This is a genomic window from Enterobacter sp. MGH 37 (assembly GCF_000534515.1).
Classification (GTDB): Bacteria; Pseudomonadota; Gammaproteobacteria; order Enterobacterales; family Enterobacteriaceae; genus Enterobacter; species Enterobacter kobei.
In genome coordinates, this window is record NZ_KI973205.1 from 113,613 (window position 1) to 228,955 (window position 115,343).

General features: G+C 53.9%; 102 protein-coding genes, 1 tRNA gene, 3 pseudogenes and 1 other annotated feature (1 of these 107 only partly in view). Of the genes and pseudogenes, 53 read left to right on the forward strand and 53 right to left on the reverse strand.

From position 1 onward, the window contains the following. Window positions 1-49: 49 nt before the first annotated feature. A complete protein-coding gene (locus L383_RS23040) occupies window positions 50-1,471 on the reverse strand; it encodes a MocR-like transcription factor YczR (protein ID WP_023332242.1) in 1,422 nt (473 codons plus the stop codon). An 87-nt stretch (window positions 1,472-1,558) separates the two neighbouring features. Here L383_RS23040 and L383_RS23035 point away from each other — a divergent pair, with 87 nt between their 5' ends. From L383_RS23035 to L383_RS23025, 3 genes are all read left to right on the forward strand, one after another. Then, the gene (locus tag L383_RS23035) at window positions 1,559-2,170 is read left to right on the forward strand and encodes a membrane protein YczE (protein WP_014882793.1); all 612 of its coding nucleotides are present in this window, start codon (window positions 1,559-1,561) and stop codon (window positions 2,168-2,170) included. Window positions 2,171-2,246: 76 nt separating this feature from the next. After that, a complete protein-coding gene (locus L383_RS23030) occupies window positions 2,247-3,317 on the forward strand; it encodes a LacI family DNA-binding transcriptional regulator (RefSeq protein ID WP_023332243.1) in 1,071 nt (356 codons plus the stop codon). A gap of 102 nt (window positions 3,318-3,419) precedes the next feature. Further along, complete coding sequence (locus tag L383_RS23025; protein WP_023332244.1) at window positions 3,420-6,512, forward strand: beta-galactosidase; 3,093 nt, start codon at window positions 3,420-3,422, stop codon at window positions 6,510-6,512. A 37-nt stretch (window positions 6,513-6,549) separates the two neighbouring features. On the opposite strand, the pseudogene L383_RS0123585 reads toward L383_RS23025, so the two are convergent. Beyond that, a pseudogene (locus L383_RS0123585) lies at window positions 6,550-8,115 on the reverse strand (EAL domain-containing protein). A gap of 221 nt (window positions 8,116-8,336) precedes the next feature. Here L383_RS0123585 and L383_RS23020 point away from each other — a divergent pair. After that, complete coding sequence (locus tag L383_RS23020) at window positions 8,337-8,597, forward strand: type B 50S ribosomal protein L31 (protein ID WP_010428154.1); 261 nt, start codon at window positions 8,337-8,339, stop codon at window positions 8,595-8,597. Between the two features lie 2 nt (window positions 8,598-8,599). Then, window positions 8,600-8,740, forward strand: coding sequence for a type B 50S ribosomal protein L36 (ykgO, locus tag L383_RS23015; RefSeq protein WP_003859006.1), 141 nt, complete (start codon window positions 8,600-8,602; stop codon window positions 8,738-8,740). Here ykgO and L383_RS23010 read toward each other — a convergent pair. Beyond that, the gene (locus L383_RS23010; RefSeq protein ID WP_014882798.1) at window positions 8,737-9,447 is read right to left on the reverse strand and encodes a GNAT family N-acetyltransferase; all 711 of its coding nucleotides are present in this window, start codon (window positions 9,445-9,447) and stop codon (window positions 8,737-8,739) included. The genes ykgO and L383_RS23010 overlap by 4 nt on opposite strands. Before the next feature lie 101 nt (window positions 9,448-9,548). On the opposite strand from L383_RS23010, the pseudogene L383_RS23005 reads away from it, so the two are divergent. After that, a pseudogene (locus tag L383_RS23005) lies at window positions 9,549-11,009 on the forward strand (PLP-dependent aminotransferase family protein). Here the strand turns inward: L383_RS23005 and L383_RS23000 are convergent. The 6 genes from L383_RS23000 to acrA form a co-directional block, all read right to left on the reverse strand. Further along, window positions 10,981-11,448: a YlaC family protein gene (locus L383_RS23000; RefSeq protein ID WP_014882800.1), complete on the reverse strand. Its 468-nt coding sequence runs from the start codon at window positions 11,446-11,448 to the stop codon at window positions 10,981-10,983. The pseudogene L383_RS23005 and the gene L383_RS23000 overlap by 29 nt on opposite strands. 118 nt (window positions 11,449-11,566) lie before the next feature. Beyond that, on the reverse strand, window positions 11,567-12,118 hold the full coding sequence (gene maa / locus L383_RS22995; RefSeq protein ID WP_014882801.1) for a maltose O-acetyltransferase: 552 nt from the start codon (window positions 12,116-12,118) through the stop codon (window positions 11,567-11,569). Between the two features lie 209 nt (window positions 12,119-12,327). Further along, window positions 12,328-12,546 carry an HHA domain-containing protein gene (locus L383_RS22990; protein ID WP_014882802.1) on the reverse strand — a complete coding sequence of 73 codons (219 nt, stop codon included), beginning with the start codon at window positions 12,544-12,546 and terminating at the stop codon, window positions 12,328-12,330. A gap of 27 nt (window positions 12,547-12,573) precedes the next feature. Continuing rightward, the gene (gene tomB, locus L383_RS22985) at window positions 12,574-12,948 is read right to left on the reverse strand and encodes an Hha toxicity modulator TomB (protein WP_008499288.1); all 375 of its coding nucleotides are present in this window, start codon (window positions 12,946-12,948) and stop codon (window positions 12,574-12,576) included. A gap of 511 nt (window positions 12,949-13,459) precedes the next feature. Continuing rightward, a complete protein-coding gene (acrB, locus tag L383_RS22980; protein ID WP_014882803.1) occupies window positions 13,460-16,606 on the reverse strand; it encodes a multidrug efflux RND transporter permease subunit AcrB in 3,147 nt (1,048 codons plus the stop codon). A gap of 22 nt (window positions 16,607-16,628) precedes the next feature. Next, window positions 16,629-17,822, reverse strand: a complete 1,194-nt coding sequence (gene acrA / locus L383_RS22975; protein ID WP_014882804.1) for a multidrug efflux RND transporter periplasmic adaptor subunit AcrA — start codon at window positions 17,820-17,822, stop codon at window positions 16,629-16,631. A 141-nt stretch (window positions 17,823-17,963) separates the two neighbouring features. Between acrA and acrR the strand changes: the two genes are divergently transcribed. Further along, on the forward strand, window positions 17,964-18,617 hold the full coding sequence (acrR, locus tag L383_RS22970) for a multidrug efflux transporter transcriptional repressor AcrR (protein ID WP_014882805.1): 654 nt from the start codon (window positions 17,964-17,966) through the stop codon (window positions 18,615-18,617). Window positions 18,618-18,729: 112 nt separating this feature from the next. Further along, the gene (gene mscK, locus L383_RS22965; protein ID WP_032628730.1) at window positions 18,730-22,077 is read left to right on the forward strand and encodes a mechanosensitive channel MscK; all 3,348 of its coding nucleotides are present in this window, start codon (window positions 18,730-18,732) and stop codon (window positions 22,075-22,077) included. A 1-nt stretch (window position 22,078) separates the two neighbouring features. Here the strand turns inward: mscK and rsmS are convergent, their stop codons facing one another. After that, on the reverse strand, window positions 22,079-22,264 hold the full coding sequence (rsmS, locus tag L383_RS22960; protein WP_014882807.1) for a pleiotropic regulatory protein RsmS: 186 nt from the start codon (window positions 22,262-22,264) through the stop codon (window positions 22,079-22,081). Window positions 22,265-22,278: 14 nt separating this feature from the next. Beyond that, window positions 22,279-22,806, reverse strand: coding sequence for a primosomal replication protein N'' (priC, locus tag L383_RS22955; protein WP_023332250.1), 528 nt, complete (start codon window positions 22,804-22,806; stop codon window positions 22,279-22,281). Between the two features lie 50 nt (window positions 22,807-22,856). Here priC and L383_RS22950 point away from each other — a divergent pair, with 50 nt between their 5' ends. The 9 genes from L383_RS22950 (at window position 22,857) to L383_RS22910 (ending at window position 32,223) form a co-directional block, all read left to right on the forward strand. Then, window positions 22,857-23,234: a DUF454 family protein gene (locus tag L383_RS22950; RefSeq protein WP_023332251.1), complete on the forward strand. Its 378-nt coding sequence runs from the start codon at window positions 22,857-22,859 to the stop codon at window positions 23,232-23,234. Between the two features lie 152 nt (window positions 23,235-23,386). After that, complete coding sequence (gene apt / locus L383_RS22945) at window positions 23,387-23,938, forward strand: adenine phosphoribosyltransferase (RefSeq protein WP_000127359.1); 552 nt, start codon at window positions 23,387-23,389, stop codon at window positions 23,936-23,938. An 88-nt stretch (window positions 23,939-24,026) separates the two neighbouring features. Further along, complete coding sequence (gene dnaX / locus L383_RS22940; RefSeq protein ID WP_023332252.1) at window positions 24,027-25,952, forward strand: DNA polymerase III subunit gamma/tau; 1,926 nt, start codon at window positions 24,027-24,029, stop codon at window positions 25,950-25,952. Next, window positions 25,282-25,346: a sequence feature (DnaX frameshifting element), on the forward strand. Its footprint overlaps the gene before it by 65 nt. A 54-nt stretch (window positions 25,953-26,006) precedes the next feature. Then, window positions 26,007-26,339, forward strand: a complete 333-nt coding sequence (locus L383_RS22935; protein WP_014882811.1) for a YbaB/EbfC family nucleoid-associated protein — start codon at window positions 26,007-26,009, stop codon at window positions 26,337-26,339. Then, complete coding sequence (gene recR / locus L383_RS22930) at window positions 26,339-26,944, forward strand: recombination mediator RecR (RefSeq protein WP_023332253.1); 606 nt, start codon at window positions 26,339-26,341, stop codon at window positions 26,942-26,944. Before L383_RS22935 ends, recR begins: the two co-directional genes overlap by 1 nt. A 110-nt stretch (window positions 26,945-27,054) precedes the next feature. Beyond that, window positions 27,055-28,929, forward strand: a complete 1,875-nt coding sequence (gene htpG / locus L383_RS22925; protein WP_023332254.1) for a molecular chaperone HtpG — start codon at window positions 27,055-27,057, stop codon at window positions 28,927-28,929. Window positions 28,930-29,124: 195 nt separating this feature from the next. Beyond that, window positions 29,125-29,769, forward strand: a complete 645-nt coding sequence (adk, locus tag L383_RS22920) for an adenylate kinase (protein WP_006809841.1) — start codon at window positions 29,125-29,127, stop codon at window positions 29,767-29,769. Window positions 29,770-29,893: 124 nt separating this feature from the next. Beyond that, window positions 29,894-30,856, forward strand: coding sequence for a ferrochelatase (gene hemH, locus L383_RS22915; protein WP_014882814.1), 963 nt, complete (start codon window positions 29,894-29,896; stop codon window positions 30,854-30,856). A gap of 62 nt (window positions 30,857-30,918) precedes the next feature. After that, window positions 30,919-32,223 carry an inosine/guanosine kinase gene (locus L383_RS22910; protein ID WP_023332255.1) on the forward strand — a complete coding sequence of 435 codons (1,305 nt, stop codon included), beginning with the start codon at window positions 30,919-30,921 and terminating at the stop codon, window positions 32,221-32,223. A gap of 185 nt (window positions 32,224-32,408) precedes the next feature. Here L383_RS22910 and ybaL read toward each other — a convergent pair whose 3' ends face one another. Both ybaL and L383_RS22900 read right to left on the reverse strand, forming a co-directional pair. Then, window positions 32,409-34,085: a YbaL family putative K(+) efflux transporter gene (ybaL, locus tag L383_RS22905; protein WP_014882816.1), complete on the reverse strand. Its 1,677-nt coding sequence runs from the start codon at window positions 34,083-34,085 to the stop codon at window positions 32,409-32,411. A 232-nt stretch (window positions 34,086-34,317) separates the two neighbouring features. After that, window positions 34,318-35,520: an MFS transporter gene (locus tag L383_RS22900; protein ID WP_023332256.1), complete on the reverse strand. Its 1,203-nt coding sequence runs from the start codon at window positions 35,518-35,520 to the stop codon at window positions 34,318-34,320. A 164-nt stretch (window positions 35,521-35,684) separates the two neighbouring features. Between L383_RS22900 and ushA the strand changes: the two genes are divergently transcribed. Continuing rightward, the gene (ushA, locus tag L383_RS22895; RefSeq protein ID WP_014882818.1) at window positions 35,685-37,337 is read left to right on the forward strand and encodes a bifunctional UDP-sugar hydrolase/5'-nucleotidase UshA; all 1,653 of its coding nucleotides are present in this window, start codon (window positions 35,685-35,687) and stop codon (window positions 37,335-37,337) included. A 122-nt stretch (window positions 37,338-37,459) separates the two neighbouring features. Here ushA and ybaK read toward each other — a convergent pair whose 3' ends face one another. From ybaK to copA, 3 genes are all read right to left on the reverse strand, one after another. Then, window positions 37,460-37,939, reverse strand: coding sequence for a Cys-tRNA(Pro)/Cys-tRNA(Cys) deacylase YbaK (gene ybaK, locus L383_RS22890; protein WP_023332257.1), 480 nt, complete (start codon window positions 37,937-37,939; stop codon window positions 37,460-37,462). Window positions 37,940-38,138: 199 nt separating this feature from the next. Then, entirely contained in the window at window positions 38,139-38,933 is a 795-nt protein-coding gene (locus L383_RS22885; protein WP_014882820.1) for a TraB/GumN family protein, read from the reverse strand. 50 nt (window positions 38,934-38,983) lie between these two features. Further along, complete coding sequence (copA, locus tag L383_RS22880) at window positions 38,984-41,482, reverse strand: copper-exporting P-type ATPase CopA (protein ID WP_023332258.1); 2,499 nt, start codon at window positions 41,480-41,482, stop codon at window positions 38,984-38,986. A 108-nt stretch (window positions 41,483-41,590) separates the two neighbouring features. Here copA and cueR point away from each other — a divergent pair, with 108 nt between their 5' ends. Continuing rightward, entirely contained in the window at window positions 41,591-42,001 is a 411-nt protein-coding gene (gene cueR, locus L383_RS22875; RefSeq protein WP_014882822.1) for a Cu(I)-responsive transcriptional regulator, read from the forward strand. On the opposite strand, the gene L383_RS22870 is transcribed toward cueR, so the two are convergent. Both L383_RS22870 and L383_RS22865 read right to left on the reverse strand, forming a co-directional pair. Continuing rightward, window positions 41,998-42,450 carry an NfeD family protein gene (locus L383_RS22870; protein ID WP_023332259.1) on the reverse strand — a complete coding sequence of 151 codons (453 nt, stop codon included), beginning with the start codon at window positions 42,448-42,450 and terminating at the stop codon, window positions 41,998-42,000. The genes cueR and L383_RS22870 overlap by 4 nt on opposite strands. Then, window positions 42,447-43,361 (reverse strand): SPFH domain-containing protein, encoded by a 915-nt coding sequence (locus L383_RS22865; RefSeq protein ID WP_008499312.1) that lies wholly within the window; start codon window positions 43,359-43,361, stop codon window positions 42,447-42,449. The genes L383_RS22870 and L383_RS22865 overlap by 4 nt, the downstream gene beginning before the upstream one ends. 136 nt (window positions 43,362-43,497) lie before the next feature. Between L383_RS22865 and fetA the strand changes: the two genes are divergently transcribed. Beyond that, on the forward strand, window positions 43,498-44,169 hold the full coding sequence (fetA, locus tag L383_RS22860; RefSeq protein WP_014882824.1) for an iron efflux ABC transporter ATP-binding subunit FetA: 672 nt from the start codon (window positions 43,498-43,500) through the stop codon (window positions 44,167-44,169). Continuing rightward, window positions 44,162-44,944: an iron efflux ABC transporter permease subunit FetB gene (gene fetB, locus L383_RS22855; RefSeq protein WP_023332260.1), complete on the forward strand. Its 783-nt coding sequence runs from the start codon at window positions 44,162-44,164 to the stop codon at window positions 44,942-44,944. Before fetA ends, fetB begins: the two co-directional genes overlap by 8 nt. An 86-nt stretch (window positions 44,945-45,030) precedes the next feature. Here the strand turns inward: fetB and L383_RS22850 are convergent, their stop codons facing one another. From L383_RS22850 to tesA, 3 genes are read right to left on the reverse strand one after another with little or no spacing between them, the layout of a single operon-like run. Continuing rightward, on the reverse strand, window positions 45,031-45,885 hold the full coding sequence (locus tag L383_RS22850) for a co-chaperone YbbN (RefSeq protein ID WP_014882826.1): 855 nt from the start codon (window positions 45,883-45,885) through the stop codon (window positions 45,031-45,033). A gap of 58 nt (window positions 45,886-45,943) precedes the next feature. After that, window positions 45,944-46,714, reverse strand: coding sequence for an SDR family oxidoreductase (locus L383_RS22845; RefSeq protein ID WP_023332261.1), 771 nt, complete (start codon window positions 46,712-46,714; stop codon window positions 45,944-45,946). 28 nt (window positions 46,715-46,742) lie between these two features. Then, a complete protein-coding gene (gene tesA / locus L383_RS22840; RefSeq protein ID WP_032628733.1) occupies window positions 46,743-47,366 on the reverse strand; it encodes a multifunctional acyl-CoA thioesterase I/protease I/lysophospholipase L1 in 624 nt (207 codons plus the stop codon). Between tesA and ybbA the strand changes: the two genes are divergently transcribed. From ybbA to L383_RS22825, 3 genes are all read left to right on the forward strand, one after another. Further along, window positions 47,337-48,023 carry a putative ABC transporter ATP-binding protein YbbA gene (ybbA, locus tag L383_RS22835; protein WP_014882829.1) on the forward strand — a complete coding sequence of 229 codons (687 nt, stop codon included), beginning with the start codon at window positions 47,337-47,339 and terminating at the stop codon, window positions 48,021-48,023. The two genes, tesA and ybbA, sit on opposite strands and share 30 nt — an antisense overlap. Continuing rightward, window positions 48,020-50,434, forward strand: a complete 2,415-nt coding sequence (gene ybbP / locus L383_RS22830; protein ID WP_023332263.1) for a putative ABC transporter permease subunit YbbP — start codon at window positions 48,020-48,022, stop codon at window positions 50,432-50,434. The genes ybbA and ybbP overlap by 4 nt, the downstream gene beginning before the upstream one ends. A 182-nt stretch (window positions 50,435-50,616) precedes the next feature. Then, window positions 50,617-51,762, forward strand: a complete 1,146-nt coding sequence (locus L383_RS22825) for a porin (protein WP_014882831.1) — start codon at window positions 50,617-50,619, stop codon at window positions 51,760-51,762. Window positions 51,763-51,840: 78 nt separating this feature from the next. Here the strand turns inward: L383_RS22825 and L383_RS22820 are convergent, their stop codons facing one another. After that, window positions 51,841-52,998, reverse strand: coding sequence for a DDE-type integrase/transposase/recombinase (locus L383_RS22820; protein ID WP_023330980.1), 1,158 nt, complete (start codon window positions 52,996-52,998; stop codon window positions 51,841-51,843). A 480-nt stretch (window positions 52,999-53,478) separates the two neighbouring features. Here L383_RS22820 and L383_RS25770 point away from each other — a divergent pair, with 480 nt between their 5' ends. After that, window positions 53,479-53,916 (forward strand): hypothetical protein, encoded by a 438-nt coding sequence (locus L383_RS25770; RefSeq protein WP_127348278.1) that lies wholly within the window; start codon window positions 53,479-53,481, stop codon window positions 53,914-53,916. A 57-nt stretch (window positions 53,917-53,973) separates the two neighbouring features. Here the strand turns inward: L383_RS25770 and L383_RS22815 are convergent, their stop codons facing one another. The 7 genes from L383_RS22815 to ppiB form a co-directional block, all read right to left on the reverse strand. Continuing rightward, the gene (locus tag L383_RS22815; RefSeq protein WP_023332264.1) at window positions 53,974-54,627 is read right to left on the reverse strand and encodes an HNH endonuclease; all 654 of its coding nucleotides are present in this window, start codon (window positions 54,625-54,627) and stop codon (window positions 53,974-53,976) included. A 9-nt stretch (window positions 54,628-54,636) separates the two neighbouring features. Then, window positions 54,637-55,863, reverse strand: coding sequence for an AAA family ATPase (locus tag L383_RS22810; protein ID WP_023332265.1), 1,227 nt, complete (start codon window positions 55,861-55,863; stop codon window positions 54,637-54,639). Between the two features lie 72 nt (window positions 55,864-55,935). Next, entirely contained in the window at window positions 55,936-57,003 is a 1,068-nt protein-coding gene (mnmH, locus tag L383_RS22805) for a tRNA 2-selenouridine(34) synthase MnmH (protein WP_023332266.1), read from the reverse strand. Between the two features lie 94 nt (window positions 57,004-57,097). Next, window positions 57,098-58,165 carry a 5-(carboxyamino)imidazole ribonucleotide synthase gene (gene purK, locus L383_RS22800; protein ID WP_014882833.1) on the reverse strand — a complete coding sequence of 356 codons (1,068 nt, stop codon included), beginning with the start codon at window positions 58,163-58,165 and terminating at the stop codon, window positions 57,098-57,100. Beyond that, window positions 58,162-58,671, reverse strand: coding sequence for a 5-(carboxyamino)imidazole ribonucleotide mutase (gene purE, locus L383_RS22795; RefSeq protein WP_014882834.1), 510 nt, complete (start codon window positions 58,669-58,671; stop codon window positions 58,162-58,164). Before purE ends, purK begins: the two co-directional genes overlap by 4 nt. 111 nt (window positions 58,672-58,782) lie before the next feature. Then, complete coding sequence (gene lpxH / locus L383_RS22790) at window positions 58,783-59,505, reverse strand: UDP-2,3-diacylglucosamine diphosphatase (RefSeq protein ID WP_023332267.1); 723 nt, start codon at window positions 59,503-59,505, stop codon at window positions 58,783-58,785. 3 nt (window positions 59,506-59,508) lie between these two features. Then, entirely contained in the window at window positions 59,509-60,003 is a 495-nt protein-coding gene (gene ppiB / locus L383_RS22785) for a peptidylprolyl isomerase B (RefSeq protein ID WP_014882836.1), read from the reverse strand. A gap of 175 nt (window positions 60,004-60,178) precedes the next feature. Here ppiB and cysS point away from each other — a divergent pair, with 175 nt between their 5' ends. Beyond that, window positions 60,179-61,564 carry a cysteine--tRNA ligase gene (gene cysS, locus L383_RS22780; protein ID WP_023332268.1) on the forward strand — a complete coding sequence of 462 codons (1,386 nt, stop codon included), beginning with the start codon at window positions 60,179-60,181 and terminating at the stop codon, window positions 61,562-61,564. 52 nt (window positions 61,565-61,616) lie between these two features. Here the strand turns inward: cysS and L383_RS22775 are convergent, their stop codons facing one another. From L383_RS22775 to folD, 5 genes are all read right to left on the reverse strand, one after another. Next, window positions 61,617-62,144 (reverse strand): metal-dependent hydrolase, encoded by a 528-nt coding sequence (locus L383_RS22775; RefSeq protein WP_023332269.1) that lies wholly within the window; start codon window positions 62,142-62,144, stop codon window positions 61,617-61,619. A 73-nt stretch (window positions 62,145-62,217) separates the two neighbouring features. Then, window positions 62,218-63,234 carry a Mal regulon transcriptional regulator MalI gene (gene malI, locus L383_RS22770; protein WP_014882839.1) on the reverse strand — a complete coding sequence of 339 codons (1,017 nt, stop codon included), beginning with the start codon at window positions 63,232-63,234 and terminating at the stop codon, window positions 62,218-62,220. An 86-nt stretch (window positions 63,235-63,320) separates the two neighbouring features. Continuing rightward, window positions 63,321-64,820, reverse strand: coding sequence for a PTS transporter subunit EIIC (locus L383_RS22765; RefSeq protein WP_023332270.1), 1,500 nt, complete (start codon window positions 64,818-64,820; stop codon window positions 63,321-63,323). Between the two features lie 283 nt (window positions 64,821-65,103). Beyond that, entirely contained in the window at window positions 65,104-65,316 is a 213-nt protein-coding gene (ybcJ, locus tag L383_RS22760) for a ribosome-associated protein YbcJ (RefSeq protein ID WP_004143016.1), read from the reverse strand. A gap of 1 nt (window position 65,317) precedes the next feature. Further along, window positions 65,318-66,184 (reverse strand): bifunctional methylenetetrahydrofolate dehydrogenase/methenyltetrahydrofolate cyclohydrolase FolD, encoded by an 867-nt coding sequence (gene folD, locus L383_RS22755; protein ID WP_014882841.1) that lies wholly within the window; start codon window positions 66,182-66,184, stop codon window positions 65,318-65,320. A gap of 309 nt (window positions 66,185-66,493) precedes the next feature. Here folD and fimA point away from each other — a divergent pair, with 309 nt between their 5' ends. The 6 genes from fimA (at window position 66,494) to sfmF (ending at window position 72,504) form a co-directional block, all read left to right on the forward strand. Next, window positions 66,494-67,057, forward strand: coding sequence for a type 1 fimbrial major subunit FimA (gene fimA, locus L383_RS22750; protein WP_023332271.1), 564 nt, complete (start codon window positions 66,494-66,496; stop codon window positions 67,055-67,057). 67 nt (window positions 67,058-67,124) lie between these two features. Next, a complete protein-coding gene (gene fimI / locus L383_RS22745) occupies window positions 67,125-67,670 on the forward strand; it encodes a type 1 fimbrial protein subunit FimI (RefSeq protein ID WP_014882843.1) in 546 nt (181 codons plus the stop codon). Window positions 67,671-67,704: 34 nt separating this feature from the next. Next, window positions 67,705-68,397 (forward strand): type 1 fimbria chaperone FimC, encoded by a 693-nt coding sequence (fimC, locus tag L383_RS22740; RefSeq protein WP_023332272.1) that lies wholly within the window; start codon window positions 67,705-67,707, stop codon window positions 68,395-68,397. A gap of 14 nt (window positions 68,398-68,411) precedes the next feature. Continuing rightward, the gene (locus L383_RS22735; RefSeq protein ID WP_023332273.1) at window positions 68,412-70,973 is read left to right on the forward strand and encodes a fimbrial biogenesis usher protein; all 2,562 of its coding nucleotides are present in this window, start codon (window positions 68,412-68,414) and stop codon (window positions 70,971-70,973) included. Continuing rightward, window positions 70,966-71,973 (forward strand): type 1 fimbria D-mannose specific adhesin FimH, encoded by a 1,008-nt coding sequence (gene fimH, locus L383_RS22730; RefSeq protein WP_023332274.1) that lies wholly within the window; start codon window positions 70,966-70,968, stop codon window positions 71,971-71,973. The genes L383_RS22735 and fimH overlap by 8 nt, the downstream gene beginning before the upstream one ends. Window positions 71,974-71,982: 9 nt before the next feature. Further along, window positions 71,983-72,504, forward strand: coding sequence for a fimbria assembly protein (sfmF, locus tag L383_RS22725; protein WP_023332275.1), 522 nt, complete (start codon window positions 71,983-71,985; stop codon window positions 72,502-72,504). Between the two features lie 51 nt (window positions 72,505-72,555). Here sfmF and fimZ read toward each other — a convergent pair whose 3' ends face one another. From fimZ to L383_RS22710, 3 genes are all read right to left on the reverse strand, one after another. Beyond that, complete coding sequence (fimZ, locus tag L383_RS22720) at window positions 72,556-73,188, reverse strand: fimbria biosynthesis transcriptional regulator FimZ (RefSeq protein ID WP_023332276.1); 633 nt, start codon at window positions 73,186-73,188, stop codon at window positions 72,556-72,558. 812 nt (window positions 73,189-74,000) lie between these two features. Then, window positions 74,001-74,717, reverse strand: coding sequence for a helix-turn-helix transcriptional regulator (locus L383_RS22715; RefSeq protein WP_014882850.1), 717 nt, complete (start codon window positions 74,715-74,717; stop codon window positions 74,001-74,003). 24 nt (window positions 74,718-74,741) lie between these two features. Continuing rightward, window positions 74,742-75,440, reverse strand: a complete 699-nt coding sequence (locus L383_RS22710) for an EAL domain-containing protein (protein ID WP_023332277.1) — start codon at window positions 75,438-75,440, stop codon at window positions 74,742-74,744. 278 nt (window positions 75,441-75,718) lie between these two features. Here L383_RS22710 and L383_RS22705 point away from each other — a divergent pair. After that, window positions 75,719-75,795: transfer RNA gene (locus tag L383_RS22705), tRNA-Arg, on the forward strand. Window positions 75,796-75,810: 15 nt separating this feature from the next. Here the strand turns inward: L383_RS22705 and L383_RS22700 are convergent. Both L383_RS22700 and L383_RS26500 read right to left on the reverse strand, forming a co-directional pair. Beyond that, the gene (locus tag L383_RS22700) at window positions 75,811-76,974 is read right to left on the reverse strand and encodes a site-specific integrase (RefSeq protein ID WP_023332278.1); all 1,164 of its coding nucleotides are present in this window, start codon (window positions 76,972-76,974) and stop codon (window positions 75,811-75,813) included. 161 nt (window positions 76,975-77,135) lie between these two features. Beyond that, window positions 77,136-77,243, reverse strand: a pseudogene (locus tag L383_RS26500) (hypothetical protein); the annotation flags it as partial. 26 nt (window positions 77,244-77,269) lie between these two features. Between L383_RS26500 and L383_RS0123590 the strand changes: the two are divergent. From L383_RS0123590 to L383_RS24500, 3 genes are all read left to right on the forward strand, one after another. Continuing rightward, a protein-coding gene (locus tag L383_RS0123590; RefSeq protein ID WP_085949497.1) for an IS3 family transposase occupies window positions 77,270-78,417 on the forward strand; the annotation gives its coding sequence in 2 pieces (ribosomal slippage) (window positions 77,270-77,507 and window positions 77,507-78,417; 1,149 coding nt in all). Then, window positions 78,380-79,759: a hypothetical protein gene (locus L383_RS22690; protein ID WP_023332279.1), complete on the forward strand. Its 1,380-nt coding sequence runs from the start codon at window positions 78,380-78,382 to the stop codon at window positions 79,757-79,759. Before L383_RS0123590 ends, L383_RS22690 begins: the two co-directional genes overlap by 38 nt. Before the next feature lie 229 nt (window positions 79,760-79,988). Beyond that, the gene (locus L383_RS24500; RefSeq protein WP_023332281.1) at window positions 79,989-82,256 is read left to right on the forward strand and encodes a NosD domain-containing protein; all 2,268 of its coding nucleotides are present in this window, start codon (window positions 79,989-79,991) and stop codon (window positions 82,254-82,256) included. A gap of 29 nt (window positions 82,257-82,285) precedes the next feature. Here L383_RS24500 and L383_RS22685 read toward each other — a convergent pair whose 3' ends face one another. Genes L383_RS22685 through L383_RS22675 form a run of 3 tightly spaced genes read right to left on the reverse strand, consistent with a single transcriptional unit; the run spans window position 82,286 to window position 85,064 of the window. Beyond that, a complete protein-coding gene (locus L383_RS22685; protein WP_023332282.1) occupies window positions 82,286-83,767 on the reverse strand; it encodes a hypothetical protein in 1,482 nt (493 codons plus the stop codon). Next, on the reverse strand, window positions 83,764-84,705 hold the full coding sequence (locus L383_RS22680; protein ID WP_023332283.1) for a glycosyltransferase family 2 protein: 942 nt from the start codon (window positions 84,703-84,705) through the stop codon (window positions 83,764-83,766). The genes L383_RS22685 and L383_RS22680 overlap by 4 nt, the downstream gene beginning before the upstream one ends. After that, window positions 84,702-85,064 (reverse strand): GtrA family protein, encoded by a 363-nt coding sequence (locus tag L383_RS22675; protein WP_023332284.1) that lies wholly within the window; start codon window positions 85,062-85,064, stop codon window positions 84,702-84,704. The genes L383_RS22680 and L383_RS22675 overlap by 4 nt, the downstream gene beginning before the upstream one ends. 113 nt (window positions 85,065-85,177) lie before the next feature. Here L383_RS22675 and L383_RS26180 point away from each other — a divergent pair, with 113 nt between their 5' ends. Beyond that, window positions 85,178-85,564, forward strand: a complete 387-nt coding sequence (locus L383_RS26180; protein WP_023332285.1) for a HumD family translesion DNA polymerase — start codon at window positions 85,178-85,180, stop codon at window positions 85,562-85,564. Window positions 85,565-85,997: 433 nt separating this feature from the next. Here L383_RS26180 and L383_RS24640 read toward each other — a convergent pair whose 3' ends face one another. The 3 genes from L383_RS24640 to L383_RS22660 form a co-directional block, all read right to left on the reverse strand. Further along, window positions 85,998-87,623 carry an acyltransferase family protein gene (locus L383_RS24640; RefSeq protein WP_111970420.1) on the reverse strand — a complete coding sequence of 542 codons (1,626 nt, stop codon included), beginning with the start codon at window positions 87,621-87,623 and terminating at the stop codon, window positions 85,998-86,000. Then, on the reverse strand, window positions 87,581-87,820 hold the full coding sequence (locus L383_RS25780) for an acyltransferase family protein (protein ID WP_109927557.1): 240 nt from the start codon (window positions 87,818-87,820) through the stop codon (window positions 87,581-87,583). Before L383_RS25780 ends, L383_RS24640 begins: the two co-directional genes overlap by 43 nt. 361 nt (window positions 87,821-88,181) lie before the next feature. After that, the gene (locus L383_RS22660) at window positions 88,182-89,282 is read right to left on the reverse strand and encodes an acyltransferase family protein (RefSeq protein WP_023332287.1); all 1,101 of its coding nucleotides are present in this window, start codon (window positions 89,280-89,282) and stop codon (window positions 88,182-88,184) included. A gap of 756 nt (window positions 89,283-90,038) precedes the next feature. Here L383_RS22660 and L383_RS22655 point away from each other — a divergent pair. The 7 genes from L383_RS22655 (at window position 90,039) to pheP (ending at window position 101,184) form a co-directional block, all read left to right on the forward strand. Next, on the forward strand, window positions 90,039-91,259 hold the full coding sequence (locus L383_RS22655; protein WP_023332288.1) for a cytochrome P450: 1,221 nt from the start codon (window positions 90,039-90,041) through the stop codon (window positions 91,257-91,259). A gap of 332 nt (window positions 91,260-91,591) precedes the next feature. Next, window positions 91,592-92,608, forward strand: a complete 1,017-nt coding sequence (locus L383_RS22650) for an iron ABC transporter substrate-binding protein (protein WP_014882857.1) — start codon at window positions 91,592-91,594, stop codon at window positions 92,606-92,608. Between the two features lie 24 nt (window positions 92,609-92,632). Further along, complete coding sequence (locus L383_RS22645; protein WP_023332289.1) at window positions 92,633-94,207, forward strand: ABC transporter permease; 1,575 nt, start codon at window positions 92,633-92,635, stop codon at window positions 94,205-94,207. Window position 94,208: 1 nt separating this feature from the next. Next, window positions 94,209-95,231, forward strand: a complete 1,023-nt coding sequence (locus L383_RS22640; protein ID WP_023332290.1) for an ABC transporter ATP-binding protein — start codon at window positions 94,209-94,211, stop codon at window positions 95,229-95,231. Window positions 95,232-95,408: 177 nt separating this feature from the next. Beyond that, complete coding sequence (locus L383_RS22635; protein WP_023332291.1) at window positions 95,409-97,592, forward strand: TonB-dependent receptor; 2,184 nt, start codon at window positions 95,409-95,411, stop codon at window positions 97,590-97,592. A 127-nt stretch (window positions 97,593-97,719) separates the two neighbouring features. After that, complete coding sequence (locus tag L383_RS22630) at window positions 97,720-99,693, forward strand: PhoX family protein (protein WP_023332292.1); 1,974 nt, start codon at window positions 97,720-97,722, stop codon at window positions 99,691-99,693. Window positions 99,694-99,795: 102 nt separating this feature from the next. Continuing rightward, window positions 99,796-101,184 carry a phenylalanine transporter gene (pheP, locus tag L383_RS22625; RefSeq protein ID WP_023332293.1) on the forward strand — a complete coding sequence of 463 codons (1,389 nt, stop codon included), beginning with the start codon at window positions 99,796-99,798 and terminating at the stop codon, window positions 101,182-101,184. Between the two features lie 110 nt (window positions 101,185-101,294). Here the strand turns inward: pheP and L383_RS22620 are convergent, their stop codons facing one another. Together L383_RS22620 and L383_RS22615 are read right to left on the reverse strand one after the other, a co-directional pair. Beyond that, window positions 101,295-101,594, reverse strand: coding sequence for a helix-turn-helix domain-containing protein (locus tag L383_RS22620; protein WP_014882863.1), 300 nt, complete (start codon window positions 101,592-101,594; stop codon window positions 101,295-101,297). After that, window positions 101,582-101,944, reverse strand: coding sequence for a type II toxin-antitoxin system RelE/ParE family toxin (locus tag L383_RS22615; protein WP_023332294.1), 363 nt, complete (start codon window positions 101,942-101,944; stop codon window positions 101,582-101,584). Before L383_RS22615 ends, L383_RS22620 begins: the two co-directional genes overlap by 13 nt. Before the next feature lie 205 nt (window positions 101,945-102,149). Between L383_RS22615 and L383_RS22610 the strand changes: the two genes are divergently transcribed. The 4 genes from L383_RS22610 (at window position 102,150) to L383_RS22595 (ending at window position 106,608) form a co-directional block, all read left to right on the forward strand. Next, entirely contained in the window at window positions 102,150-103,385 is a 1,236-nt protein-coding gene (locus tag L383_RS22610) for an MFS transporter (protein ID WP_023332295.1), read from the forward strand. Between the two features lie 15 nt (window positions 103,386-103,400). Then, complete coding sequence (locus L383_RS22605) at window positions 103,401-104,426, forward strand: sugar phosphate isomerase/epimerase family protein (RefSeq protein WP_023332296.1); 1,026 nt, start codon at window positions 103,401-103,403, stop codon at window positions 104,424-104,426. Beyond that, window positions 104,419-105,561 carry a Gfo/Idh/MocA family protein gene (locus L383_RS22600; RefSeq protein WP_023332297.1) on the forward strand — a complete coding sequence of 381 codons (1,143 nt, stop codon included), beginning with the start codon at window positions 104,419-104,421 and terminating at the stop codon, window positions 105,559-105,561. The genes L383_RS22605 and L383_RS22600 overlap by 8 nt, the downstream gene beginning before the upstream one ends. Window positions 105,562-105,636: 75 nt before the next feature. Further along, window positions 105,637-106,608, forward strand: a complete 972-nt coding sequence (locus L383_RS22595; protein WP_014882868.1) for a LacI family DNA-binding transcriptional regulator — start codon at window positions 105,637-105,639, stop codon at window positions 106,606-106,608. Here the strand turns inward: L383_RS22595 and L383_RS22590 are convergent, their stop codons facing one another. Together L383_RS22590 and L383_RS22585 are read right to left on the reverse strand one after the other, a co-directional pair. Beyond that, window positions 106,609-107,853, reverse strand: a complete 1,245-nt coding sequence (locus L383_RS22590) for a mechanosensitive ion channel family protein (protein WP_014882869.1) — start codon at window positions 107,851-107,853, stop codon at window positions 106,609-106,611. Between the two features lie 66 nt (window positions 107,854-107,919). Then, window positions 107,920-109,356 (reverse strand): MFS transporter, encoded by a 1,437-nt coding sequence (locus L383_RS22585; protein WP_023332298.1) that lies wholly within the window; start codon window positions 109,354-109,356, stop codon window positions 107,920-107,922. Window positions 109,357-109,463: 107 nt separating this feature from the next. Here L383_RS22585 and L383_RS22580 point away from each other — a divergent pair, with 107 nt between their 5' ends. After that, a complete protein-coding gene (locus L383_RS22580) occupies window positions 109,464-110,333 on the forward strand; it encodes a helix-turn-helix transcriptional regulator (RefSeq protein WP_023332299.1) in 870 nt (289 codons plus the stop codon). 153 nt (window positions 110,334-110,486) lie between these two features. Continuing rightward, window positions 110,487-111,089: a hypothetical protein gene (locus L383_RS22575; RefSeq protein ID WP_023332300.1), complete on the forward strand. Its 603-nt coding sequence runs from the start codon at window positions 110,487-110,489 to the stop codon at window positions 111,087-111,089. 27 nt (window positions 111,090-111,116) lie between these two features. Here L383_RS22575 and nfsB read toward each other — a convergent pair whose 3' ends face one another. From nfsB to L383_RS22560, 3 genes are all read right to left on the reverse strand, one after another. Further along, window positions 111,117-111,770: an oxygen-insensitive NAD(P)H nitroreductase gene (gene nfsB / locus L383_RS22570; protein WP_014882873.1), complete on the reverse strand. Its 654-nt coding sequence runs from the start codon at window positions 111,768-111,770 to the stop codon at window positions 111,117-111,119. Between the two features lie 120 nt (window positions 111,771-111,890). Continuing rightward, a complete protein-coding gene (locus L383_RS22565; protein ID WP_014882874.1) occupies window positions 111,891-112,259 on the reverse strand; it encodes an MmcQ/YjbR family DNA-binding protein in 369 nt (122 codons plus the stop codon). After that, window positions 112,249-112,839, reverse strand: coding sequence for a TetR/AcrR family transcriptional regulator (locus L383_RS22560; protein ID WP_032628741.1), 591 nt, complete (start codon window positions 112,837-112,839; stop codon window positions 112,249-112,251). Before L383_RS22560 ends, L383_RS22565 begins: the two co-directional genes overlap by 11 nt. Before the next feature lie 190 nt (window positions 112,840-113,029). On the opposite strand from L383_RS22560, the gene L383_RS22555 reads away from it, so the two are divergent. Together L383_RS22555 and L383_RS22550 are read left to right on the forward strand one after the other, a co-directional pair. Further along, the gene (locus L383_RS22555; protein ID WP_023332301.1) at window positions 113,030-114,133 is read left to right on the forward strand and encodes a RomA family MBL fold metallo-hydrolase; all 1,104 of its coding nucleotides are present in this window, start codon (window positions 113,030-113,032) and stop codon (window positions 114,131-114,133) included. A 32-nt stretch (window positions 114,134-114,165) separates the two neighbouring features. Further along, entirely contained in the window at window positions 114,166-114,507 is a 342-nt protein-coding gene (locus L383_RS22550; RefSeq protein WP_014882877.1) for a RamA family antibiotic efflux transcriptional regulator, read from the forward strand. Window positions 114,508-114,563: 56 nt separating this feature from the next. On the opposite strand, the gene L383_RS22545 is transcribed toward L383_RS22550, so the two are convergent. Next, window positions 114,564-114,812 (reverse strand): DUF1158 domain-containing protein, encoded by a 249-nt coding sequence (locus L383_RS22545; protein WP_023332302.1) that lies wholly within the window; start codon window positions 114,810-114,812, stop codon window positions 114,564-114,566. Between the two features lie 488 nt (window positions 114,813-115,300). On the opposite strand from L383_RS22545, the gene L383_RS22540 reads away from it, so the two are divergent. Further along, a protein-coding gene (locus L383_RS22540) for a cation-transporting P-type ATPase (protein ID WP_023332303.1) crosses the window boundary here: on the forward strand, window positions 115,301-115,343 show its 5' end (the start). The gene runs 2,666 nt beyond the window's last position; the window shows 43 of its 2,709 coding nt (coding positions 1-43); its start codon is at window positions 115,301-115,303; its stop codon lies beyond the right edge, outside the window.

The following is a 115,343-nucleotide window of genomic DNA, read 5'->3' on the forward strand; positions in this document are numbered from 1 at the left end:
ATTACAGTCAGCAGTTTTTATTTTATGATCCCCTTCAAACTTTTTATTCTTAAACCAGACTGCGTTTGATGGCTGGCTCATTTGAATGTAATGCACGCCATAAGGGTTTAATCCGCAGTAACGCCGCTTCCATTTCCGCTGGCTCCAGCGAGAAGGGCATGCGCAAAAAGCGGTCAAACGCCCCCGATAAGCCAAACCGTGTGCCCGTTCCCAGGTTAATCCCGATGATTTCTGCCCGCGCGGCAAGCTGTGTCGCCAGCATGTCGGGAAGTTCGATCCAGTAAGAAAGTCCGCCTTCCGCCTCATGGAATCGCCACTCGGGAAAATGTTCACGCAGCAGTTCACTGCATCGATCGCGCCGTTCCGCAAGCATCTTGCGGCGAGCGGGCAGAAAACGTTCGCTATTGTTGATAAGCCACAGCGTCGCCAGTTGCTCCAGCAGCGGCGAGCCCAGATCAAGCGTATCTCGCGTCTGGGCGAGGGTGGCGATGGTACGTGAAGAGGCGCGGATCCAGCCGAGACGCAGCCCGCCCCAGAAGCTTTTTCCGGCGGAGCCTAATGTCATGACGGTTGCCTCCCGGTTAAATGATGCCAGCGGTTGCGGTGGGGGCGAGTCAAACCAGAGATCGACCATCGTTTCATCTACAACCAGCGTCGTGCGGGTTTGTGCGGCAATATCGGCGATCGCCTGACGGGTAGCGATATCCATACAACGCCCGGTTGGGTTGTGAAAATCAGGCATCAGGTAAGCCAGGCGCGGTGCAGTCTGGGCAAGCGTGGCGGCAAAACCATCCGTGTCCCAGCCTGTATCCGGCAGCGACACCCCAACGGGCCGGCACTGCGCCCCCTGAATGGCGGCAATCGCCAGCGGATAGGTAGGGTGATCGACCACGACGCGATCTCCCGGCCCGGTTAACATCCGCAATATCAGCGCAAAACCGCTGACGGCACCGTTGACCACCATGACTTCGTCTGCGCGGGTGGGAAGACCCCGTTCGGTATAGCGTGCCGCTATAGCTTCCCGAAGCGCAGGCAGCCCAAGCTGGTCGTAGCCCGTCAGCGAGAGGTGCTGGGTAATAGCCGTCAGCGCGTGGGTATAAGCCTGGTGGATCTCTGGCCCGGCATTGAGGGCGGCAGTGGAGAGATCCAGTGCGGCACTCGCCGCTGAAAGGGTAGGAACGGCGCGCGTATCCGGGAGGATCACGCGCGACCCGCTGCCGTGGCGGCTTTCAAGATATCCCTCCTCGCGCAGATGGGCGAGGGCGCTGCTGACGGTGGTCCGGCTCACGTCCAGCGCCGTAGCCAGCTCACGCTCACCCGGCAGTCGCGTATTTAATGCCAGTCGGCCATCAAGGATTAACAGACGCAACGCGTCAGCCAGCTGGCGCCAGAGCGGGGTGCGGGATGAAGCTTGCTGCCAGTGGCCTAAAAGGCGTACCAGAGACTGACTTCCAAAGCGGCGTGATGACATATGCAGTCCACTATTTGAAAACTGGACATTAATCATAGTGCCATTTTAGGTCAGGATGAAAGCCTGGTTATCGGGAGAAGATAAAAAATGGTACGTCGTCTGCTACAACTTTATGTCGGTTTGGGTCTGTATGGCCTCTCTACCACGATGTTTATTCGCTCGGATCTGGGGGTTGATCCGTGGGATGTATTTCACCTTGGCGTCGGGCTACAGCTGGGGATGAGTATCGGGACGGTGATCATTTTGACCGGCGCTGCGGTGCTGCTGCTGTGGATCCCCCTGCGCCAGATGCCCGGACTCGGCACGATCAGTAACGTGATTTGTATCGGTCTGGCGGCAGACGCCAGCATGGCGCTCATCCCCGAGCTAAGTTCGTTACCTGTGCGAATCGCTTTCCTGGTATCGGGCATTGTGATGAACGCGATTGCCACCAGTATGTACATTGGTGCCGGTTTCGGGCCCGGCCCGCGCGATGGTCTGATGACAGGCATTCACGCCCGGCTGGGCTGGTCCATTCGCAGCGTGCGAACCACAATCGAAGTGTCCGTCCTGCTGATTGGGTGCGTGCTTGGCGGTACGTTTGGCGTAGGAACCGTACTGTATGCCCTGACCATTGGTCCGCTTATTCAGCTCTGTATGCCCTGGTTCCGCCAGAAGTCGCGCAATGAGAACGTTCCTCAGCCGGAACGGGTTGTTTAATTTGCGAAGCGCTCACATGTTTTAACGGCATCGCTGTGGCAGAATAGTCGCTTCGACTATCGCGATGCCAGAATGCATGAAAGCAATCACTCTCTATGATGTCGCCTCCCTTGCGGGGGTTTCTTATCAGACCGTTTCCCGCGTGATTAACGACGCGGAGCATGTCTCTGCCCGCACGCGGGAAAAGGTGCAGCAGGCAATGGCGGAACTGCACTATGTGCCTAACTTGCGGGCACAACAGCTGGCGGGTAAACGCACCCGTACGCTGGGTCTTATTACGACCGATCTGGCGCTGCACGCGCCTTCACAAATCGTCTCGGCGGTAAAATCCCGGGCAGCGGAACAGGGGGCGAGTGTCCTCATTTCCATGGTAGAGCAACCGCACCAGTGTCAGGCCGCGCTTCAGGCGTTGCTGGCGCAGCGGGTGGAAGCACTGCTGGTCAATGTGCCGCTTGACGATCCTCACGCCGAACAGCTCAGGGCGCTGGCATCGCCCGTTCCGGTGCTGTTTCTGGATGTATCGCCCTCAGCGCAGGTAAACAGCCTCGTGTTTAACGCAGAGGAGGGGGCGCGTCTGGGCGTTGAGCATCTGCTTTCGCTGGGGCATCAGCATATTGCTTTGTTGAGCGGACCGGAAAGCTCGGTCTCTGCGCGTGCGCGTCTGGCCGGATGGCAAGCGACGCTGGCACAGGCCGGCCTTGACGCGGTTGCCGTGGAATACGGTGACTGGAGCGCGGCCAGCGGTTATGAAAAAGGGCATATGCTGCTGTCGGGTACGGTATTACCGGAGGCGATTCTGGTGGCGAACGATCAAATGGCGCTTGGGGTGATGCGCGCCTGCGCGGAAAAAGGGGTAGCGATCCCTGGCCAGCTATCGGTAGTCGGGTTTGACGATACGGCCGACAGTGCCTGGTTTTCGCCGCCGCTGACGACCGTTCGCCAGGCGTTTCGCCAGGCGGGCGAACGCAGCGTGACGTGGCTGCTGGACCCCCTCCAGGGCGATGACTGCTGGCAGGTTCAGCTGCCGGTTACGCTGGTGATCCGTCACTCCACCGCGCGCCGCCATCCGCAGCAGGCCGAGCAAGAGGATCTGGCGCAGCAGCTCAGACGCCTGGCTCTCCTGGCAGAGCAGCTTGCGCGTAAATAAAACTTTGTGATCTGACTCGCTGCTCCGCGATGGAATGCTTTACCCTAGCTCAGTGACAGGGCATGTTAACCAAAATTGTGAGCGCTTCGCAAAGAGGTTAGTATGCCCAACACTTTATCACCGACGCTCGGTGCCATTCTGGCCCGACGGGACTGGGAAAACCACGGCGTTACCCAGTGGAACCGGCTGTCGGCTCATGCGCCGTTACACAGCTGGCGCCATGAATCCTCGGCCCTGAACGACGAGGAGTCAGTCAGCAGACGTTCTCTTAACGGGGCGTGGCGGTTTAATTATTTTCCTGCACCCGAGCAAGTCCCGGAGGCATGGGTAACGGAAGATTGCGCGGACGCCGTTGCGATGCCCGTGCCGTCTAACTGGCAGATGCAGGGATTTGACACGCCCATCTACACCAACGTCACCTATCCCATTCCCGTCACGCCGCCTTTTGTTCCACAAGAGAACCCAACCGGATGTTACTCGCTCACATTTGAGGTGGATGACGCCTGGCTCCACGGCGGGCAAACCCGCATTATCTTTGACGGCGTGAACTCGGCGTTTCATCTTTGGTGCAACGGACAGTGGATAGGCTATTCCCAGGACAGCCGCTTGCCCGCCGAATTCGATCTCTCGGCGGCGCTGCGCGCCGGGGAGAACCGCCTGGCGGTCATGGTACTGCGCTGGTGCGACGGCAGTTATCTTGAAGACCAGGACATGTGGCGGATGAGCGGCATTTTCCGCGACGTCACTTTGCTGCATAAACCCGAAACGCAGATCGCCGATTACCATGTGTTGACGGACCTGAACGCTGAGCTGGACCGCGCGGTGCTGAAAGTGGCGGTCGCGCTGACAGGCGCTCGCTACGCGGAGTGCGATGTCACGATAACGCTGTGGCGCAACGGTGAACGCTGTGCCAGCGCGACCCAGCGGCCAGGCTCTGCCATTGTGGACGAGCGTGGCGGCTGGGCTGAGCGGTTAACGGTGGCGATCCCCGTCGAGCACCCTGCGCTGTGGAGTGCTGAAACGCCGGAACTGTATCGCCTGACGATTGCGCTTCTCAACCCGCAGGGTGAGGTGGTCGAGGTCGAGGCATGCGACGTTGGCTTCCGCCGCGTTGACGTCAGCAATGGCCTGCTCAAGCTCAACGGTAAACCGCTGCTGATCCGCGGCGTTAACCGACATGAGCACCACCCTGAAAACGGCCAGGTGATGGATGAAGCAACTATGCGTCGCGATATCGAAATCATGAAGCAGCACAACTTCAACGCCGTGCGCTGCTCGCACTATCCTAATCATCCGCTGTGGTACCGGCTTTGCGATCGTTATGGGCTGTACGTCGTTGACGAAGCGAATATCGAAACGCACGGTATGGTGCCGATGAGCCGCCTCGCTGACGATCCGCGCTGGCTACCTGCCATGAGCGAGCGCGTGACCCGCATGGTGCAGCGCGACCGAAATCATCCTTCGATTATTATCTGGTCGCTGGGCAATGAATCCGGCCACGGTGCGAACCACGATGCGCTGTACCGCTGGCTGAAAACCACCGACCCGACTCGCCCGGTGCAGTATGAAGGCGGCGGGGCGAATACGGCAGCGACCGATATTGTCTGCCCGATGTACGCCCGGGTCGATCAGGATCAGCCTTTCCCGGCAGTCCCTAAATGGTCAATCAAGAAATGGATCGGCATGCCGGATGAAACGCGTCCGCTGATCCTCTGCGAATACGCCCACGCGATGGGCAACAGCTTTGGTGGGTTTGCGAAATACTGGCAGGCGTTTCGCAATCATCCTCGCCTGCAGGGCGGGTTTGTCTGGGACTGGGTCGATCAGGCCCTGACGAAGCAAGACGAAAAGGGTAACGCGTTCTGGGCGTATGGCGGAGACTTTGGCGATAAGCCGAACGATCGGCAGTTTTGCCTCAATGGTCTGGTATTCCCCGACCGAACCCCGCATCCGGCGCTGTACGAAGCGCAGCGCGCCCAGCAGTTCTTTACCTTTACGCTGGCGAGCACTGCTCCGCTGGTGATTGAGGTGCAAAGCGGCTACCTGTTCCGCCACACCGATAACGAGGTGCTGAGCTGGACGATTGCACGTGATGGAGAGGTGCTGGCCGCGGGCGAGGTCACGCTCGCGATGGCTCCCGAGGGCACCCAGCGTCTGGAGCTCGATCTGCCTGCGCTGAAGGCCGGGCCGGGAGAGGTTTGGCTGAATGTTGAGGTTCGCCAGCCGCGGGCAACGCCGTGGTCACCGGCTGGCCATCGCTGCGCGTGGGAGCAGTGGCCGCTCCCGGTTCCTCTCTTTATTGCGCCGACAGTGTCTGCGGGCGAACCTCCCGTGTTGACGCAACATGACCTCATGCTGGAGATAACGCATCAGCAGCAGCGCTGGCAGTTCGATTGCACTTCCGGAAACCTGACCCAATGGTGGCGAGATGGCGTGGCACTGTTGATTTCACCCGTGACGGATAGCTTCAGCCGCGCGCCGTTGGATAATGACATTGGCGTGAGCGAAGCGACGAAAATCGATCCGAACGCGTGGGTTGAACGCTGGAAAGCAGCGGGTATGTACGATCTCACCTCCCGCGTACTGTCCTGTGATGCAGAGCAGCATGCTCGCGAGGTGGTGGTCAATACCCTGCATGTCTGGGAGTACCAGGGCAAAGCGCTGTTCCTGAGCCGTAAAACCTGGCGGGTGGACGAGCAGGGCGTTCTGCATGGTGATATTCAGGTCGATATGGCGTCTGATATCCCGGAACCCGCGCGGATTGGCCTGAGCGTTCATCTCGCCGAAGCGCCGGAAAACGTTCACTGGCTGGGGCTGGGGCCGCACGAAAATTACCCGGACAGAAAGCTGGCGGCACAGCAGGGGCGCTGGACATTGCCCCTGGAGGCGATGCACACGCCGTATATCTTCCCGACGGAAAATGGTTTGCGCTGCGATACCCGCGAACTTGTGGCAGGAACGCATCTGCTGAATGGCCGGTTCCACTTCTCAATAAGCCGCTACAGCCAGCAGCAGTTGCGCGAGACAACCCATCACCACCTGTTACGTGAAGAGCCGGGGTGTTGGCTCAACCTCGACGCGTTCCACATGGGCGTGGGCGGCGATGACTCCTGGAGCCCCAGCGTCTCGCCGGAATTTCTCCTGCAGACGCGCCAGCTTCGTTATCGCTTCAGCTGGCGTCAGAAGGCGGTCTGACGGGCAGTCCCGCGGCCATATTTTGTGTCCGCGGGGCTTAGTCAGAATACTTCCCAAGGTTATTTTCAGCCCACAGAATAAATTCCGTCTTTGGCAGCGCCTTACTGTAGAACCACCCCTGCCCATACTGCACCCCATGACGGTGCAGCCACGCGAGCTGCCCTTCGGTCTCGACACCCTCCGCTACCATCGCCAGCTTCAGCGATTTCGCCATTTCAATAATGTGCGGCGTGACGTTTTTGTACTCCAGCGCATCCACGAACGATTTATCAATTTTGAGCGTATCCACGTCGAGATCCTGCAGATAGCTCAGGCTGGAGTAGCCCGTGCCAAAGTCATCAATATAGACAGGGTGACCGGAATGACGTAGCGCGGCGATAGCCGGGGCGCTGATTTTAGGGTCGGCAAAACCGCGTTCGGTGAGCTCAAGAGCGATTTGTCGGGGGTGAATTTGCCATTTATTCATTAACTGACTCAGCAACGGTGGCAGTTTGCCGGAGGTCAAATCGGCAGGGGCGAGATTAATGGAGATATGCTGATCGGGGTGGTGTTGCAACCAGTGGCCCATATCTTCAAACACTTTTTCAATGACTAACTGCGTGAGCTGCGAGATGAGCCCGGTTTGTTCAGCAAGGGGAACAAAAATATCCGGCGAGAGGCTGCTGCCATCTGGCTGAGGCCAGCGCGCCAGCGCCTCTGCCCCCACCACTTTCCCGCTACAGAGCGCCACGATGGGCTGATAGTGAACCACAAAATCCCGGCTGTTAATGGCGTCAAGCAGGCGATTGCGGGGCGACTGGATGCGACGCAGTATCCGCAAGACAAACAGTGCGGCGAGCAAGCTTATCAACATGCCAAACGGTAACCAGAAAAGGAGTTGCCTGTGCCAGTTATCAGCCAAAGGTTTGAGCGGAGCCCAGGTCACGACGGTAAAGCCCAACTCAGGGACAGGCTTCATCACGTACATGGAACCGTTGTACTGGACGCGGTCTCCCTCTCGTTCCTGAATCATCTCGCGGATATGCGGCGCGAGTGGATTAGTGCTGGCAAAAATGCGGTGTGTTGCGGTTCCGACCAGGGCGGCGTCGATGGCTATTTCCCCGAAAGGGATCACATCCACCAGCGAGTCAGGATCGATCATGACAAGGTAGCGGCCTTTGCCCAGCACAACCATGTAGCGGTGAAATCACAGATCGTTTTGCGCCGTCAGCCATGCGCTGTAACCATCCCGGGTAATGCGCGTTGGTGGGGGGAAGGGGGAGGCATGGCTGGATTGCTCCAGCGAGGAGCAGCGTGGTTTCAGGTTGTCGGTATAGATCGCTTCCTGGACATATCGCCAGGAAAACGCGGCCCGGCGCATCTCTTTCAAATGCGAAGGGCTGCACGGCACGCCGTCATACGTTTGCAGATGATTAAGCGCATCTTTTGCCTGAGCCAGGACCCTGTCGGTTCGTATCAGCACACGAGAAGCATAGTTATCCAGCGCATCGACAAATTTCTCTTCCGCCTGGCGATGCGCCAGCCAGATGCTCAGGCAAATGGGAACCAGCACAGAAAAGATAAGTATGCCAGTCACCAGACTGACCAGATGTCGGGTATTCATGCTGTCGTTTCCTTTCTCATATGTCGAAATCCGGACGCTGAGTTCCCTGCCTGAAGAGAAAGATTTTACCGCGAAATGATACAGTTATAGCACGTGGGCGGCCTGGTTTTTATTTTATCTCAGGTAAACCTGTAAAATATCAGTGGCAAAATGGGGGTTGTTTTTTCAACAAGGGCTGGATATTATTTTGTTATGTTATAACAAAACATGAGAGATTGATGATGAAACCCGATATCCATCCAGCGTATCGCACTGTGGTATTCCACGACACCAGTGCCAATGAATACTTTAAAGTCGGCTCAACCATTAAAACTGACCGCGAAATTGAACTCGACGGTGAAACGTATCCATACATCACCATCGAGGTTTCTTCGAAATCGCACCCGTTTTATACCGGTAAGCAAAAAACGTTCTCCACAGATGGCAGCGCGGCGCGCTTCCGTAAGCGTTTTGGCGGTTTTCTTAATGCGAAGCGGGGGTAATGATGCAGGTGCTTAACTCATTGCGCAGTGCGAAACAGCGTCACCCGGATTGCCAGATAGTCAAACGCAAGGGACGCTTATATGTGATTTGCAAATCCAATCCGCGCTTTAAGGCGGTTCAGGGGCGTAAGAAAAGACGCTAGGCGCGTATTTCTCGCCAGCTTTCCAGGGATCTTTTCTGTTTGCCATCGGCGGTAAAATTGTCGGTGGCAAGCCAGCCTTCAAAGGCGCTCGCCAGCGCCGGCCACTCTTTGTCGAGAATCGAAAACCAGTCGGTATCCCGGTTACGGCCTTTTATGACCAGCGCCTGGCGAAACCGCCCTTCAAACTGAAAACCCAGGCGCAGTGCGGCTTTGCGTGAAGGCGCGTTAAGGCTGTTGCACTTCCATTCGTATCGCCGATAGCCCAGGGTATCAAACACGTACCGCATCAGCAGGTATTGCGCTTCTGTCGACATTGGCGTGCGGCTCAACAGTGGCGAGAAATGAACGTGACCCACCTCCACGACGCCGTTTTTCGGATCGATCCGCATCAGGGCCAGCGTTCCCACCGGAGACTGGGTCTGATTATCAATGACGGCAAAGTGCATCGGGTCAGATAAGTCACTCACGCTCGCCACCCATTTGGCATATTCAGCGGCCGTGGCATCAGGTTCGCGCAGCAGCCACGTCCAGCTGCGGGTGTCTTCGGCCAGGGAATAGGCGGAGAAGAGCGCCTCGGCATGCGCCACGCGCAGCGGTTCAAGCCGACAAAAACGCCCCTGCAGCACCACCCGGGACGGATGGGGTCGAGGCTGCCAGTCGATAAGGGCGTCGCCTACGGGTTGTCCAAACTCATTGAATGTCTTCATCTTCATTTCCGTGACGTTGAAAAGAGCTTCAGACTAGTGAATTGCTGGTTCCTTAAAAAGCACCACTCGACTATGTTTTGTTGGTACCACAAGGAGATGAGATGAATATACCGGGTGATGAATTTTATACCTTGCTCCATGCTGCACTGAAAAAGCGTGGGGATGAGACACTCCAGCGGGCGCTCTATCTGGCTTTGCGAGAGGCCATCCTCAGCGGGAAACTTCAGTCTGGTAGCCAGCTATCCGGCTCGCGCACGCTGGCGCAGCAGCTTGCGGTTTCCCGGAACACCGTTAACGCGGCGCTGGACCAGCTTACGCTTGAAGGCTATTTGCTGCGTAACCGGCAGGGTACAAAGGTGGCACAATTTGCGCACCGTGCACGCGTCCGGACATTGCCGGTGCCTGAGGTCGCGCTGGCAAAACGGCTCACTCAGCTGCCTGCGCCGGTGCAGCGTGATACTCCGGTCATGGCATTTACGCCGGGAACGCCAGCCATCAACTATTTCCCTTTGCCGCTGTGGCGGCGATTGTACGATCGCGTCCTGCGCGAGGAGGGGAGTGCTCTGCTAGGGTATGGCGATCCGGCCGGAGAGCCGTCGCTTCGTGCGGCGATTGCTCGCCACCTCGCGCTCTCCCGGGGCATTGACTGCGACGCCAGCCAGATAGTGATAACCGAAGGGGCGCTTGAAGGGGTTAATCTGTGCACGATGCTATTGAGCGAACCTGGCGATGTTGCCTGGGTGGAAAACCCCGGCTATGCCGGGGCCAAAAGTGCCTTTGTCAAAACCGGCCTGACAATGACGGGAATGCCGGTGGATGATGAGGGAATGTGCTGGGAAGGGCTGCGTGCGCCTTCCCCCACGCTGATTTTCACTTCGCCCTCGCATCAGTTCCCTTGCGGAAGCGTGCTCAGCGCTCGGCGGCGGCTGGCGTTGCTGGAGCTGGCCCGACAGCACAACGCATGGATCATTGAAGATGATTACGACAGCGAGTTCCGTTATGCCGGTGAGCCCGTACCGGCCATGCTGGGAATGGTGAATAACGCCCCTGTTGTGTATCTCGGAACCTTCAGCAAAACGTTGTTTCCGTCACTCAGAATGGGGTTTATGGTGCTGCCGCCCGCACTGGCGAAGGCGTCGCGCGCTGCCATTGGCTCGCTGCTGCGCGGCGGGCATCGTGCGGAGCAGCGCACCCTCGCGCTGTTCATTGAAGAAGGTCACTATGCCCGTCATCTTGCTGCCATGCGGCGGCTTTATCGTAAACGTTACCGCCAGCTGCGCGAGGCGCTGAGCACAGCGCTTCACACCCCTCACCGTATTCTTGCCGGAGAGGGCGGGATGCACCTGACGGTGACGATTAACGGTATTGATGACCAGAGGCTGGTGGAGAAGGCGAGGGCATTTCAGCTGGCACCCGCTGCGCTGAGCGGGTAATACCTGGAGGCGAAGCAAGGGCAAACCGGTCTGGTTTTAGGCTATGGCAATACCTCTGCTTCGCAGTTTGTGCCGGGTATCCGACGCCTGCAGGCGTTAATTACGCAGCAGCAGGGCGGGAAAGAGTAAAGACATCATAGAAAGAGAGCTGACCTTTGGTGGAAACCATTTTTTGCAGCTTCTCTTTTTGCACGGTTTCAACGGCCGGAGAGTGCATGATGCTCTCGATAAGCTCCGCAGGCACGAAACGCGTGTTGTACCATTCACCGTTGTAGCAGACCCGGAAATCGAGCACGTCGATATCTTCGTAACGGTAGCGGGGATTCACGTCGAAAAAGAAAAAAGCGTTAAAGACGACAAATAACACAACCAGTAGCCAGACGGAGTCCACCAGCGTCTCGGACTTCAGCATCACAATAAGCGTTGCCAGCCAGGCGGCATACATTGCGACAAACAGTCCGGGATGTTTGCGGATAAAGCTGATGCTAAAGCGCGGGCGATTATCGCGCTTTTCGCGGAGGTTAAGATCGTCGATGGTGGCGGTAAGCAGGCGCTGTATCTCGGTCATTTTTTGCCTTTATGCGTGTAGACAATACAGGGTGTCTGCCAATTTTAGGGGAGCCATCCCGCTGAAAAAAGTAACAGTCAGGCGCTAAAAGACCATAACAGTTGACTCCCCCGGGATCTTACAGCGTTTTGATGATCTTCGCCGGGTTACCCCCAACGACGACATTAGACGGGACGTCTTTCGTCACGACGGCACCGGAAGCGACGACCACGTTGTCACCCAGGGTAACGCCTGGGTTAATGACCGCCCGTCCGCCAATCCAGACATTATTGCCAATAGTGACGGGCTTACCAAACTCGACGCCGCTATTACGTTCCTCCGCATCCAGGGGATGGGTTGCTGTATAAATATGAACACCCGGCGCGAGCATACAGTTATCGCCAATATGAACAGGACACACATCCAGCATCACGCAATCGAAGTTCGCGTAAAAGTTTTTGCCCAGATAAATGTTATATCCATAGTCGCAGCGGAAACTCGGCTCAATATAAGCCCCTTCACTTTGCCCCAGCAGTTCCGCCAGAATGGTCTGGCGTTCTGTTTTTTCATCAGGCGCAGTGTGGTTATAGCGATGGATGAGATGGCGTGCCCGCAGTCTGTCGGCGCGTAGTGTCTCATCACCCGGGCGGTAATGTTCACCTGAAATCATCTTCTGTTTTTCAATGCTCATCGTAAACCTCTCTGGATGTGATTCCTGAAGGGTAATCGCAACTGGCCAGAAGGGGAACGTTCCCGAAAAGCCGATGTGAGCAGCGTCACAACATTGTTGCTGATGAGCGCGTTTAACACGGAGACCTGGCTTTCGCACAGGGAGCATAACGGGACAGGTAAATACAGCCTAGAACGTGGCGTAGAAACTCTACAGACACACTTCAAAGATCAACGAACAAATTTCCACACGGATGTGGGGATTTTGTCATATAACTTATTCATCGTTAGCTCAGCGAGGCGATGGTCAGCAGCTGAATAAAATACCGCCAGTTCATTATCAGAAAGCTCGTATTTATTCTTTTCAATGACGCGTTCGAGGGTGTCAATTGACTGACAACGACGTAAGCGCATCAAATAATCGACCTTTGTGAGTGGTTTTTCAGACATAAATTCACCTTAGTAATTGTAATAATTTTAACAGGAAAGGCTAACGGGGTTAGCTCTGCTCACGTTGACGAAACAGCGGAATAGTCGGTTTCCCGATTTGCGCCATTTTTGCAAATCCTGAGCGTTAATGCCGTAACTACTGAACAACATAAAGGTGTCGTCCAGGTATTCATCAATTTGCTCAATGAGCTTATTATCTTCATTGTACTTAATTTTATAATTAAGTGCGAAGGTAGCGATATGCTCGATAAGCTCGTTCAACTGTAAATTGATGGCAGACGTTGGATCGTTTACCCAGCCATGGTTACTTTCATCAAGATTGGCAAGGCAGTCATGGTACAAGGATTCGCAGAGAAATTTCAACTGCGCGATATCATGCCGTTTTGGCGAGTACTCGTCCATAGCGCATCCCCTTCTGAGTGATTTATTACTCACCGAACATCATTGTCGGGATGGATACAACTGACTTAGCTACATGAGTGCTGTGTTCCTGATAACCTAACTATAAGCCACTCCTGTCTGGATTTCACCGCGCTATTACGAAAAATTACAAATAAAACCGCAGGCTGCGAGACTCTACGCAAATGTTCATCCGGAACGGAACATTTTTATCCAGATTAACGCTTGTTTTGTTAGCTTCCTTACGTTTCATTAGCTTAGGTTTGCGCCTGAAGAAAAAGTTCAAATCCGGAGTTCTGTTTTTCCGAACTTTTAATTAGGAATATTCCTAACCCTCTGGCCGAAGAAATGAATTTAAAAAAATCCTGTATTCTCGGATTACGTTATGCGTTATTTATGATATGTCCTGTTACGCTGGCAGAAAATAAATAAAACCACAATAAGCGTATTTTATGATTTTTTCTTAAAATGAAAAAGGCCGCTAATGCGGCCTTTTTATGATGTGAAACCGGTATCAGTGCGGTTCTACCGAATGACTGTGCTCAACATCTTCATTTTTGCGGCTGAAGCGGCGGCGAACCACCACGAAGAACACCGGAACGAAGAAGATAGCCAGCACGGTCGCGGTGATCATACCGCCCATCACGCCAGTACCGACCGCGTTCTGCGCACCGGAGCCCGCGCCAGAGCTGATAACCAGCGGCAGTACGCCGAGGATAAACGCCAGTGACGTCATCAGAATAGGACGCAGACGCATACGTACCGCTTCAAGCGTCGCCTCGATAAGCCCTTTACCTTCTTTCTCCATCAGGTCTTTGGCGAATTCAACGATAAGTATCGCGTTCTTCGCCGACAAGCCAATGGTTGTCAGCAGGCCTACCTGGAAGTACACGTCGTTGGTCAATCCACGGAACGTCGCCGCCAGCAGTGCACCGATAACCCCGAGTGGAACCACCAGCATAACGGAGAACGGAATCGACCAGCTCTCATACAGTGCCGCCAGACACAGGAATACCACAATCAAAGAAATGGCATACAGGGCAGGGGCCTGGTTACCGGACAGACGTTCCTGATAGGACATACCGGTCCAGTCATAGCCGATGCCCGAAGGCAATTTGCTCGCCAGCTCTTCCATCAGGTTCATGGCTTCACCGGTGCTTCGGCCTGGTGCGGCCTGACCCAGGATCTCCATTGATGGCAGACCGTTGTAACGTTCCAGACGTGGTGAACCATATTCCCAGCGTGACGTTGAGAACGCCGCGAACGGAACCATCTGACCATTGCTGCCGCGAACGTACCAGTTGTTAATATCATTCGGCAACATACGGTACTGCGCCTCTGACATCACGTACACTTTCTTCACACGACCACGGTCGATGAAGTCGTTCACGTAGCTACCGCCCCAGGCCGCGCCCAGTGTGGTATTGATGTCGCTGATGGACACGCCCAGCGCCTGTGCTTTCTCCTGGTCGATATCGATCTTGTACTGCGGCGTATCTTCCAGACCGTTTGGACGCACGCCAACCAGCAGGTCAGGGTGTTTCGCCACCTCTCCGAACAGTTGGTTACGTGCCTGCGTCAGTTTTTCGTGACCCAGACCGCCCTGGTCGATCAGCTGGAAGTCGAAACCAGTCGCGGTACCCAGTTCAACAATCGCTGGCAGGTTAAAGGCGAAGACCATCGCATCCTTAATCTGCGAGAAGGTCCCCATTGCACGGCCAGTGATGGCCTCAACTTTGTTCTCTTCGCCCGGACGATCCGCCCAGTCTTTCAGAGAGACGAAGGCGATACCGGTGTTCTGACCACGACCCGCAAAGCCAAAGCCGTTAACCGCAAACACGGACTCAACGTTCGCTTTCTCTTTGGTGAGGTAGTAGTCCGTCACTTCATCCAGCACTTTCTGGGTACGCTCCTGCGATGCACCCGCCGGAAGCTGCGCCATCGTCAGGAACACGCCCTGGTCTTCATCAGGCAGGAACGAGCTTGGCAGACGAACGAACAGATAGGCCATGCCGACGACAATGATGATATAGAGCAGCAGATAACGACCGGTGCTACGCAGGATGTTGCCCACGCTGTCGGTGTAGTGGTGCGTGCTCTTGTCAAACATGCGGTTAAACCAGCCAAAGAACCCTTTATGCTCGCCATGACCGCCTTTCTGAATGGGCTTCAGCATGGTGGCACACAGCGCAGGCGTCAGGATCAATGCGACCAGCACCGACAGCGCCATCGCGGAAACGATGGTAATCGAGAACTGGCGGTAAATCGCACCGGTAGAGCCGCCGAAGAAGGCCATCGGGATAAATACCGCCGACAGTACCATCGCGATACCGACCAGCGCGCCCTGGATCTGGCCCATGGATTTACGGGTTGCTTCCTTCGGCGGTAAACCCTCTTCCGCCATGACACGTTCGACGTTCTCTACCACCACGATGGCGTCATCCACCAACAGGCCGATGGCAAGCACCATCCCGAACATCGTCAGGGTATTTATCGAGAATCCAAAGGCCGCAAGGATGGCAAAGGTCCCCAGCAGAACGACCGGCACGGCGATGGTTGGGATCAGCGTCGCGCGGAAGTTTTGCAGGAACAGATACATCACCAGGAAGACCAGGATAATCGCTTCTACCAGCGTTTTAACCACTTCATGAATCGAAATTTTTACGAACGGCGTCGTGTCGTACGGGTAGACGATTTTCAGACCTGACGGGAAGAACGGTTCCATCTTCTTCAGCTCTGCGCGGATCGCCGTGGCGGTGTCCAGGGCGTTAGCGCCGGTCGCCAGTTTAATACCCAGACCGGAAGCCGGTTTACCGTTAAACTTCGCAATGATGTCGTAGTTTTCGCCACCCAGCTCCACTTTCGCTACGTCGCGCAGGCGAACCTGCGAACCGTCCTGATTCACTTTCAGCAGGATTTTGCTGAACTCATCGGCGGAGGTCAGACGGGTTTGCGCGATAATGGACGCGTTAAGCTGCTGGCCTTTCACAGGTGGTGTACCGCCTAACTGACCGGCTGCCACCTGGGCGTTCTGCGCTTTAATCGCGTTAATCACGTCAACCGGCGTCAGCTGGAAGTTGTTCAGTTTGTTCGGATCCATCCAGATACGCATCGCGTACTGAGAACCGAACAGCTGAACGTCACCCACACCGGAAGTACGGCTGATGGCATCCTTCATGTTGGCGCCCACGTAGTCGGAAATATCCTCCTGCGTCATGGTGCCGTTGGTGTTGATAACGCCAACAACCATCAGGAAGCTACTGGACGATTTCTCGACGCTCACGCCCTGCTGTTGTACTTCCTGCGGCAGCAGCGGCATTGCCAGCTGCAGTTTGTTCTGCACCTGAACCTGTGCGATGTCAGCATCGGTACCTGACTCGAAGGTCAGGGTGATCTGTACTGTACCGGTTGAGTCACTGTTTGAGGACATGTACATCAGGTTATCGATACCGTTCATGTTCTGTTCGATAACCTGGGTGACGGTGTCCTGCACCGTTTTCGCATCAGCGCCCGGGTAGGTTGCGGAAATTGTCACCGCCGGTGGCGCAATCGTTGGATATTGCGCGACAGGCAGCTTCAGGATCGCAAGTCCCCCGGCCAACATGATGATAATGGCGATCACCCACGCAAATATGGGGCGATCGATAAAGAAATTAGGCATGTCTTAACGGCTCCTGTTTAAGTTAAGACTTGGTTTGTTCTGACTGGTCAGCGGCCGAAGCAGATTGTTTATCGTCAGATTTCACTTCCTGTGCTTTGACCTGCGCACCAGGACGAACTTTTTGCAAACCAGTAACAATCACGCGATCACCATCTTTCAGACCTTCCGTCACCAGCCATTTATCGCCAATCGCCTGAGTGGCGGTAATGTTGCGCATTTCGACTTTGTCATCCGCCCCGACAACCAGCGCGCTCGCATCGCCACGTGGCGTACGGGTCACACCCTGCTGTGGAACCAGAAGTGCGGTTGGATTGGTGCCTTCTTCCAGACGCGCGCGAACGAACATACCTGGCAGCAGATTTTTGTCAGGGTTCGGGAAAATCGCCCGTAAGGTGATGGAACCGGTAGTCTGGTCGACCGTCACATCGGAGAACTCCAGAGTCCCTTCCTGCGGGAACTTGATACCGTCGTTGGTCACCAGCTCCACTTTGGCTTTGCCGTTTTCCTGTTTCAGGGTGCCGTTAGCCAGCTCCTGTTTCAGGCGCAGGAAATCATTGCTGGACTGGGTTACGTCAACGTAGATCGGATCAAGCTGCTGCACGGTAGCCAGCGCAGTGGTTTGTCCGTTCTGTACCAGCGCCCCTTCCGTGACGGAAGATTTACCAATACGACCGCTGATAGGGGAGGTCACTTTGGTATAGGCCAGATTAATACGTGCGGTTTCGACGGCCGCTTTGGCGGCCACCACGGCGGCGTTAGCCTGCTGGGCATCGGCCAGAGCGGTATCATAATCCTGTTGACTGATGTACTTCGTACCGAGCAGTTTTTGATAACGGTTCAGCGTCAGCTGGGCGATTTTGGCGGCGGCTTGCGCTTTTGCCAGGTCGCCTTTGGCGCTTTCATAAGAGGCCTGATAGGTCGCGGGATCAATCTGATACAGAGACTCACCGGCTTTCACATCACCGCCTTCGGTAAAGTTACGTTTCAGGATAATGCCACTCACCTGAGGGCGAACTTCCGCAATGCGATAGGCATTGGTACGGCCAGGTAATTCGGTGGTGATCTGCAGAGGTTCAGATTTGAGTGTCACTACGCCGACTTCTGGCGCCTGCTGAGCTCCTTGTTGAGCTGGTTTGTCGTCACATCCTGTTAGCGCTAAGCTGCCTGAGAGCATCAGAACGACCGCCAGAGGCGTTAACCCTCTGTTTTTGTTCATATGTAAACCTCGAGTGTCCGATTTCAAATTGATCAATGGTCCTGAGTCCAAAAACCCATTGCTGCGTTTATATTATCGTCATGCTATGGTACATACATTCACAAATGTATGTAAATCTGACTCCTGTAAATTCACTCACCTATGGCACGAAAAACTAAACAACAAGCGCTGGAAACCCGACAACATATCCTTGATGTGGCAATACGTTTGTTCTCTCAGCAGGGTGTTTCATCAACCTCGTTGGCACAAATTGCTCAGGCTGCTGGCGTGACTCGGGGTGCGATTTACTGGCATTTTAAAGATAAGTCAGATCTGTTCAGTGAAATCTGGGAGCTTTCAGAGTCCAGCATTAGCGATCTTGAGAGTGAGTATCGGGCAAAATTCCCTGACGATCCACTCTCAGTATTAAGAGAGATATTAGTATATATCCTTGAAGCTACGGTAGTTGAAGAACGTCGCAGATTAATGATGGAAATAATTTTTCATAAATGCGAGTTCGTGGGCGAGATGGCGGTGGTGCAGCAGGCGCAGCGTAGTTTGTGCCTGGAGAGTTATGACCGCATTGAACAAACGCTCACCCAGTGTATGCAGGCGAAGCTGTTACCGGCTAATTTACTGACTCGTCGGGCGGCTATCCTGATGCGCAGCTATATTTCGGGCCTGATGGAAAACTGGCTTTTTGCGCCGGACTCCTTTGACCTCAAGCAGGAAGCACGCAGCTACGTCGCGATTTTACTGGAAATGTGTCAGTTCTGCCCGACGCTGCGCAGCGATGCCCCTTCGTTACCCGCCTGAGCCATTCCAGGATTTATCTTAGAGGATAACGTTCACGCTATTCTGCTTCAGACGAGCGTGATATTCTTCACGCCGGACTATTATCGGTCATCTGCTGACATCATTCACAACTATGCTGCCCATCAATCGCTCGCAACATCCTGTTTTTGCATTGCTCTTTGCTATGCTGTTTTTCTTCTCCACCGGACCGCTTTCGTGGGCCCGCGCAGATAACAGTACGGATATCCCCTCACGCAGTGATATTCAGTCGCAACTCGACACCCTGAACAAACAAAAAGAGCTCTCTCCGCAGGAGAAACTCACCCAGCAGGATCTGACAGAGACGCTGGAAAACATTGATAAAATTGAGCGCGTTAAAGCAGAAACCACCCAGCTTCGTCAGAAGGTGGCGCAAGCGCCTGAGAACATGCGCAAGGCCACGGAAGCGCTGAATGCGCTGAGTGACGTCGATAACGACGACGAAACGCGTAAGACGCTCGCCACGCTTTCTTTGCGTCAGCTGGAGTCGCGCGTTGCCCAATTGCTCGACGATCTGCAAACCGCGCAGTCCGACCTCGCGACCTACAACAGTCAGCTCGTCTCTCTGCAAACCCAGCCCGAGCGCGTGCAAAATTCGATGTATACCGCGTCTCAGCAGCTGCAGCAGATCCGCAACCGCCTGAACGGTACGACGGTGGGGGAAGGGACGCTTCGCCCAACGCAGCAAACTCTGCTGCTGGTTCAGCAGTCATTACTCAATGCGCAAATTGAACAGCAGCGTAAAAGCCTGGAAGGGAATACGGTGCTGCAGGACACGCTCCAGAAACAGCGTGATTACGTCACGGCGAATATTAATCGTCTGGAACACCAGCTTCAGCTGCTGCAGGAAGCGGTAAACAGTAAGCGTCTGACCCTGACGGAAAAAACGGCCCAGGAGGCGGTATCGCCGGACGAAACAGCCCGTATTCAGGCCAACCCGCTGGTGAAACAGGAGCTTGAGGCTAACCATCAGCTGAGTCAGCGTCTGATTCTGGCGACGGAAAACGGCAACTCGCTGGTTCAGCAAAACATTAAAGTGAAAAACTGGCTGGATCGGGCGCTGCAGGCGGAACGCAACATCAAAGAACAGATCGCGGTCCTGAAAGGTAGCCTCCTGCTGTCGCGTATTCTCTACCAGCAGCAGCAGACGCTGCCGTCCGCCGACGAGCTGGAAGACATGACTAACCGCATTGCGGATTTGCGTCTGGAACAATTTGACGTGAATCAGCAGCGTGATGCCCTTTTCCAGAGCGATAACTTCGTCGCCAAAATTGAAGAGGGTCATTCCAGCGACGTGAACCCGGAAGTGCATGACGCGCTGCTCCAGGTCGTCGATATGCGCCGTGAGCTATTGGATCAGCTCAACAAACAGCTGGGCAACCAGCTGATGATGGCCATCAACCTGCAGATCAACCAGCAGCAGCTGGTCAGCGTTTCCAAAAGCCTGCAGGAGATTTTGACGCAGCAAATTTTCTGGGTGAACAGCAACAAGCCGATGGACTGGGACTGGGTGAAGTCCTTCCCTGAGCAGCTGAAAACGCAGATCAAGAGCATGAAAATCACCGTGAACTGGGAGAAAGCCTGGCCTGCGGTAATGATTGCTTTCCTGGCGGGATTACCCCTGCTGCTGATTGCCGGTCTGATTCGCTGGCGTTTGAAATGGCTTAAACAGTACCAGGCGAAGCTGGCCTCGGAAGTGGGGCAACTGCGCAACGACAGCCAGCTCCATACGCCAAAAGCGATTCTGATCGACCTTATTCGCGCTCTGCCGGTGTGCCTGATTATTCTGGCGGTAGGCCTGATTCTGCTCACCATGCAGCTTAACGTCAGCGATCTGCTGTGGGCATTCAGCAAAAAACTGGCGCTGTTCTGGCTGGTGTTTGGCCTGTGCTGGAAGGTCCTGGAAAAAGACGGCGTTGCGGTCCGTCATTTCAACATGCCTGCCCAACTGACCAGCCACTGGCGTCGTCAGATTGTGCGTGTCAGCCTGGCGCTGCTGCCGCTTCACTTCTGGTCGGTTGTTTCTGAACTGTCTCCGCTGCATCTGATGGATGATGTGCTGGGTCAGCTGGTCATTATGCTGAACCTGCTGCTGATTGCCATCCTCATGTGGCCGATGTGCCGCGATAGCTGGCGTGATAAAGAATCCCACAATATTCGTCTGGCCACCGTGACGGTACTGGCGATCATTCCGCTGGCGCTGATGGTGCTCACGGCGACGGGCTACTTCTATACCACGCTGCGTCTGTCCGGGCGCTGGATCGAAACGGTCTATCTGGTGATCGTCTGGAATCTGCTCTATCAAACCGTACTGCGCGGGTTAAGCGTCGCGGCTCGCCGTATTGCTTACCGTCGTGCCATCGCGCGTCGTCAGCATCAGGTGAAAGAGGGCGCCGAAGGTGCGGAGCCACAGGAAGAACCGACCATCGCGCTGGAGCAGGTCAACCAGCAGACGCTGCGTATCACTATGCTGGTGATGATCGCGCTGTTTGCGGTGATGTTCTGGGCTATCTGGTCTGATTTAATTACCGTTTTCGCCTACCTCGACAGCATCACCCTCTGGCAGTACAACGGCACCGAAGCTGGCGCTGCGGTGATGAAAAGCGTCACCATGGGCAGCCTGCTGTTTGCGCTGGTGTCGTCGGTGGTAGCCTGGGCGCTGATTCGCAACCTGCCGGGTCTGCTGGAAGTGCTGGTCCTCTCGCGGCTGAACCTGCGTCAGGGGGCGTCGTACGCTATCACTACGATCCTGAACTACGTCATTATTATTGTCGGGGCGATGACGGTATTCGGCTCGCTGGGCGTCTCGTGGGATAAACTCCAGTGGCTGGCGGCCGCCCTCTCGGTAGGTCTGGGTTTTGGCCTGCAGGAGATCTTCGGTAACTTTGTCTCCGGTCTGATCATCCTGTTCGAACGTCCGGTGCGAATTGGCGATACCGTCACCATCGGGACGTTCTCCGGTACGGTCAGCAAGATCCGCATTCGTGCCACCACGATTACCGATTTCGATCGCAAAGAGGTGATCATCCCGAACAAGGCGTTCGTGACCGAGCGTCTGATCAACTGGTCGCTCTCTGATACGGTGACGCGCGTGGTGATCCGCCTGGGCGTAGCCTATGGATCGGATCTGGAGAAGGTGAAAGAGGTGCTGCTGAAGGCAGCCTCAGAACATCCGAAAGTGATGCACGATCCGGCTCCGGCGGTGTTCTTCACCACCTTCGGGCCAAGCACGCTGGATCATGAACTGCGTTTATACGTGCGTGAACTGCGTGACCGTAGCTACACGGTAGATGAGCTTAACCGGTCTATCGATCGCCTGTGCCGTGAAAACGATATTAATATCGCCTTCAACCAGCTTGAAGTTCACCTGCGTAACGAAAAAGGTGATGAGCATACGGAAGTGAAGCGCGACATTAAAGGTGACGATCCCACTCCGGCTTAATCTATTTTCCCTCTCCCTGTGGGAGAGGGTTAGGGTGAGGGCTACTGGCCTTCACCTTTCCTTCAAAATCCCGCTGCACAATCGCCAGCGCTTTCAGCACCGTTTCGGCGGGAATATCATGATTCTCCAGCAGCATAATTAAATCGACGGCCAGTTTGACCTCATCGGGTGCATTTTCCAGTGACATGGGTGTGGCTCCTGTTAGCGGGTCAAACGTTCAATGACGCGTTCAATCTCATCCAGCGCCTGACGGCAGCGCACAATGCGGCCTTCCAGGGCGCTAATCTCGCGCATCAATAATTGCTGTTCTTCCAGCGTTTCGCTGTTATTCAGCCGCACTTCGCGCTCACGTTTCATCTCAAACAGTCGGCGTTCAAACTCCTGATTCTCCAGCCGCTTGCGCTGCCATTTGCCGAGTCCGGGCGAGCCGCTGTCCCAGGCGCGTAGCGGCCAGGCGGCAATTTCGCGATGCAGGGCGGTGATTTGCTCAGTGAGATGCTCTGCAAGCCACGCCACCTGTTCCTGCTGTTCACTTTCAACCGCATGGCAAAGCTCGTCAAGGCGGGTCTGCGCCTCAGCCAGGTAATCCTGAATGACCGTACTGCGGGTACGAAAAAGCTGCCGATCAAAGCGCGGCTTCAGCGTGGCGTGCCCCAGCAGAGGGGTGGCCTCTGCTCGCAGGGTGGTCAACTGTTTTTGCAGCGTCTCCAGAAGCAAGGCTGCTTTCAAAACGCTCTCCAGTGGTAAAGTAGCCGTTCAGTTTGATAACGATTCGCATTATGCAGCGTACTATTTTAATCATCATTGGCTGGCTCGCGGTAGTGCTGGGTACACTGGGTGTGGTTTTACCCTTACTGCCCACCACGCCGTTTATCCTGCTGGCAGCCTGGTGCTTCGCCCGCTCGTCGCCGCGTTTTCACCACTGGCTGCTTTATCGCTCATGGTTTGGTGGCTATCTGCGCCACTGGCAAAAACACCGTGCCATGCCGCCCGGGGCGAAGCCGCGCGCGATCGCGGTGATCCTCATTACCTTTGCTATTTCATTATGGCTGGTGAAAATGATGTGGGTGCGGATCCTGCTGCTGATCATTCTGACCTGCCTGCTTATCTTCATGTGGCGGATCCCCGTGGTTGATGAAAAGCAACAAAAGCACTGAAGCCTCATCATGGCTGTTGCAATTATTGCGTACAGCCAGTAAATTCGACCGTTTTCGAGCACAGGCGCGCCTGGTTAAAGGTTAAACGATTGTTACCTTTACCCACTCCGTTGCGCGTCGTGAGTAACACTGTTTCATTTAGGCACAAACCGATGACCGCAACTGCACAGCAGCTTGAATATCTGAAAAACAGCATCAAAAGCATCCAGGACTATCCAAAACCTGGCATTCTTTTCCGTGATGTCACCAGCTTGCTGGAAGACCCGAAAGCGTACGCGCTCAGCATTGAACTGCTGGTCGAGCGTTATAAAAACGCCGGGATCACCAAAGTAGTAGGTACCGAAGCCCGTGGCTTCCTGTTTGGCGCACCGGTTGCGCTGGCAATGGGCGTGGGTTTTGTGCCGGTGCGTAAACCGCGCAAACTGCCGCGTGAAACCATCGCAGAGAGCTACGAGCTGGAGTACGGCACCGATCAGCTGGAAATCCACGTTGATGCGATCAAGCCTGGCGACAAAGTGCTGGTGGTGGACGATCTGCTGGCGACCGGCGGCACCATTGAAGCGACCGTGAAGCTGATCCGTCGTCTGGGTGGTGAAGTGACCGACGCGGCCTTCATCATTAACCTGTTCGATCTTGGCGGCGAACAGCGCCTCGAAAAACAGGGCATTACCAGCTACAGCCTGGTGCCATTCCCGGGTCATTAATCCCGGTTTTCACAACCTCGCTCAATGGGTGAGGTTGTGATAGCATTCCCCTCCATAAATTCACCTTCCAGCGTTGCAGAGCCTGCCCATGAGTTATCAGGTGTTAGCCCGTAAATGGCGACCACAAACCTTTGCTGACGTTGTCGGTCAGGAGCATGTGCTGACGGCCCTGGCGAACGGCTTGTCGCTAGGTCGCATCCATCACGCCTATCTTTTCTCCGGAACCCGCGGCGTCGGTAAGACCTCAATTGCCCGTTTGCTGGCTAAAGGTCTCAACTGCGAAACCGGGATCACCGCCACGCCGTGCGGCGTGTGTGATAACTGCCGGGAGATCGAGCAGGGGCGTTTTGTCGATCTGATCGAGATCGACGCCGCCTCGCGCACGAAAGTGGAAGATACCCGCGATCTGCTGGACAACGTGCAGTACGCCCCGGCGCGCGGTCGCTTCAAGGTCTATCTGATCGATGAAGTGCACATGCTGTCGCGCCACAGCTTCAACGCCCTGCTGAAAACGCTGGAAGAGCCGCCCGCGCACGTGAAATTCCTGCTGGCGACGACCGATCCGCAAAAGCTGCCGGTCACCATTCTGTCCCGCTGCCTGCAGTTCCACCTGAAGGCCCTGGACGTCGAACAGATCCGCGCCCAGCTCGAATACATTCTCGACGAAGAGAAGATCGTCCACGAGCCGCGCGCCCTGCAACTGCTGGCGCGTGCAGCGGACGGCAGCCTGCGTGATGCGCTGAGCCTGACCGACCAGGCGATTGCCAGCGGTGACGGCAAGCTCTCTACCGAAGCAGTCAGCACCATGCTCGGTACGCTGGATGACGATCAGGCGCTTTCACTCATCGAAGCGATGATTGCCGCCAACGGTGAACGCGTCATGACGCTGGTCAATGCTGCCGCTGGCCGGGGTATTGAATGGGAAGCGCTGCTGGTTGAGATGCTCAGCCTGCTGCACCGCGTGGCGATGCTGCAGCTCTCTCCGTCGGCAATTGGCGCAGATATGGCCGCCATTGAACAGCGGATGCGTGAACTTGCCCGCACCGTGCCGCCTGCCGATGTACAGCTTTATTACCAAACCCTGCTGATTGGCCGTAAAGAGCTGCCGTTCGCGCCGGATCCCCGGATGGGCGTAGAAATGACGCTGCTGCGCGCGCTGGCGTTCCACCCGCGCATGCCGCTGCCGGAACCGGAAGTGCCGCGGCAGTCTTTCGCCCCGGTCGCCCCAACGGCGGTGATGTCACCTCCGCAGGTGCCACCGCAGCCGACACCGCCGCCGCAAAACGTGCCGCTGTCGGATGCCACCAGTTCGGTGCTTGCCGCTCGCAGTCAGTTGCAGCGTGCGCAGGGAGTAACCAAACCAAAAAAGAGTGAACCGGCAGCGCCAGGAAGAGCGCGGCCGGTGAACAACGCCGCGCTTGAACGACTGGCCTCGGTAACGGAGCGCGTACAGTCGCGCCCGGCACCGTCCGCGCTCGAGCAGAAAGCCCCGGCGAAAGAAGAGGCATACCGCTGGAAGGCGACCACCGTTGTCGAAACGGTAAAGGAAGAGGTCGCCACGCCGAAAGCGCTGAAAAAGGCGCTGGAGCATGAGAAAACGCCGGAGCTTTCCGCGAAGCTCGCAGAAGAATCTATTGCCCGCGATGCCTGGGCCGCTGAGGTCAGCAAACTGCAGCTGCCGAAGCTGGTCGAGCAGGTTGCGCTGAACGCCTGGAAAGAGCAGGACGGTAATCAGGTGCGTTTACACCTGCGTCCTGGTCAGCGACACCTGAATTCGCCAGGCGCGCAAAAGGCGCTGGCCGAGGCGCTCGCCACATTACAGGGTGCGCCGGTTGAATTGACTATCATTGAAGATGATAATCCGGCAGTGAAAACGCCGCTTGAGTGGCGCCAGGCCATTTATGAAGAGAAACTCGCGCAGGCGCGCGAGGCGATTATTGCGGATAACAACATTCAGACCCTGCGCCGGTTCTTCGACGCCGATCTGGATGAAGAGAGTATTCGCCCCATTTGATCGTGAGTCTGACTTACGGTTGTAATCCTTAAACGTGAAAGAAGAGAGAAGCCTATGTTTGGTGGAAAAGGCGGTCTGGGTGGCCTGATGAAGCAGGCTCAGCAGATGCAGGAAAAAATGCAGAAGATGCAGGAAGAGATCGCTCAGATGGAAGTCACGGGTGAATCCGGTGCCGGTCTGGTCAAGGTGACCATCAACGGTGCGCATAACTGCCGTCGCGTTGAAATCGACCCAAGCCTGCTCGAAGACGACAAAGAGATGCTGGAAGATCTGGTTGCTGCCGCGTTTAACGATGCTGCGCGCCGTATCGACGAAACCCAGAAAGAGAAAATGGCCTCTGTTTCCAGCGGTATGCAGCTGCCGCCGGGCTTTAAGATGCCATTCTGATGCAAACCAGTCCGCTGCTCACGCAGTTAATGGAAGCTCTGCGCTGCCTGCCGGGCGTTGGCCCGAAGTCGGCGCAGCGCATGGCGTTCACGCTTTTGCAGCGCGATCGCAGCGGCGGGATGCGCCTGGCGCAGGCTCTGACCCGCGCGATGTCAGAAATTGGTCACTGTGCGGATTGCCGTACCTTTACCGAGCAGGATGTGTGTAACATCTGCTCGAATCCGCGTCGTCAGGAAAACGGTCAGATTTGCGTGGTAGAGAGTCCGGCGGATATCTATGCCATCGAACAAACCGGGCAGTTTTCCGGCCGCTATTTCGTGCTGATGGGGCATCTTTCCCCGCTGGACGGTATCGGCCCGGACGATATCGGTCTTGACCGCCTTGAACAGCGTCTTGAGTCCGAAACGATTAAAGAGGTGATCCTCGCCACCAACCCAACGGTGGAAGGGGAAGCAACCGCCAACTACATCGCCGAGCTGTGCTCACAGTACGGCGTTGACGCCAGCCGCATCGCCCACGGCGTGCCGGTGGGCGGTGAGCTGGAGATGGTGGACGGCACCACGCTGTCGCACTCTCTGGTCGGGCGTCACAAGATTATTTTCTGACCAAACGGAGGCTGCGTTCGCGGCCTCCGCTTGAAATTTCTCTCCCTTATCCCCATTTCTCACTCAACGTTTTACAACCCCATTAAATGGCATTGTTGAGGTCGACTTAGATGAAAGGACAAGAAACCCGTGGTTTCCAGTCAGAAGTAAAACAGCTTCTGCACCTGATGATCCATTCCCTGTATTCCAACAAAGAAATCTTCCTGCGTGAGCTGATTTCCAACGCCTCCGATGCGGCGGACAAGCTGCGCTTCCGCGCGCTGTCTAACCCGGATCTGTATGAAGGCGACGGCGAGCTGCGCGTGCGCGTTTCTTTCAATAAAGAGAACCGCACCCTGACCATCGCCGATAACGGCATTGGGATGAATCGCGACGAGGTGATCGACCACCTCGGCACCATCGCCAAATCCGGCACTAAAGCGTTCCTTGAGTCCATGGGCTCTGACCAGGCGAAAGACAGCCAGCTGATCGGTCAGTTCGGCGTGGGCTTCTACTCAGCGTTCATCGTGGCGGACAAAGTCACCGTGCGTACCCGTGCGGCGGGCGACAGCGCGGAGAACGGCGTGCTCTGGGAATCCAAAGGCGAAGGTGAGTACACCGTTGACGACATCACCAAAGCAGACCGCGGGACTGAAATCACCCTGCACCTGCGTGAAGGGGAAGATGATTTCCTGAACGACTGGCGCGTACGCTCCATCATCAGCAAATATTCCGATCACATCGCTCTGCCGGTTGAGATTGAAAAACAGGAAGAGAAAGACGGCGAAACCGTGGTTTCCTGGGAGAAAATCAACAAGGCGCAGGCGCTGTGGACGCGCAACAAGTCTGAAATTAAAGACGACGAATATAACGAGTTCTACAAGCACATCGCCCACGACTTTACCGACCCGCTGACCTGGAGCCACAACCGCGTGGAAGGGAAGCAGGAGTACACCAGCCTGCTGTACATCCCGGCGCAGGCCCCATGGGATATGTGGAACCGCGATCACAAGCACGGCCTGAAGCTGTACGTGCAGCGCGTCTTCATCATGGACGACGCCGAGCAGTTCATGCCGAACTACCTGCGCTTCGTGCGCGGTCTGATCGATTCCAACGATCTGCCGCTCAACGTCTCCCGCGAGATCCTGCAGGACAGCACCGTCACCCGTAACTTGCGCAACGCCCTGACCAAACGTGCGCTACAGATGCTGGAAAAACTGGCGAAAGACGATGCGGAAAAATACCAGACCTTCTGGAAACAGTTTGGCCTGGTGCTGAAGGAAGGCCCGGCAGAAGACACCGCAAACGTTGAAACCATTGCTAAGCTGCTGCGCTTCGCCTCCACGCACACCGACTCCTCCGCGCAGACCGTGTCGCTGGAAGAGTATGTCTCCCGCATGAAAGAAGGGCAGGAGAAGATCTACTACATCACCGCCGACAGCTACGCGGCGGCGAAGAGCAGCCCGCACCTTGAGCTGTTGCGCAAGAAAGGCATCGAAGTGCTGCTGCTGTCTGACCGCATCGACGAGTGGATGATGAACTACCTGACCGAGTTCGACGGTAAAGCGTTCCAGTCGGTTGCAAAAGCCGATGAGTCCATCGACAAGTTGGCGGATGAGGTAGATGAAAGCGCGAAAGAAGCCGAGAAGGCGCTGGAGCCGTTCGTTGAGCGCGTGAAAACCTTGCTGGGTGACCGTGTGAAAGAGGTACGTTTCACTCACCGTCTGACCGATACCCCGGCCATTGTCACGACCGATGCCGACGAAATGAGCACTCAGATGGCGAAGCTGTTCGCTGCGGCGGGCCAGGCGGTGCCGGAAGTGAAATATATCTTTGAGCTTAATCCGGATCATCCGCTGGTGAAACGCGCGGCGGATACCCAGGACGAAGCACGCTTTGCCGAGTGGGTTGAGCTGCTGCTGGATCAGTCCCTGCTGGCCGAGCGCGGCACGCTGGAAGACCCTAACCTGTTCATTAAACGTGTGAATGCGCTGCTTCTGGCGTAACTGACCACGCCTCCCCTGGTCTTCTCCCTCTCCCTGTGGGAGAGGGCCGGGGTGAGGGCCCCAGACTGCACTCACCCAAATTATCTCCCCCCGTTAACCGTTTCAGCCTTCCCGCCTTCCTTGAGCGATGTCCGTTCTGGTGGTATTGTTTAGCGCTTTTGAAAAATTGAAACGACATTTGAGGGGATTTTCGCAATGCGTATTATTCTGCTTGGCGCTCCGGGCGCGGGTAAAGGAACTCAGGCTCAGTTCATCATGGAGAAATACGGTATTCCGCAAATCTCCACCGGTGACATGCTGCGCGCCGCTGTAAAATCTGGCTCCGAGCTGGGTAAACAAGCGAAAGACATCATGGACGCAGGCAAGCTGGTAACCGACGAGCTGGTTATTGCGTTGGTCAAAGAGCGCATTGCTCAGGAAGATTGCCGTAACGGTTTCCTGCTGGACGGCTTCCCACGCACCATTCCTCAGGCTGACGCCATGAAAGAAGCGGGCATCAACGTGGACTACGTTCTCGAGTTCGACGTACCGGACGAGCTGATCGTTGACCGTATCGTTGGCCGTCGCGTACACGCTGCTTCTGGCCGCGTTTACCACATCAAATTCAACCCGCCTAAGGTTGAAGGTAAAGACGACGTGACCGGCGAAGAGCTGACCACCCGTAAAGACGATCAGGAAGAGACCGTGCGTAAACGCCTGGTGGAATACCATCAGATGACCGCGCCGCTGATCGGCTACTACACCAAAGAAGCGCAGGCGGGTAACACCAAATACGCCAAAGTCGACGGCACCAAAGCCGTGGCTGACGTACGTGCAGAGCTGGAAAAAATCCTCGGCTAATCGCGCGTCTCTCACCCGGGTCCCCGGGTGAGAAATATTCTCACCTTACCTATTACAGCAATGGGTTTCGTTTAAACGCATTTCCGCTACAATTGACAACCTATCAAATGGTTAAGAGGCGTGAATGAGTCAGGCGAAAACCGGCATCCTGCTTGCCAATCTGGGCACTCCAGAAGCACCTACATCAGACGCGGTAAAACGCTACCTGCGACAATTTTTAAGCGACACGCGCGTTGTGGATTTCCCGAGACTGCTTTGGTGGCCGCTGCTGCGTGGCGTGATTCTGCCGATTCGTTCTCCGCGCGTCGCCAAACTCTATCAGTCCGTCTGGATGGAGGAGGGCTCGCCGCTGATGGTTTACAGCCGTCGTCAGGAAAAAGCGTTGGCCGCCCGCCTGCCGGATATGCCCGTCGCGCTCGGCATGAGCTACGGAAAACCGTCCCTGGAAAGCGCGGTGGAATCACTGCTGGCGCAGGGTGTAGACCATATCGTGGTGCTGGCGCTCTACCCGCAATACTCCTGCTCGACGGTGGCCGCCGTCTGGGACGAGCTGGCGCGCATTCTGGCGACCCGTCGCCGCATTCCTGGCGTGACCTTTATTCGCGATTACGCCGATAACGATCTCTACATCAAGGCGCTTGCCAACAGCGCGCGCGCGTCGTTTGAAAAGCACGGCGAGCCGGATCTGCTGCTGCTCTCCTATCATGGGATCCCACAGCGTTTCGCCAACGAAGGGGATGATTATCCGCAGCGCTGCCGCGATACCACCCGTGAGCTGGTTTCTGCCCTCGGCCTGCCGCCGGAAAAAGTGATGATGACCTTCCAGTCGCGCTTCGGTCGCGAGCCGTGGCTGACACCGTACACCGATGAAACCCTCAAAATGCTTGGCGAGAAGGGGGTTAAGCACATTCAGGTGATGTCGCCAGGCTTCTCGGCGGACTGCCTGGAAACCCTGGAGGAGATCGCGGTGCAAAACCGGGAATTTTTCCTTGAGGCTGGCGGCGAAAAGTACGAGTACATTCCGGCGCTTAACGACTCGCCTGAACATATTGACATGATGGTCTCGCTGGTGACGAACAGCCGCTGATCGCACTCCAGGCCGGGTTTGTGCTACCATTCCCGGCCCATATTCTTCATACAGTTCAGACCATGAAATTTCCCGGTAAACGTAAATCCAAACACTACTTTCCCGTTGATGCGCGCGATCCGCTCCTGCAGCAAATCCAGCCTGAAAATGAAACCAGCGCCGCCTGGGTCGTTGGTATCGACCAGACGCTGGTGGACATTGAAGCGAAAGTGGATGATGAGTTTGTCGCCCGTTATGGTCTGAGCGCCGGTCACTCACTGGTGATCGAAGACGACGTTGCCGAAGCGCTGTACCAGGAGCTGGTGCGTGAAAATCTCATTACCCATCAGTTTGCCGGGGGGACCATCGGTAACACTATGCACAACTACTCCGTGCTGGCCGATGACCGCTCGGTACTGCTCGGCGTGATGTGCAGTAACATTGAAATCGGTGGTTATGCCTACCGCTATTTGTGCAACACCTCCAGCCGTACCGATCTGAACTATCTTCAGGGCGTTAACGGGCCGATTGGCCGCTGCTTCACGCTGATCGGCGAGTCCGGGGAGCGTACGTTTGCCATCAGCCCTGGCCATATGAATAAGCTGCGCGCCGAGAGTATTCCTGAAGAGGTGATTGCGGGTGCCTCTGCGCTGGTATTGACCTCCTATCTGGTACGCTGCAAGCCGGGCGAGCCGATGCCGGAAGCGACCATGAAAGCGATCGAGTACGCGAAAAAGTACGACGTGCCGGTGGTTCTCACGCTGGGCACCAAATTCGTGATTGCCGATAACCCCGAGTGGTGGCAGGCGTTCCTGAAAGAGCACGTCTCAATTCTGGCGATGAACGAAGAAGAGGCCGAAGCGCTCACCGGTGAGAGCGATCCGCTGCTGGCCTCTGACAAAGCGCTGGACTGGGTGGATCTGGTGCTCTGCACTGCCGGCCCCGTCGGGCTCTATATGGCGGGCTTTACGGAAGAAGAGAGTAAACGCAAAACCCAGCACCCTTTGCTCCCTGGCGCGATTGCCGAGTTCAACCAGTACGAGTTTAGCCGCGGCATGCGCCATAAAGATTGCCTCAACCCGCTGCGTATCTACTCCCACATTGCGCCTTATATGGGCGGACCGGAGAAGATCATGAACACCAACGGGGCGGGTGACGGCGCGCTGGCAGCACTGCTGCACGACATTACCGCCAATGCCTACCATAAAACCAACGTACCCAACTCCAGCAAACACAAGTTCAACTGGCTGACCTATTCGTCGCTGGCGCAGGTGTGTAAGTACGCGAACCGCGTGAGTTATCAGGTGCTGAACCAGCATTCACCGCGCTTAACGCGTGGCCTGCCGGAACGGGAAGACAGCCTCGAAGAGGCTTATTGGGAAAGGTAAAAGCAAAACGGCAACCCGGTTGCCGTTTTTAGTGTTTGTTCCCTCTCCCCGTGGGAGAGGGCCAGGGTGAGGGCATCAGACCGCACAAGGTAAAAGCAAAACGGCAACGCCCGTTGCCGTTTTTAGTGTTTGTTCCCTCTCCCTGTGGGAGAGGGTCAGGGTGAGGGCATCAGACCGCAAAAATCTTACCCCGTAACAGCCTCTTCAACCGGCGGTTTCGCCAGCAGCGTCAGCATCGTGTTCGCAATCTCACGTTCGCCCATCACTACCTTATCCGCACCGCGCTCGGTGATGTACTCCACCTCATCGTCATAATGCGCCCGGGCGATAATCTCAATATTGGGGCATTTCTCACGCGCGGTGGCTACAATCTCGCCCGCTTCATAGCCATTCGGAATAGTCAGCAGCAGCCAGCGCGCGCAGTCCAGATGCGCCAGCGCCATAATCTCCTCGTTCGCCGCATTGCCCAGTACCGCACGTATACCACGCTCGCGCAGTTCATCAACGCGGGTGCGTGAGGTTTCAATCACCACCAGCGGAATGCCCTGCGCCATCAGCTTCTCACCGAGCAGGCTGCCCACGCGACCAAAGCCGACCAGCAGCGCATGGTTGCAGATATCCACCGGGATCTGCTTCTCCTCTTCGATGGCTTCTTCCAGCGTCTGCTCTTCCAGCGTTTCGGTTTTATCGAGGTATTTTTCCAGCAGGGCAAACAGGACCGGGTTCAGCATAATCGACAGAATCGCCCCCGCCAGCACCAGATTCTGCCCCGCCTGGGGCAGCAGGTTCAGAGCCATACCCAGACCCGCGAGGATAAAGGCGAACTCACCAATCTGCGCCAGGCTGGCGGCAATCGTCAGCGCCGTACGCGGGGAGTGGCCGAACATCCGCACCAGGAAGAAGGCGGCGAGCGACTTACCGAAGATAATGATCGCCAGCGTGCCCAGCACGGCCAGCGGCTGCTGAACCAGAATCATCGGATCAAACAGCATGCCGACGGAGACAAAGAACAGCACGGCGAAGGCATCACGCAGGGGCAGGGTGTCATGCGCGGCGCGGTGGCTCAGCTCAGACTCGTTCAGCACCATTCCGGCGAAGAACGCGCCCAGGGCAAAGGAGACGTCGAACAGTTCAACAGCGCCAAAAGCGATCCCCAGCGCCAGCGCCAGCACGGAAAGCGTAAACAGCTCGCGGGAGCCGGTCGCCGCGCTGCGGGACAGGATCCACGGCACCAGACGACGGCCCACCAGCATCATGATGGCGATAAACGCCACCACTTTACCGATGGTGATACTCATATCCAGCGCCAGCGAGGCGAAGCCGATGTTGTCTTTTTCCATCATTCCGGCGACGGCAGGCAACAGCACCAGCGTCAGCACCATCACCAGATCTTCCACAATCAGCCAGCCTATCGCGATTTGCCCGCGCTGGCTGTCTATCAGCTGTCTCTCTTCAAGCGCGCGCAGCAGCACCACGGTACTGGCGGTTGAGAGACACAGCCCAAATACGATACCGGTCATCAACGACCAGCCCAGCACGGCCGAAAGCGCCATCCCCAGCAGCGTCGCCACCCCTATCTGGGCGATCGCGCCAGGTATGGCGATCGACTTTACCGCCATCAGGTCCTTCAGGGAAAAGTGCAGGCCAACACCAAACATCAGCAGAATCACGCCTAATTCCGCCAGCTCAGGCGCCAGCTTGGTATCCGCGACAAAACCTGGCGTAAACGGTCCCGCCAGAACCCCCGCTAATAAATAGCCGACAAGAGGAGAAATACGCAGTTTATTGGCAATCATGCCAAGGATAAAAGCGAGCACAAGTCCACCAACAATGGTGGTGATAAGCGGTGTGGCGTGGTGCATTCCGTCTCCTTTCGCGGTGAGTGTTCCATTTTTGGCGTGAATACCAAAAGACCAGGTAATAGTTTATGACAATTTTTGCCCTTATGTTTATGAATAATTGTTGAAGTTTGAATAAAACGGCAATATGCGCGTAAAAAAGCGCATATTGATAAATTCAGGTCAGGGATGGAGAGGAAACCCTTATGGCACAAGGGGGGCAGGTGGCCAAAGTTTTACTTTGGCTACCTGTAATTCACGCTTTGTGACGGTTATCAGGCAGGAATATGGTCAACATCCCCAGAAGTGGCAGGAAAGCGCAGATTTTGTAAACCAGGAAGATGCTGGTGTGATCCGCGACCATCCCCAACACCGCTGCACCAAGCCCGCCCATACCGAAGGCGAAACCGAAAAAGAGTCCGGAAACCATACCGATACGGCCCGGTAACAGCTCCTGGGCATAGACCAGAATGGCGGAAAATGCCGAGGCGAGGATAAAACCAATGATCACGGTTAAAATGCCCGTCCATTCGAGGCTGGCATACGGCAAAATAAGGGTAAACGGCGCGACACCGAGGATAGAGCCCCAAATAACATATTTCCGGCCAATCTTATCGCCCACCGGCCCGCCAATAACCGTTCCGGCAGCAACCGCGAAAAGGAAGGCAAACAGGTGGATTTGCGCATTTTGTACCGATAATCCGAATTTTTGCATCAGATAAAAGGTGTAATAGCTGCTGATGCTTGCCATGTAGAAGTATTTCGAGAAAATCAGCACCAGCAGTACGGAAACCGCCAGAATGACCTTATTCCGGGGCAGGGGATTGATAACCTTCGCTTTAGGTTTCCCCTTATTTACGCGATGCTGAGCGGCATACCAGCGGCTGATCTGCGCCAGCACGATAATCGCCAGCAGTGCGGCCAGCACAAACCACGCCACGTTCCCTTTGCCATACGGGGCGATAATCACCGCCGCCAGCAAGGGGCCGAGGGAGCTGCCAAAGTTACCGCCGACCTGGAAAAGTGACTGCGCCAGCCCGTGACGGCCGCCGGAGGCCATACGCGCCACGCGTGAGGACTCAGGGTGGAAGACGGACGACCCGGTACCCACCAGCGCGGCAGCAATCAACACCGCCTCAAAGCTGCCAGCCATCGCCAGCAATACCAGACCGCTCAGGGTAAAGCACATGCCAATCGGCAGCGACCACGGCATCGGGTATTTGTCCGTCCAGTAGCCCACCACCGGTTGCAGCAGCGAGGAAGCCAGCTGGAAGGTGAGGGTGATCATCCCGATCTGCACGAAAGTTAACGAAAACTCGGACTGCAGCAGCGGATAAATTGCCAGAATCAACGACTGGATCATGTCGTTGAGCAGGTGCGAAAGACTGATTGCGCCTAATACCTTAAAAGAGGTGCGCGATTTTGGCGGCGACGCCGGGGTTGATTCGCTGATTGCCATAAATACCACGTTGTTTTGTTATTAGAGATGCAGGGTGTAATTATTATCCGACTAACATACCCGCCCGGGACATTTGAAGAAAGTCGCAATTCTGAAAACTTATTTGTCTATTATTGTGAGTCACTGTAATTTTTGCCTTTGTCTATTGGTCAGGGAGAGAGAAGATGAAGTTAATGAAGCGGGGCGTCGCGCTGGCGCTCATCGCCGCATGGGGTCTGGTAAGCCTGCCCGCGCAGGCGTATGAAAAAGATAAAACCTATAAAATCACCATTCTGCATACCAACGATCATCATGGTCATTTCTGGCGCAGTGAATATGGCGAATATGGTCTGTCGGCGCAAAAAACGCTGGTGGACGGCATTCGCAAAGAGGTGGCAGCCCAGGGCGGCAGCGTGCTGTTGCTCTCAGGCGGTGATATTAATACCGGCGTGCCGGAATCTGATTTACAGGATGCCGAGCCGGATTTCCGTGGCATGAATCTGATTGGCTACGACGCGATGGCCGTCGGTAACCATGAGTTTGATAACCCGCTGACGGTGCTGCGTCAGCAGGAAAAATGGGCCAAATTCCCCTTCCTCTCCGCCAACATTTACCAGAAAAGCACCGGCGAACGGCTGTTCAAACCCTGGGCGCTGTTTAAGCGTCAGGATTTGAAGATCGCAGTCATTGGCTTAACCACCGACGATACGGCAAAAATCGGCAATCCCGAGTTCTTTACGGATATTGAATTCCGCAAACCGGCAGACGAAGCGAAGCTGGTGATTCAGGAACTGCAGCAGAACGAAAAGCCGGACGTGATTATCGCCACCACGCACATGGGGCACTACGACAACGGTGAGCACGGCTCCAATGCACCCGGCGACGTGGAGATGGCGCGCAGCCTGCCTGCAGGGTCACTGGCCATGATTGTGGGGGGGCACTCACAGGATCCGGTGTGCATGGCATCGGAGAATAAAAAACAGGTGGATTACGTGCCGGGCACGCCGTGTGCGCCGGACCGTCAGAACGGTATCTGGATTGTGCAGGCCCACGAATGGGGTAAATACGTGGGCCGGGCGGACTTTGAGTTCCGTAACGGCGAGATGAAACTGGTGCACTACCAGCTCATTCCGGTCAACCTGAAGAAGAAAGTGACCTACCCGGACGGGAAAAGTGAGCGCGTACTTTACACGCCAGAGATCGCTGAGAACCCGCAGATGCTCTCCCTGCTGACACCGTTCCAGAACAAAGGCAAAGCGCAGCTGGATGTGAAAATCGGCACGCTGAATGGTCGTCTGGAGGGGGACCGCAGTAAAGTCCGCTTCGTGCAGACCAACATGGGACACCTGGTGCTGGCGGCGCAAATGGCGCGCACCGGTGCTGATTTTGGCGTGATGAGCGGGGGCGGCATTCGTGACTCTATTGAAGGCGGAAATATCACCTACAAGGATGTCCTGAAGGTGCAGCCGTTTGGTAACGTGGTGGTCTATGCCGACATGACCGGCAAAGAGGCGATTGACTACCTGACCGCCGTCGCGCAGATGAAGCCGGATTCCGGGGCCTATCCGCAGTTTGCCAACGTCAGCTTTGTGGCAAAAGACGGCAAACTGAATGATCTGAAGATCAAAGGCGAACCGGTCGACCCGGCAAAAACCTACCGTCTGGCGACGTTGAGCTTTAACGCCACCGGCGGCGACGGTTATCCGCATATTGATAATAAACCGGGCTATGTGAATACCGGCTTTATTGATGCGGAAGTGCTGAAGCAGTACATCGAGCAGAATTCACCGATTGACGTGAACGCGTATGAGCCGAAGGGTGAGGTGAGCTGGCAGTAGTGTTGTGCGGCCTGATGCCCTCACCCCAACCCTCTCCCACCGGGAGAGGGCGCAAACACAAAAAACGGTAACGCATGTTACCGTTTTGCTTTTACCTCGTAGCCGCCACCCGGCTTTTTCTTTCACTCCCGGCGCGCAATATCCGCAAACTTCGCGTCCAGCATTTTCGCCAGATCGCCCGCTGCCAGCTCGATATCCAGCCCGCGTTTGCCGCCTGAAATATAGATCGTGTCAAATTCCTGCGAAGGGGCATCAATCAGCGTCGGCAGGCGTTTTTTCTGCCCCAGCGGGCTAATCCCGCCCACCAGGTAGCCGGTGGTGCGTTGCGCAACCATCGGATCTGCCATATCCACCTTTTTCGCCCCCAGCGCCTTCGCCACTTTCTTGAGATCGAGCTGTCCGGCGACGGGCGTGACCGCCACGGCGAGATGTTTCATATCGCCGTTCACCGCAACCAGCAGCGTTTTATAGACCTGGTCAGCGTTCAGCCCCAGTTTGCGCACCACTTCGTCGCCAAAGTTGGTTTCATTCGGATCGTGATCGTAAGTGTGGATCCGGAAAGAAATGTTGTTTTTTTCGAGTAATTTAACGGCGGGAGTCATAGCTATCCTTCTTACGACAGACAAATCATGCCAACAGCATACGCCTGACGTTTGTCTAAAAAATAGCACCATCTTGCGCAATAGTATTGGCAGTGATGGTCACTTTGAGCGACAATCGGCTCAACCGAAGGTCTCCTTCGGCATAATAAAAACGATGAAATTCCTCTTTGACGGGCCAATAGAGATATTGGCCATTTTTTTATTTCAGCAGCGACGGCAAATTCCCTTCTCCGTACAAATGTAACGCCCCGACCGCAACCACGTATTCCCCGGCAGGTAATGCATGCAGCGTCTCTCGCCAGGCATTGTTGCGCGCATTCATCAGCACATCATACAGCGATTCGCTGAACGTTGACGGCAGCGCCAGCTTTCCGTCTGCTGGCGGCGCATCCAGCCACCAGCCAATCATGGTTTGCAGCAGACGTGCGTTGGTGTGCCAGTGGGTCAGCGTATCATCCAGCAGCATGCGGCCGTCGTCCGGAAGCTGACGCAGGAGCGCAATCTGGCTGTCCGTTCCTTCCAGTTCAATGATGGGCAGATTGCGCGCTCTTGCCAGATTGAGCAGCTGGTAATCAATACCGTAGTCACCGCGCAGACCCAGTCGCTGCGCCTGCGTGGCCTGTAGCACCATCGCAATTTGCCACAGCGGCAGGGCGTCAATCATAGAGAGCGACACGCCGGTTTCATCGGCGACGCGCGTCAGTTCCGCCAGTTGGGCTTCGTCCAGACGTTCCGCCAGGGTCAGATCGCTTTCAAGCCCGGCAAACGGTGACTCCTGGCCCGAAATATCCGCCTCGACGACCAGCGCGTCGGCGCGCTTCAGCCGTTTTATCAGACCGGGGGGCAGAGGCGACATATCCTGCGTACCCATATGGATGCTGCCGACCAGATGCAGGTGCTGACCGCCGGGCAGGGAGATATCCAGGCCGGGCCACGCATAACGGCGGGGAAAGAGGGCGCGAAACGAGGTTTTTATACGATTAAACAGGCTCATACGCGCTCCATAAACGGAAAGGTTCATGCTAGCGCGTACGAGAACAAGGTTCAATCTTTCGGTTTAAAGCGCAACAGGCGGTTGGCATTACTCACCACGGTGATGGAGGAGAGCGCCATTGCCGCACCTGCAACCACCGGGTTAAGCAGCGTGCCGGTCAGCGGCCACAAAATGCCGGCGGCAATTGGAATACCGAGCGAGTTATAGATAAATGCCCCCAGCAGGTTCTGCTTCATGTTGCGCAACGTGGCTTTCGAAATGGCCAGCGCATCGGCAACGCCCATCAGGCTGTGGCGCATCAACGTGATGGCGGCGGTTTCAATGGCAACATCGCTCCCGCCCCCCATGGCGATACCGACGTCTGCCTGGGCCAGCGCCGGGGCATCGTTGATGCCGTCGCCCACCATCGCCACCTGACGTCCCTGGCGTTGCAGGTTCTTAATCGCATCCGCTTTGCCATCCGGCAGAACGCCTGCAATGACTTCATCAATACCGGCTTCTTTCGCAATAGCGTTTGCCGTCGTCGGGTTGTCCCCGGTCAGCATCACCAGGCGATAGCCCGCGCGGTGCAGACGCGCCAGGGCATCCACGCTGTCCTGGCGAAGTGGATCGCGCACGGCCAGCAGGGCAGCGGCTTTGCCATCCACCGCCAGCAGAACCGGGGTTGCCCCCTGAGATGCCTGCGCTTTCAGTTCGGTTTCCAGCGCCGCGGTATCAATACCATTATCATTGAGCAAGGCCTGGTTACCCAGCAGCAGCGTATGCCCCTCGGCTTCACCGCTGACACCGAGCCCGCGCAGCGTGCGGAAGTTACTGACCTGCGGCAGAGCCGCAGCATTCGCTTTCTCGAGAATGGCGCGCGCCAGCGGGTGGCTGGAGCCTTGCTCCAGCGCGGCGGCGAGACGCAGCGCGTCCTCCTGCGCGATGCCTGCGGTGTTCACGGCCACAACCTGCGGTTTCCCCTCGGTCAGCGTGCCGGTTTTATCAAACACCAGCGTATCCAGCGTACTGGCCCGCTGCAGTGCGTCCGCATCCCTGACCAGCACGCCAAATTCGGCGGCACGGCCTACGCCGGAGATAATGGACATCGGCGTGGCCAGGCCAAGCGCGCATGGGCAGGCAATAATCAGCACGGTGGTGGCAATCACCAGGGTGTAGACAATCTGTGGCGCAGGGCCGAAGAAATACCAGATCGCCGCGCTCAGCAGGGCAATACCAACCACCACCGGCACAAAAATGGCCGAGATTCGGTCAGCAAGCTGGCCAATCTCCGGCTTGCTGCTCTGAGCCTGGCGCACCATTCGGATAATACGCGACAGCGTAGTATGGCTACCAACCGCACTGGCGGTGAACAGCACGCTGCCGTCCTGAACGACCGTGCCGGCATGGACGGCATCGCCGTCGGATTTCTGCTGAGGGATGGGTTCCCCGGTCAGCATCGCTTCATCCAGCCAGGCTTCACCCTGGGTTATCGTGCCGTCAACGGGCACGCGATCGCCGGTGGTCAAACGCAGCGTCATGCCGGGCTGCACTTCCGCCAGCGGGACGCTTTTTTCCCCCTCATCCGTGACCACGCGGGCCGTCGGCGGGGTTAAATCGAGTAATCGTTCCAGCGCTTTGGAGGAGCGCTGACGGGCGCGGGCTTCCAGCATATGACCTAAGTTAATCAGGCCGATAATCATCGCGCTCGCTTCATAATAGAGATGGCGCGCTTCCATCGGGAACCACTGCGGCCAGACGTTAACGCTCATTGAATAGAGCCACGCCGCGCCGGTACCGAGTGCGACCAGCGTATCCATCGTCGCGGTGCGGTTTTTCAGGCTCTTCCAGGCGCTGGTATAGAAATGGCCGCCTGCAAACACCATGACCGCAAGGGTAATCAGACCAATCACCAGCCACAGCGTGCGGTTGTCGGCGGTGACCATCATATTGTCACCCATCATGCCCCACACCATCACCGGGATTCCCACCAGCAGGGCGACAATCGCCTGCCAGCGGAAGCGCTTCATGGTGGCGATAGCCGTTTCCTGCTGGCGCTCGCGGCGTTCGACATCATCTTCGATGGCCTCTGCGCCGTAGCCCGCTTTCTCCACGGCCTGCACTAACTCTGCGGCGGAGGCACTGCCCATCACCAGCGCAGTACGCTCCGCAAGGTTTACCCGTGCCTGTGCGACGCCCGGTACCGCCTGTAAGGCATTTTGTACCCGGGAGACGCAGCTGGCGCAGCTCATACCGTTGATCAGCAGCTGTTGGCTGTCATCAATATCATCCGCTGCCGGAAGCTCAGGAGTGGCCGCTGTCAGTGCTTCCGACGGGGATGATGACTCTGCCAGCGGTTTAGCCTTTGGGTGGCTCAGCTCCGCCCCATAACCCGCTTGTTTAATGGTATCGATCAGCGCATCCGCGCTGGCGCTGCCGGTCACGGCGGCATGGTCGATAGTCACCTCAGCGCTTTCAACATCAGGACGCTGTTCCAGGCTTTCTTTAACGCGTTTGACACAGTGGCCGCAGGAGAGGCCGTCCAGCGTCAGGTCAATAGTGTGAGACATAACAAAACTCCCGTATAATGAACTGGTCAGTTGTTGACCGGAGTAACGCTTTTCGCTAACTGTTATGAAGGTTAAACCTTCCATCAAGGGGAAGGTCAAGGGGGAAATGTGAATATCAGTGACGTGGCAAAAAAAACCGGCTTAACCAGCAAAGCCATTCGCTTTTATGAAGAGAAAGGGCTGGTAACGCCGCCGTTGCGCAGTGAAAACGGCTACCGCAGCTACACGCAACGGCATCTTGATGAACTGACGTTACTGCGCCAGGCAAGGCAGGTGGGGTTTAACCTGGAAGAGTGCGGCGAGCTGGTAAACCTGTTTAACGATCCGAAGCGCCATAGTGCCGACGTGAAAAAACGCACGCTGGAAAAAGTGGCGGAGATCGAACGCCATATCATCGAATTACAGTCGATGCGTGAACAGCTGTTACAGCTGGCGGATTCCTGTCCGGGTGATGACAGCGCCGACTGCCCGATTATCGACAATCTTGCCGGCTGCTGCCACCGCAAAACCCACGCTTAACAGGCTTTTACCCGCAGGGTAATGCCTTCTACCGCAATGACCTCAACCCGTGTTCCGGCGCTGAGGTCGTCGTCGGCCACCACCGGCCACGAGCTGTCACCTACGCGCATATGCCCGCGCCCGTTCACCAGCGGGGTGTCGAGCGTAAAACGCTTGCCGACGATCTGCTGTCCGCGCTGGTTAAGGTGGGCATCCAGCGGTTTCTGTTCGCTTACCTGTCGGTTCAGCCAGCGCCACCACAGCCAGGCGGCCACCAGCGTCAGCACGGCAAACAGCGCCCCCTGCCACGCCCAGTCAAGCGGCAGAAGCCAGACGACCAGGCCGGTAATGACCGCGGCAACACCGCTCCACAGCAGGTAACCGTTGCCGCCCAGCATCTCGGCGGCCAGCAGTAAGCCACCGAGGCTTAGCCAGAACGCATGAGGATGTGCGACGATCAGTTCAATCATTTTTTACGCTCGTTTCCGCTGTCTTTAATCAGTTCGGCAATCCCTGCGATAGAGCCCATCAGGCTGCTGGCATCCAGCGGCATCATCACCACTTTGCTGTTGTTCGCGGAGCCGATCTCTTTCAGTGCATCGGTATATTTTTGCGCGACGAAGTAGTTCACGGCCTGGATATCACCGGCGGCAATCGCCTCGGATACCATCTGGGTCGCGCGGGCTTCCGCCTCTGCAGAACGTTCACGCGCTTCTGCCTGTAAGAATGCGGACTGACGATCGCCTTCCGCTTTCAGGATCTGCGACTGTTTTTCCCCTTCTGCTTTGAGGATTTCGGCCTGACGCACCCCCTCGGCTTCCAGAATATAGGCACGCTTGGTTCGCTCAGCCTTCATCTGGGCGTTCATGGAGGCGATCAGTTCTGCCGGCGGGCGCACGTCGCGGATCTCGATACGGGTGACTTTGATCCCCCACGGGTTCGTGGCCTCATCGACAATGTGCAGCAGGCGGGTATTGATGCTGTCGCGCTGGGAGAGCATCTCGTCCAGCTCCATCGAGCCAAGCACGGTACGGATGTTGGTCATCGTCAGGTTAACGATCGCCAGCTCCAGGTTGCTCACCTCATAGGCCGCTTTCGGCGCATCAATCACCTGAATAAAGCAGACGGCATCAATGGTAACGTTGGCGTTATCCTTGGAGATCACTTCCTGAGAAGGGATATCCAGCACCTGTTCCATCATGTTGATCTTGCGACCGATGCGGTCCATGAACGGGACAATCAGGCTCAAGCCAGGCTGTAGCGTGTTGGTATAGCGGCCGAAGCGCTCGACGGTCCACTGATAACCCTGAGGGACAATTTTGACGCCTGCGCCGACGATAACCAGCGCAACGAAGATAAGGACAGGAACAACGATGAGCATAAAAACCTCCTGTTTTGCATGCTATGGCAGAAATGAAATCACTTTTTGTTGATCCTAAGTATACGAGGAAAGTCGCTTTATTATCACTCATCGCCGTAAACTACTGCTCATTATTGGGATAAAGGCAGAAGATCACATGAAGGATAACAGCGCGGTATTAACCATTGAGGACGTGGGCTACCGCACAGGCGGTACCACCATTCTGAATAATGTCAGTTTTAGCCTCTTGCCGGGCGAGTTTCGACTGATTACCGGCCCCTCAGGCTGCGGGAAAAGTACGCTGCTTAAAATCATTGCGTCGCTGCTCACGCCAACGTCGGGAAAGATCTTCTTTGAGGGGAAGGATATTTCAACGCTTTCACCCGAGGCTTACCGCCAGCAGGTCTCTTATTCGGTGCAAACCCCGAGCCTGTTCGACAGCACGGTGTACGATAACCTGCTTTTCCCCTGGCAGATCCGACATAAGACGCCCGATCCTGAACGGTTTTCCGCCGACCTGGCACGCTTCAATCTGCCGCCGGACACGCTGACAAAGTCCGTTTCCGAACTGTCGGGCGGCGAAAAGCAGCGCGTCTCGCTGATCCGTAATCTGCAGTTCTTACCGAAGGTGTTACTGCTCGATGAGATCACCAGCGCGCTCGATGATGCCAACAAGCGCAACGTCAATGAAATCATTCATCGTTACGTCCGCGAGCAGAATATTGCCGTGCTGTGGGTGACGCATGACGCTAACGAAATTACCCATGCGGATGACGTACTGACGCTCCAGCCGCATGGCGGAAAAATGCAGGAGGCAAACCGTGGGTGAGCACAATATTACGAACGAATCCCTGGCGTTTTCGATGGTGCTGGTGCTGATCGCGATTGTCGTCAGCTACCGTGAAAAGCTGGGGCTGGAAAAGGACATTGTGTGGAGTATCTGCCGCGCGGTGATTCAGCTCATTATTGTCGGCTATGTGCTGAAGTATATTTTCAACGTCAACCACGCGGTGCTGACGCTGCTGATGGTGTTGTTTATCTGCTTCAATGCGGCGTGGAACGCGCAAAAGCGCAGTAAATACATCGATAAGGCGTTTGTCTCGTCGTTTATCGCCATTACCACCGGAACCGCATTAACGCTGGCGGTACTGGTGTTTTCCGGCTCAATTGAGTTTACGCCGATGCAGGTTATCCCTATCTCAGGGATGATTGCCGGGAACGCCATGGTGGCCGTCGGGCTGTGCTATAACAATCTCGGCCAGCGCTTCAGCAGTGAACAGCAGCAGCTACAGGAGAAATTAAGCCTGGGAGCGACGCCTAAAGTGGCCTCCGCGCGGCTGATTCGTGAGAGCATTCGCTCATCGCTGATCCCCACGGTAGATTCAGCCAAAACGGTCGGGCTGGTGAGCCTGCCGGGCATGATGTCGGGGCTGATTTTTGCCGGTATCGATCCGGTAAAAGCGATTAAGTATCAGATTATGGTGACGTTTATGCTGCTCTCAACGGCAAGCCTGTCCACCATCATTGCCTGTTACCTGACCTATCGGAAGTTTTACAACGCGCGCCATCAGCTGGTGGTGACGCAGTTGAAAAACGTGCGGTGATTATGCCGGGCGGCACTGCCTTTGCCCGGCCTACGATCCGCACTTTTCCAGGCCCGGTAAGCGAAGCGCCACCGGGCATTTTTTTGTTAGTAGAGCAACGCGTACAGCTGACGACGATACTTCGACGCCAGCGCATCGCCGGTGCCCAGCGCGGCCAGGATCTCCTGGAACATCTTGCGCGCCTGACCGTCTGCGGCAGCGAGGTCTTTTTGCAGGTGGCTAAACAGCAGTTCAAGCGCTTCTTCGTTACGCCCCACCTGATGCAGCTGCAGCGCCAGCTGGCTTGCCAGAGCCGCATCGGCCGGGTTGTCAGCGACCTGCTGCTGCAGTTGCTGAATTTCCGGCGTATCTGCCGCCTGTTTCAGCAGTTCAATCTGCGCGACCAGTCCCTGATAGCGGGTGTCCTGATCCTGCAGGGGAACCGTTTTGAGCACGGCTTCGGCGTCTTCTGAACGGTGCAGGGCAATCTGCGTTTCCGCCAGCAGCAGGCCAATCTGGCTGTTCTGATTCGACAGCTGCCACGCGTCTTTAAGCAGCGGCAGCGCCTCGTCGTATTTGCCTTCCTGCATCAGCGCCATGGCTTCCTGCGCTTTCAGCTCTTCTTCGCGCGGGAGGACTTTATCCAGCAGGGCGCGAATGGCCTCTTCCGGCTGTGGCCCCTGGAAGCCATCAACAGGCTGACCGTTCTGGAACAGGTAGACGGTAGGGATGGCGCGCAAACCAAACTGAGACGCCACCATCGGCTCTGCGTCACAGTCCAGTTTGGCAAGAATGAACTGACCGTTGTACTGCGCGGCAAGGCTTTCCAGCACCGGCGTCAGCTGTAAACAGTGCTGGCTGCGTTCAGACCAGAAGTAGAACAGCACGGGTTTTGCCATCGACTGTTCGAGGATCTGTTGCAGGTTTGCTTCAGTAATATTGACGATATTCTGTACGGACATGCGGCCTTCTCTTTTATCGGTTTGTTATTTACATGGGGGTGAGCGCTGTCGCTTCAACTCAACCGTGTAAAATTTTGTCCATCATCCGGCCCGGTAGCAGACGTTTTAACCAGCCAACGGCATGGGTGACCAGCGTTACCGGGTAGCGCATTTTGGGATGTTCACTCTCAAAAGCATGGCGCACTTTGGCAACCACCGCTTCGGGCCCGAGCGTAAATCGTGCGGCAATGCCGGGGTTTTCGACCGGTTTATCCGCCTGCGTCTGGTTAACGTTTTCGGTAAAGCGGGTGCGGATCGGGCCGGGTTCAATCAGGCTGACCTTAATGCCGCTGTGACGTAACTCCATGCGCAGGGCGTCGGACCAGGCCTCCAGCGCATATTTGCTGGCGGCGTAGGCGCCGCGGCCGGGCGTTGATATCAGACCCATCACTGACGATGTCATCACGATGCGCCCCTCGCCGTGCGGCAGCATGGCGGGGAGCAGACGCATGGTGAGCTGGTGGACACCAAAGAAGTTGGTTGAAAACTGCTTTTCCAGCGTTTCGCGCGAGAGCGTATCCAGCGGGCCATACACGCCGTAACCGGCATTATTAAAAAGCCCGTACAGACGATTGTCGGTCAGGGCTATCACCTCATCGGCGGCGCGTTCGACGCTTTCCGGGGCGTCCATATCCAGCAGCACGCCGGTAAAGCCCAGCCCGTTCATGCGTTCGACATCGTCGGGTTTGCGGCAGGCCGCCAGCACCCGAAATCCCTGACGCTTTAATTCGAGCGCGCTTTCAAGACCGATTCCGCTGGAACATCCTGTAATTAAGACCGATTTTTGCATAACTTTACCTGTCAGGATCTCCGCTTAATCAGGAGTCATGTTTAACTAAAGGAGCCAGCCGCGTTGCCATCCAGTCGGCAATAAACGGCTGCGCATCGCGATTGGGGTGGATCCCGTCGTCTTGCATCCACTGGGGTTTGAGATAGACCTCTTCCATGAAAAATGGCAGCAGCGGAATATCAAACTCTTTGGCAAGCTTAGGGTAGATCGCGCTAAAGGCTTCATTATACCGACGACCGTAGTTAGCGGGCAGGCGAATTTGCATCAGCAGCGGCTGGGCGTTTGCCGCCTTGATGTCCTGCAAAATGGTGCGCAGCGTCTGTTCCGTCTGCTGAGGCTGGAAACCGCGCAATCCATCGTTGCCGCCAAGCTCAACCAGCACCCAGCGTGGCTGATGCTGTTTGAGTAGCGCTGGCAGGCGCGACAGGCCCTGCTGCGAGGTATCGCCGCTGATGCTGCCGTTGATAACCGTCGTCTTGCTCTGCCATTTTTCGTTGAGCAGAGCGGGCCAGGCTGCGCTGGCCGCCATGCGATAGCCCGCGCTCAGGCTGTCGCCGAGAATCAGTAACGTGTCCGCTGCCGCCGCGCGGAAGGTCATCAGAATCAAGAACAGGAAGGGCAAATGCCAGCGGAAAACAGTGTTGAAGTTCATCGTCTTAAGAAGTCCGTCGGTCAGGGGGAACACGAGCTTTCCATCCTTACTGGAGTTGAACTCGTTGTCAAACGCGCTGAAACCATCGCGCTGATTGGCGAATCCGGTTCCGGCAAGTCCACGCTGCTGGCGATTCTGGCCGGTCTGGACGACGGGAGCAGCGGCGAGGTTCATCTTGTCGGGCAGCCGCTGCACCAGCTTGATGAAGAGGCGCGTGCTGCGCTGCGTGCGCGCCACATCGGGTTTGTCTTTCAGTCTTTTATGCTGATCCCCACGCTGAACGCGCTGGAGAACGTCGAACTCCCGGCGCTGTTGCGCGGTGAAAAGAGTCGCGAAAGCCGCGCCCATGCGAAGGCGTTGCTGGAACAGCTCGGTCTGGGCAAGCGCCTCAGCCATCTTCCCGCACAGCTTTCCGGCGGGGAGCAACAGCGTGTGGCGCTGGCGCGCGCCTTTAATGGCCGCCCGGAAGTGCTGTTTGCTGATGAACCCACCGGCAACCTTGACCGTAAAACCGGCGACAAAATCGCGGATCTGTTGTTTTCGCTTAACCGTGAACACGGTACCACGCTGATCCTCGTGACCCACGATCCGCAGCTGGCCGCCCGCTGCGACCGGCGTCTGCGGCTGGTCAACGGTACGCTTCAGGAGGAGGCATGATTGCCCGCTGGTTCTGGCGCGAGTGGCGCTCGCCCTCGCTGCTGATTGTCTGGCTGGCGTTAAGCCTGGCGGTGGCCTGCGTGCTGGCGCTCGGCAGCGTCAGCGACCGTATGGAAAAAGGGCTCAGCCAGCAGAGCCGGGAATTTATGGCCGGGGACCGGGCGCTGCAAAGCTCGCGTCCTGTTCCGCCGGGCTGGATTGAGGAAGCGCACAAAGCAGGGTTGAAGGTGGGGGAGCAAATCACCTTCCAGACCATGACCTTTGCGGGAGACACGCCGCAGCTCGCCAGCGTGAAAGCCGTGGATGATGTCTACCCGATGTACGGTGACTTACAAACCAGTCCGCCGGGGTTAAAACCAACGCCCGGCACGGTGCTGCTGGCATCGCGTTTAATGGCGCTTCTGAACCTGAAAGCCGGTGACAGTATTGACGTGGGCGATGCCACGCTGAAAATTGCCGGGGAGGTGGTGCAGGAGCCCGACTCCGGCTTTAACCCCTTCCAGCTTGCGCCACGCCTGCTGATGAACACGGCGGATGTTCCGGCAACCCATGCTGTCCAGCCGGGCAGCCGCGTCACCTGGCGCTACAAGTTTGGCGGCACGCCAGCCCAGCTTGATGGGTATGAAAAATGGCTGCTCCCGCAGCTTAAACCGGAGCACCGCTGGTACGGGCTGGAGCAGGACGAGGGGGCGCTCGGTAAATCTCTGGAGCGCTCTCAGCAGTTCCTGCTGCTTTCGGCGCTCTTAACCCTGCTGCTGGCGGTAGCGGCAGTGGCGGTGGCGATGGGGCATTACTGCCGCAGCCGCTACGATCGGGTGGCGATCCTTAAAACCCTCGGCGCGGGACGGGCGCAGCTGCGCAAGCTGATCGTCGGCCAGTGGCTAATGCTGCTGGTTTTGTCAGTGTTCACTGGCGGAATCATAGGGCTGCTGTTTGAAAAACTGCTGATGGTGATGTTAAAACCGGTGCTTCCGTCCGCATTGCCACCCGCCAGCTTCTGGCCGTGGCTGTGGGCGATTGGCGCGATGGTCGTGATCTCGGTGCTGGTGGGGCTGCGGCCCTACAGGCTGCTGCTCGCGACGCAGCCGCTGCGCGTGCTGCGTAATGATGTGGTGGCGAACGTCTGGCCGCTGAAGTTCTACCTTCCGGTGATTATTGCGGTCGCGGTGGGGCTGCTGGCCTGGCTGATGGGCGGCAGCACGCTGCTGTGGGCGGTGCTGGCCGGTGCGGTTGTGCTGGCGCTGCTGTGCGGCGTACTGGGCTGGATACTGCTCAACGTTCTGAAGAGGCTGACGGTGAAATCGCTGCCCGTGCGCCTGGCCGTTAATCGTCTGCTGCATCAGCCCTGGTCTACGCTCAGCCAGCTGTCGGCGTTTTCACTGTCGTTTATGCTGCTGGCCCTGTTGCTGGTGCTGCGGGGCGATCTGCTGGATCGCTGGCAGCAGCAGCTTCCCCCGGAAAGTCCGAATTATTTTCTGATCAATATTGCGCCTGAGCAGGTTACGCCGCTGAAGGGTTTCCTCTCTGAGCATCATATTGTCCCGGAGTCGTTTTATCCGATTGTTCGCGCCCGTCTGACGCAAATCAATGGGCAGTCGACGGAGGGGAACAAGGACGAGTCGCTGAACCGCGAACTTAACCTGACCTGGCAGGAGAAACGGCCCGACCATAACCCGATCACGGCAGGCACCTGGCCGCCGAAAGTGGGGGAGGTATCAATGGAGGAAGGGCTGGCGGTGCGCCTGAACGTGAAGCTCGGGGACAGCGTGACCTTCACCGGCGATACCCAGGACTTTACCGCCAAAGTCACCAGCCTGCGAAAGGTGGACTGGGAAAGCCTGCGGCCCAACTTCTTCTTTATTTTCCCGCCGGGGGCGCTGGATGGACAGCCGCAAAGCTGGCTGACCAGCTTCCGCTGGGAAAATGGCAACGGTATGCTGACGCAGCTTAACCGGGAATTCCCGACGGTCAGCCTGCTGGATATTGGGGCGATCCTGAAGCAGGTGGGACAGGTGCTGGAGCAGGTGAGCCGCGCGCTGGAGGTCATGGTGGTGCTGGTGACCATCTGCGGCGTGCTGTTGCTGCTGGCCCAGGTTCAGGTGGGCATGCGTCAGCGCCATCAGGAGCTGGTGGTCTACCGCACGCTGGGGGCCGGGAAGCGGTTGCTGCGGATGACGCTCTGGAGCGAGTTTGCGCTGCTGGGGCTGGTGGCAGGTCTGGTGGCCGCGATTGGCGCCGAGACGGCGCTGGCGGTGTTGCAGACACGTGTCTTCGACTTCCCGTGGGAGCCTGACTGGCGTCTCTGGCTGATCCTGCCTCTCTGCGGCGCGGTGCTACTCTCCCTCTGCGGGGGCTTGCTCGGAACGCGCCTGTTAAGGGGCAAAGCACTGTTGCGGCAGTTTATGGGGTAATCCAGCTCCGTGATAATTGCACACCGGTTTTTATGCCGGTGTGCAATATTTTAAAAGCACAAAGTGATAATACCCACGTATTTAGTAGCACAAAACATTAAAAACCCGTCCACACAGCCCGATTATTTCCAGTTAATATTCACCCGCTAAATATTTAGCAGCGTGTCTATTAAGGAAAAATAATGACTATAAAAAAATCAGCGCTGGCGGTAACGATTGGCGCGGCAGTGGCATTAACGACCTTCGCTTCTCAGGCGGAAATCACCGTTCTTAAACAGGATCCGCAGGCGGGTAACCCGCTGAGTCGTCTGAACTTTACCGTTGGCGGCAGTATTCGTCCTCAGTTCCAGAACATGACCGGCGACGACGGTAAAAACAGCTACAAACGTAACGGCTTTGACGGCGGTACCCGTTTCCGTTTCGCGGCTGATTACTACCTGTTTGATGATATTAGCTGGATAAGCTACTACGAACTGGGTGTGAACATCCCTGCCCAGTTTAACTGGGATCATCACTATGCAGACGGCGCACACGATACCACTCGCCGTATGCTCTACACCGGCCTGAAGAGCGATACCTGGGGTACGCTGACCTTCGGTCAACAGAACAGCGTTTACTATGATGTGGTGGGCGCGAAAACCGATATCTGGGACTACGACATGATTGCTCAGGCACCAGGTAACGGGATCAACGGCGACTACGACGGTTCTTACCGTTCACGCCAGATGCTGAAATACAAGAAAACCGTGGGTGATGCCGATATCTATGCATCCTACCTGTTTGAAGACAGCGAATACCTGCCGGGTAACGGCCTGCGCTATAAGCGTAAAGGCGGCGGTTCACTGGGCCTGGATTACCACCTGACCACCGACCTGACCTGGGGCGCAGCGTGGAACTACACCCGTGCGGACATGCGTAACCCGGACAACGGCGACAGCAAAACCTACGACCAGAACATCCTCGGTACCGCGCTGAGCTGGACGCCGGACAACTGGACCTTCTCCGCAGGCGGCGGCTGGTATCAGAACTTCCTGACCACCAAAAAAGTGTCTGTTAACGACTACTTTGCGGGCGACGCGTGGGGTATTGAATACTTCGCAGGGTATAAATTCCCGATCGGCCAGTATGCGGTGAAATCCATCCAGCCTTACTTCATGGGCGACCGCATTGAGTATGTGAATGGCCGTAACTACCAGCGCATCGACAATGGCGTGGGTATCAGCTTCCAGCTGGATTACGGTTTCCGCGTGGATTACGAACACGTGTTCACCTCCAGCACCGACAACCTGGGCGACATGAACCTGGTGCGTCTGCGTTACGACTTCTAAGTCGTCTGTTCCCCGGTGGCGCTGCTGTATGACCGGATACATAGGTGACAGATCAGACCGGGAACATAGGTAACACTTTTAGTCTATCCGGAGCACACTCTGGGTTTTTCGGTCGTAGTACGCAAGTGTTATTCCATTAAAGATGATGGCCTCAAGGCCATCATCTTGCTCTTCCAGCATGATGTACTCCCCAGTCAGTGCTTCACTCAGGAACACCGTACCCTTTTTTCCCATATAGAGGGTCCCCCTCGATTTCACCCTGTAGACTGTACCTCCTTCCGGATAAGCATATTCAGGAAGACGGCCATCCCAGTGTCGGTTTGAGGGTTGCCATACCGTTCCGGGCGTTGCACCCGCCAGTGCTTCATGCGGCCTTTCGTAGTTAAATTCTTTCCGGTAGTCACTGAACCACCGCTGTTGTTCTTCCATCGTCATGAAGGTGTTGCCCTGTTTCACCGCACTTTTCAGGGAGCGGTGCATTCGCTCATGGCGGCCATTTTCTTCCGGATGCCCCTTTCTGATACGCTCCGGCCTGATGCCCAGCTTGATTAGCCAGACGGCAAGACGACTTAATCCGGCTATTCCTGTTCCCGCGAAGGGCTGGCCGTTATCGGTTCTAAGCACTTCCGGCAGACCATATTCCAGGAACGCATCCGTCAGGCACTCTCTGACAAAGGGTTCACTCTCACGGTGTGTTCCCCGGCAGCTGAGCAGATACCGGCTGTGATTATCGGTCAGGGTGAAAGGATGGCAGTACTCTCTGCTGAGCAGCCTGAACTTGCCTTTAAAATCAGCGCTCCAGACCTGATTGTTCTCACTGATGATGGTCAGGGGCTGGCGATTGCCTGGTGTTCTGCGTTTTCGTTTTTTATCCGGAACCAGGCCTTCGCGCTTGAGGATATCGCCGATAGTGCTGGCGGCAGGTACGGTAAAATCGACGTGATGATTGAGCAACCACATCCGCAGTTTTTTTGGCCCCCAGTCAGGGTGTTTTTGACGCAGGGCAGTCAGGTGTCCGGCGATATCATCAGGAACCGTCCGGGAGTGGGAGCGTGGCGCGCGCGACCGGTCAGAGAGAGATGACAGATCAGAAGGGTCAAAACGCTGAAGCCATTTATAGCCGGTTTTACGGCTGATGCCAAAAAGACGGCAAAGCGCGGAGAAGGAGTCCGTACCTGCATGGCTGGCACGGATAAAATCAAGGCGTTGCATAGGTCGGGTCTCAGTCCAGGGCATAGCGAGTCTCCTCTTCTATGCCAGTTATAACTGTTACCCATGTATCCGGTCTAAAGTGTTACCCATGTTTCCGGTTCATACCCTGCGCTTACCGGGGCTACAAAAGCACGCGTAGGCCGGGTAAGGCGTAGCCGCCACCCGGATTTTTTATTTGCGAGACGCCTTCCAGTTTGTTTTTGGAGTTCTAGCTGTACAAAAATACAGATCTATAGTGGCTTCGCATCTGCAAAATCAGATGTCAGGATTGGCGTCCTGTAAACATAACGTTGGCATGAGCGCTTGTGCATGCCGCCTCGATTTCGTTCACCCTATTTTTGGCACTAAGGATATAATGCTTACTTAAGATATGGTGGACTGAACGAGGGCTTCATTAGAAGCGCCGGTTTCCGTTATGACCCGGTACGCCAACCTTGTTCAGTCTGCCTCCAAAATGTGGCGTTTATGGTGGCATCGTAAGGTAAACATAACGGATGCTAAGAAATGGAAAGTTATACTTCAGTACAGCAAGCTACAACTCATTTTTATTCTGAATTATCTAGCGATATTTCAATAGTAGATCTTATAGAACGGTGTGAATTGTTAACTCAGATTCTCATGGATGATGAAACAACTCAGAGTTCAAAAGCAATCTATAGATGCTTAGGTGCTTATCTAGACGTTTTGAATAAGGAATTGAAATTATCAATGGCTGATTTCATCATTATTAATGATGAGTCCAGCGATTGTAACTTTGGTTCTGGGGGATTTCTATTTGATAGTTCAGATTTACAATGTGAATATTGCCAAGCAATAAACCATGTACTAGCCTCATATGACTGTAGCGATACACTGCAAAAATATCTTAATGGATTATTACACGATATAATGCTGGATATGTCTCTTGATATAAAATCTTCATTTTTAATTGCAGAGCAATAATACCATATGCAGATGATAAAGCCGGAGCAGGTCCGGCTTTTAGATATGCAACTGAAATTAGTCCATAAATGGAGACAATAATTCATCTAGTTCAGCATCATCTTTTATGATCCAGCGATTAAATGCAGAGTATTGATAAGAACGTCTGATCATGACTTTAATATCCTCGATAGAATTTTCTCTTTGAGCATCGGTGGAGTTCTCATCGTAATATATTGTCATTAATTTTGTTAGCCTGTGTGTTATCTTAACAACATCTGAACGTAACGATCGCGCAGTAAAACGTTTGTTTATAGTTTTATCATTATTATAAACTTCATTAAGTAAATCCGCGGTTTCAATTGTAGCGGCATCATGTACCATAGCTTCAATAAAAAAGTTTTTTGCACCAGGAGAAAAACCGGGAAGTAATTTTACTTTATCCCAAACACTATCGTTACAACAATCAAGTAGATTTTTATATTTTGCAAGCTTTATGTTATTGCATCTTGAACAGACCAAATAAAGATTGCTCCAGTCAAATTTCTTATTGATATCACCCATGTGTGGGATGAAATGTTCTACATTGATATCTAATGGTGATTTTGTTTCGCAAATATAGCACTTTTTATAGAATGATTGTTCTAGCGCTATATATACATCTTCGCCATCATAACGTCGTTGCGCTGCTAAAGATGCAGGGGCTGGTAATATCCTATTTACATTAAACATAGCTGCACCTTACCCTTGTATTCTTTTTTTGCTTTTCAATAATTCTAATTTTGCTCGATCAAGGAAAGCTTGGGCATCTTCGCTCATGTTGCTTTGATCTACAGCTAGCGAACTAATTTCATTATCAATTTCTTCAATATTGCTATGATTTATATTTTTAATAAGGCTTTCAATATTTCGAAGTTTATCCGTTAATGCGTGTGATTCTGTTGCAACACCGAATAACTCTTCCATTACGATACCATATGAATAGGAAGATACGTCAATAATTTGTTCATTTGAACTTAGATCATAAATTACTGCATCGGTAACTGACGTAACAACAAATGGTGAATGAGTGGTTACTATAAATTGAACTTTAGGAAAGGCCTTCATGAAGAAACGAAGAATTTGTTTTTGTAAGGATACATGTAAATGTGCATCAATTTCGTCAATAAAGATTATTCCCTGAATGTTCTCTGGCGTTACACCCCACATTTCAACTCGCATTACTAGATCTGTATAAATACTTAGTATCGAAGAGAATCCCGAAGAAAGATTTTGAAATGTATACTTTTCTTTCCCATCTTGTATTAAATAAAATTTTTCATCAGAAGTGTTAAATTCAAGAGTTAATTTTGGGTCTTCAAACAACGAGCGCAGATCATTTTCAATTTTTACGAACCAAGATTTGATACCTAATGCTTTTTCTTCATTCTTATCGAAAGAAATTGCATAGCTTTGGTTTTTCTTTAAACTCAGCAAATAACTTTCGAATATATTACTACCATCAATATCATTTCCGAAGTGCTGATTGTTTTTAATTAAACTTGAATGTTTAGGTACTTCTGTAGGTGAGACTATCTTTGACTGCCTTGTGGCATCGTGAAATCTTAATAAGGAACGTATTTCCGTAATGTCATTCGAAGTTGTAATGATATTGAAACTTAATAATTCTTCAATTCTTTTTTCAAGTCTATTTTTTTCTGCCAAATAAGTAGAATAAACATTGTCATCTCTGCCTATTATAGTGAGCTGAGAGTTGTACCAATTTAATTGATTTTTAAGATAGTCTAAATCATTTTCATTATGATTGTTTATTGCTTTGTTAAGATGCTCAAATATTTGTGTGATGAAACTGGTTTTACCACATCCATTATTACCCGTGATAATTAGACTTTTACCATATAAATCTATTTCGGCTCTCTTGGATGAAAAACGAACCGGGATGTCAATTTTATCAATGCTACATAACATAGGTATTTCCTTTAGACGATGAGCTTGATTAACATTTTTCAATGGAGCATCATTAACTTAGATAGCATAATCTTATTTAAGATATTCAGCTACCTGTTCAAACGTCCCGCGATACACAATCTTCTTTGCTTTTTTCTCAAGCTGATAGCTGTACATCGGGTCGTAATAGTCGTTTAGCAGGGGCGCAAGCCAGCTAAAGTGAACCTCGGTGCAGCCCGTCCGTTGCTGTTCAAGCAACGCGGAATCGAGTAGGGCAGTCAGTTCCGCAAAACGCTGTAGCCCCAGACGGCGGCGAATGGCGAACAGTCCGTGGTGCAGATACGCGCTGTACTCTTTCCAGCCGGCCTCTTCACCATAAGCGGCAGAAAAATCCGCCCACATGTGGTCGAAGTACTCTTCGCGCAGACGCTCAAGACGAATATCAAACGGATCCTCGACAACCGCGATAGGCGCTTCATTCATGCGGTCGCGCAGGCACTCCGGCAGGTGGTTGGAGCCAATCATTCGACCTTCATCTTCCAGCACCCAGCGTGCGGCATCTTTCTTTAACAGCTCGACGGCAAGGTGATTTTCAAAGCTGGCCTGGGACAGTTGCGGAGTGAGCGTGCGGCCAAAGGACGAACCGCGGTGGTGCGCCAGCCCTTCCAGATCGATACCCTGCGCATGCTGCTTCACCAGCAGGGTTTTCCCGTTTCCGGTACAGCCGCCGATAAGCACCATCGGCTTTTTCGACTGCTCAATCGTCACCTGAATCGCCGTCTGGCGCAGGGCTTTATAGCCGCCGCGGATCAGCGGGTAATCGACACCGGCCTCTTTCAGCCAGGCCTGTGAGATATGTGAACGCTGGCCCCCGCGCGCGCAGCAGAGATAACCTTCAGGGTGAGCAAGGCTGGCTTCACGCCAGGCGTTAATGCGCGCCTCACGCGTCTCGCCGTTGACCAGACTGTGGCCGAGCGCCAGTGCGGCCTCGGGGCCCTGACGTTTATAGCAGGTGCCCACGGCAGCGCGTTCGTCGTCGTTCATCAGCGGCAGGTTAAGGGCGGCGGGCATCGCGCCCTGGGCAAATTCTATCGGCGCGCGAACGTCGATTAAAGGGGTATCAGACGCGAGGATCGCGCGATAGTCCGTTCCATCGTTCATGGGTATTCCAGAAATAAAACCAGCAATGGCGGGGATTTTACGCGCGAGAGGAGAGGCCGGGGAAGGGGAAGATCAACTCCCCGGCACTTATCGCTTATTTAAGCTTTGACTGAGCCCAGACAATGCCGCTCGCGTATTCCGGCGGCAGGAGAGGGATCATGGCTTCCAGGGTGGCGCTCAGACGGCCCGTGTCGCTATCGTTCAGGTTCAGGTGACCCACTTTACGACCCTGGCGGACCTCTTTGTCATACCAGTGCAGATGCACCAGCGGCAGCTTGAGCCAGTCGTAGTTCAGATCGGTCCCGATCAGGTTGATCATTACCGACGGGCTGTTCACGACCGGCTGCGGCAGTGGCAAATCGGTGATGGCACGCAGGTGGAGCTCGAACTGGCTGATGGAGGCGCCGTTTTGCGTCCAGTGGCCGCTGTTATGCACGCGCGGCGCCAGCTCGTTGATCAGCAGGCCGGATGGGGTAACAAAACACTCCATCGCCATCACGCCCACGTAACCCAGCTCGTGCATAATGGCTGAGAGCATGTCTTCCGCCTGCGCCTGCTGGTCGGCATTTGCCTGAGGGAAGGCGACGCTGGTGCGCAGAATGCCGTCCTGATGCAGGTTATGCGTCAGCGGATAAAAGACGGTGTGTCCGTCATGCCCGCGTGCGCCAACCAGGGACACTTCGCCGCTAAAGTTGATGCCCTGCTCAACGATACACTCGCCGTAGCAGTCGTCCGGCAGCTCCGCGGTTTCGTGCGCACGCAGACGCCACTGGCCGCGGCCGTCGTAGCCGCCGACGCGGCGCTTCACGATCGCCAGCTCGCCCAGCATCGCGAACACGTCATTCCACTCGCCTTTATCGGACAACAGCTGCCACGGCGCGGTCGCCAGACCGAGCTTGTCGAACAGCTGCTTTTGCGTCAGACGGTCGGCAATGATCGGAAACACGTCGCGGTTAACGAAGGCGTTATGGCGGGCCAGCTCGCGGGTCAGCGCGGTTTCTGGCCAGCGTTCGATCTCGGCGGTGATCACGCTCTGGTGGAACGGTACCGCTTCCGGTTCAGCATCCAGCCCGACAGGCCAGACGGCAATACCCAGCGGTTCACCGGCCTGGCGCAGCATGCGGCCTAACTGGCCGTTACCGAGGACGCAAACCTGCTTCATGCCGCACCCCGCGGGTCTGGATTATCCAGCACCTCATCGGTCTGGGCTTTACGCCACTCCGCCAGACGCTGGTGTAATGCTTTATCGTGCGTCGCAAGAATTTGCGCCGCCAGCAGGGCGGCATTAGCCGCACCCGCTTTACCAATCGCCAGCGTGCCGACAGGGATTCCGCGCGGCATCTGGACGATGGAGTAGAGGCTATCCACACCGCTTAACGCGGCGCTTTGGACCGGGACACCGAGAACCGGTACCAGGGTTTTAGCGGCAATCATGCCGGGCAGATGTGCTGCGCCGCCCGCACCGGCAATGATCACCTCATAGCCATTCTCTTCGGCGCTTTCGGCGAAGCTGAACAGTTTGTCCGGTGTACGGTGCGCGGAGACCACTTCAACGTGGTGCGGAACATTCAGGATTTCAAAGATTTCGGCGGCGAACTGCATGGTAGCCCAGTCGCTTTTGGACCCCATCACGATGGCGACACGCGCCGGATTATTGCGGGAAGACATGCGTCTTAAAACTCCTGTGGTGCGAAACACACTGCTTTCGAGGGCACAGAGAATAGCATGTTATACGAGCAAGGAAAACGGTTGCGCGGTCGTAAACCAGGCGAAAAAACGTTAAAACGGAAACGCAATCAGCTCAACACCCTCAGGCGTCACTTTGACCATGGAACCTTCGCTGTGCCAGGCACCCAGTACGACGCGATGGACTGGTTCGCCGTTGGCAAGAAGGGAATGAACGTCAGGGCGGTGGGTATGACCGTGGATTAACCACTGAACCCCATGTTTTTCCATTACGCTCACTACGGCCTGCGGATTGACGTCCATGATGGTCATGGATTTACTGCTGTTAGCGGCTTTACTGCCCGCACGCATTCTGGCTGCGATGCGTTTACGGATAAAGAGCGGCAGGGCAAGAAACAGCGTCTGGATCCAGGGGGTGTGAACTTTGGCGCGAAACGCCTGATAGCCGGTATCGTCCGTGCAGAGCGTATCGCCGTGCATAATCAGCAGCCTGCGGCCATAGAGGTCGAGCACCTGTTCTTCCGGCAGCAGCGTCATGCCGCTTTCGCGGGCGTAGCGCTTGCCGAGCAGAAAATCACGGTTGCCGTGAATGAAATAGCAGGGGACACCGGAATCAACCAGCGCCTTAATGGCGGAGGCGATTTCACGATGCAGCGGGTCAGGATCATCGTCGCCAATCCAGGCTTCAAACAGGTCGCCCAGGATGTACAGCGCATCGGCGCTTTTCGCTTCACCGCGTAAAAAACGCAGAAAACCGGCGGTGATCGCCGGTTCTTCTGTTTGCAGATGCAGATCCGCAATAAAGAGTGTCGCCACGAATTACTCGCTGACGGTCACGCTTGTAATCACAACGTCTTCTTTAGGTACGTCCTGGTGCATGCCGCTGCGGCCAGTAGAGACGGCTTTGATCTTATCGACCACGTCCATACCTTCAACCACTTCTGCGAACACGCAGTAGCCCCAACCCTGCAGGCTTTCGCCGGAGAAGTTCAGGAAGTCGTTATCAGCCACGTTGATGAAGAACTGCGCGGTCGCGGAGTGAGGCGCCTGGGTACGGGCCATTGCCAGCGTGCCACGGGTGTTTTTCAGGCCGTTGTTGGCTTCGTTTTTGATCGCTTCTTTCGTCGCTTTCTGCTTCATACCCGGTTCAAAACCGCCACCCTGGATCATAAAGCCGTTGATCACGCGGTGGAAAATGGTGTTGTCGTAGAAACCTTCGCGGCAATAGTCCAGGAAGTTTTTAACTGTTTCAGGCGCTTTGTCATCAAAGGTTTTGATTACGATATCGCCATGATTAGTGTGGAAAGTAACCATTTTTGCATCCTGTTCCGTTATTGTGGTACGTCGACCCGCGTTCGGGTCACATATAGGGGCTTGTTATAGCATAACCACAGGACGCGATCACCTTGCATTGTGTGCTGATCCTATTCCGAATTATAGGTATTATAGGGAACAAACAACCCACACACGTGTTTACATGGAATCTTCGATGTTAAAAATCTTTAATACAATGACGCGCCAAAAAGAGGAATTTAAACCTATTCATGCCGGGGAAGTCGGCATGTACGTGTGTGGTATTACCGTTTACGATCTCTGTCACATCGGCCATGGGCGCACCTTCGTTGCCTTCGACGTGGTGTCACGTTACCTGCGTTTTTTAGGCTACAACCTGAAGTACGTCCGCAATATCACCGACATCGACGACAAAATCATCAAACGCGCGAATGAAAACGGCGAGAGTTTTGTTGCGCTGGTGGATCGCATGATTGTCGAGATGCACAAAGATTTCGACGCTTTAAACATTCAGCGTCCGGACAGCGAGCCGCGTGCAACTCACCATATTCACGAAATCATTGAGATCACCGAGAAGCTGATCGCACGCGGTCACGCCTATGTGGCGGATAACGGCGACGTGATGTTCTCCGTGCCAACGGACCCGACCTACGGTGCGCTTTCCCGTCAGGATCTGGATCAGCTGCAGGCTGGGGCCCGCGTGGACGTGGTCGACGTGAAGCGTAATCCGATGGACTTCGTGCTGTGGAAGATGTCCAAAGAGGGTGAGCCAAGCTGGCCATCTCCGTGGGGTGAAGGGCGTCCGGGCTGGCACATTGAATGTTCCGCGATGAACTGCAAACAGCTGGGCAAACACTTCGACATTCACGGCGGCGGTTCGGATCTGATGTTCCCGCACCACGAAAACGAAATTGCGCAGTCCACCTGTGCCCACGGCGGCGAGTACGTGAACTACTGGATGCACTCCGGAATGGTGATGGTTGACCGCGAGAAGATGTCAAAATCGCTGGGCAACTTCTTTACCGTGCGCGACGTGCTCAAGTATTACGATGCGGAAACCGTGCGTTACTTCCTGATGTCCGGCCACTATCGCAGCCAGCTGAACTACAGCGAAGAGAACCTGAAGCAGGCGCGTTCGGCGCTGGAACGTCTGTATACCGCGCTGCGCGGTACCGACAAGTCTGTTCCTGCCGCAGGCGGCGACGCCTTCGAAGCCCGCTTTATTGAGGTGATGAACGACGACTTTAATACTCCGGAAGCCTACTCCGTGCTGTTCGATATGGCGCGCGAAGTGAACCGTCTGAAGTCAGAAGATATGGCGGCGGCGAATGCGCTGGCCTCTCATCTGCGTAAGCTCTCTTCCGTGCTCGGCCTGCTGGAGCAGGAGCCAGACGCCTTCCTGCAGAGCGGTGCGCAGGCGGACGACGGCGAAGTGGCGGAAATTGAAGCCTTGATCAAGGCACGTCTGGAAGCGCGTCAGGCGAAAGACTGGGCGGCGGCAGATGCGGCACGTAACCGTCTGACCGAGATGGGGATTATTCTGGAAGACGGCCCGCAGGGCACCACCTGGCGTCGTAAGTAATTTTCCCCTCACCCTAACCCTCTCCCTGTGGGAGAGGGCCGGGGTGAGGGCATCAGCGCGCACGTTTTCTCCACCACAGCAACCCCATCAGCACCACTCCCGGCAGCCAGACCCACAGCAACTCTGAAATGATCACCTGATGTCCGTACGGCGTGGTATAGCGCGACAGGGCAAACGGCGCGACTTTTATCACCTGCAACGGGGCAAAGAAGCGTTCATCTGACCACGGCCACAGCCAGCCGACCCCTTTTCCGCCGGTCGTCACGGAATCCAGCAGGCTGTGAGACAGCAGTGACACGGTCAAAAAAAGCCAGCAGCGCGTCAGAGGAGTTTTGAACCATCGTCGGCCAATCAGCACGCAAAGTATCGGCACCACAAAGGCAAACAGCAGGGAATGGGTAAAGCCGCGATGGCCGAAAACATTGCCGTAAGCGACGCCGAACTTAAACGCCAGCACGTCGGCGTCCGGCAGCATGGCGAGGACAATTCCGGCAAATAACAGGCGGGGAGGGATGACTTTACTTCCCAGGCCTAAGCCCAGGCAAAGGGGAACAGCTGCGTGAGTGATAACGGTAGGCATTGCATTTATCCATGGCAAATCATGGAAATATAGCAGGGTAATGGCGGAAAATACGCTGTGCTATATTCTGATTTTACGCCGACTCGCGTGCGATAAGCTGCCCGGAGAGGGTGATGCGTTGCGTTTGCAGATCTGGCTCTTTCAGCTTACGGATAATCAGCCCTGCCGCCTGACGCCCGGTTTCATCGCTCGCTGAGGAGACATAGGTCAACGACGGTGAGGTAAGGTTAACGTGAAGCATATCTTCAAAACCGACCAGCGCGACCTGCTGCGTCAGAAACACATCTTTACCCACCGTACGCCCCACCTGGTGAATGCCTGAGATGGAGCCGAGCATGGCATCCGGGGAGTGGCAGAGCAGGGCTGTGATGGTGTTGTTCTTCTCAAGCAACTGGCGCGTTGCCATCGCCGCCGCCTGGGTATCATCGGGGCAGGCGGGAGAATATTCGTCACGCCAGACCAGCCCGCTTTGCGTCATGGCACTGCGAAAACCGAGCAGGCGTTGCTCGCGGAGAAGACAGCCGTCGCGCCCGCCAATGTAGGCAATATTGCGATGTCCGCGCTCGATAAGATAGCGCGCGGCCAGGTTCGCGGCCTGGCGGTTATCGCGCATGACCAGGTTACATTTTTCATCCAGCAACGACTGGGAAACGACCACCAACGGCAGCGGGCAGTGGCGAATGTGTTCCGGCAGCGTTGCGGTGCGGGTGTCGGACGCCAGATAGATGACACCCGCCACGCCCTGCTGCTTAAACGAAAGCAGGGTGCGTTCAAGATGCTCACGGTCATTCAGCGGCTGACCGAGAAACACCATATAGCCTTGCTTCTCCAGCTCCTGAACAATGCTCGCCATCACCTTGATGGAAAAGCTGTCGCTGAAGTCCCGCAGGATCAGGCCAATTAAATTAGAGGTGTTGGCGCGAAGGTTGGCAGCGGCGACGTTATGAACATAGCCCAGCGTCGTGATGGCGGCGTTGACCTTCCCGATCGTTGCCTCTGAGATTTTCCCTTTCTGGCGCAGCACCAGTGACACGGTCGAGACCGAGACGCCCGCGTGCTTTGCGACATCAATAATGCTGACTTTCTTCAAAGCCGCTCCCTGAAATTAACCGATTATCAGCCAGATAAAGTAATGCGTCCCCCAGCGTACAGGAGACGCATCACGCCGGCATCTTATTATTTGCCAATCATGGTGGACATGGTCTGGGCGATAAACTGTGCTCTGGCACCGAAAATCACCTGAATACCGTTGTCGCCAACGAAGACCACGCCGCGGGCGCCGAGTCCGTTCAGCCCGTCTTTATCCACTGCCTCGCTTTTCGCCACTTCCAGACGCAGGCGGGTAATGCAGGAGCCAACGGAATCAATATTCTGCGCGCCGCCCAGCAGGCTGATAATCTCTGTGGCAAGTTCGGAATCGGACTTGTCATTTGCATTGGCAGTGACATCGGTACGACCCGGGGTTTTGACGTCGAAGCGACGGATCACGAAGCGGAACGTAAAGTAGTAAATCAGCCCCATTGGAATGCCGATGATAATGGCATTCAGGAAGTTGGTCTTGTAACCGTTAAAGGACGGCAGGATCCCGAACGACAGGTAGTCGATAAAGCCCGCCGAGAACGATTTGGCAATATGCGCATGCAACAGGTACATGGTCATGTAGGCCAGGCCCGCCATGATGGCATTAAAGACGTAGAGAATCGGCGCCACGAAGATAAAGGTAAACTCTACCGGTTCGGTGATCCCCGTCAGGAAGCAGGTGAGCGCTGCCGAGAACAGAATACCGGCCGCAATCTTTTTGTTTTTCGTGTGTGCTTCGTGATACATCGCCAGGCACGCCGCAGGCAGCGCGAACAGCATCAGCGGGAATTCACCCTGCATGAATTTACCGGCGTTCTGGTAGGTGTCGCTGCTGAAGGATTTCACCCCTTCTTCCAGCATCTTGAACCAGATGGTCTGGTCGCCATGAATCACCTGGCCTGCCTGAGTTGTGTAATCCCCAAACGAATACCAGAACGACGGATACCAGATATGGTGCAGACCGAGGGGGATTAGCGCACGCTCCACCAGGCCGAAGATAAAGGTCGAGGCCGCCTGATTATCGCCGTTAACTACCACGGAGAGGGCGTCGATACCGGCCTGAATATGCTGCCAGACGTACGGCAGCAACAGCCCCATCAGGAACGAGAGGAACGCGGTGGCAATCGCCACGAAGCGCTTACCGGAGAAGAAGCCAAGGAACTCCGGCAGCTGCATGGTGTGGAAGCGGTTAAAACACCAGGCCGCAAGGATACCGCAGATCAGGCCGCCGAAGACGCCCATCTGCAGCGTTGGTATGCCGACCACCATGGCGTATTTCCCGCCCTGCGAGGCCATTTCCGGCGTGATGCTCAGCACGGTGCTGATGGTGATGTTGGTGACAAACACCGAGACCGCCGCAGAGAGCGCCGCAATACCGGACTCTGACGCCAGGCCCACGGCGGAGCCAATGGCGAACAGCATCGGCAGGTTGTCAAAAATCACCCCGCCCGCGTTCATCATCAGCGGCAGATGGAACTTGTCGCCGAAGGCCAGCAGCAGGCCCGCAGCGGGAAGCAGTGAAATTGGCAGCATTAAGGCGCGACCAATCATCGATAACTTAGACAGCGATTTAACAAACCCTGATATCAGACCCATGCTGATTTCCCCCGAGTAGCGCTTTTTTTGGCGCTGTTATTGTAAGTAGAACGTTTTAGTAGAACGTTCTACTTATCGTGGAGAAAGCCTGAAAAACGCGCAACTGAATTCTCACCTTTCAACAGATGAAATAGTGATTATTTGAAGTTGATCGATAATTAACCGTGATGATTGTGGGGGTATGGTGAGAGAAATTGCCGGGTGCGGCTTCGCCTTACCCGGCCTACTAAATGGAGACAGTACGTAGGCCCGGTAAGCGCAGCGCCATCGGGCATCAGACGGCTCAGGCCGTAACCGTCACGCTCTGTCCTTCAAAACTCACGGTCTGGCCCGCGACAATTTTGCAGCGCTTGCGGGTTTCCACCGCGCCGTCGACTTTTACCAGTCCATCGGCAATGGCGATTTTGGCCTGCGCACCGCTTTCGCTCCAGCCTTCCAGCTTCAGCAGATCGCACAGCTCTACGTGCGGGTGTTTACCTAATGAAAATGTCGCCATCTTACGCGTCCTCTACGTCGTGATACTCTTCGCATGCCTGCAACGTATTCTGAATCAGTGTTGCTACGGTCATTGGGCCTACGCCGCCCGGTACTGGCGTGATGTAAGAGGCGCGTGCCGCCGCATCTTCATATACCACGTCGCCGACCACTTTGCCGTTTTCCAGACGGTTAATACCGACGTCCACGACAATTGCGCCTTCTTTGATCCACTCTCCAGGAATAAAGCCCGGCTTGCCAACCGCCACGATCAGCAGATCGGCGTTCTCGACGTGGTGTCGCAGGTTTTTGGTGAAGCGGTGGGTCACGGTGGTCGTGCAGCCAGCCAGCAGCAGCTCCATGCTCATCGGGCGGCCCACGATGTTGGACGCACCGATGACAACGGCGTTAAGACCGTAAGTGTCGATGTTATAGCGCTCCAGCAGCGTCACGATACCTCGCGGGGTACATGGGCGCAGACGCGGCGCGCGCTGGCACAGACGACCCACGTTGTACGGATGGAAACCGTCAACGTCTTTATCCGGGGCGATACGCTCCAGCACCTTCACGTTGTCGATGCCTGCTGGCAGCGGCAATTGAACCAGAATACCGTCGATCTCTTTATCGGCGTTCAGGGTGTCAATCAGTTCCAGCAGTTCCGCTTCGCTGGTGGTTTCAGGCAAATCGTAAGAGCGGGAGACGAACCCCACCTCTTCACACGCTTTGCGCTTGCTACCGACATAAATCTGCGATGCCGGGTTGCTACCAACCAGCACAACGGCGAGCCCGGGAGCGCGTTTTCCGGCAACTTTACGTGCCTTCACTTTTTCCGCGACCTCAGAGCGCACCTGCTGCGCAATCGTTTTACCGTCAATTATCTTTGCTGCCATCAGAGAGATGATTCCGTCTGTAACGTTTGAAAGGGGGGATTGCCTGTATTTTGTCAGAAGCGAGCGCCGCTGTCAGTCACCCTTTACGCGTTTTTATCAGCGAGACGCAAAAACCCTTCTTAGTGGGTGGTCAATTTCTTAGGCAGTATTAGGATGTGACCTGGCGAAATGGCAGCGTTTTGACATATTTAAAAACCTATTCCTGCGCTACTTTGTCTCCTCCGAAATAAGCTTTCAATTAATCAATTGAACGTATTTCTTATTCCCGATTTTCGCGGGAAGGGTTATTTACATTTTAAAGGAATAGACATGAAACTCAGCAACATTGCTTCTACTGTTATTGCTACACTGACCCTGGTCGCGGGTGCCGCTCATGCTGAAGATCCAGCCACGCCGGTTACCGTAAATGGCGGTACCGTGCATTTTAAAGGTGAACTGGTTAATGCTGCTTGTTCAGTAAATACTGATTCTTCCGAGCAGACCGTTAATCTCGGTCAGTATCGTACCGCGAAATTCACCAAAGTGGGCGACACCACCTCTAATATTCCATTCAACATTGAGCTGAATGACTGCGATCCGCTGGTAGCTAAAACCGCTGCGGTTGCCTTCACCGGTCAGATCGACCCAACCGACAAAACCCTGCTGGCCGTGACGTCCGGTAACAACGACAACACCGCAAAAGGCGTGGGTATCGAGATCCTCGACAGCAAATCCAGCGTGCTGACTCCAGACGGTGCGACCTTCTCTGCCGCTCAGACGCTGATTGAAGGGACTAACACCCTGAAATTCACCGCGCGTTATAAATCAACGGCTGCGACCACCGAGCCAGGCCAGGCGAACGCTGACGCCACCTTCGTAATGAAATACGAATAATTCCCTCGCACAAGGATGTTCAGGCCTCAGGGATGAGGCCGTCATACGCAAATGCCAGGAATGAAGGATGACAAGGACTGGAACACTACTGCTGTTAACCCTTGCGATGGCTGGCCCGGCATCGGCACATACCGTGGTGATCGACGGTGGCAAAGTGCATCTTCGCGGGGAGCTGGTAAACGGCGGCTGCGCCGTGGCGCCCGACAGCCAGAATATGCGCATCGACATGGGGCAGTACCGAACCAATTCATTTTCCGGTGTGGGCAGTTTCTCAACGGTTAACGTGCCCTTCACCGTGCGACTGCTGGATTGCAGCGTGGATGTCTCGCGCACCGTAGGGATCCAGTTTCAGGGTGTTACACCAGAGGAAGATCCGCAGGTTTTTCTGGCGACATCGCGGCCAGGCGAAACACCTGTCAGCAGCGGCGTGGGGTTGGCGCTTTTTGATGAACAGCAGCGTCAGATTATCCCAAATGCAACGGCCGTCAGCTGGTTGCCGGTGAATACCAGCGAGCTCGCATTTCATTTTAGCGCCCGCTATCGCGCTATTTCCGAACACCTCGTGCCAGGCAATATTCAGTCGGATGTCTGGTTTACGTTGATTTATCCATAACACCTGCGAACACATTATTAAAGGTACGGTTTTGATGAATATGCTAATTAAACCAGGACTGATGTTATCGTTTATTTTAATGATGGTTTCTACTTGCGCGAATGCTTCCGGCGGTATTGCGCTGGGGGCCACACGCGTTATTTACCCGGCTGATGCAAAGCAAACGTCGCTGGCGATCACCAACAGCAATAAACAAGAACGCTATTTAATTAACGCGTGGATCGAAAATGCAAACGGGCAGAAGGAGAAAACCTTTGCCGTCACGCCGCCGCTGTTTGTTAGCGAGCCGGACAGTGAAAACACGCTGCGTATTATTTACGCCGGGCCAGCGCTGCCCGCCGATCGCGAGTCGCTCTTTTACATGAACGTGAAGGCGATCCCGTCAGTGAACAAAGCAAAAACAGAAAACAATAACGTGCTGCAGCTGGCGATCCTTTCACGTATCAAACTGTTTGTACGCCCGAATAATCTTGCGATGCAGCCAGAAGAGGCACTCTCTCAACTGCGTTTTGAGCGCGTTGGTAACCATCTAAAGGTCAGCAATGCGTCTCCTTACTACATCACCCTGGTCAACCTGAAGCTGGGCGGTCAGACGCTGGAGAACCTGATGGTGGCACCGAAAAACTCGGCTCAGCAGGTGCTGCCAGCCGGTGCCAGCGGTACGCTCTCATGGCAGAGCGTGAACGACTACGGTGCCATTACACCGGCGCGTAGCATCAACCTGTGAGCAGAGACAGGGCGATGAAAAACCATCAGGGACGTTACTGCCCGGTTGCGCTGGCGCTGATGGCCGCGCTCTGGCCCCAGGCTGGCTGGAGCGAAAGCTACTTCAACCCGGCCTTCTTGTCTGACGATACTGCCAGCGTGGCGGATTTGTCGCGTTTTGAACAAGGACACCAGCAGGCACCCGGCGTTTATCGCGTGGATATCTGGCGTAACGATGAGTTTATCGGCACTCAGGACGTGCGTTTTGAGCAGGCTGAGAACACGCCACCGGTGGCGGGCGGTCTGACCCCGTGCATTACGCGCGCGATGCTCGATCGCTTTGGCGTCAACGTTGCGGCGTTTCCCGAACTGGCTAACGTGCAGGGCGAAACCTGCGTTCCGTTGACCACGGCCATTCCCGGCAGCGAAACGGTATTTAACTTTGCCTCACAGCGTCTGAACGTCAGCCTGCCGCAGGTGGCGATGCAAAACAGTGCGCGCGGCTACATCCCGCCCGAACAGTGGGATGAAGGTATTCCCGCCGCCCTGGTGAACTACAGCTTCACGGGCAACCGGGGAAGCGAAGACGACAGCTACTATCTCAACCTGCAGAGCGGGCTGAACTATGGTGCCTGGCGTTTACGTAACAACGGCGCATGGCGTTACACCCAGAATAACGGGCAGCGGCACAGTGAGTGGGAGAATATTGGCACCTGGGCGCAGCGCACCGTTATCCCGCTCAAAAGCGAACTGGTGCTGGGCGACAGCAATACCGGGAATGATGTTTTCGACAGCGTCGGTTTTCGCGGCGGACGACTCTATTCGTCCGACAGCATGTACCCGGACAGCCTGCAGGGCTACGCCCCGACCGTGCGCGGTATTGCCAGGACGCCAGCCAAAGTTGTGGTGCGTCAAAACGGCTACGTTATCTATCAAAGCTACGTTCAGCCTGGTGCCTTTGCCATCACCGATCTTAACCCGACCTCCTCAAGCGGTGACCTGGAGGTGACGGTGGAAGAGAAAGACGGCAGCCAGCAGCGCTACACCGTGCCGTATTCCACCGTCCCGCTGCTGCAGCGAGAAGGGCGCTGGAAATACGATCTCGTGGCGGGGGACTATCGCAGCGGTAACAGCGACCAGGATACGCCGTTCTTCATCCAGGGCACCCTGGTGACCGGTCTTGCCAACGGCTTTACCCTGTATGGCGGTACGCAGCTGGCGTCACGCTATACCTCGCTGGCCGTCGGGGCCGGGAAAAACCTCGGTGACTGGGGCGCGGTATCGGTCGATATCACTCATGCCCGCAGCCAGCTCACGGACGACAGCAAGCACGAAGGGCAGTCGCTGCGTTTTCTTTATGCCAAATCGCTCAACGGCTTCGGCACCAACTTCCAACTGCTGGGCTACCGCTACTCCACCAAAGGGTTTTACACCCTGGACGATGTCGCCTGGCGCTCAATGGAGGGCTATCAGTATGCCGATAATCAGGACGGTAACGATGTGCCTGACGTACAGAGTTATCACAACCTGACGTGGAACAAAAAAGGCCGCTTTCAGCTCAACGTCTCTCAGTCACTGGGGGATTACGGCTCGGTCTATATTTCCGGGAGTGAGCAAACCTACTGGGGGACGGACGAAACGAACCTCTGGTATCAGCTGGGTTACGCGGGGGGCGTGAAGGGGATCAACTATTCCGTCTCGTGGTCGTGGAACAAATCCGTCGGGATCGACGGGACTGACCGGATCGCGTCGTTCAACGTCTCCGTGCCGTTTAGCTTGTTTACCCGTCAGGGCTATCGCCGGGACAGCGCGATTGACCGCGCCTACGCCACGGCATCCGCCAGCCGAAACAGTGAGGGTGATACCAGCTGGCAAACCGGCGTCAGCGGCACGCTGCTGGAGGACCGCAACCTGAACTACAGCGTGACCCAGGGACACGCCAGCACCAACGGCTCAAGCGGAAGCGCCAGCGCCAACTGGCAGGCAACCTACGGCACGCTGGGGGTGGGCTACAACTATTCCCGCGATCAGCACGATTTCAACTGGCAGCTCTCCGGCGGGGTGGTCGGCCATGCTGATGGCGTGACCTTTAGCCAGCCGCTGGGCGACACCAACGTGCTGATCAAAGCCCCGGGGGCATCAGGCGTCAGCGTGGAAAACCAGACCGGCGTGAAGACCGACTGGCGCGGCTATGCGGTGATGCCGTATGCCACCGTCTATCGCTATAACCGCGTGGCGCTGGATACCAATACCATGAGCAACAACACCGATATCGAAAATAACGTGAGCAGCGTGGTGCCGACCAAAGGCGCACTGGTGCGCGCCAGCTTTGACACCCGTATTGGCGTGCGTGCCCTGCTGACCGTCACACGTGGTAACCAGCCCGTGCCGTTCGGCGCCGTGGTGCGTGAAACCCAGAGTGGCGTGACCAGCATGGTGGGGGATGACGGGCAAATTTACCTGAGTGGGCTGCCGCTCGAAGGCGAACTGCTGATCCAGTGGGGGAACGGGGCACAGTCCCAGTGCCGTGCGCCTTACAGCTTGCCTGAAAAGAGCCTGCAACAGGCAATCACACTTAAGGGGATCCGCTGTGATTAAAATCCACATTTTTGCTTTATCACTTCTGGCTTTACTGCCCGCGTCACACGCACTGGCGACCGTGTGCGTCAACGAAAATGGCGTGCCGACAGAGGTGTACTACGACCTGACGGATAAATTCAACAGCTCGAATAACCAGGTGGGTCAGATTGTGACCCTCAGCGAAAAATCGCAATGGGTGGGGGTGAATGCCGTCTGCCCGAAGGGCACAACCGGCAATACCACCAGACGCAGCTACGTCACCGATTACCCGATCACCGGGACCAGCGATCGCTACCAGTATCTGAAGCTTAACGACTATCTGGATGGGGCCATGAAAATCACGGACAGCTATGCTGGCGAGTTTTACCCCCCGCAAAACTATATCCAGATGGGGAGCCATCCGAACGTCTCAAAAAACAAACCGTTTGGCGTTAAGGATTCCAACCTGGTGTTCCGTCTTAAGGTGACCCGGCGTTTTATCAACATGGTGGTGATCCCGCGTGCCACGATGTTCCGTGTTTACGTGACTACGACCGCCTCTGACCCGTTAACCACACCGGTCTATACCATCAGCTACAGCGGAACCATTCAGGTACCGCAAAGCTGCGCAATCAATGCCGGTAATGTGGTTGAGTTTGATTTCGGGGACATTGGCGCCTCCTTGTTCAGCAAAGCGGGCGCGGGTAACAAGCCGGAAGGGGTTTCATCGCAGAGTAAAACCATCGCGATTAAATGCACCAACGTCGAGGCGAATGCCATGCTGACGATGCGCGTTGAGGCTGAAAAGGTCTCCAGTAACGCACTGGTATCGGATAACCCGGATGTGGGGTTCATCATTGCCAACGAGAGTGGTACGCCGTTAACGCCTAACAACCTGACGAGCAAAATTCCGTTCCGTCTGGACGACAGCGCGCAGGCGCAGGTGGGGATCCGGGTCTGGCCAGTGAGCGTGACGGGCAATAAGCCCGCGGAAGGGCGCTTTACCTCGCGCGGGTATTTGCGTGTGGATTACGACTAAGGAGCCGATATGCGAAACGGGATCCGTTTTATCACCGTAGCGATCTTTGCGCTTTGCACACAGGCTCAGGCGGAAACCGCGTTGGGCGAAATTAACATTCAGCTCTACGGCAATATCGTCGATTTTACCTGCGTGGCCGAGGGGAACGACAGTGACAAAACCGTCACGCTGGGCACCTGGCCCACGAAGCAGCTCAGCACTACCGGGAGCCGCACGCAGCCCATGCCTTTTACGCTGAAACTGACCGGCTGTCCGCCAGGGGCCGCGTCCATTACGTTTTCCGGTAAAGCTGACGGGAGCAACAACGGGTTGCTGGCACTGAACGACGCCAGCACGGCAAGCCGCGTCGCCGTCGAGATCAGGGATGCGGATAAATCGCGTCTGGATCTCCAGCAGGCCAGCCAGCCGGTCACGGTCGATGCGCAGGGGAATGCGACACTGTCATTTTATGCCAATTATATTGCTACTGCCGATAACCCTCAGCCCGGAAAGGCTGATGCTGATGCGACCTTCATGATTAATTATAATTAGCACTGACCGCACTCCCTGCAGCTCAGATAAACTGCAGGGAGTGAATTCAGGTTATAGCAGTTCGTGTGCTTTAGCGTAATCAATTAATTCCACGATGCTTTGCACCCCCAGCTTGGAATAAATATTGGATTTGTGCGCACTAATGGTCTTGTTGCTTAATAGCAATTGCTCCGCAATTTCCTTATTGGACAGTCCATTCGCCAGATAACGTAATACCGTAACCTCGCGATTCGATAACGGCATATCTGCCAACTCTCCCTTTCCCGACCCCATATGGTTTATAAAATTCAGCGTCTCCGACGGGAAAAAAGAATAGCCCATCAGGATCATCTCTACGGCGTTGTAGATCTCACCCAAATCTTTTCGTTTACTGACAAAGCCGTTGGCCCCGGCGCGAATGGCACGTCCGGCGTAAAACAGTTCTGATTTAGATGATAAGAAAAGAACCTTAATCTCTTTATTTAAGTTTTTGATTCTCTTAAGTAAAGCAAAGGCATCTGTGCCCGTAAGTTCAATGTCAAGGATCACCAAATCGATAGGGTGATTGCGGATGCAGTCAAGAACTTCATGGCTATCGCCAGACTTAAGCTTGACGATGATATTCTTATTTTTCTGTAGCAGGACTTCTATCGACATTCTGACGATAGGATGTTCGTCCATAATGATAACGGATGCCGGTTTCATTTTTAATGCCTCAGATTGTTAAAAGCGTTATGTAGAGTTTTGTAAAACTCTCGAAATGCCGGAAGGATATAATGAGCAGATCCCTATACCGTAGTATTTCCCTGGAAAGAGCGAAAGCATCCCTGTTTACGTAATGAAAAGAACTCTGCCTCAGCGCGGTCGTCTCATTTGGCTGGTGTTGGCAAAAAGGTTTTTCTTATTCAATTTTGATACGCATCTTATTATACAGGGTAAGTTTTTTCCGAAAACCCTGTAAATTACGTTCCGCTTATTGGTTTGTATTATCTTCTGGATCTGAATGGCCTCCTTTTTAAATTTAGCGGAATTATCCTGGTATCCCATTTACCGCATCTTTTCATCTTTATGTAATAACAAAAAATAACAGATGTCTCTTTATGTTGCGAAAATGTTAATGAAATGGCGTCTCGATTTAAGGCAGGATCTTGAGAAGATGAGGCGAAAAAATGCCCTCTCAGGGCCTCAGACCTTCATCTGAAAGTCCTTAAGCGATATCAACGTCGCTCCATCATCGTACAGGAGAACGTGCTGCCAGCTTCGCTTCCCGCTCCTGGTGCGTAAAGGGAAGCTGCTTGTTTTTACATCATTATCATCTCGTTAACGCCTTCTGCATTCACTTAACGGATGGAGGAAAGTGCTGCAGTTGATTCAATCTGTGACATTTCACATGGTTCAAGGCCATAAATTAGGAATAGTTATAAAATCGACTTTATTGTTAATGTTTAACATTAAATTAACATAATGGGTAAGTAAATTCTTAAAGCGCTTTAGGAAATAAGGGGTTAGGACGTAAGTTAAAACGAGCAGTCTGAGAGGTTATTAAGAAGGTGTAACAATTCCTGGCGATGGCTCAGCCCGAGCTTCATCAGGATGCAGCTGAGGCGATAGATAATGCGGCTATAGGGACGATTCTGCAGAAGGGCAATCTGTCGTAACGTCTTGCCACGGGCAAGCTCCTGCAAAATGGGCCATTCGTTGCGCGAGAACCAGTCTCTATCGGAGCCCTGAAGGGGGCGGGGTTCCATCAGGCTGTGCTGAAGCCCTGCTGCGTTCATCTGACGTTCGAGCACATGAAAAGGACCTGCCGCTTTGCAGAAGAGACGCGCGTCATAATTATCAGCCCGGATCAGCAGCCATGGCGTCAGGAAGGGGGGATACAGGCTATGTCTTCTTAACTGATCCAGTTGATCAATCAGCCCCGTGGAACGGCTTTCAATATCCACTACCAGACGGGCCGAGGGCCATTGGCTCTGCGCACCCAGCGCATCGTCCAGCGACGTGAAGTCGCAACAGCTGCTTAGCGGAAACTGCCCATTGAGAAAACCGGAGCGCAAAAAATTGTCCTCCGTTACCAGGATGATAAACGGGGCATCGGTTTTTCGGGGCTGGTTGATGGACTGGCTCAAAAACTCGAGTCGGTCGAAAAAGGGGGGGGCAAAAGGTGAGTGCGTAAATCCCAGTGCATCACTTCCTGTACGCCGCCGCCGGTAACGGCGCACTGTCATTCGCATGGCCTCCCTCCTGGAAATGGCGTGTTAATCCTCCGGCCATGTCCAGGACGGCCAGTAATATCCCTGGCCGAGATCGGCACCCGCCTGCAGTGCCCGGATACGATCGCGTTCAGTCTCAATACCTTCGATGAGTACGCTTCCGGCCAGCTGAAAGCAAAGTGAAACCAGTTTCCTCAGTGCAGGTGTGGCGCGTAAACGCCAGAATGCGTTCTTATCGATTTTGATGCCGTTCAACGGTAATCGACAAAATAAAAACGGCTGAATGATAGTTTCGTCGATATCATCCAGCCAGATAGAGTGTCCCCGTTCCTGAAGTTGCCGCAGGTTGTTGACGACGCTCTGCTTCTGTGCGGCGGAGAGCGCCAGAAAGAGAGGGAGGTCGACAATCTCAATATTCAGCGGCGCGGTTTTCATATTGATGAGCCGCGCAAAAGGCGCAGGTGCCGTCAACACGGTTATCGGCAGATTAATAAAAAGATTATTGCCGTGCGGGGTATTTTTTAATGCGGCCAGCTGCGCTTCAAGCAGCGTCAAAGACGCTTCTGCCGACTGATGGCGGAAGAAGTCCTCGCTATGCTCGGTGTCGGACAAGACGCTCAGGACCTCCACGCCGACCCGGCGCCGGGCGTTGAGGGCGACGATAGGCTCCAGTTTGATGCCGACGATGTCCTGAGAAATAGACTGTAATCGGGGGGGCGTATCGAACGGGTTTTGCGCTGTCACTCCATTGTCCTGTTGTCTGTCAGCCTCCAGGCGGCCGGGATACCTCGCTCTAGTGTGACGAGCTGACGTTCAGGAAAACAGCAGGCGTTACTTAAATGCAACTAAGCCTTTTCGCAGCGCTAAATTTTAAGGTGAAACAGCGAGAAATGTTGAGAAAATAACCGTATTTACAATCGGCTAGCGGTAATTGCCTCTGAAAGCGGAAAAGGCATTGACTCACCTGCCATTGACCGTATAATTCTTCGCGTTTCACCGCCGCGAAGTTCACTCTTCTCAGTGCGCCCTTAGCTCAGTTGGATAGAGCAACGGCCTTCTAAGCCGTAGGTCGTAGGTTCGAATCCTACAGGGCGTGCCATTATGAATCATGCACTTACGCCTCCTTCACACCCTCCTGATTTCCGCTGTGGGACATATTTGGGACATCAAGCCCAAAAATAGAGTCAATTTGCTTCGCATGCTCAGTTAAATGGTTAGGTGCTAAGTGCGCATATCGGCGGACCATTTCGATACTTTCCCAGCCACCCATTTCCTGCAGCACAGATAACGGAACACCAGACTGAATTAACCAGCTCGCCCACGTATGTCTCAGGTCGTGGAATCGGAAATCCTCAATACCTGCACGACGACATGCCGCATTCCATGCGCTCTGGTCATCAACACGCATCTTCCTCACTGATGGCGTCTTAGAACCATCAGGTCTAACACCGGCTTTCATATGGACGAACACCCATTTATGATGATTGCCAATCTGATCGCGCAGCACCTTACAGGCCGTATCATTCAGCGCTACGCCAATAGCTCTGTTTGATTTGCTGTCTTCTGGATTCACCCAGGCAACCCGACGCTGCATGTCTATCTGTTGCCATTCCATATTGATAATGTTCGAACGACGAAGGCCGGTTGCCAGCGCAAACTTAACAACCGACTTCAGCGGCTCAGGGCATTCCTCAATTAACCTCTTTGCTTCCTCATGCTCCAGCCATCTAACCCGCTTATTCCTCACCGCGGGAACCTTAATCACAGGTGCTTTCTCCAGCCATTTCCAGTCACGTTCTGCCGCACGCAGAATAGCTTTCATCAGTGCCAGATGCTTGGCTTTGGTTGAAGTGGTGACGGGGGAGGCTGAATACACTGGTGCTGGCTGTCCATTCTTCTGCGCCGCTGCTGCCTGGATTTTCCATATCTCAAGCAGCTTGCGGTTGCTCATCTTGTTTACTACTGAGTAAATCCTTTGCTCAGTGACATCCTTCAATCGAATCCCTTCGAAGTGTGCAAGCCAGAACGCCATGCGGCTGCGGTCGTCTTTCAGTGACTTCTTCTCGGCCTTTTCCTCAAGCCACCGCATGCATGCATCATCAAACGTTACATCAGGGAAATCGCCTAAGCGATCTACTCGCCACAGTTCAGCTTTGCGCTTGTCATGTAGTTCAGTAGCGAGCCGTTTGTCGGAAGTCCCAAGGCTTTCCTTAATTCGCTTCCCGCCCGGGAGCGAGTACGATGCGTACCATATTTCACCTCTGCGGAAGAGTGACATTTAGTTTCCTCTTTAATGCCATCACCCGCGCTCACGCCGACAGTATGCAGCGGAGACTGAAGCGCCGCAATGCAGGCTTGCCGTGTAGTGAGGTATGGTGATTTAGGTTTTGAAGGGTCTTTGCGTGTTGCCTGAAGGCGGCCTGTGCGAATCCAGTTAGTGGCGGTAGGTCTGGATATCTTGAGAAATGCACAGGCTTCATCGAGTGTGAGGCTGTGTGATTCCATGGTTATGAATCGCCACGCGTTTAACAGACACCTCAGAGTCATTTAAGATGACTTAAAGAGAGGTGCCCATGAGCGGTAAGCGTTATCCTGAAGAGTTTAAAACTGAAGCAGTCAAACAGGTTGTTGATCGCGGTTATTCTGTTGCCAGCGTTGCAACACGTCTCGATATCACCACCCACAGCCTTTATGCCTGGATAAAGAAGTACGGTCCGGATTCTTCCACTAATAAAGAACAGTCAGATGCTCAGGCCGAGATCCGCCGTCTCCAGAAAGAGCTGAAACGGGTTACCGACGAACGGGACATATTAAAAAAAGCCGCGGCGTACTTCGCAAAGCTGTCCGACTGAGGTACGCCTTTATCCGTGACAACTCCTGTTGCTGGCCTGTTCGCCTGCTCTGTCGGGTGCTGGATGTTCATCCCAGTGGTTTTTACGCCTGGCTTCAGCAGCCGCATTCACAACGCCATCAGGCAGACCTGAGACTGACAGGACAGATTAAACAGTTCTGGCTGGAATCGGGATGCGTCTATGGTTATCGCAAAATCCATCTGGATCTGCGTGACAGCGGGCAACAGTGCGGAGTAAACAGAGTCTGGAGACTGATGAAACGTGTCGGAATAAAGGCTCAGGTCGGATACCGAAGCCCGCGGGCACGTAAAGGCGAGGCCAGTATCGTGTCACCCAACAGGCTCCAGCGACAGTTCAATCCGGATGCTCCTGATGAGCGTTGGGTAACGGACATAACCTACATCAGGACCCACGAAGGCTGGCTGTATCTTGCCGTTGTTGTTGATCTGTTCTCACGCAAAATTATCGGCTGGTCCATGCAATCCCGGATGACAAAGGACATTGTCCTGAACGCACTGCTGATGGCTGTATGGCGGCGTAATCCCGAAAAACAGGTGCTGGTTCATTCGGATCAGGGCAGTCAGTACACAAGCCATGAGTGGCAGTCGTTCCTGAAATCACACGGCCTGGAGGGTAGCATGAGCCGTCGCGGTAACTGCCATGATAATGCGGTTGCAGAAAGTTTTTTCCAGTTGTTGAAACGTGAACGGATAAAGAAAAAGATCTACGGAACGCGGGAAGAAGCCCGCAGTGATATTTTTGATTACATCGAAATGTTTTATAACAGTAAGCGTCGGCATGGTTCTAGCGAACAGATGTCACCGACAGAATATGAAAACCAGTATTATCAACGGCTCGGAAGTGTCTAGATTATCCGTGGCGATTCAGATTTCATCGTTTAACGACCTTGCCAGTAACGCGCTTGAACTTAGATATCAGGGTAAGAATTTCATGTCAGCTCTGACTGAGTCAATCCAGGGAAGGCTGAAGCGATACTCATCAGAAGAGCAGAAAGAAATTCTAAGCTCTCTCGGAGTTTATGCTGACTCAATGCGTGATGAAATCCTGCAACGTTTCTCGGGTGACGTTACGCTTCCTGGTAAAGTTGCACGTTTGCAGCGCCAGTTCTTCCGCCTAAACGGTTTAAACTGGTGGACTGATGCGTCACGAAATACCACGGCCACTATGATTTCTCACTGGCTTGCAGGAAACTCAAAGTCACCACACGCCTCACTCAATGCCGACCTGAAAAGGGCATTAGACCTGCATGGCATAGGTGAAGCAGAGTGGAACATCTATCGCACGATGGATATGAAAGGCTCTGAAGGGCGTACATTCATGACGCCTGATGGCATTGAATCAGTACCCGATGAGGTGATCGCCAAATACGTATCTGACAGAAACATCAACGTGAACGAAAGAAGCATTGCCAATGCTCGCTCAGACCTTGGAGACAAGTTACGTGGATACATTCTTGACCGCGTAATGGTTGCCATGACTGAACCTACTGCGCGTACTCGTGCTTTTATGAAGCAAGGTACGCAACCAGGCACGGTGCAAGGTGAACTCATCAGATTTATTGGTCAGTACAAATCATTCACCGCATCATTCATGCAGCAAGCGCTTGGAAGGGAAGTATTTGGCAGAGGGTATACGCCAGCACCTTTAGGCGAAAGCCGTTGGGGCAGCGTTACAAACGCCCTGTTTAAAAGCGGAAAAGGGGAGATGGTTGGCCTGGCACAAGTTGCGCTATGGATGACTTTCTTCGGCTACCTGTCGATGCAGACAAAGCTGATGCTGAAGGGGCAAACACCTCGTCCAGCAGATGCAAAAACATTCCTGGCTGCTGCGGCGCAAGGTGGTGGGTTAGGGATTTTTGGCGACTTTTTGTTTGGCGAGGCAAACCGATTCGGTAATGGCCCAATCACTTCCCTGGCTGGACCGGTAGCGGGCTCTGCTGACCAACTGGTAACTTTGTTCCAGAAGGCACGCTCTGGCGATGCAAAAGCCGGAGACTTCTTCAGGTTTACCGTTGACCACACGCCATTCATCAACTTGTTCTGGTCGCGCCCAATCCTTAATTATCTTTTCCTTAACCAACTGCAAGAGTCATTATCTCCTGGCTCTCTTCATCGATATGAGCAGAACATCAGGAAGAATCAGGGTAATGATTTCCTTATTCCTCCTTCTCAGTTCATGCTTGGGCGTTAATAGAATAACCATCCAACAAATGGCAATCCTGTAAAAAACAGGAACGCATAAAATCTATCCCTGTTGAAGCCTTCTTTGAAAATGAACTGAAACCAGAAGATTAATACAGCAGCGATAATCATTCCTGTAAACATAGTTAGTCTCCTGTAACCCGCTTCGGCGGGTTTTTTATTACCCAAAGTTACCGCAGCTAAATGCTTGCGGGGATTACGCACGCCTGGAGATCTAGATGACTGTATCATCTGAGCAAAGCTTTATCGAATATAATGGTGACGGTGCCACGCAGACTTTCACTGTTCCATTCTATTTTATCCTCAACTCTGATATTTCTGTTACCGTTGCAGACGCATCAGGAAACCTTGATGAGCTTACATATGGCGTGGACTTCTCAGCATCGGGTGGTGGAAATCCAGACGGTGGTACGGCAACGCTCAACACTGCGTATGCATCTGGTTACACCATCCTCATTTATCGTAACCCTCCTGAAACGCAAGAAACAGCATATTATGAGAACGGTAAATTCCCTTCAAAGTCTCACGAGAAAGCGCTTGATAAGCTTACAATGCTTATCCAAAAATATGGATGGTGGTTTGATTCACTTGCTCTGAAAAAGCCAAGCTATCTGGCTCAGTATTATGATGCGCAGGGAAATCGAATCTCTAATCTTGCTGACCCAGTCAATGCGCAAGATGCGGTAACTAAAGGATATGCAGACGCGCAGAATAATAAGACGCTGCGCGTTCCTGAATCAGTGAACCCCTTGCCAAATGCAACAACAAGGGCAGGCAAGTTAGTAGCATTTGATAACTCAGGAAATCCAATTGTAGTTCTACCGTCATCTGGTTCAGCATCTGACGTCATGATTCAACTGGGATCTAATGATGGCGAAAAGTATATTGGAGAATGCCAAACTATAGCTCAACTGAGAACCATTGAGCCATCTTTTGACAAGCAGCGCATCACCGTGCGGGAGCACACCGAAAATACTGGATATGGCGGCGGTCAGTTCCGGGCCATATTGTCAGGTTCGACGTACACTGATAATAACGGGACAATCATCAAGACTAGCGGTGGCGCGGCTTGGGTTAGGTTAAATGTCGGTTATATATCACCGTATATGTTCGGTGCGCTCCCAAGAGTTGATGCTACTACTCCTACGGCGCATACAGCAATTAACGCAGCAATAGCAGCTGCCATTTCACAAAATACAATTATTGATGGATTAGGCGCAACATTTAACATTAATGCTGGATGCTTCGTAAATAACACCTCATCAGTGATCTTACAAAACTTTGGAATTGTTGTTACTAATCCAGAAAGTTTCAATGATGCAGTTTTGAGGGTGAGAAATGCGGATCATGTTGTTCGGCGTATACGTATTGAAGGAAGCAACGGCGCAACAGTTCTTGGAATTAATGTGGAATCTACAGCACCCGGCACAGTTGTTGAGAGTTGTAGAATTGTGAATACCGGACGCACAGCTATCTACAGCACCGCTTCTCGTGTTGTTGCACGAAACAATGTCATAGATAGTTGCGGGCTGCTCGGCATAGGTAATTACCGCTGTAGCATCTGGTTCAACGAGAACGAACATGCCATTATGGAGGGTAATATTTGCACCCGTTGCGCATGGGGTATTTTGATGAGGAACCAGATTGGAACATCTCAAGGTTACTTTAATACCATGCGTAACAACATTGTTGTTTCCGCCTCTGGCACAGATTCTTCCTGTCAAGGGATATCTGCATCTGCACAGTTCCATTTAAGCACCACCGATAACGTTGTGCGTGGATTTCCAAATAATGCGATAGATCATCAAAACTGTTTTGGTATGATTATCACTGGGAATCAAATCCACCAGTGTAGTGATGGCGTTTTTATAGGTGACCGTTCATGTGGTCGCATTATAATCAGCAACAATAACATCGAAGCGTGCAATAACGGGATACAGTACTATAACCCGGCCAACTCCACTCCTGATTACCAAAACCAGACATTTGCTGACGTGCAGATTACGAATAATGTCATTTATACCTCCGCTTTAAAAGGTATTAATATGATTATGACAGGAACTACATCTGCAAACCATATAACGAATATTAGCGGCAATATCGTGGACGGAAATGGAAGCGCAGGTCTTGGTATAGTTTTGAATACTGTAAGATTTGGAAGTGTCAGCCATAACCAAATTCGAAGAGTTCGAGGGCATGGAATAGATGCTACAGAATGTGAAGGAATCCGCTTTTTAGGAAATACAATATTGGATGCAGGATATACCACAACAGGTACATACAATGGAATTAATTTAAACAATTGCTCGCGCTGCAACGCTTCGGATAATAACGCTACTGGAGCAACCATGCTCTACGCGGTCGTTCTTGGGGGTGGTTCCTACAATATGGCTTACACAAACCATGCCAGATCAACAACAGGAGCAACTGCTGTTAATATTTCTGGAGGGACGGGGAATGTTGAGTCCTTAAATATTAAATCATAATTTAAGCGCCCCTCTCGGGGCGCTGGCATTCAGATTGGCATACCATACTTCGCATTCATTTCTCTATCCGGCTGAATTTTTATCTCAATGTTACGAGGTATTAAACCATTTGATTTCAGCGCTTCAGAAATCTGCCGCCCTCTGCTTACAGGGAATGGCCAGTTACCATCTCCCCCTCCTTTTGGAACGTGGAGAATCATTGTTCTCTGGTTGGAACGCACAGCATTAACAACTTGATCTATCATGTCCTGACCAATTGCATTAGCAACAGAGAACGGAACATTACCATTATGAGACTCACGTAAAGAATGATATTGATCTGTAGTCTTGTTAATCAGGCACAATAAAACTATAGGGGTAATATATTGAACGGCCTTAAAGCGCTCAATGACGTAACCAAGCCCTATGCTGGCAGAAACAATCAGGTACATAAAAGAACCCCACATTGCCACAGGTCGAGTCGCATAGTTAGCGCTAGCCTTTGCGCATACCAGAATAAGGGCTAAAGTGGTAATGGCTCCAGAAATCACTGATACCAAGAAAGCGTATCTTTTACCTTCAGTTGTCTCATCTGATTTTCTTCTTAGCAAGAACACCACGCCGCAAACCAATCCAACAGCCAGCACAACGAAGAAGGTGCGATCTGTTAATTTAAGCAGTGAGTAAAATGCATTGACTGTACCTGAAATATCCAGATGATCTTTTGCCATGCGATCTGCTCTTCCCCCGTTCATTTCAAATATAGCGGAAATAACCCACATAGCCAAAGTGATGCAGTGGAAAGGGTAAGCCTTAATCGTCTCAACAATTTTAAATCTGTTGCTAATGAGGTTCAGAAGAAGTACCACACCGCACATTACTGCAAGCACAACACTGGCAAAAATGTTCGAAAATACACATAGGTAAATGGAAAATATCAGAACACCGGAAAAGATCGCTCTTTCGTAAAAGAAGGGCTTTAAGGTTGACGACATTCTTAAAACGTAAAGTGCCAGCGTGCCGTTTATGAGGGCTGGAACAATATAGTGATAATAACAAGTAAGATTTTGCTCCCACAGCAGGTATGGGCTGTTGTTATTGTTTAGAGTTCTGAATAGTCCGAACAAGCACAGTAAGTAGAAGATCACTAAAACTGAACTTGTGTAAGTTGATAACCCTGCGGTTTCTCTCATCAAAACATAGAATTGATAAAGAAACGCCACAACAAGAACCGCAACCAAAACCGCTGTCAAATAGGCGATAGCCTCAAGAAAAGTAAATCCAAGTGGCATTACGACCGATGAGGCAATGTTACCAAAGAGTGGGAAAGCCACCTCAGGCACAACCTTAATTGGATTAAAACCTCCCCACTGTGGATACGCCTGCCTTCCGGAAGAAAGATTGATCCACTCATCACCAGAGATAATTGTCACCGGATGGATAGCAGTAAAAAACACAGCCACTACAGCGAAAACAAAAGTGAATAACACCCACTTTAAATGAGTTTCTTTTTCCAAAGCCTGACTAATCATTTATCTTCCTTCCGATTATCCTTGAGATCGTTTTTGATGATGTAACGAGGTCTTCCCTTAACTTCAACATAAATCCTGCCGATATACTCCCCAAGCACACCTATACCTATCAACTGAACTCCGCCAAGGAAAAGTATTGAAACCAGCATTGATGGATAGCCACGAACCGGATTGCCGAACGCTAACGTGTCGACGATCATCCATGCGCCATAGATGAAGGCCAGGCCAGCAACGAACAAGCCAATATACGTCCACATGCGCAGCGGGAATGTTGAGAAGCTTGTGATACCTTCAAGTGCAAGATTCCATAGCTTCCAGCCATTAAATTTAGAATCACCAGCGACACGCTCTGCGCGAGCATACTCAACAACATCAGTGCGACCACCAACCCAACTCAAAACGCCTTTCATGAAAAGGTTGCGTTCAGGCATTAGCTTGATGTTTTCAACAACATCCCGAGACATCAGGCGGAAGTCGCCAACGTTTTCCTCGATCTGCGGATTGCTGATTTTGTTGTGCAGCTTGTAGAACCACTCAGCAGTTTTGCGCTTCAGTCGTCCATCAGTAGAGCGGTCAGAACGTTTAGCCAGCACCATATCCGCCCCGGCCTGCCATTTCTCTATCAGGTGCGGGATAACCTCAATAGGGTCCTGCAAGTCGACGTCAATTGGGATAATCGCTTCACCGGTCGCGTGGTCAAGTCCGGCGAATAGCGCAGGCTCTTTGCCAAAGTTACGAGTGAATGACAAAGGAACTACAAGCGGATCAGCAATAGAAAGAGCATTTATGATTGATTCAGTGGCGTCTTTGCTGCCGTCGTTAATAAAGACAATCTCTACTTCGTACTGTCTTAGCTCTTCATATTCCCGTACTGTTTTATAGAAGATTGGAATTGCTTCCTCTTCATTAAATACAGGAACGACAAGAGAAATTTTCATTTCGCATCCCTAAAGACAATGAACTTTGAATAGATGAAGCCGAACACCAGACTGATTGCGGAGAACAAAATCAAGGTAATGATCGGAGCCAGTCCAGACTTATCGGCCGCCAAGCCAACTGCGGCGCTAAGTGCCCCCATAAATCCTACATAGAGCATGTAGCGCAGAGTCGTGGTTGATGACTTGAAGGTGAATCTGGCGTTTGCAAAGAAACTGAACGATACAGCGACAACGAAACCGGCAAAGTTGCCGAGAGCTTGCCCTGTATGAAATGCGTATATGCACATGGCGAACACAGCCCAGTGAATGAGCGTGTTAATGACACCTATCGATGTGTACCTGGCGAATAACTTTAACATTATAGAAATCAGTGAATTCGGAAAGGTCTGAAGTGTAGCACCACAAACGCTATTGATCGACACCGCCGATCAGTAATACTGTGTGAATATACAGTAACTATCGGAGGTGAGTTATGGGATTCCCGAGTCCAGCACAAGACTACGTAGAAGAACGCATATCGCTCGACAAGCGCATCATAGCCAGACCTGCGGCTACGTATTTCATAAGAGCTGGTGCGACGCACTATCGCGAGGGCATCATATACGGTGCTTTGCTTGTAGTTGACGCGTCACTAAATCCGTGTGACGGTTCATTGTTAGTTTGCAGAATGGAAGGTGAGCTGAGGATTAAGCGCTATCGTAAGCATCCTCATCCACACCTGGAAGATTTGCAGACGGGCAGGAGAGAGGAGATACCGGTTCACGACGACGGAACGAGCCCGAATGCTATCTTTGGGGTGATCACATACTGCATCAACGATATGAGGGCGGGTGAGTTTGATGACTGTCCGGTTATGTGAGACAGAAATGGGACACACAAAGCTTTGCATCGGTTTGCAAGTCTTTGCATGTTTTTCGAAGATGGGACGTGTGAGCGCCGTAGTGATGGGGTAAGTTGTTGTTAGCTCAGGTAGTTCCAGGAACTTCTAAGCCGTAGGTCGTAGGTTCGAATCCTACAGGGCGTGCCATTTAGCATCAGATATGATTCCCGGTAGCCTGATTCTTGCTACATAAACAGTGTCGGACTTAGCTAACCAACAACACCTGCGTGTGGCAGATAATCATTTGATGGAAGTACATCCACGCTAATGCGCTTACGGAAAGAAATGGAACGTAGCCCGTTTGTATAAAGAACCCAAACGCTTACGATAGCTTATGGGGGAAAATAAACGAAACTAACTATATAAATAGCCTTTAATGAAAAAAGCCATCAAATGATGGCCTTTCAACTATTTAATTCAACTTATCTTTTATCTTGTTTATAAACCATTGTGAACCTGAATCAGTCAAGTGCGCGTTGTCCCATTGCATTGGTCTGACAGGGGATTCACCAACTGTAACCTTGCAAGTGGCATTGTTACAAAGCACACTTAATGCAGAAATGAATTTAGCATTGTCATTGTGAGAAATAATTGATTTTAGCTTAATTTCATTCTCAAAAAGATGCTTCTTACTTTCGAGAAGTTCAATTGGAAGGGTTCTTTGAGGATTTAGACCATTAATCTCAATTTCCTTCGGTAATGGCTCGCTCCAGAAAGGAAATGGACCAATCACAACCGTATGAACTCCCGAATCTTGTAGTGTTTTTAGTGTTTCAGTTAAATATTTTTCGAACGGATATTGAGACCAAAATGCAGCCAGAATAACTAGCTTAGGCTTTGTACTAATAATTTCATTCAAAACATAACTGTTTATGTTTTTACAAAATGGTCTCTGATTGTTTTCAGCGCCAGGTAGTGGGCCGCAGAGACTGGATGTCCTTTGAGTGAATTTGGTATTTTTATTATTTACGTGAAGGCCAGGCATAAGTTGAGCTGCGTGGGAATCACCCCAAATAACAACTGAATCGTTAGTCATTTTGTCAGGGCATTTATCAAATTGCTTATAATCCTGGTTTGGATTAAGGAAGCATGAATCAGGACGCCAGTTTTTATTATTGAATCTATAGCTGGCAATATCGTTCATGTCACCATTAAATCTGAAGCTCATACCATTTGTAAAAGCAACAAATACACATGCTGATACTAATGAGATGCTTATAATGAAATTAGATTGTGTTTTACTTCTGTGTTTAAATTTGGTTTCTATCAAATAATATGAAATTAAAGCAAATAATAATGATACGGCAATGCCTAAAGTAGTATTGAGTACATTATTATTTAAGTTGTAGTATCGCATTGTAACTATTACAGGCCAATGCCACAGATACCATGAATATGATATTGTACCTATAAACTGAAAAATCGAATTTCTGATAATAGTTGAGTTTTGATTATTCGCGATTATAAATATAACGGCTCCAAAAACAGGTATTAAAGTATTTGCACCAGGCCACAAATCGTTGTTGTTAATAGTGAAGATTGATACTATGATTAATAAAATGCCAATGTATGATAGTGCAGGTCTGTTTTTTGCACTTACTTTTGTCGAACTATGAGCATACACTAATCCTCCCGATATCATTTCCCATGCGCGTGTGGATAATGAATAGAAGACCTCTGTTTGGTTATGACCCGAGAGCATTAACATTGTTATAAATGAAACTATCCAGCAAAAAACAAGCGCAGGAAATAATGGGGTTTTTAATTTCCTGATTATTATAATAACAATAGGGAATATCAGGTAAAATTGCCATTCTACTGATAGAGACCATGTATGAAGAAAAAAGTTATTTTCAGAGGATGAATCAAAATAGCTTGAATGTAGTGCGTAATATTTATTCGAGAAAAATAATAAAGATGCAGTAGCATTGGTACTTAATTCTTCATATTCTTTTGTGCTAAGAATGAAAAATCCTGCTACGACCATGAATAAAACTACAAAGCATAACGCCGGGACAATCCGTAAAAAACGCGAGATATAGAAATTAAAAACGAATTAAATTCGACTTTCGTTAATATAATTCCAGTCATTAAAAACCCAGATATCACGAAAAATATATCGACACCGACAAAACCACCGTTTAAGAAAGGGATATGAAAATGATATAAAACGACAGCGATTACTGCGATTGATCTTAGCCAGTTAATGTCGTGGCGGAATTTATCTTTTAGCATTCTTTATTAACCTGTAAGTATTATTTTTATCATATTGCTGCAGTTATGCTACTAATACAATACCTGGCTAACACATCAGCAATAAGAATAGTTTATCATTTTCAATTTGCACGGTCGATAGGGTTTAACATTAAATCTGTAATGGATCTCTCTTTTTTATTAGAGAAAAACATCGCAATGATACTTTTCATTATGATTTTAGCAAATCTTTAGATTGGGATAACAAATATATTGATAATGCCTGAGCAAGTCGACGAGATATCTGTCACACTGCAACAATATGAAAAGGGAGATTAAATAAATCCTAAACATGCCACAGGACGCTCTAAAAACAAACCCCGCAGAGTCACGGGGTTTATAACTATGCTATCTGCTTTTTCTTCTTATAGGAAAAGATATTTTTTTCGATTGTTTTACCTATAGAGATGAATGGTCTTTCCACATAAAAATGAAGCATTGTACCTGCTGCTAAGGTGATAGTGAGCATCATTGATAGTCTCCCTAAGCCGTTTGTTGTTATAATGAATTCTGGTTTGTAATAGTTGGCTGGATTGATGAAAAGATAGTGTGATATGTAAATTGAGAATGAAATATCTGCCAGATATCCTAAAAGTTTGCTCTCACCAAATCCTACAAATTTATCGTAGAACAGGAATCCGAAAAGAAGAATTGCAGAAATAACACCCGCCTTATCCATTCCAAATCCGGTAAAGTGACCACTCAAATAGTTAGTGATAAAGATTCCTGTCGACACCATTAATACAAATTTAGCGATACCGCGACTTACATTGATATTTATATTTCTGTATAGTTCATAAAAGAGCATTCCGACCACAAACTCTATAAGCATCGGGGAGGATATAAATCTGAGCAATCCGTAGGTATAGTAGTCAGAAGGGATGTTTGCCGCCGCATTTCCGTTTATGGAAATTGTCCCATTAAAGTAAACCTGCAATATGAATACAGGCGTTACTAAAAAGATGGATGTTAATATGGTTCTATACTTATGGCTAAATGCCATTGCTACTGCAAATAATGCATAGAAGTAAATTTCATAAGTTAATGTCCATGCCGGACCAAGAACATTATATCCAAAGCCTGGTGATTCAAGAGAATAATCCCTGTGAATGAAGAAAAGACCACGAAGTAAATTCTCAGATGGGTCAAATTGATATACAGTGATCACGCCAATAACAAAAACTACTATAAAAGCTGGATAAATTCTAAAAAAACGTCTTGTTGCAAAAATCGCTTTGGATGTAATGTTTTGTGTTGATAAAGCGATAATGAAGCCACTTATCATAAAGAAAATATCGACTCCAAAAGCACCAGAACCAAACAAAATCTGTCCCAAATCTTTCTGGGCATAAACCCCATTTAGATATCCCTTGAAGTGATAAAGGACAACAGAAATACCTGCGATTCCACGCAGAAGATGTATAGATTGTATTTTATTGTTCATAGCCTTGGTAGTTATCCATTTAAAATATTCTTTATGTTAGGTTAAGTTTTTAAATTTTTCTAATATCCAGGAGAAAATTTATCGAGGTAAGCTGCTTTATTGTTTGTTTATACAAGCCTGTATTCTATCTCTTCCCAAAATGCAATATGTAAAATCATCAATGATGACAAGAGAAGGAACGCTCCATGATAACTTTATGGTAATCCTCGTAGCGTTAACGAATTCTTCCAATCTGACAACCCATTTAGATAAAGAGCTTCTGGATAATGTCATGTATAGATTGCTCCGAACGTAAAAAAGAGTGGTTCTACCTTGCAAAGGCACATAGGCTACCATCATCTCGGCCTAAGATCGACGCCCCTGCAATTTTTGGGCATTGTGTCACGTGAAGCATCCCCTGGTCATTTTTTGCTTCCTTGCTATTGAACGACACGGTCAAACAATGGTGCTGCCATGGTAAAAAGTAATCATCAAATGTGCATTATGCGATTGCCATCATTCGCACGATACAACTTTGAGGAGTACATATCATTCGAACACCACATCATAACTGGCCTGACCTATCCCTTTAGATAAGGTATTCTAATTGGCGGCAGTCATACGTAAATCAGGTTTTTTTCAGGAATTTTTGAATCGTATGTCGTAGGCTCGAATCCTACAGGGCGCGTGCCATTGATCTCCTTATCTGCCATATTTGAACTGCAACATATCCCTGCTTTACTGAAAGGTGATTAATCCTGCGATGAGGGCTCACCCGTGGCATATGTTGAAAAAGCACTTCGGTTTAATCCTGCCTCACCTGTCTTTCAGGAAAATCTTCATAACGTCTACCACCACATGCGAAACCACCAGCCTGTAGCGCGAATCGGCAAAACGTGGGTGCTTACCCGCTATCAGGATGTTTATCAGACGCTTAAAGAGCGAGCATTCGTCTCCTCGGGTATACCTGAAGATGTGCATAGCGAAATGGAAAAAGAGTGCTTCAGCCTCTCGCCCCCCATACGCGATCTTCTCTACGGCATTGTGCTGTTTGAAGACGGGAATGTGCATCGCGCGCACCGTCAGGCGCTGCAAGCTCTGTTTACCGGCGAATCCTGGGCTGCGTTAACCCAGTTGATTTCTGACGAGTCACATACGTTGGTGGCAGAGTTAACCACCACCGGCACGATTGACGGCATTCGCCAGATTGCTGCCCCGCTCTGGGGGAAGCTGTTCACCGCCTGGCTCAACCTGCCGGAAGCGCAGCAGGAGGTGGTTGAACAAGAGAAAAGTGCCATCAGGCTGTTGCTGGACCCCAGCGCAATTGATCGAGAGGGATTACAGCGGCTGATCGTGGCGCTTTCTCGTCTGGATGACAGTTTTCGCCAACTCGCGCAGGCACACAGCCAGGGTTACGACTCGCTTTTTTATCGCAGCCTCCTGAAAGGATATGGCGGCGATCGGGATGCGCTTGCAACGCGGTTCAGCACAGATTGCGTCACCATGCTTATCGGCGGGAGTGAAACCAGCGAAGCGTTAACCGGAAACCTGGCGTATATGCTGGCACAACATCCTGAATTACAGGCGCGCGTCAGAAATAACACGCTGCGGATGAGAGATGTCGTTAGTGAAACCATGCGCTTTGAGTCTCCATTGCAGATGGGCAGACGAAAAGTAGTGGCTCCCGTGCAATTTCTGGGACGCGAACTTAAAGCGGGGGATAACATCTTAGTATGCCTTGGCTCTGCAAATCGCGATGAAAGCGTATTTGAAGAGGCGTGGCGTTTTATTCCTGGCCGCAAGAATGCCCAACGTCAGCTGGGATTTGGCGCAGGCGTGCACCAGTGTATTGGACAACTGCTGGCGCAGTGTCAGGCTGAAACCCTTGCCATGGCTTTATGCGAACGCGGGACGCTCTCTCTCGACGGTGAGGCTAAATGGTCGACGCGAAGCCTGATTCTGAGAACGCTGGAGACGCTGCCGGTAAAAATTACCTGAGGTAATAATAAGGACAACGCTATGAAGGGAATCATATTTTCACGGCGCCAGTGGTGAACGTTTTTTATTCTTAAATTGTCAGATAAATAACGACGTAATAAATAGAAGGCTAATGATATTTTGTAGTGTGTTGTCTTAAGGTTTTCTTAATCTTTAATTAATCCGTTTTTTAAATCTGGATTTTTATCACTTCACTCGTCGCAAAAAAGAAATTTTACACTTTTACGCTTAAACTGGATTGATACTAATTATCATTAGCGTTTTTGTATGCTTTAATCCTGTCCCACAACGCTATGCGTCATTATTCCCGTTGCTCTATTAAGGATATGTTCATGAATTCTCGCCTGCTGTCCTGCTTCTCGCTTGCCTTGTTGTCATCATCGCTTTTCCTTTCCACACAATCCGTTGCCGCTGATAACAGCGAAGGCATTGTGGTATACAACGCGCAGCATGAAAACCTGGTGAAGTCGTGGGTTGACGGTTTTACCAAAGAGACCGGCATTAAGGTCACGCTGCGTAACGGCGATGACAGCGAGCTGGGTAACCAGCTGGTTCAGGAAGGCAGCGCATCACCTGCAGACGTATTTCTGACGGAAAACTCACCGTCCATGGTACTGGTGGATAATGCCAACCTGTTTGCCCCGCTGGATGCAGACACCCTGAAGCAGGTACCGGCAGAGTACCGCCCGGCGCATGGCCGCTGGATCGGCATTGCCGCCCGCAGCACCGTATTCGTCTATAACCCGGCAAAACTGAGCGAACAGCAGCTGCCTAAGTCGCTGATGGATCTGGCCAAACCCGAGTGGAAAGGCCGCTGGGCGGCATCACCGTCAGGCGCGGATTTCCAGGCCATCGTGAGCGCAATGCTGGCGCTTAAAGGCGAAAAAGCCACGCTGGAATGGCTGAAGGCGATGAAAGCTAATTTCGTGGCCTATAAAGGCAACAGCACCGTGATGAAAGCCGTCAACGCCGGCCAGATTGATGGCGGGGTGATTTATCACTACTACCGTTTTGTCGATCAGTCCAAAACGGGTGAGAACAGCAAAAACACCAAACTCTACTACTTCAAACACCAGGATCCGGGCGCGTTCGTCAGCCTTTCCGGTGGTGGCGTGCTGGCGTCCAGCAAACACAAAGCGCAGGCCCAGGCGTTCATTAAATACATTACCGGTAAAGAGGGCCAGGAAAGCCTGCGCACCAACAATGCCTTTGAATATGCGGTGGGCGTGAACGCGGCCTCTAACCCGAAACTGGTCCCGCTGAACGATCTGGATGCACCGAAAGTTGAACCTTCAACGCTCAACAGTAAAAAAGTTATCGAGCTGATGACGCAAGCCGGTCTGCTGTGATCCTGAGAGTGAAGTGAAGGTCTTATGTCTGGTCTGAGTCTCGACCTCGGCAAAAACAGCGTGCGGGAGCCTGGCCGCAGGCGTCCTGCACTGCCGATGGTAGCGTTAGCTGTCCTTTTTTCTTTACTGGCACTTCTGCCCCTGGGTTTTATCATTGCCATAGGCGTTGAGACGGGCTGGGAAACGATTAGGGCGCTGGTATTTCGCCCACGTGTTGCTGAACTGCTCAGTAACACGCTGTGGCTGACGGCGCTGGCGGTACCGCTGTGTATCGTGACGGGCGTGGCGATCGCCTGGCTCACGGAGCGCACGCAGCTTGCCGGGCGAGGGATCTGGTCCGCGCTGGCGGTCGCCCCTCTGGCGATCCCCGCGTTTGTGCAAAGCTATGCCTGGGTGAGCGTGGTTCCCTCGATGCATGGCCTTTCCGCGGGCGTGTTCCTCTCCGTTTTAGCTTACTATCCGTTTATTTATATGCCGGTTGCGGCGGTGCTGCGTCGTCTTGACCCAACGCTGGAAGATGTGGCCGCCTCGCTCGGCACCCCACCGTGGCGGGTCTTTTTCCGCGTGGTGCTGCCGCAGCTAAAACTGGCTATCTGCGGCGGCGCGCTGCTGGTGGCGCTGCACCTGCTGGCGGAATACGGTCTGTACGTGATGATCCGTTTTGATACCTTCACAACGGCCATTTACGACCAGTTTCAGTCCACCTTCAGCGGCCCGGCAGCGAACATGCTGGCGGGCGTATTGGCCTTATGCTGCCTGGCGATCTTAGTGCTGGAAGGCGTGACGCGCGGGAAAGCGCGCTATGCACGCATTGGCGCTGGCGCGGCACGTGAACAGAAACGCTGGCCGCTGAAGCCTGCGGCGGCTGCGCTGGGACAGCTGTTTTTCCTCGCGCTGGTCATTCTGGCGCTGGGCGTGCCGTTACTTGTCCTGTGCCGCTGGATTTGGCTCGGCGGCGTACAAAACTGGATGAACGCCGATCTCTGGCACTCCCTGCGCCAGACGCTGATGCTCGGCGTGGGCGGAGCGCTCCTGACGACGGCGTGCGTCATCCCCATCGCGTGGCTTGGGATCCGCTACCCGCACCGTATTTTCCGGATGCTGGAAGGGTGCATCTACATCACCAGTTCGCTGCCGGGCATTGTCACCGCGCTGGCGCTGGTCACGGTCACTATTCATTACGCTCGCCCCATTTATCAGACGGAAATCACCCTGTTCCTGGCCTATCTGCTGATGTTTATGCCCCGCGCGCTCATTAACCTGCGGGCAGGGATTGCCCAGGCGCCGGTGGAGCTGGAAAACGTGGCGCGCAGCCTGGGCAGCACGCCTGCGAAAGCGCTCTGGAGCGTTACCCTGCGGCTGGCCGCACCGGGCGCTGCGGCAGGCGCCGCGCTGGTATTCCTTGGCGTCAGCAACGAATTGACCGCCACGCTGCTGCTCTCGCCGCTGGGAACCCGCACGCTCTCCACCGGATTCTGGGCGCTGACCAGTGAAATTGATTATGTGGCCGCCGCGCCCTACGCGATGCTGATGATTCTGATCTCACTCCCGCTGACCGCCATTCTCTATATGCAGTCGAAAAAAATTGCAGGGCTATGACATGCTTGAATTAACCGCCATTTCAAAATCGTTTTCGGACGTGCAGGTGCTCGACAGCTTAAACCTGAGCGTTGCGCCGGGGAGCCGCACGGCGATTGTCGGCCCCTCCGGGTCGGGGAAAACCACGCTGCTGCGTATTCTCGCCGGGTTTGAGACGCCGGATACCGGCCGCATTGTCATGCAGGGAAAAACGCTGTTTGATGAAAATCATATTGTTCCTGCTCACCTGCGCGGGATCGGTTTTGTGCCCCAGGAGGGCGCGCTGTTCCCCCATCTCAACGTGGCAGATAACATTGCCTGGGGGCTGAACGGTACCCGCCATGAGAAGCGCCAGCGCGTTGAGGTGCTGATGGAGATGGTCTCTCTCGACAGGCAGCTCGCGACGCACTGGCCCCATGAGATTTCCGGCGGACAGCAGCAGCGCGTGGCGCTTGCCCGTGCGCTGGCCCAGCGTCCTTCGCTGATGCTGCTGGATGAACCGTTCTCGGCGCTGGATACCGGCTTGCGCGCCATGACGCGTAAAGCAACGGCCGATCTGCTGGCGGAAGCGGGCGTGGCCTCAATTCTGGTCACCCACGATCAGAACGAAGCGTTGTCTTTTGCCACGCAGGTTGCCGTGATGCGTTCTGGCCGCTTCACGCAGGTGGGAACGCCTTATGACGTCTATACCCGTCCCGTTGACGAAGAGACGGCGCTGTTTCTTGGCGATGCCGTGATCCTGCCTGCTCAGCTCGCTGGGGGTTACGCCGTGTGTGCACTGGGCGAGGTGCCGACGGACAATCCGCATGCAACAGGAGAGGGCCGGGTAATGATGCGTCCTGAACAATTGCGCGTGACGGCATGTGCGCCTCATGAAAGCCCGGTCTCCATTCTTGATGTCGACTTCACCGGTCAGCTGTCTACGCTGACGCTGGTATTAGCCGGGCATGAACAGCCCATTATCCTCAGGACCGTCAGTCAGCCGGGCTGGCACCCGGGCGCGGCGGTACGCATTGATGTGACGGGCACTGCGCGCGTTTTATAATCATAACCACCCCAAAACGGGGTGGTTGTTCCCCATCGTCCTCATTACCTCCCTTCATGAACGCGTGACGCTTGCCAATGCATAGATAATGCGTATAGTTCTCATTTGCATTGCAGTTAATACATTCTAAGGCCCGACAACGGGTCATTTTTTCGCGCACTTTCAAATGAGTTAACGATGGACAACACCAAAATACACAAAACGCTGCTGGCGCTCGCCATTGGGGCGGTGACACATTCCGTCCAGGCGGCGGATGATAAAAAAGAAGATACGCTTGTTGTGCAGGCTGCACCTGCCAGCGACTTTAAACCCGGCGGCGACCAGCTGGTACCGGCCTTTCTTGACGGGCAGGTGGCGAACGGCGGGCGCATGGGGATGCTGGGCCAGCAGAACGCCATGGACGTGCCGTTCAACATCATCAGCTACACCTCGAAGCTGGTGGAAGATCAGCAGGCGAAAACCATCGCTGACGTGGTCGCCAACGATGCGGGCGTGCAGTACGTTCAGGGATACGGTAACAGCGCGGAGACCTACCGCATTCGTGGCCTGAAGTTTGACGGCGACGACATGACGTTTGGCGGGCTGTCCGGCGTACTGCCGCGTCAGGTGGTGGATGCGCAGATGGTTGACCGCATTGAGATCTTCAAAGGCGCCAACGCGCTGATGAACGGCGCGGCAAGCTCTGGCGTGGGCGGGATGATCAATCTTGAGCCGAAACATGCGGGCGATACCCCGCAGGCAAAAGTGGGCGTGGATTACACCTCAGATTCGCAGTTTGGCACCACGCTGGATGCAGGCCGTCGCTTTGGTGACAGCGACCAGTTCGGCGCGCGCGTGAACCTGGTCCACCGTGAAGGGGAAACCGGCGTACCAAACGACCGTCGCCGCACCACGCTGCTCTCCACCGGTCTTGATTACAACGGCGACAACGTCCGCACCTCGCTGGATCTGGGCTATCAAAAGAAAACCTTCCACGGCAGCCCGACCAGCGTCAACATCTCGGCGGTGGATTTCGTGCCTGAACCGCCGAAAAACGATCGTAACTTCTCGCAGAAGTGGGCCTACAGCGACATCGAAAACGAATTTGGGATGTGGCGCAGCGAATACGACATCACCGATAACTGGACCGCCTATACCGGCCTGGGCGCGCAGCATGCGCACGAAGAAGGGATCTACAGCGCGCCGAAGCTGCTGGACAAAAGCGGCAAAGCCACGGTCAGCCGTCTGGATACTAACCGCATTAGCGATTCCGTTAGCGGGATGGCGGGCATTCGCGGGAATTTCAATACCGGCTTTGTGTCGCACAAGGTGAACGTCGGCTACTCGGCGACGACCAAAAACGAAAAAATCGCGTGGAAAATGTCGGCGACGAAGGATAACCCGACCACCAACATCTACCACAACACCGGCGTTGATATGCCGGACAGCTCCAACTTCAATGGATCAGGTGGCAAATACAGCGATCCGCTAACCAGCGGGCGCACCCGTACTCAGGGCTGGCTGCTGAGCGATACGCTGGGCGTCCTGGACGACAAGCTGCTGTTCACCGCGGGGGCGCGTCATCAGAAAGTGGTCATCCGCGGGTATAACAAAATTACCGGTGCGGAAAACGACGCGGACGGCTTCGACGGTAGCCGCTGGATGCCAACCTACGGCGTGGTTTATAAACCGTGGGAGCAGATTTCCCTTTACGCCAACCACACCGAAGCGCTGCAGCCGGGAAAAACCGCGCCGGACACCGCCACCAACTACGGTCAAAGCACCGGTATTGTTCACTCTAAACAGAATGAAGTCGGCTTGAAGGCAGACTTTGGACGCGTGGGCGGCTCTCTGGCGCTGTTTGAGATCAAAATGCCATCGGCGATCCTCGACGATGACAATCACTACGGCCTGGACGCTGAACAGCGTAACCGTGGCGTAGAGCTCAACGTTTTTGGCGAGCCCATGCTCGGGATGCGCCTGAACGCCAGCGCCACCTGGCTGCAGGCCGAGCTGACCAAAACCAAAAACGGCGTGAATCAAGGCAACGATGCGATTGGCGTGCCGAACTTCTATGCCGTGCTGGGGGCAGAGTACGACATCAAGCCAGTTGACGGCCTGACCGCCACCGCACGCGTGAACCACTCGGGCACGCAGTATGCCGATCTCGCGAACAGCAAAAAGCTGGACAGCTATACCACGCTGGATCTGGGCATGCGCTACCGCTTCGCGCTGAACCACAATGCAAACCAGATGACCGTGCGCGCAGGCATCGACAACGTGACCAATGAAAACTACTGGGCCAGCGTGGACGATTCCGGTACCTACATCACTCAGGGCGAACCGCGAACCTTTAAGGTCTCGGTGGGCTACGAGTTCTAAGCGTTCCACCTCGTTATCCGGGGCAGGGACGCCCCAATCCCGCCGTTATCCTGTTATAAAATTGTAACAAAAGCTTCTTACACTGTTCGCCAACTCCTTACCTCTTGGCCAATGACAGGAAGCCGCTATGGGCAGACCCCTCAAATCCGTTTTTAAAAAAGAACATCGCGACGACATCACTAACCGCAGCGCTAATCCGGTTTTCTCCGAGGTTGCAGAGGTTTTCCTCTCCCGCCGTCGTTTTCTCCAGATGGGCGCCGTGGCGGGTGCTGCCGTTTCCTTTCCCTTTTTGATCAAACCTGATAGCGCCATTGCCGCGGTATCGAAGCCGTCCGCGCTGGCAAAAGCGGTGTCGCTTGGGTTTACCAGTATTCCCGTTTCCACGGACGATACGGTGAGGGTGCCGGAAGGTTATATTGCCCGCCCGTTTTATCGCTGGGGTGACCCGACGGGCATCAAAGACCACATGCCGGCATTTAAGCCGGATGCCAGCAACACGACCGACGAACAGGCCGTGCAGGCGGGGATGCACCACGACGGTATGGCGTGGTTTAGCCTGCCGCAGGGGGAGCAAAACCCGGAACATGGTCTGCTGGCGCTGAACCATGAATACATCGATAACGGGATGCTGTTTACGGACGGTATGGCGAACTGGAACCTCGACAAAGCCCGTAAGGGGCAGAACGCGATGGGCGTGTCGGTGGTGGAAGTGAAAAAAACGGGCAGCGGCTGGGAGGTGGTTCGCCCGTCTTCTTATGCCCGCCGTATCACCGTCAATACGCCGATGCAGCTTACCGGCCCGGCGCGGCATCAGCCCCTGATGAAAACCGCCGCCGACCCGCAGGGGGAGCGCGTGCTGGGCACCATGCAAAACTGCGCCAACGGCCATACGCCGTGGGGCACCTATCTCACCTGCGAGGAGAACTGGTCGGATATTTTCGTGAAAAAAACCGATCTCAATCCGCTGGAAAAGCGCTATGGCATCAGCGACAGCGACGAATCTTACCGCTGGAACGAGGTGGATGAGCGGTTTAGCGTCGATAAAACGCCTAACGAGCCTAACCGATTCGGCTGGGTGGTAGAGATTGACCCCTACGACCCGACCTCCACACCGCGCAAGCACACCGCACTTGGCCGCTTCAAGCACGAGGGGGCCGCCGTTACGCTCTCCGCCGATAATCGCGTGGTGGTCTATATGGGGGACGATCAGAAGTTTGAGTACATTTATAAATTCGTCTCTGACAAAAAATACGATCCTGCGAACCGTGAGGCCAATATGCAACTGCTGACCTCGGGCACGCTGTATGTTGCCAGGTTCAACGAAGAGGGAAGCGGCGACTGGCTGCCGCTGATCTTCGGGCAGAATGGCCTGGATAAAAGCCACGGTTTTGAAAACCAGGGCGATCTGCTGATTAAAACCCGCCTGGCGGCTGACGTGGTGGGGGCGACGAAAATGGATCGCCCGGAGTGGATAGCCGTGGATCCGCACGCCAGCGGCAGCGTCTACTGTACGCTCACCAACAACAGCGATCGCGGTAAAGAGGGGAAAGCCCCGGTCGATGCCGCCAACCCGCGTGCTAATAACGTGTTTGGTCATATTATGCATTGGCACGAAGAGGGGGCCGATCCTGCCGCCGCACGCTTTAAATGGGATATTCTGGTCATGGGCGGGCGCACAGACAGCGACGATCCGAAGGCCAAAGGCTCTATGCAGGGGGCGGCATTCGGCAGCCCGGATGGTCTGTCGTTCGATCATCAGGGCGTTCTGTGGATCCAGACCGACGTCTCTTCCAGCACGATCAACAAAAAAGCGTATGAGGGGATGGGCAATAACCAGATGGTGGCCACCATTCCGGGCAGCAATGAGTTTCGTCGTTTCCTGACGGGCCCGCGTGGGTGTGAAATCACCGGTATTGCGTTTACGCCGGACAACCGGACGCTGTTTATCAATATTCAGCATCCGGGAGAGGGCGGGGATGACATTACCGACCCGGCCAATCCGCGTGCCGTCTCTAACTGGCCGGACGCCAGCCCGAACGGACGCCCGCGTTCGTCAACGGTGGTGATCGTCAAAGCGGACGGCGGGATCATCGGGTCGTGACGTTAATCCGCCGGGCGCATGCGCTGGCCCGGCGTTAAACTTGCTACCACCAGCATGAAGTGTTAAAACGTGCCCCTTCTAAAAAAGAGACAGGGGTAGGGCGTGAAAGACGCGTCATCCGCTTCAGGCCATGGTAGCGCTGAAGCCTCGTCGGATCAGAATCCGACGCTGCAACGTGGTTTGCAAAATCGACATATTCAGTTAATTGCCCTCGGCGGCGCGATTGGTACCGGGTTGTTTCTCGGCATCGGCCCCGCCATTCAAATGGCTGGCCCTGCAGTACTGCTGGGATACGGCATCGCCGGGATTATCGCCTTCCTGATCATGCGCCAGCTCGGCGAAATGGTCGTTGAAGAGCCGGTGTCAGGCTCCTTCGCACACTTTGCTTACAAATACTGGGGCCCGTTTGCAGGCTTCCTCTCCGGCTGGAACTACTGGGTGATGTTCGTGCTGGTGGGGATGGCCGAACTGACCGCCGCAGGCATCTACATGCAGTACTGGCTCCCGGATGTCCCGACGTGGATCTGGGCGGCGGCCTTTTTCATCATCATTAATGCCGTTAACCTCATCAATGTGCGCCTGTATGGCGAAACCGAGTTCTGGTTTGCGCTGATCAAGGTACTGGCGATTATCGGGATGATCGGCTTTGGCCTGTGGCTGCTGTTCTCCGGTCATGGCGGCGAGCGGGCAACCATTGATAACCTCTGGCAGCACGGCGGCTTTCTGGCAACCGGCTGGAAAGGACTGGTTCTCTCTCTGGCGGTGATCATGTTCTCCTTCGGCGGGCTGGAGCTGATTGGTATTACTGCTGCCGAAGCGCGCGACCCGCATAAAAGTATCCCAAAAGCGGTCAACCAGGTGGTGTACCGTATTCTGCTGTTTTACATCGGCTCGCTGGTGGTTCTGCTGGCGCTCTATCCATGGGTGGAAGTGAAATCTGACAGCAGTCCGTTCGTGATGATTTTCCACGATCTGAACAGCAATGTGGTGGCGTCGGCGCTGAACTTCGTCATTCTGGTGGCGTCGCTTTCGGTCTATAACAGTGGCGTTTACTCCAACAGCCGTATGCTGTTTGGCCTTTCCGTACAGGGGAACGCGCCGAAGTTCCTGACCCGCGTCAGCCGTCGCGGTGTGCCGATTAATTCCTTGTTCCTTTCCGGCGCGATTACGTCATTAGTGGTGCTGATCAACTACCTGCTGCCGAAAGCGGCATTTGGCCTGCTGATGGCGCTGGTTGTCGCCACGCTGCTGCTGAACTGGATCATGATCTGCCTGGCGCACCTGCGCTTTCGTGCGGCGATGCGACGCAAGGGACGCGAGACGCAGTTTAAAGCGCTGCTCTACCCGGCAGGGAACTATATCTGTATCGCGTTCCTGGGGCTGATTCTGGTGCTGATGTGCACGATGGATGAGATGCGTCTCTCAGCGATGCTGCTGCCAGTGTGGGTGGTGTTCCTGTTTATTGCGTTTAAATTATCCCGTAAAAAGTAGCACGTTTTTCGCCCGGTGGCGCTGCGCTTACCGGGCCTACATGTTCTGGGCCGTTATTATTTTGTAGGCCGGGTCAGGCGAAGCCGCTACCCGGCTTTGAATGTGCAATATCAAATCTGAAACGCTATTCGTTTCCCATTCGGTAACGTCACATCAATGCTCATTTCACCGCCGAGCGCACTGACATAGCGTTTGAGTGTTGAAAGCCGGGGATCGTTTCCCGGCTGTTCGATTTTTGCCACAGTGGGTTGTTTTACCCCCATTGCCGCGGCCAGTTCTGTCTGCGAAATATTGAGCTCTTCCCGCAGTTGGTTCAGGGCAACAATTCTTCGTATTACATCAACTTTAGCCGCAATACGCTCCTGACTTTCCGCGCTCTGTTGTGCCATGAGTTCTTTTAGCGTTGCCATATGGCCTCCTTATCCGCCAGATGTCTGCTGTACTCAACGTCAGCCAGCGTAATCATTTCGTTATAAAACCGTTTTTGATTGCAACCGGTTTTGTCTCCAGCACAGAGCACAATTGCCTTACGGTCAGGATCAAAAGCAAAAAAAGCTCTGATGGGATTTCCCGCATGTTGAATCCGTAATTCCTTCATGTTCGCATAGGCTGAAGCCTTCACGGTATCTACGTATGGCCGCCCAAGCGTTGGGCCAAACTCAGCAAGAATATGCATCATCGCTAGCACATCTTCTTTTAATGCTGTTGTTTGTTCGAAGTACCATTGATCAAATCTGTCCGTTGTCTCGACATTCCACATCGTTTCTCCTTTAGCTTCCTCGCTATATTATTTTATAGCCTGTAGGCTATAGTGACAATCAGAACGCCTCGTTTTGTCATACATCGACCTTTATCGTGACCCCCCTCCCAATTCTGTTTCGATCCACAGGATCTTTATTTTGTAATCGATTACTTTTTATTTGCTGTCATTTGTAATCGATTACTTTTTCCGGGTGAGGCTTATCATGGTGTCAACTGAAAGTAGTGAAAAGGCGATAACACAGCACCGGCTGCTGGTGCCGCGTCTGTCGTTGATGATGTTTCTGCAGTTTTTCATCTGGGGTAGCTGGTCAGTCACGCTTGGCCTGGTGATGACCCGGCACAACATGTCTCTGTTAATTGGCGATGCGTTCTCCGCCGGGCCCATCGCCTCCATTCTCTCGCCGTTTGTGCTCGGCATGCTGGTGGATCGTTTCTTTGCCTCGCAGAAGGTGATGGCGGTGATGCACCTGGCGGGCGCGGCAATCCTCTGGTTTGTGCCGGGGGCGCTGATTGCCGAAAACGGCGCGCTGCTGATTGGCCTGCTGTTTGGTTACACGCTCTGCTATATGCCAACGCTGGCGCTGACCAACAACATCGCATTTCACAGCCTGGCGAACGTGGATAAAACTTTCCCGGTGGTGCGCGTGTTCGGCACCATCGGCTGGATCGTGGCGGGAATTTTCATCGGCGTGACCGGCGTGGCGTCCAGCGTCACCATCTTCCAGGTGGCGGCAGCCAGCTCCCTGCTGCTCGCACTCTACAGCCTGACGCTGCCGCACACGCCAGCGCCAGCGAAAGGGCTACCGGTGCAGGTGCGCGATCTCTTTTGTGCCGATGCCTTTGCGCTACTCAAAACCCGCCATTTCTTTGTCTTCTCCGTCTGCGCGATGCTGATCTCCGTCCCGCTTGGCACCTATTACGCCTATACCGCCTCGTATCTGGCGGATGCCGGTATTGCAGACGTCAGCACCGCCATGTCCTTCGGGCAGATGTCAGAGATCTTCTTCATGCTGGTCATTCCGCTGCTGTTCCGCCGTCTGGGGGTGAAAGTCATGCTGCTGATCGGCATGCTGGCGTGGTTCGTGCGTTATGCCATGTTCGCGCTGGGCGTTAGCGAGGAAGGACGCATCCTGTTGTACCTGGGGATCCTGCTGCACGGCGTCTGCTACGATTTCTTCTTCGTCGTCGGCTTTATCTACACCGACCGCGTGGCGGGTGAAAAGGTGAAAGGACAGGCGCAAAGCATGATTGTCATGTTCACCTACGGCATCGGCATGCTGCTGGGCTCTCAGATTTCAGGCGCGCTTTATAACCGTCTGGTGGCCGGTCAGACCGTGCCGCAGGCATGGGTGACATTCTGGTGGATCCCGGCGGTGGCTGCCGCGGCGATCGCGCTGATTTTCCTTCTCACGTTCAGGTATGACGATGACAAGGCGTAATGTTCAGGAGGGGTTATGAGGACGATGAAAGGACCGGGCATTTTTCTGTCGCAATTTATTGGCGAGAAAGCGCCGTTCAACACGCTCGACGGACTGGCAGGCTGGGCGGCGGCGAAGGGTTACAAAGCGGTGCAGATCCCCTGCAATCATCCGCACATTTTTGATGTCGAAAAAGCGGCAGAGAGCCAGGCCTACTGCGATGACATTACCGGCAAGCTGGGCGCGCACGGGCTGGTCATCAGCGAGCTGTCGACCCATCTGGAGGGGCAGCTTGTGGCGGTAAACGAGGTCTACAGCGACGCGTTTGACCACTTCGCCCCCGCCGCCGTGCGCGGTAATGATACGGCTCGTCGGGCATGGGCAACGGAAAAGCTAAAGCAGGCGGCAGTCGCCTCGGCCAGACTCGGCCTGAAAGCGCACGCCACCTTTTCCGGCTCGCTGGCGTGGCCGTTTTTCTATCCATGGCCGCCGCATAACGAGCAGCGTTTTCAGGCGGCATTCGAGGAGCTGGCAAACCGCTGGCGACCGATTCTGGATACCTTTGACGAACAGGGCGTGGACGTCTGTTTTGAGTTGCATCCGGGCGAAGACTTGCACGACGGCGTGAGCTTTGAGCGTTTTCTGGCGCTTCTGGATAATCACCCGCGCTGCAATATCCTTTACGACCCGAGCCACATGCTGTTACAGCAGATGGATTACCTGACCTTCATCGACATTTACCACGCGCGCATCAAAGCCTTCCACGTCAAAGATGCCGAGTTCCATCCTAATGGGCGCAGCGGCGTGTACGGTGGTTACCAGCCGTGGATCAACCGCGCCGGGCGCTTCCGTTCGCTCGGCGACGGACAGATCGACTTCAAAGGCATTTTCAGCAAGCTGACCCAGTACGATTATGACGGCTGGGCGGTGCTGGAGTGGGAGTGCTGCCTGAAAGACGGTGATACCGGCGCAAGTGAGGGAAGCGAGTTTATCCGCCGCCACATCATCCCCGTATCCGGGCGTGCGTTTGATGACTTCGCGGCAGGGGGCAGCCATGATTAATGTCGGGATTGTCGGCAGCGGGTTTATCGGCCCGGCGCATATCGAGGCGCTGCGGCGTCTCGGGTTTGTGCAGGTGGTGGCGCTCTGCGACGGCACGCTTGCCAGCGCGCAGGAAAAAGCACGCCAGCTTAACGTGCCCCACGCCTGCGCCAGCGTGGCGGAACTGCTCGCACTTCCTGACCTGCACGTGGTGCACAACTGCACGCCCAATCATCTGCACGCGGAGATTAACCGTCAGATCCTGCGCGCGGGAAAACATGTCTTTTCAGAAAAACCGCTCTGCATGACGTCGGACGAGGCGCGTGACCTGGTGGCGCGGGCGGAGCAGGCTGGCGTGGTGCACGGCGTGAGCTTTGTCTATCGCCAGTTTGCGATGGTGCGCCAGGCGGCGAGCATGATGCGCGCGGGCAGCCTCGGGCGGCTATTCGCCTCACACGGCAGTTATTTACAGGACTGGATGCTGCTGGAAACAGACTACAACTGGCGGGTGGATGCCGCGCTTGGCGGGGCTTCGCGCACGGTGGCGGATATCGGCTCCCACTGGTGCGATACGGTGCAATTTGTGACCGGCAGGCGCATTACCGAGGTCATGGCCGATCTCTCCATCGTCTGGCCGACGCGTAAGGCCAGCATGGGCGGTCATCAGACTTTCTCCCACGATGAGGCGGCGGCGTATACCAACACACCGGTCAGTACCGAAGACTTTGGCTCAGTGCTGTTCCGCTTTGACGATGGCAGCAAAGGTTGCTTTAGCGTATCGCAGGTGAGCGCCGGGCGTAAAAACCGCCTGACGTTTGAGATTAACGGCAGCGAGCAGTCAGTGGCGTGGGATCAGGAGGTGCCGCAACAGCTGTGGATCGGCCATCGCGCGCTGGCAAATCAGACGCTCACCGACGATCCAGGCTTGATGAACCCTGACGTGGCCAGCAGCGCACACTTCCCCGGCGGGCACATCGAAGGCTGGCCTGACGCCTTTAAAAATATGATGATGCAGTTCTACCGCGCCGTGCAGGCGGGAGCGATGCCGGAGGCACCGCAGTTTGCGACCTTCCACGATGGCGCAAGCGTGATGTATATCATTGATGCCATAGTGAAAAGTCATCAGCAGCAGCGTTGGGTACGCGTGGCGCAATGACGTGTTGCCCGGTTCGCCGGGCAACAAATTTATGGTAGCCTGCACAAAACGCTAACCGCAGGATGTGTCGTCGCTATGTCAATTCAGAAAATCGCTCAGCTGGCCGGGGTCTCCGTGGCAACGGTCTCCCGCGTGCTCAATAACAGCGACACCGTGAAGGCAAAAAACCGCGAGCGCGTCCTGCAGGCCATCAAAGAGAGCAACTACCAGCCTAATTTACTGGCCCGTCAGTTACGTACTGCCCGGAGCTATATGATCCTGGTGATGGTCTCAAACATTGCCAACCCGTTCTGCGCCGAAGTGGTGAAGGGCATTGAAGAAGAGGCGGAGAAAAACGGCTATCGGATCCTGCTGTGTAACTCCGGGTCGGACATCGAACGTTCCCGTTCGGGCTTAAGCCTGCTGTCGGGCAAAATCGTCGACGGCATTATCACCATGGACGCTTTCTCAAAGCTGCCGGAACTGGCCGCGCTGATTGGCTCCGCACCGTGGGTGCAGTGTGCCGAATATGCCGATGCCGGCGCGGTTTCCTGCGTGGGGATTAACGACGTTGATGCGTCGCAGCATGCCGTCAGCCAGCTTGCCGACGGTGGACGCAAACGCATCGCGATGATCAACCACGACCTGAGCTATAAATATGCCCGTCTGCGCGAGCGCGGCTATAAGAGCGTGATCCACCTAAAAGATCTGGAGTATCAGGCGGTTGAATACGCCAGCGATCTCAGCTTCCGCGCCGGGATGGTGGCGATGCAAAATCTGTTGCAGGATAATCCACCGGATGCGGTGTTTGCCGTCTCTGATACGCTGGCGGCGGGCGCGCTGCGCGCCATTCAGCAGGCCGGGCTGCGGGTGCCGGAGGATATTGCTGTTGTGGGATTTGACGGCACCGAGCTGGCGGACATGATTTCGCTGACCACCATCGAACAGCCGTCGCGGGATATCGGGCGCAAGGCGGTCGACCTGCTCTTAAATAAAATCGACAACCCCGAGGCGCCCACGGAAAGAGTGATGATGGACTGGCGCTTTATTTCCCGCGCCAGTACCTGATTATTGCGCTATAACCCCTGCCAGGGAGCGAATATCGTTCCCGGTAGGTGACTGATGAATACGCAAACCAAACTCCTCCACCACCGCAAAAATATGATCGAAGATGTCAGCCTGAATCTCCTCATATTCTGCCCAGATCACCGTGTTGGTGAAAGCGTATATTTCAATCGGCAGGCCGTTGGCATCCGGTGCCAGCTGACGCACCATTAACGTCATATCTTTGCGAATGCGCGGGTGGTTACGCAGATATTCATTCAGGTAGGCGCGGAAGGTACCAATATTTGTCATTTTGCGCAGGTCTAATACCGATTCACCTTCGCCATTTTTCTGATTCCACAGGCTAATTTCCTCATGTCGCGCGGCCAGATAGGGCTTGAGCAGTTTCGCCTGAATCAGCTTCTGCTGCTCCTGCTCGTCCAGGAAGTGAATGCTGGTGGTATCGATATTCAGGCTGCGCTTAATGCGTCGGCCGCCGGAGGCCGACATGCCGCTCCAGTTGATAAAGGCGTCAGAGACCAGCGCCCACGTTGGGATCGTGGTGATGGTGTTATCGAAGTTGCGCACTTTAACGGTGGTCAGGCCGATGTCCGTAACCGTGCCGTTGGCACCGTATTTCGGCATCTCCAGCCAGTCGCCAAGCTTGAGCATGTCGTTGGCGGAAAGCTGGATCCCGGCGACCAGTCCCAGTATCGGGTCTTTAAAGACCAGCATCAGAACGGCGGCCATAGCACCCAGGCCGCTAATCAAAATGGCCGGTGACTGACCGATCAGCAGAGAGATAATTAAGATCCCCACCAGAATCGCGCTCACCAGCTTGATGCCCTGGAAGATCCCTTTCAGCGGCAGCTGTGAGGCGGTCGCCATTTTCTGCGAAAGATTGAATATGACGTCCAGCAGCGAGAAGAAGGAGAGCAGGGCATACACCATCACCCACAGCTTCGCGCAGGTGGTGAGCATTTCTGCCGCTTCGCTCCCTTTTTGCAGCCAGAGAACGGCCTGAACGTTGACGATTATCCCCTGAAGGGTAAATGCCAGACGGTGAAATAATTTATTCTGGGTAATAATCTGCAACCATAAATGGCTGCTGGCCCGGGCGCGTTTCTCGAATGCGCGCAGCACGACTTTGTGCAGAATAAAATGAACGATGATGGCAGTAAGAAAAATAATACCAAAGATAATCACTAAAGAGGTGGTGTGATTAATTTCAATGCCTAACTCTTCAACCTGAGCAATTAATTCCTGCATAACGTCTCCTGTATTGATGCAGCCCCATAATGGCGGCTGCGGATCTATTATGCAAATACCTCAGGCTTATTTGCTGGCCTGGCAGACCTTCACGACGGGTAAACACAGCCGATGGCGGATGCGCAGCGTTGCCAGCGCCAGGATGACCATCAGGCCGGTTTCCACCGTCAGGAAAAGGTTAATCGCCTGGGCGTAATCCCCGTGATGATGTTGCAGCCCGTGCAGCAAAATCGCCCCGAAAATGGCCGGGCCAAGCCCCAGCGCGGCCTGCTGCAGGGTGCTTAAGATGGCGCTGGCGGCCCCTGCGTCATCAGGCTGAATATCGCGCATCCCGATGCGGTAGAAGCTGTTCACAATCAGCGCCTGACCGTAGCCTACCAGCCCGGTGGCTGGCGCCAGCGTCAGCGCCGTATTTTGCACTCCCCAGTAGCGGAACGTGGCGATCAGCGCCAGCAGGCCGATTATCTGGATTGCCAGGCCGGTGAGCAGAATCGTGCTGGTGCTGTAGCGCGCAATCAGCCGCGGCGCGAACCACGCGGAGATAAAATAGGTCACCCCGAGGGCGATAAAACTGTTCCCGGACTGCCACGGCGCCATCCCCAGACCGGTTTGCATGGTCAGCGCCATACAGAACATAAACCCGGACCAGACGCTGAAAAAGAGCAGCGCAATCACGATGCCAAAGCGAACGCTGCGGAGCTGAAGCAGACGCGGTGGGATCAGCGGATGGGCATTTCCACGCTCTTTTTTGCGCGCATTCTGTGCCATCAGCCAGGCCAGCGGAATAATGACGAGAAGCATAACCTTTAGCGACCACGGCCAGTGCCACTGTGGGCCGAGCGCCATCGGGAACAGCAGACAGCAGAGCATAATGGCCAGCAAGACGGTCCCTGTCCAGTCGATGCGCGACGGCGTTTCACGGCGGGTTTCCGGCACGTAGCGACGGCTCAGCGCCAGCACCACCAGGCAGATGGGGACGTTAATAAAGAAGGCGTTACGCCAGCCCAGTCCGGCGATATCCGCCGATACCAGCCAGCCGCCGCCCATCTGGCCGACGATAAACGCGATCCCCCCAATGCCGCCGAACAGGCTAATCGCCTTCGCGTGGGCTGTGCCTTTTAACGTGACGTGCAGCGTGGCAAGAATTTGCGGCATGATCAGGGCGGCACCCGCCCCCTGAACAATACGCGCGGCCAGCAGTTGTTCAATGTTCCCCGCCATTCCGCACAGCAGCGAGGCCAGGCCAAAGATTGCCACACCCCACATAAACAGGCGACGGCGGCCAAGATTATCTCCCAGCTTGCTGCCGAGCGCGAGGCAGACGGCAAACGCCACGCCATAAAGCGCGACAATCAGCTCCAGCTCGGTGGCGGTTGCGTGCAGTGAATGGGTAATGGCGTCCAGCGCCACGTTAGTGATTGAGGTATCAATCATGGGTAGCATCTGGCCGGTTAACAGCAATATCAGGCCTGCGCGACCCGGTGAAACAACTGACGTATTCATGGTAACTCCATTGCGTCATTCATCAGATGGTCGTAGCATCAACCATCTGATAAACGGGTACCAGTTCTTGCTTATACTGGTACTGGCACTACCATGCAGGGGGATTTATGGCGTTGATGTCTGAACCCGTCGCCTCACTTCAGGATGACACGCGAAAACAGCTGGGCGCATTTTTACGCGCCCGGCGTGAAAGCCTCGATCCGCAGCGTCTCGGTTTGCCGCGCAGCGGACGCCGCCGCACGCCGGGTCTGCGCCGCGAAGAGGTGGCGATGCTCGCCGAAGTGGGTGTGACCTGGTATACCTGGCTTGAGCAGGGCAGGGACGTCAATCCGTCCAGCGCAGTGATGGCAGCCATAGCGAAAGCCCTGCAGTGTACTCCGACCGAAGCCCGGCATCTTTTCGTGCTCGCCGGTTTGCCGCCGGGCGAAGCACCGCAGGCGGTCTGCTGCGAGGGGATCAGCGAAGGCACGCGTCGCCTGCTGGATACGCTGATGCCAAAACCTGCCAGCATCCAGAAACCCAATTTCGATATCGTGGCGTGGAACGACAGTTTTGGGCATCTGATGGGCGTTGATTTCAATGAAATCCCGCCGGAGGACCGCAACTGTATTTACTTGTTTCTCACCCATCCCGCGTGGCGCGCGCGGCTCGGCAGACGCGATGATGTGCTGCCGATTTTTGTCTCCTATTTCCGCGCGGCGATGGCCGAGCACCGGGGCGACCCGCTGTGGGAAGCTAAACTGGCGCGCTTCTTTGCGGTGTCTGAGGAGTTCAAAACGCTGTGGCACCAGCGCAACGACGTGCGCGGCGTGGAGAACCAGCTCAAGCTGTTTACCCATCCCGAGCTGGGGGATTTTACGCTGCAGCAGATGTACTGGTACTCCGCACCGCGAAACGGGTCGCGGCTGCTGGTCTATTTACCGGTGGACGAGGCGGGGGAGAGGGCGATGGCATGGCTGGCGGAACAGGCTAAATAATTTTTTTGCGAGACGTTTTCAGGGAATCAGCACGGATCCTGCCGTGTCGGTTCACATTGCGTAAGATAAGGTCTGAATGAGACCAACCTGCTGAATCTACATCATTTAGATGAGTAGTGAAGTGGACTATACTTACGCGATGAGAAACCACCGATGTCGCCACTGATGATTGATTCCGCAGAATTTAGCCAAAAACTTGGGCTTATCACTCAAAACGTTGAACATACCGAAGCGTTTCTGTTGCGGGGCACGGTGGATTTTCATCTGCCAGGTTTTTTGTTGCCTGTGGGGTATCGGCTTCTGAAGTCGCGCTATAGCGATGAATACCGTCTCGTGACCACCGACGACGGTAAGCCTTATACGGTATATGCCGTGAAGCTGACGTTTCATAAAGAAATTACCTTTCCTCACGGTGCCGCCACGCAAGTGATGGTCTGGCGTACGCCCCGCGCGGTCCATCAATCCGTTATCAGCGGGTTGCCACAACTTTTCTTTCAGTGGGTGCTCAGCGAATACGATATCGTGGTCTCAGACAGCGAGCAAACGGGAGACGGGCAGCGGTTTTGGTTGCGGATGATAGACTGGGCGTTCAGCATGAATTACCAGATAAGCGTGGCGGACGGTACGGTAGGCGCAGAGTGGGAATTAACACCAGTGAGTTCATACGCTGAACTGGAAGAACGCTGGATTGCTTTTGCCTGGGGAAACGATCGTGATGTCCATCCGCATCGCAGACTGGTCATCAGTAAAACGTAACGGGCCGCGCGCGGCGGCCCGTCGGGATTAGCACTCGGTCACAATCGTGCTCAGCGGCAGGCGAGACTTCGGCAGCGTGGCGTTGAAATCTTCCACGCTGTGATGGCCAACCGGCACCACCACTACGCTGGTGAAGCCTTTCTCTTTCAGGCCAAACTCTTCGTCGAGGATCGCGGCATCGAAACCTTCGATTGGCACTGCATCCAGACCCATGGCACCCACGCCCAGCAGGAAATTACCGACGTTCAGGTAAACCTGTTTCGCCATCCACTGGTCATCATCTTTCAGATCCACACGGTGCATATCGGCGAAGTAAGTCCGGCCCTTATGGTTCGCGGCTTTGGCTTCTGGCGTGTTAAAACGACCATCGGCTTCTTCCTGATCCACGACGCGCTCAAGCCAGGCATCATCCATCGCGGTTTTCGCGCAGAACACCACTACGTGAGAGGCGTCCAGCATTTTGCGTTCGTTGAACACATAGGTACCTGCGGCGGATTTCGCCACGCGCGCTTTACCTTCCTCGGTGCTGGCCACAATAAAGTGCCACGGCTGGGAGTTGGTGCTGGACGGGCTGTACTGCAGCAGGGTTTTGATTTTTTCTGCTTCTTCAGCGGTCAGTTTTTTAGTCGGGTCGAACGCCTTGGTGGAGTGGCGTTTCAGGGCGACAGAAATGATATCCATAACTACTCCTGGTAATGAAATTCGCCCGTACGCGGGCGCGAAAGGAGAGCAGATTACCGCGCAAAGCGGCAAAAGATAAGTGCATTTCGAGCGCTTAATCTGTTCGTCTCAGACGAACAATCAGGCAGGGCGTATCCACTTCTGGTCTTTCTTCGGCAGTTTATCAACGACCAGATTCCAGGAATCTGCAATCAGGTCGGCAACCAGTTCCGGGGTGATGTCCTCGGTGCCGTAAAGGGAAATCCAGTGTTTTTTATTCAGATGGTAACCAGGCTCAACGCCCCGGTAGATCTGCTGATTTAACAGCGACGTTTCCGGATCGGATTTCAGGCTAACGTGCGGCCGTCCGTGTGCGGTTGCCATCAGCATGAAAATTTTCCCGCCGACCTTGAAGACGTCGTACTCCGGGCCGAACGGCCAGCAGTGTTCGGTAAAAGGCATCTCCAGCGCGACGCGCTTCGCGTGTTCCTGCAAGGATTTACTGTCCATCGCTCTCCTCCTGAGCCAGTCCGCGCCACATTACCTCAAAACCCAGGGCTTTAAAATCGACGGCGCGGGACGGATCGCGGGTGGCAAACTCCATCGTGCTTTCGGCCAGCGATAAAAACAGCGCATCGCCAAACGTTTTGAATTCATCCGACATAAACACCGGTCGCACCGAACGACGGCACAATTCATGCAGTTCCGGGAACATCTCTTTCACCGCCATTTCCGTTTCGGCGCTCAGCTTTTCACTGACCCCAATCTGGCGAATAGCCGCATGCGCCACGGGGTTACGAATCCCCCAGTCCACATAGCTGTTCCAGATATTGCGGGTATGTTCTTTCGGCAGCGTGATGGTGCGATCGAGGTTCGCCAGCATGGTCTGGCAGAGATCCTGCTTCAGGTGCAGATAGAGGGCATTCAGCAGATCGTCTTTGGTAGCAAAGTAGCGGAACAGGGTGCCTTCGGTGACACCCGCCTTACGGGCAATGAGCGCCGTTGAGGCGGCAATACCTGACTGTGCAAATGCCGCCGTTGCGGCGTCCAGTAAGGCCTGTTTTTTATCTTCACTCTTCGGACGTGCCACTAAATTTTTCCCCCTTTCACTGATAAAAACCCCGATTGAAACACGTGCTTTGACACGCTGCAACGCGGAATGTCAAAGATCGAAAACGTCTTGACGACTTTCTCATCATATCTATAATGAGTGCTTACTCACTCATAATCAAGTTTACCCCACGCAAACCATCGGATGGCTCGCGTTTTCGGGTCAGGATATGAAAAAAACTCTCTTCATCTGCGTGGTGTTCGTCATGATTATTGCTTCAGCTGCGAGTTTACCGTTTGTTCTGAATGCCGGTTTTGGCCAGCCACCGCAGGGTGCGCAGCTCACGGAAGTGGAAGCGTCTCCGCACTACTACGAGGGGAAATTCCACAATACGCTCCCGACGCCTGGCTTTACCGGCCAACAAAATATGCTGGTGGCGTGGTGGCAATTTCTGACCCGTAAAACCGAAAACGCCCGCCCGGCTCAGCCGCTGCCGCTGGTGAAAACCGATCTTGCGAGCCTGCCGCTGGAGCAGGACACGCTGGTGTGGCTCGGCCACTCCTCCTGGTATCTGCAGCTGGCGGGAAAACGCATCCTGATCGACCCGGTCCTTGGTAACTATGCCGCGCCGTTTTCGTTTCTCAATAAAGCCTTTGCGGGGGAGTATCCGTGGCGCGCGGCGAGCATGCCGGAGATCGATCTGCTGATTATCTCTCACGATCACTACGACCACCTGGATTACGCCACCATCAGGGCGTTATTGCCGAAGGTGAAACGCGTGGTGACGCCGCTCGGGGTAGGGTCACACCTGCGCTACTGGGGGATGAAGCCAGAGATTATCGACGAACGCGACTGGAATCAGTCGGTGCACATCAGCGATGCGCTGACGGTTCACCTGTTGCCCGCGCGTCACTTCTCCGGGCGAGGCATTAAACGTGACCAGACGCTGTGGGGCAGCTTTATGTTTGTCACCCCAGAGCAGAAGATCTACTACAGCGGAGATTCTGGTTACGGCCCGCACTTTAAGGCAATCGGCGAGCAGTTTGGTGATGTGGATTTAGCCATCATGGAAAACGGCCAGTATGACCAGGACTGGAAGTACATCCACATGCTGCCAGAGGAGACGGCTCAGGCGTCGGTCGACCTGAATGCAAAGGCGGTGGTGCCGGGGCATAACGGTCGTTTTGTGCTGGCGAAACACACCTGGAACGACCCACTGATCCAGCTGGCAAAAGCCAGCAAGGATAAAAACTATCGACTGCTCACGCCGGAACTGGGCGAGCCCGTTCGGGTGAGTGATACCACACAAACTTTTCGTCAGTGGTGGGAATAATGTTTAAGCAAGAAGCAGAAGGGGAGAGCAGTATGACCATTTCCGCTCAAGTCATTGATACGATCGTCGAATGGATCGACGACAACCTGCACCAGCCGTTACGCATTGAAGACATTGCCCGCCATGCGGGTTACTCCAAATGGCATTTGCAGCGGCTGTTTATGCAGTATAAAGGTGAAAGCCTGGGGCGCTATATTCGCGAACGCAAGCTGCTGCTGGCGGCGCGGGATCTGCGTGAATCGGACGAGCGCGTTTATGAGATCTGCCTGCGCTACGGGTTTGAATCGCAGCAGACGTTCACGCGCATCTTTACCCGCACCTTCCATCAGCCGCCAGGGGCGTACCGCAAGGAAAACCACAGTCGGACGCACTGAAACTGACAACACACAGGCCGGGTAAGGCGAAGCTGCTACCCGGCTTTTTTATGCATTCATGACGCCAGTGAAAACCAGCGGCGCCAGACGAAACGCAGCACGAAGAATTCGATAGCGCCAAGCAGTAAAAACCACACGCAAAACAAAATGGTGTAAAGCTGGTTCAGATCGACCATGTGAAAGGTCGTCATCAGCTTTTGCGCCAGCACCAGGCCCAGCGACGGCGCGGGCAACAGCAGGCAAGAGATCAGCGCCAGTAATAAAATGCCCCCGGCAGTCAGCAGCGATTCTAACGGGTGTTTCATCGTAATGTTAATCGTCAGTTAAAAATGTCATTGTCCGGCATCCTTTAACGTAAAGCAATATCAACCTGCCTGGGCTTTTTTAATGAAATAATCACCTTCTCCGGCAAATAAAGCGCGTAAGGAGAATGATTTAATCGTGGTGATTATATTAATATTATGCCATGTAAATAAATGTCTGCATCATGAAAATAATTTTACAAAACTATATGTGCTATATCCAATTAACGTCGCAATAACAATGGCTGCGACAATGTATAACGCCAGGCGTCGTCCGCGATAAATACCAAACATGCTTCCCCCTCGTTTAGCGTTGGTTTAGAAATATTTTGTAAAAATCAGCTTGTCGAAATAATCGTAATTAATTTTGAATAACCCAGCGGTAAATATATTGCGGTAGATCAATTTTAGCCGCAAGACTTAAAAATGAATAAATTAAAGCCCGAAAGGAATTCAGGCTTCTGTTCACCGGATATTGAAGGAAAAATACGATGACCGAAAAAAAATTATCCCCAAACATGCCGCCTTCCGGCG

Coding starts and splice junctions, on each gene's coding strand:
- ybcJ (WP_004143016.1), bottom strand. CDS start 65,316: ATGGCGACATTTTCATTAGGTAAACACCCGCACGTAGAGCTGTGCGAT.
- ybaK (WP_023332257.1), bottom strand. CDS start 37,939: ATGACTCCCGCCGTTAAATTACTCGAAAAAAACAACATTTCTTTCCGG.
- purE (WP_014882834.1), bottom strand. CDS start 58,671: ATGTCTTCCCGCAATAATCCGGCGCGTGTCGCCATCGTGATGGGGTCC.
- L383_RS22735 (WP_023332273.1), top strand. CDS start 68,412: ATGAAAAACCATCAGGGACGTTACTGCCCGGTTGCGCTGGCGCTGATG.
- L383_RS22550 (WP_014882877.1), top strand. CDS start 114,166: ATGACCATTTCCGCTCAAGTCATTGATACGATCGTCGAATGGATCGAC.
- L383_RS23025 (WP_023332244.1), top strand. CDS start 3,420: ATGCCCAACACTTTATCACCGACGCTCGGTGCCATTCTGGCCCGACGG.
- L383_RS22685 (WP_023332282.1), bottom strand. CDS start 83,767: ATGATTAGTCAGGCTTTGGAAAAAGAAACTCATTTAAAGTGGGTGTTA.
- fimI (WP_014882843.1), top strand. CDS start 67,125: ATGACAAGGACTGGAACACTACTGCTGTTAACCCTTGCGATGGCTGGC.
- mnmH (WP_023332266.1), bottom strand. CDS start 57,003: ATGAACGATGGAACGGACTATCGCGCGATCCTCGCGTCTGATACCCCT.
- tomB (WP_008499288.1), bottom strand. CDS start 12,948: ATGGACGAGTACTCGCCAAAACGGCATGATATCGCGCAGTTGAAATTT.
- nfsB (WP_014882873.1), bottom strand. CDS start 111,770: ATGGATATCATTTCTGTCGCCCTGAAACGCCACTCCACCAAGGCGTTC.
- L383_RS22545 (WP_023332302.1), bottom strand. CDS start 114,812: ATGAAACACCCGTTAGAATCGCTGCTGACTGCCGGGGGCATTTTATTA.
- L383_RS23040 (WP_023332242.1), bottom strand. CDS start 1,471: ATGTCATCACGCCGCTTTGGAAGTCAGTCTCTGGTACGCCTTTTAGGC.
- dnaX (WP_023332252.1), top strand. CDS start 24,027: ATGAGTTATCAGGTGTTAGCCCGTAAATGGCGACCACAAACCTTTGCT.
- L383_RS22635 (WP_023332291.1), top strand. CDS start 95,409: ATGGACAACACCAAAATACACAAAACGCTGCTGGCGCTCGCCATTGGG.
- ybaL (WP_014882816.1), bottom strand. CDS start 34,085: ATGCACCACGCCACACCGCTTATCACCACCATTGTTGGTGGACTTGTG.
- tesA (WP_032628733.1), bottom strand. CDS start 47,366: ATGAACTTCAACACTGTTTTCCGCTGGCATTTGCCCTTCCTGTTCTTG.
- apt (WP_000127359.1), top strand. CDS start 23,387: ATGACCGCAACTGCACAGCAGCTTGAATATCTGAAAAACAGCATCAAA.
- copA (WP_023332258.1), bottom strand. CDS start 41,482: ATGTCTCACACTATTGACCTGACGCTGGACGGCCTCTCCTGCGGCCAC.
- L383_RS23010 (WP_014882798.1), bottom strand. CDS start 9,447: ATGAAGACATTCAATGAGTTTGGACAACCCGTAGGCGACGCCCTTATC.
- L383_RS25770 (WP_127348278.1), top strand. CDS start 53,479: ATGGAAAGTTATACTTCAGTACAGCAAGCTACAACTCATTTTTATTCT.
- L383_RS22675 (WP_023332284.1), bottom strand. CDS start 85,064: ATGTTAAAGTTATTCGCCAGGTACACATCGATAGGTGTCATTAACACG.
- htpG (WP_023332254.1), top strand. CDS start 27,055: ATGAAAGGACAAGAAACCCGTGGTTTCCAGTCAGAAGTAAAACAGCTT.
- fimA (WP_023332271.1), top strand. CDS start 66,494: ATGAAACTCAGCAACATTGCTTCTACTGTTATTGCTACACTGACCCTG.
- L383_RS22900 (WP_023332256.1), bottom strand. CDS start 35,520: ATGGCAATCAGCGAATCAACCCCGGCGTCGCCGCCAAAATCGCGCACC.
- L383_RS22600 (WP_023332297.1), top strand. CDS start 104,419: ATGATTAATGTCGGGATTGTCGGCAGCGGGTTTATCGGCCCGGCGCAT.
- ppiB (WP_014882836.1), bottom strand. CDS start 60,003: ATGGTTACTTTCCACACTAATCATGGCGATATCGTAATCAAAACCTTT.
- L383_RS22815 (WP_023332264.1), bottom strand. CDS start 54,627: ATGTTTAATGTAAATAGGATATTACCAGCCCCTGCATCTTTAGCAGCG.
- hemH (WP_014882814.1), top strand. CDS start 29,894: ATGAGTCAGGCGAAAACCGGCATCCTGCTTGCCAATCTGGGCACTCCA.
- L383_RS22820 (WP_023330980.1), bottom strand. CDS start 52,998: ATGCCCTGGACTGAGACCCGACCTATGCAACGCCTTGATTTTATCCGT.
- ushA (WP_014882818.1), top strand. CDS start 35,685: ATGAAGTTAATGAAGCGGGGCGTCGCGCTGGCGCTCATCGCCGCATGG.
- ybbA (WP_014882829.1), top strand. CDS start 47,337: ATGCCAGCGGAAAACAGTGTTGAAGTTCATCGTCTTAAGAAGTCCGTC.
- L383_RS22765 (WP_023332270.1), bottom strand. CDS start 64,820: ATGGGTCTGATATCAGGGTTTGTTAAATCGCTGTCTAAGTTATCGATG.
- L383_RS22610 (WP_023332295.1), top strand. CDS start 102,150: ATGGTGTCAACTGAAAGTAGTGAAAAGGCGATAACACAGCACCGGCTG.
- L383_RS22715 (WP_014882850.1), bottom strand. CDS start 74,717: ATGCGAATGACAGTGCGCCGTTACCGGCGGCGGCGTACAGGAAGTGAT.
- L383_RS23030 (WP_023332243.1), top strand. CDS start 2,247: ATGAAAGCAATCACTCTCTATGATGTCGCCTCCCTTGCGGGGGTTTCT.
- acrA (WP_014882804.1), bottom strand. CDS start 17,822: ATGAACAAAAACAGAGGGTTAACGCCTCTGGCGGTCGTTCTGATGCTC.
- fimZ (WP_023332276.1), bottom strand. CDS start 73,188: ATGAAACCGGCATCCGTTATCATTATGGACGAACATCCTATCGTCAGA.
- fimC (WP_023332272.1), top strand. CDS start 67,705: ATGAATATGCTAATTAAACCAGGACTGATGTTATCGTTTATTTTAATG.
- L383_RS23000 (WP_014882800.1), bottom strand. CDS start 11,448: ATGACCGAGATACAGCGCCTGCTTACCGCCACCATCGACGATCTTAAC.
- L383_RS23035 (WP_014882793.1), top strand. CDS start 1,559: ATGGTACGTCGTCTGCTACAACTTTATGTCGGTTTGGGTCTGTATGGC.
- sfmF (WP_023332275.1), top strand. CDS start 71,983: ATGCGAAACGGGATCCGTTTTATCACCGTAGCGATCTTTGCGCTTTGC.
- L383_RS25780 (WP_109927557.1), bottom strand. CDS start 87,820: ATGCTAAAAGATAAATTCCGCCACGACATTAACTGGCTAAGATCAATC.
- fetA (WP_014882824.1), top strand. CDS start 43,498: ATGAAGGATAACAGCGCGGTATTAACCATTGAGGACGTGGGCTACCGC.
- recR (WP_023332253.1), top strand. CDS start 26,339: ATGCAAACCAGTCCGCTGCTCACGCAGTTAATGGAAGCTCTGCGCTGC.
- L383_RS22885 (WP_014882820.1), bottom strand. CDS start 38,933: ATGAGCCTGTTTAATCGTATAAAAACCTCGTTTCGCGCCCTCTTTCCC.
- L383_RS22700 (WP_023332278.1), bottom strand. CDS start 76,974: ATGTCACTCTTCCGCAGAGGTGAAATATGGTACGCATCGTACTCGCTC.
- L383_RS22595 (WP_014882868.1), top strand. CDS start 105,637: ATGTCAATTCAGAAAATCGCTCAGCTGGCCGGGGTCTCCGTGGCAACG.
- L383_RS22615 (WP_023332294.1), bottom strand. CDS start 101,944: ATGTGGAATGTCGAGACAACGGACAGATTTGATCAATGGTACTTCGAA.
- L383_RS22990 (WP_014882802.1), bottom strand. CDS start 12,546: ATGTCTGAAAAACCACTCACAAAGGTCGATTATTTGATGCGCTTACGT.
- rsmS (WP_014882807.1), bottom strand. CDS start 22,264: ATGTCACTGGAAAATGCACCCGATGAGGTCAAACTGGCCGTCGATTTA.
- acrB (WP_014882803.1), bottom strand. CDS start 16,606: ATGCCTAATTTCTTTATCGATCGCCCCATATTTGCGTGGGTGATCGCC.
- L383_RS22650 (WP_014882857.1), top strand. CDS start 91,592: ATGAATTCTCGCCTGCTGTCCTGCTTCTCGCTTGCCTTGTTGTCATCA.
- L383_RS23020 (WP_010428154.1), top strand. CDS start 8,337: ATGAAACCCGATATCCATCCAGCGTATCGCACTGTGGTATTCCACGAC.
- L383_RS22605 (WP_023332296.1), top strand. CDS start 103,401: ATGAGGACGATGAAAGGACCGGGCATTTTTCTGTCGCAATTTATTGGC.
- L383_RS22630 (WP_023332292.1), top strand. CDS start 97,720: ATGGGCAGACCCCTCAAATCCGTTTTTAAAAAAGAACATCGCGACGAC.
- L383_RS22935 (WP_014882811.1), top strand. CDS start 26,007: ATGTTTGGTGGAAAAGGCGGTCTGGGTGGCCTGATGAAGCAGGCTCAG.
- L383_RS22680 (WP_023332283.1), bottom strand. CDS start 84,705: ATGAAAATTTCTCTTGTCGTTCCTGTATTTAATGAAGAGGAAGCAATT.
- L383_RS22865 (WP_008499312.1), bottom strand. CDS start 43,361: ATGCTCATCGTTGTTCCTGTCCTTATCTTCGTTGCGCTGGTTATCGTC.
- L383_RS22575 (WP_023332300.1), top strand. CDS start 110,487: ATGTCGCCACTGATGATTGATTCCGCAGAATTTAGCCAAAAACTTGGG.
- ybbP (WP_023332263.1), top strand. CDS start 48,020: ATGATTGCCCGCTGGTTCTGGCGCGAGTGGCGCTCGCCCTCGCTGCTG.
- adk (WP_006809841.1), top strand. CDS start 29,125: ATGCGTATTATTCTGCTTGGCGCTCCGGGCGCGGGTAAAGGAACTCAG.
- acrR (WP_014882805.1), top strand. CDS start 17,964: ATGGCACGAAAAACTAAACAACAAGCGCTGGAAACCCGACAACATATC.
- L383_RS22850 (WP_014882826.1), bottom strand. CDS start 45,885: ATGTCCGTACAGAATATCGTCAATATTACTGAAGCAAACCTGCAACAG.
- L383_RS22645 (WP_023332289.1), top strand. CDS start 92,633: ATGTCTGGTCTGAGTCTCGACCTCGGCAAAAACAGCGTGCGGGAGCCT.
- L383_RS22590 (WP_014882869.1), bottom strand. CDS start 107,853: ATGCAGGAATTAATTGCTCAGGTTGAAGAGTTAGGCATTGAAATTAAT.
- maa (WP_014882801.1), bottom strand. CDS start 12,118: ATGAGCATTGAAAAACAGAAGATGATTTCAGGTGAACATTACCGCCCG.
- L383_RS22825 (WP_014882831.1), top strand. CDS start 50,617: ATGACTATAAAAAAATCAGCGCTGGCGGTAACGATTGGCGCGGCAGTG.
- folD (WP_014882841.1), bottom strand. CDS start 66,184: ATGGCAGCAAAGATAATTGACGGTAAAACGATTGCGCAGCAGGTGCGC.
- L383_RS22910 (WP_023332255.1), top strand. CDS start 30,919: ATGAAATTTCCCGGTAAACGTAAATCCAAACACTACTTTCCCGTTGAT.
- L383_RS22845 (WP_023332261.1), bottom strand. CDS start 46,714: ATGCAAAAATCGGTCTTAATTACAGGATGTTCCAGCGGAATCGGTCTT.
- L383_RS22950 (WP_023332251.1), top strand. CDS start 22,857: ATGCAGCGTACTATTTTAATCATCATTGGCTGGCTCGCGGTAGTGCTG.
- L383_RS22690 (WP_023332279.1), top strand. CDS start 78,380: ATGAAAACCAGTATTATCAACGGCTCGGAAGTGTCTAGATTATCCGTG.
- ykgO (WP_003859006.1), top strand. CDS start 8,600: ATGCAGGTGCTTAACTCATTGCGCAGTGCGAAACAGCGTCACCCGGAT.
- L383_RS22810 (WP_023332265.1), bottom strand. CDS start 55,863: ATGTTATGTAGCATTGATAAAATTGACATCCCGGTTCGTTTTTCATCC.
- L383_RS22870 (WP_023332259.1), bottom strand. CDS start 42,450: ATGATTGAACTGATCGTCGCACATCCTCATGCGTTCTGGCTAAGCCTC.
- L383_RS22775 (WP_023332269.1), bottom strand. CDS start 62,144: ATGCCTACCGTTATCACTCACGCAGCTGTTCCCCTTTGCCTGGGCTTA.
- L383_RS26180 (WP_023332285.1), top strand. CDS start 85,178: ATGGGATTCCCGAGTCCAGCACAAGACTACGTAGAAGAACGCATATCG.
- cysS (WP_023332268.1), top strand. CDS start 60,179: ATGTTAAAAATCTTTAATACAATGACGCGCCAAAAAGAGGAATTTAAA.
- L383_RS22580 (WP_023332299.1), top strand. CDS start 109,464: ATGGCGTTGATGTCTGAACCCGTCGCCTCACTTCAGGATGACACGCGA.
- L383_RS22555 (WP_023332301.1), top strand. CDS start 113,030: ATGAAAAAAACTCTCTTCATCTGCGTGGTGTTCGTCATGATTATTGCT.
- mscK (WP_032628730.1), top strand. CDS start 18,730: ATGCTGCCCATCAATCGCTCGCAACATCCTGTTTTTGCATTGCTCTTT.
- L383_RS22660 (WP_023332287.1), bottom strand. CDS start 89,282: ATGAACAATAAAATACAATCTATACATCTTCTGCGTGGAATCGCAGGT.
- L383_RS22585 (WP_023332298.1), bottom strand. CDS start 109,356: ATGAATACGTCAGTTGTTTCACCGGGTCGCGCAGGCCTGATATTGCTG.
- L383_RS24500 (WP_023332281.1), top strand. CDS start 79,989: ATGACTGTATCATCTGAGCAAAGCTTTATCGAATATAATGGTGACGGT.
- L383_RS22620 (WP_014882863.1), bottom strand. CDS start 101,594: ATGGCAACGCTAAAAGAACTCATGGCACAACAGAGCGCGGAAAGTCAG.
- purK (WP_014882833.1), bottom strand. CDS start 58,165: ATGAAGCAGGTTTGCGTCCTCGGTAACGGCCAGTTAGGCCGCATGCTG.
- L383_RS22640 (WP_023332290.1), top strand. CDS start 94,209: ATGCTTGAATTAACCGCCATTTCAAAATCGTTTTCGGACGTGCAGGTG.
- L383_RS22565 (WP_014882874.1), bottom strand. CDS start 112,259: ATGGACAGTAAATCCTTGCAGGAACACGCGAAGCGCGTCGCGCTGGAG.